Below are 110,364 nucleotides of genomic sequence, written 5' to 3' on the forward strand. Positions count from 1 at the left end.
CGCCCTGCGCTGCTGCGTGGCGGTGTTCCGCTTCGTGCTGAGCTTCCGTTTCTTCCAGGCCACCGGCGACGACGGCGGTCGGGTGTGGCAGCGCTGGTTCATCGGCGCGCTGGCACTCGATGGCCTGGTCTGGAGCCTGCTCGGCACGTGGCTGGTGCCTCACGCGCCCGAAGACGTCACCCAGATGCTGGTGACGGCGGTGGTGGGCGTGGCGGCCGTGGGCATGTTCGTGCTGCAGCCGAGCTGGCGCGCCAGTGTGGTGTTCATGGTGAGCACGCTGCTGCCAGTGGCCGTGTGGGCGCTGTCCACCGCCCAGCGGGGCGGGCTCTACAGCGGCTTGGCGGTGCTGATGTTTCTGGGTCTGCTGTTCTTCGAGGCGCGGCGTTCCGAGGCACGCATCCGTGAACTGCTGCGGCTGCGTTTCGACACCGACCGCATCGCCGAAGAGCGCGCGCAGGCGCTGCAGCTCGCGCAGCGGCAAAGCCATGTGAAGAGCCAGTTCCTGGCGACCATGAGCCACGAGATGCGCACGCCGCTGCACGGCATCCTCGGGCTCACGCGCATGCTGCAGCAGGGCAAGGGCGCCGCGCTCGGCGAGCAGCTCGCGCTGATCGAGCGCGCCGGCGAGCACCTGCTGACGCTCATCAACGACGTGCTCGACTTCTCGAAGCTCGAAGCCGGGCAGGTCAAGCTGGCCGACGAGGTGTTCGACCTCGCGGCGCTGATCGAAGACGTGGTCTCGCTGTCGATTCCACCGGCCTGCGAGGCGGGCCTCACGCTGACCGCCAAGCTGCACATGGCGCGGCCCTGCCCGGTGCGGGGCGACCCGGCGCGCGTGCGACAGGTGCTGCACAACCTGGTGGGCAACGCGGTGAAGTTCACCGAGATGGGTTCGGTGACCGTGATCGCGAAATACCACGTGGGCCGCGGGCGCGCGCGCATCGCGGTGCACGACACCGGCGTGGGCATCGCGCCCGACGACCTCGCGCGCATCTTCGACGCCTTCCAGCAGGCCGATGGCTCGTTCACCCGGCGCTTCGGCGGCACCGGCCTGGGCCTGACCATCGGGCGCGAACTGGCGCACGCGATGGGCGGCGACCTCACCTGCAGCAGCGAGGTGGGTAAGGGCTCGTGCTTCACGGTCACGCTCAACCTGCCGGCGCAAGAAGTCGCGCCGGTGGCGGCCGTCGATGTGTCGCTCGAAGCCCCCACCCCGCCGCTGCAAGGGCGCGTGCTGCTGGTCGAAGACAACCTCGTCAACGCGCTCGTGGCCGAGGCGGCCTTGCAGAAGATCGGCGTGGCCGTGCAGGTCGTGACCGACGGCGCCCAGGCCGTCGAGGCCTTCGCTGCCGAGCGCCCCGACCTCGTGCTGCTCGACTGCCACATGCCGGTGATGGACGGCTTCGAGGCCGCGCGCCGCATGCGGGCGATTGAGGCCGAACAGGGCGCCGAGCGCACGCCCATCGTGGCGCTGACTGCCAACGCGCTCGACGGCGACCGCGAGAAGAGCCTCGCGGCCGGCATGGACGAGCACCTCACCAAGCCCTTCAGGGAAGAGCAGTTGCGCGACGCACTGCGCCGCTTTCTCGAACGCACGCCGGCCGCCTGAGCGGCGCGGCGTGAGCCGTGCCGCTTACTGCTTGATCGCTTCGACCTGGATCAGCAGGCGCACGCTGTCGGGGATGCCCGGCAGGCCGTAGCTCATGCCCCAGGCGCTGCGCTGGATGGTGGTCTCGAAGTCGCCGCCGCAGACCTCGCGCTTCAGGCGCGGGTGGTCGTAGCAGCCGAAGCCGCTGGCCGTCAGGGTGACCGGCTGGATCTTGCCCAGCATCAGCAGCGTGCCGCTCACCGAGGTGAGCTTGTCGCCGGTGAAGGTGAACTGGTCACCGACGAAACGTGCACGCGGAAACTGCTCGGCGTTGAAGAAGTCCTTGCTCTTCAGGTGGCCGTCGAACGGGCCCACGCCGGTGTTGATCGAGGCCATGTCGATGTTGATCTCGACCTTGCCGGTCTTCGCGGCCTTGTCGAGCACCACGGCGCCTTCCTTGCCGTCGAAGCGGCCCCGGTTCGTGCTGACGCCGAAGTGCTTGGCCTCGAAGATGACCTGCGTGTGTGTCGGGTCGATGGCGTAGGTGGCGCTTTGCGCGTGGGCCGCACCGGTGGCGGCGAGCAGGGCGATGGTCAGGGAAGCAAGCAGGGTCTTGGTCATGGTGAGTCCTTGTGGAGGGGGTGATCTGTTGAAGGGAACGGGGAGGGTGGGTGAGGTTTTTCAACGCAAAGGCGCCAAGGAACGCAAAGGACGCGAAGCAGAGCAGGCCTTGTGTCTTCTTGGCGATCTTTGCGTTCCTTGGCGCCTTGGCGTTGAAACGTCTTCGCAAGCCTCAGGCGGCCACGAAGAACAAGAACGGGTCAGAGCGCCGGCACGCCGGTCAAGGCGAGCTTGAGCTTCACGACCACGTCGTTGGCGACCATCGAGGTGTCTTTCCAGTCGCCGTCGCCGATCTTGAAATCGAGCCGCTTGATCGTGAAGCTGCCGGTTGCGGTGGTGGTCGGGCCGGTCTGGGCAAGCGCCACCGGCACCACCACGTCGCGGGTGGCGCCCTTGATGCTGAGCTTGCCGGTGACTTCGAATTTTCCCGGGCCGGCGGCCTTCACCGCGCTCGACTGAAAGCTGGCCTGCGGGAAGGCCTTGGTGTTGAACCAGTCGGGCTTGGCCACCTCGACCTCGGTGTCGGTCGCACCGAACGACACGCTGGCCAGATCGACCGTGAAGGCGATTTTCGCGGCCTCGGGCTTTTTCGGGTCGAAGGCAACCTGGGCGTCGAACTTCTTGAACTTGCCGTCCACCGGCACGCCCATCTGGCGGCTGGTGAAGGCGATCTCGCTCTGCGCGGGCACGAGCTTCTGCTGCGCGAAGGCCGGGTTGGCGAAGGCCAGCGCGAGGGCGGCGGCCGCGGTCAATGACGACAAGCGTTTCATGGCAATCCTGAAGTGAATGAGGCGAAGGGGGCGGTGGGCGTTCACGAGCGACCCGGCAGCATGCGCAGGATCAGCCCGTCGCGCTCGATGAACTGGTGCTTGAGCGCCGCGCCGATGTGCATCAGCACCAGCACGGCCATCGCGTAGGCGAGGTAGGCGTGCCAGGGCTTGAGGGCTTCGGACAGCGCCTTGTCCACCGGCACGAAGTCGGGCAGCGGAATCACCCCGTACAGCACGATCGGAAAGCCCGCCGACGAGCTGTACGCCCAGCCCACCAGCGGCACGGCGAAGAACAGCACGTACAGCAGCCGGTGCGTCCAGTGCGCGGCGGCGGCCTGCCACGCGGGCATCGGCGGGTCGGCCGGCGGGCGGTGCGTCAGGCGCCACAAGAGCCGCAGCGCCGACAGCGTCAGGATCGTCACCCCCGCCCACTTGTGCCAGTTGTAGAGCTGCAGCCGGCGCGGCGAAAACGGCAGGTCCGACATGTACAGCCCCATCGCAAAGGCGCCGATGATGGCCAGCCCCAGCACCCAGTGCAGCGCGATGGCCACGCCGCTGTAGCGCGTTGTCGGTTTCTTCATTTGCAAGCCCCCTGTCAGCGTCGGTTTCGATGATGGGTGAATGTAGGGGCCTCGATTCGCAAGCCCTTTCACCCCACTTGTTGTGACCGTTCAAAAAAAGTCGGTGCCCTTGCCAGACGGGCGCCGGTCGAACCTGGATGCAGCCCACGTTCGTAACTACGTGTAAACCCTGATCGGACTTTCCCTGCCCTTCACCTGAGTGGGCTCGCTTTGAACGACGCGGCTGCATAGACTGGTTCGGCACAGTGTTCGATGGATCGAACCTCGTTCAAGGGGCTGAACCTTCAGGTCGGCCGCTGGCGCGAGGATTTGCAAGCGCAAGAGCCCCGCAAAGCCCTTTCACCCACGACCACACCCGGCCTCATGCTCCAGCCCGAACTCGCAGCCGCCTCGGGCGGCCCGCGCCGCCCGGCCAGTGCCTTGGTGCCCGCCGTGGCCCGCGCGCTGGCGGTGCTGGACCTGCTCGAACAAGAGCGCGAGTCGATGACCATGGCCCGGCTCGCCGCCCGGCTCGGTCTGCCCAAGAGCAGCGTGCACGGCCTGTGCAACACCTTGTTCGCGCTCGGCTACCTGCGCCGCCAGCACGATGGCGGCTTCTTCATCGGCCCACGCGTGATGGGCCTGGCCCACGCCTTCGCCGCCCACACCAGCCCCGCTGGCGAGTTCAACGCGCTGTGGGCCGAGCTGCGCACGCCTCCGCAAGAGACGGTGATCCTCTCGGTGCTCGACGGTGACGAGGTCGTCTACGTCGCCGCGCGCCACGGCGAGCGCCCGCTCGGCCTGGCTTTCACCGTCGGCATGCGGCTGCCCGCCTGCCGCGCCGCCAGCGGCAAGGCGATGCTGGCGTTTCACGACGAGGCTGCGGTCAAGCACCTGCTGCCCACCGCGCGCATGCCCGCCTTCATGAACCGCCCGGGCCTTCGGCGCAGCGAGCTGCTGGCCGAACTGGCCGAGGTGCGCCAGCGCGGCTACAGCACCGACGACGAAAGCGTGCGCGAAGGCGTGTTCAGCTTCGGCGCGCCGGTGTTCGACGCCGCAGGCCACGTGGTGGCCGGTGTGGGCGTGTGCCTGCAGAAAGCCACCGTCAACGACAGCACCTGGGCCGAACAGCGCGACACCGTGATGCGCGTGGCGCGCCAGTTGTCGCTGCGGCTGGGCTGGATGCCGAGCGCCGCCGACGCGAACGGCCAGACCAAGGAGGGGCGATGAGTTCCAGCCACGAGTACATCCTCGAAACCCGCGCGCTCACGAAAGAGTTCAAGGGCTTCGTCGCCGTTGACAAGGTGGACCTGCGCGTCAAGCGCGGCCAGATCCACGCGCTGATCGGCCCCAACGGGGCGGGCAAGACCACCTGCTTCAACCTGTTGACCAAGTTCCTCACGCCCACCTCGGGGCAGATCGTCTTCAACGGCGGCGACATCACGCGCGAGTCGCCGGCGGCGATCGCGCGGCGCGGGGTGATCCGATCGTTCCAGATCTCGGCGGTGTTTCCGCACCTCACCGTGCTCGAAAACGTGCGCGTGGCCCTGCAGCGCAAGCTGGGCACCTCGTTTCATTTTTGGCGGCCCGAGCGCTCGCTGTTCTCGCTCAACGAGCGCGCCATGCAGTTGCTCGCGGCGGTCGATCTGCAAGGCTTTGCCGAGCTGACGGCCGTCGAGCTGAGCTACGGGCGCAAGCGCGCGCTCGAGATCGCCACCACGCTGGCGATGGAACCCGAGCTGATGCTGCTCGACGAGCCGACGCAGGGCATGGGCCTCGAAGACGTGGACCGCATCCGCCAGCTCATCAAGAAGGTCGCGGCCGACCGCACCGTGCTGATGGTCGAGCACAACATGAGCGTGGTGTCGAGCATCGCCGACACCATCACCGTGCTGCAGCGCGGCGCCACGCTGGCCGAAGGCCCGTACGCCGAGGTGTCGAAGAACCCGGCGGTGATCGAGGCCTACATGGGCAGCGCCAACGTCGAGTTGCAAGGAGCGCATTGAGCATGGCCACCCCCTTCCTCGAAGTGCGCGAACTGCACGCCTGGTACGGCGAGTCGCACGTGCTGCATGGCGTGAACTTCACGGTCAACGAAGGCGAGGTCGTGACGCTGCTGGGCCGCAACGGCGCGGGCCGCACGAGCACGCTGCGGGCCATCATGGGCTTGACCGGCAGCCGCAAGGGCTCGATCCGCGTGCACGGCACCGAGTGCATCGGCCTGCCCACGCACCGCATCGCGCGCCTGGGCCTGGGCTACTGCCCCGAAGAGCGCGGCATCTTCGCCAGCCTCTCGGCCGAAGAAAACCTCTTGCTGCCGCCGAAGCTCGCCGAGGGCGGCATGGGCATCGAGCAGATCTACGGCATGTTTCCCAACCTGCGCGAGCGCGCGTCGAGCCAGGGCACGCGTCTGTCGGGCGGCGAGCAGCAGATGCTCGCGGTCGCGCGCATCCTGCGCACCGGAGCCAAGCTGCTGCTGCTCGATGAAATCTCCGAGGGCCTGGCCCCGGTCATCGTGCAAAAGCTCGCCGAGATGGTGATCGCGCTGCGCAAGCAGGGCTACACCATCGTGATGGTCGAGCAGAACTTCCGCTTCGCCGCTCCGCTGGCCGACCGCTTTCTCGTGATGGAGCACGGCCAGATCCTCCAGGAGTTCACCCAGTCACAGCTGCCCGAGCGCATGGCGCAACTGCATGAGTACCTCGGCGTGTGACCGCCTTGTCGCCCCTCGTCCCCAGAAGGAGATTGCCATGATGAAGTTCAAGAAGACCGCCGCCGCGTGCGCCCTGGCCTGTGCCGGCGCACTGGCATTCGCCCCCGCCGCGCAGGCGCAGATTTCTGGCAACGTGATCCGCATCGGCGTGATCACCGACATGTCGGGCCTGTACTCCGACATCGACGGGCCGGCCGGCGTGGAGGCGGTGCGCATGGCGGTGGCCGACCTGGGCGGTGCGATTGCTGGCAAGAAGATCGAGGTGGTCTACGCCGACCACCAGAACAAGCCCGACGTGGCCGCCAGCAAAGCGCGCGAGTGGTTCGACACGCAAGGGCTCGACCTCTTGATCGGCGGCACCAACTCGGGCACGAGCCTGGCGATGGCCAAGGTCGCGCTCGAAAAGAAGAAGGTCTTCATCTCGGTCGGTGCGGCGACCTCGGCGCTGACCAACGAGCAGTGCTCGCCGTACACCATCCACTGGGCCTACGACACGGTCGCACTGGCCAAGGGCACGGGCAACGCGGTGGTCAAGGCCGGCGGCAAGAGCTGGTACTTCCTGCAGGCCGACTACGCCTTCGGCGCACAGTTGATGAACGACGCCTCGACCGTGGTCAAGGCCGCCGGCGGCACCGTGGTGGGTTCGGTCAAGCACCCGCTGTCGGCGAGCGACTTCTCGTCGTTCCTCTTGCAGGCGCAGTCGAGCAAGGCGCAGATCCTGGGCCTGGCCAACGCGGGCGGCGACACCATCAACAGCATCAAGGCGGCCAACGAGTTCGGCATCACGCAGACCATGAAGCTCGCCGGGCTGCTGATGTTCATCAACGACGTGCACTCGCTGGGCCTGAAGGCCACGCAGGGCATGTACCTCACCGACAGCTGGTACTGGAACCGCGACCCCGAGGCGCGCGCCTGGAGCCGCAAGTTCTTCGAGAAGTTCAAGCGCATGCCGTCTTCGCTGCAGGCCGGCGATTACTCGGCGGCGCTGCAGTACCTGAACGCCGTCAAGGCCACCGGCAGCGACGACGCCGACAAGGTGCTCGCCCACCTGCGCAAAACCAAGATCAACGACATCTTCGCCAAGGGCGGCTTCGTGCGCGCCGACGGCCGCATGGTGCACGACATGTACCTGATGCAGGTGAAGACGCCGAAGGAGTCGACCGAACCCTGGGACTACTACAAGGTCGTGCAGACCTTCAAGGGCGAAGAGGCCTGGACCACCAAGGCCGAAACCAAGTGCGCGACCTGGAAGTGACGCCACGCTGACGCCCCCGTGCCTGCCGAGAAGAAGACCATGAAGAAGACGCCCTCTGCCCCGCGCGCGGCCCACCCCCTCTCCCTCCGGGATCGGGTCGGGGTGAGGGCGCCCCTTCGACGCACCCTCGCGCTCGCGGCGCTGGGCTGCACGCTCGGCGCGACCGGGCCCGCCCAGGCCCAGTACTCGGGCGACGTGATCCGCATCGGCTTCATGACCGACCTGTCGGGCCTGTACTCCGACCTCGACGGCCTGGGTGGCGTCGAGGCCATCAAGATGGCCATTGCCGACATGGGCGGGCACGTCAACGGCAAGCGCGTCGAGCTGCTGGTGGCCGACCACCAGAACAAGGCCGACGTGGCCTCGGCCAAGTCGCGCGAATGGGTCGATACGCAGGGCGTGGACCTGCTGCTGGGCGGCGCGCACACCGGCGCCAACCTCGCGATGGCCAAGGTGGCTCTCGAGAAGAAGAAGGTCTTCATCTCGATCGGCGCGGCCAGCTCGACGCTGACCAACGAGCAGTGCTCGCCCTACACCATCCACTACGCCTACGACACCGTGGCGCTGGCCAAGGGCACGGGCAACGCGGTGGTCAAGTCGGGCGGCAAGAACTGGTACTTCCTGACCGCCGACTACGCCTTCGGGCAGGCGCTTCAGAACGACACCGCGGCGGTGGTCACCGCCGCCGGCGGCAAGGTCGTGGGCTCGGTGCGGCACCCGCTCGCCGCGAGCGATTTTTCGTCCTTCCTGCTGCAGGCGCAGTCGAGTCGCGCGCAGATCCTCGGGCTCGCGAATGCGGGCGGCGACACCGTCAATGCCATCAAGGCCGCCAACGAATTCGGCATCACGAAGAGCATGAAGCTCGCGGGCCTGCTGCTCTTCATCACCGATGTCCATTCGCTGGGCCTGAAAGCCACGCAGGGCATGTACCTCACCGACGGCTGGTACTGGAACCAGTCGTCCGAAACGCGCGCCTGGTCGCGCCGCTACTTCGGTGTGATGAAGAAGATGCCGTCGATGATCCAGGCGGCCGACTACTCGGCGACCTGGCAGTACCTGAGCGCGGTCAAGACCGTGGGCAGCGACGACGCCGACCGTGTGATGGCGCACCTGCGCAAGAACAAGATCAACGACATGTTTGCCAAAGGCGGCTACGTGCGGCCCGACGGGCGCATGGTGCACGACATGTTCCTGATGCAGGTGAAGACGCCGGCCGAGTCGAAAGAGCCCTGGGACTACTACAAGATCGTGCAGACCATCAAGGGCGAAGACGCCTTCACGAACAAGGCCGAATCGAAATGCGCGCTGTGGAAGTGAATGCGTGGCGGGCGAAGAGTTTCACCGCCAAGACGCCAAGAGCGCGAAGGACGCAAAGAATGGACAAGCGCAGCCTTGGCGAACCTCGCGCTCTTGGCGTCTTGGCGGTGAAAACGCTCGGCACTCTGCGAGCGTTTGAAGGCGCCGCGCGATCAGCAGCAAGCCCCAGCGGAGGATCCCGCCCATGATCGACATCTTCGGCATCCCCCTGCAGGCCTTCCTCGGCCAGTTGCTGCTGGGCCTGGTGAACGGCTCGTTCTACGCGATGCTCAGCCTGGGCCTCGCGGTGATCTTCGGCCTGCTGGGCATCGTGAACTTCGCGCATGGCGCGCTGTACATGATCGGCGCCTACGTCGCCTGGTACGCGCTCGAACGCTTCGGCATCAACTACTGGTTCGCGCTCGTCCTCGCGCCGTTGGCCGTGGGCGCGCTGGGCGTGCTGATCGAACGCCTGCTGCTGCGCCACCTGTACAAGCTCGACCCGATCTACGGGCTCTTGCTGACCTTCGGCCTTGCGCTGATCTTCGAAGGCCTGTTCCGCGAGCAATACGGCGTCTCGGGGCAGTCGTACTCGGTGCCCGACGCGCTGCAAGGCGCCACCAACCTCGGCTTCATGATCCTGCCCAACTACCGGGCCTGGGTCGTCGTGGCCTCGCTGGTCGTGTGCCTGGGCACCTGGTTTCTCATCGAGCGCACGCGGCTCGGCGCCACCTTGCGCGCCGGCACCGAGAACCCGCGCCTGGTGCAGGCCTTCGGCATCAACGTGCCGCTGATGGTGACGCTGACCTACGCGGCCGGTGCTGGCCTCGCGGCGCTGGCCGGCGTGCTGGCCGCGCCGGTGATCCAGATCACGCCGCTGATGGGCTCGAACCTCATCATCGTGGTCTTCGCCGTGGTGGTGATCGGCGGCATGGGGTCCATCCTCGGCTCGGTGCTCACCGGCATCGCGCTCGGGCTTGTCGAGGGCCTGACCAAGGTGTTCTACCCCGAGGCCTCGAACATCGTGGTGTTCGTCATCATGGCCATCGTGCTGGTGCTGCGCCCCGCCGGCCTCTTCGGCAAGGAGAAGTGACGTGAGCACGACCCCCGCCCCGGCTTCGGCCGCCAACCCGTCAACGGCGCCCGCCGCCACGCCGCGTTCGCTGACCACCGCGAGCCGCGTCTTCTGGATCGCTGCGCTCGTCGCGCTGGCCGTCGCGCCCTTCGTCGGCGTGTACCCCATCTTCGTGATGAAGGCGCTGTGCTTTGCGATGTTCGCCTGCGCCTTCAACCTGCTGCTGGGCTTCACCGGGCTGCTGTCGTTCGGCCACGCTGCGTTTTTTGGCTCGGCGGCCTACGCCACTGGCTGGTTGGTGCGCAGCGCGGGCTGGTCGCCCGAACTCGGCCTGCTGGCCGGCACCGGCATCGCCGCGTTGCTGGGTCTGGGCGTGGGCTTGATCGCCATTCGCCGCCAGGGCATCTACTTCGCGATGATCACGCTCGCGATGGCGCAGATGGTCTATTTCGTGTGCCTGCAGGCGCCCTTCACCGGCGGCGAAGACGGCCTGCAAGGCGTGCCGCGCGGCAAGCTCTTCGGCCTGTTGTCGCTCGAGAGCGACCTCGGGATGTACTTCTTCGTGCTGGCCGTCTTTGCCGGGGTGTTCCTGCTGATTCTGCGCATCGTGCACTCGCCCTTCGGCCAGGTGCTCAAGGCCATCCGCGAGAACGAGCCGCGTGCCATCTCGCTCGGCTACCACGTCGACCGCTACAAGCTGCTGGCCTTCGTGCTGTCGTCGGGCCTCGCCGGGCTGGCCGGTGCGATGAAGACGCTGGTGCTGGGTTTCGCGACGTTGACCGACGTGCACTGGTCGCTGTCGGGCGAGGTGATCCTGATGACGCTGCTGGGCGGGCTCTCGACCTTCGCCGGCCCGGTAGTGGGCGCCTTCACCATCATCGGCCTGCAGAACTTCCTGGCCGACCGCGTGGGCTCGTGGGTCACGGTGATCATCGGTGTGATCTTCGTGTTGTGCGTGCTGGCCTTCCGCCGCGGCATCGTCGGCGAACTGATCGCCTTGCTGAAGCGTCGCGGCTACCGCTGAGCGGCCCGCGAGCCTGGCCGCGACCACCGTGGCCGCGCATCATCCCTGCGCGCACGCGGCCGGCCGCGTGTGCCTACCATCGGCCGGGTGCCTGACCCATTCTTTGATCGGACCATGCCCTTTCGACCCGGCTTCGTGGCCGCTTCGCTTCGCCCAGGCCTGATGGCCGCGGCTTTCGTTGCCATCCCGGCGGCCGCCCAGCCGCCCAGCGCGGAAGAGCTGGCCAGCTGCGCCGCCATCGGGGCAGCGGCCGACCGCCTCGCCTGCTACGACAAGCTGGCCGGGCGCGCGCCGCTGCAACTGCCCGCCCAGGTGACGCAGCAACCGCTGGTGCCCGCCACGGGCTCGCCTTCGCTGCTGGCGCCGCCCACGGCCCCGCTGCCGCCGGCGGCCGAAGCGCACCCTGACGCGAGCCTGCTGTCCAAGCTCTGGGAACTGGACCCGCAAGACAAGCGCGGCACGTTCTTGCTCACCGGCTACCGCACCAACTACCTGCTGCCGGTGCACGTCACGAGCCGCATCAACCGCGCGCCGCAATCGCCCAACCAGGCCGTCGTGCCGCGGCCGGCGTACCGGAAGGTCGAGGCGAAGTTCCAGGTCTCGCTGCGCACGAAGGTCGTGCAGGGCCTGGGTTGGGACGATGCCGACCTGTGGCTCGGCTACACGCAGCAAGCGCTCTGGCAGATCTACAACGGCACCGACTCCAAGCCCTTCCGCAACACCGACTACGAGCCCGAGCTGATGTACGTCGTGCCCACCGACCGGCGCCTGCGTGCGTTGCCGTTCGATTGGCAATGGCGCTATTGGCAGCTGGGCTTGGCGCACCAGTCGAACGGGCAGTCGGACCCGCTCTCTCGCAGCTGGAACCGCGTCTACCTGGCCGGCGGCTTCGAGCGCGGCCCGTGGTCGCTGATCGCGCGCGTCAACAAGCGCATCCGCGAAGAGGGGTCGAGCGACAACAACCCCGACCTCGTCAGCTACCGCGGCCGCGGCGAGTTCTTGCTGACCTGGGCCTCGGGGCCGGCCCTGGCCTCGGTGCAGTACCGCAGCACGCTGCAGGGCGCCAATTTCGGCAGCCTGACCTTCGAGTACAGCTACCCCGTGTTCAGCGACCAGCCCAATGGCATGCGCTGGTTCGTGCAGGCCTTCCAGGGCTATGGCGAGACCTTGACCGACTACAACTTCCGCCAGACGAGCCTGGGTGCGGGGGTGAGCTTCGTGCAGTTCTGAGGCGGCCGCGCAGCGGCCTTCGGGGTGCGTTGGTCAAACCGCCCGCGTCACGCCGCGTGCTGCAGACCCGAGCGCTCGCGCCACTGCGCCATCAGCCCCGCCCACTTCGCGCGGGCCGCCACCAGGTGCCGCTGCTTCACGTGCCCATAGCCGCGGATGTCGTCGGGCATGTGCGCGATCTGCACCGCGAGCGACAGGTTCTCGGCCGAGAGCCCAGGCAACAGCGTCTCGATGCTCGCCCGGTACTCGTCGATCAAGGCGCGCTCTTCGCGGCGTTCGGCGCTGCGGCCGAAGGGGTCGAAGGGCGTGCCGCGCAGCCCCTTGAAGTGGCGCAGCAGGCCGAAGGCCACGCGCACCCACGGCCCGAAGCTCTGCTTGAGCGGCTGGCCCTGCGCGTTCTTGCGTGACAGCAGTGGCGGCGCCAGGTGGTGGCGCAGCGTGTAGTCGCCTTCGAATTGCTCGGTGATCTTCTGCACGAAGGCCGGGTCGGTGTGCAGGCGTGCGACCTCGTACTCGTCCTTGTAGGCCATCAGCTTGAAGAGGCCGCGCGCAACGGCTTCGGTGAGGCGATGGCCCGCGTTCAGCCGCGCTTCGGCTTCGCGCACGCGGGCGACGAAGGCGCGGTAGCGGTCGGCATAGCCCGCGTTCTGGTACGCGATGAGAAAGTCCGCCCGCTGGGCGATCAGCGCGTCGAGGTTGGTCGCCCGGGGCATGAACGCGATCACCTGTGCGGGTTGCGCCAGAGCTGCCACCGCCGCCGGGTCGTGCGCGGCGCGCCGGCCCCATTCGAACGCGGCCTGGTTGCGTTCGACCTGCACGCCGTTGAGTTCGATGGCGCGCATCAGCGCTTCGTGCGTCAGCGGCACGCGGCCCTTCTGCCACGCGTACCCAAGCATCAGCGGGTTGGCGTAGATCGAGTCGCCGAGCAGTTGCACGGCCAGTTGGTCGGCGTCGAGTCGGCCGAGCTGCGCACTGCCGACCGCGGCGGTGATGGCCGCTTCACACGAGGCGCTGGGGAACTGCCAGTCCGGCTGCGCCACGAAGGCGGCGGTCGGTGCGCCGTGCGTGTTGAGCGCGACGAAGGTGCGGCCCTCGCGCATCAACCCCAGCGTGGCCGGCGTCGCCGCCACGATGGGGTCGCAGCCGAGCACGAGGTCGGCCTCGGCAGTGCCGACCTTGGTGGTGTGGATGGCCTCGGGCGTGTCGGCGATCTGGATGTGGCTCCATGTGCTGCCGCCCTTCTGCGCCAGGCCCGCCGCGTCTTGCGTGACGATGCCCTTGCCTTCGAGGTGCGCCGCCATGCCCAGCACCTGGCCGATGGTGATCACGCCCGTGCCGCCGATGCCGGCGACGACGATGCCGAAGGCCGTGGCCGCCGACGGCAGCTGCGGCTCGGGCAGCGGTGGCAGCGCATCGAGCGAGGGCCGCTGCGGTGCCGCCTTCTTGGCCTTGAGCTGCCCGCCTTCGACCGTGACGAAGCTCGGGCAGAAGCCTTTCAGGCACGAGTAGTCCTTGTTGCAGCTGCTCTGGTTGATGCGGCGCTTGCGGCCGAACTCGGTCTCGACCGGCTCGACGCTCAGGCAGTGGCTTTGCGTCGAGCAGTCGCCGCAGCCTTCGCACACCAGCTCGTTGATGACGACGCGCTTGGGCGGGTCTTCCATCGTGCCGCGCTTGCGGCGCCGGCGCTTCTCGCTGGCGCAGGTCTGGTCGTAGATCAGCACGGTGCAGCCGGGCACGTTGCGCAACTGCACCTGCACGGCGTCGAGCTCGTCGCGGTGGTGCACGGTCACGCCGGGGGCGAGGCGCGCACGCACGGCCGCGTCGTCGGTGTACTTCTCGGGCTCGTCGCTCACGACGACGATCTGCTTGGCGCCTTCGGCTTCGAGCTCGCGTGTGATCTCGGGCACCTGCAGCGTGCCGTCCACCGGCTGGCCACCGGTCATGGCCACCGCGTCGTTGTAGAGCAGCTTGTAGGTGATGTTCACGCCCGCCGCGATGGACTGGCGCACGGCGAGCACGCCCGAGTGAAAGTAGGTGCCATCGCCCAGGTTGGCGAACACGTGCGGCTCGGTCGTGAACGGCGCCTGCCCGACCCAGGCCACCCCTTCGCCGCCCATCTGGCTGAAGGTTTCGGTGCTGCGGTTCATCCACAGCGCCATGTAGTGACAGCCGATGCCGGCCAGCGCGCGCGAGCCCTCGGGCACGCGCGTCGAGGTGTTGTGCGGGCAGCCGCTGCAGAAGAAGGGCAGGCGCTCGGCGCCGCCGACCTGCAGCGTCTGCAGGCTGCGTTCTTTGGCGGTGATGACGGCGATGCGGGCGTCGATGCGCGCTTCAATGCCGGCGTCGAGCCTGAGCTTCTTCAGCCGCTTGGCAATGGCCTTGGCGATGATCGCGGGCGTCAGGTCGGCCTGCGCGCGCAGCAGCCAGTTGCCGCTGGGGTTGGGCTGCGACCACTCGCCGCCGGTGCGGTCGCCCTCGGCCTCGTCGAACTTGCCCAGCACGTTGGGCCGCACATCAGGGCGCCAGTTGTACAGCTCTTCCTTGAGCTGGTACTCGATCATCTGGCGCTTCTCTTCGACCACCAGAATCTCTTGCAGCCCGGCGGCGAACTCGCGCGTGGTGGTGGCTTCGAGCGGCCACACGACGTTGACCTTGTGCAGCCGCAGGCCGATGCGCCGGCAGGTGTCGTCGTCGAGGCCGAGGTCGTGCAGGGCTTGCCGCGTGTCGTTGTAGGCCTTGCCGCTGGCGATGATGCCGAAGCGGGCGTTCGGCGCGTCGATCACGTTGTGGTTGAGCTTGTTCGCGCGGATGTACGCGAGCGCGGCGTACCACTTGTGGTCCATGAGCCGCGCCTCTTGCGCGAGCGGTGCGTCGGGCCAGCGGATGTGCAGGCCGCCTTCGGGCATCACGAAGTCTTGCGGCAGCACGATGTCGACGCGGTCCGGGTCCACCCACACGCTGCTCGACGATTCGACGATCTCTTGGATGGTCTTCATCGCCGACCACACACCCGCGAAGCGGCTCAGCGCGAAGGCATGCAGGCCGAGGTCCAGGATGTCTTGCACGCTGGTCGGAAAGAACACCGGGAAGCCGCACGCCTTGAACACGTGGTCGCTCTGGTGCGCGGCCGTGCTGCTCTTGCTGACGTGGTCGTCGCCGGCCACCGCGACCACGCCGCCGAGCCGGGCGGTGCCGGCCATGTTGGCGTGCTTGAAAACGTCGATGCAGCGGTCCACCCCCGGGCCCTTGCCGTACCAGAGGCCGAACACGCCGTCGTACTTGTTCTTGTCGGGGTGCAGGTCGAGCTGCTGCGTGCCCCACACGGCGGTCGCGCCCAGCTCTTCATTGACGCCGGGTTGAAAGACGATGCGGTGCGCGGCGAGGTGCTCCTTCGCGGTCCACAAGGCCTGGTCGTAGGTGCCGAGCGGCGAGCCGCGGTAACCGCTGATGAAGCCGGCGGTGTTGAGCCCGGCCATCGCATCGCGTGTGCGCTGCAGCATCGGCAGCCGCACCAGGGCCTGCACGCCGCTCATGAAGGCGCGGCCGGTTTCCAGGCGGTACTTGTCGTCCAGCGCGACGCTTTCCAGCGCGCGGCGGATGGACTCGGGAAGCGGTGCATTCATGCGCAAGCTCCTTCGACGCGAGGCGCCCGAAGCGAGCTTGTGGCCCGCTGCGGCTGGCGCGGATTCCGTTCGGCCCAGTGTAGGCACATCCCCTTCGATGGTGGGCCTGCGCCAGGGTTCCAGGGGCGGTGAACGGGGCCTTGTTCTCGAATGCCCCCGGTGCGCCCGGTTACCGATTCACCCAGTGAGGTGGAATTCACGCTGCGGAACGGTGAAACAATACGCCCGCGCTGACGGCGCCCTGCACAAAGGGGCCGGCGTCGCGGAGGCCTCCCACCCCATGAAGTGCCCGTACCGATGGAGAAGACCCACATTGCCGTGTTGCCCCCCGGGCGCCTCGCGCGTGCATCGGCGGCTCCCATGCGTCGGTCGGGCGACCGCCCGCCCTTCGGCTGGGCCTTGCTGATGCGCCTGTCCGACTGGGTGCTGGGCCGCGACCCGAAGCAGCGCATTCGCACGGTGCAGTGCGGCATGGCCATGCTGCTGGCGCTGGGCAGCGTGGTCAACATGCAGTACCTGGTGTGGGCCGGCTTCGCCCCGTTCGAGCCGGTGGCCCTGTGGTCGCTCGGGTTGATCGGCGGCTTCGTGGTCTTCTTCCTGACCATCCGCTTCAACCGCAACCTCGGCTATGCCGAACCTTCGCTGACCGTGCCGCAGATGGCTTACGCCATCGTCTTCGCGGCGCTGGGCTACGCGCTGGCGGGCCCCGGGCGCGGCGCTGCCTTCCCGATCCTGATGGTCACCTTCATGTTCGGCATGTACTCGTTGCCGCCGGCGCATGTGCGCGGCACGGGCTTCTTCGCCGTGGCGGTGTTCGGGCTCACGATGCTCGCGATGGCGCTGCGCAAGCCGGCGGTGTACGACCCCAAGGTCGAACTCGGGCACTTCATGATGATCGCCATCATGGTGCCGGCGATCTCGCTGCTGGCGGGTCACCTGAGCCGTCTGCGCGCACGCCTGCGCCGCCAGAAGAAAGACCTCGCGCTGGCGCTCGGGCGCATCCAAGAACTCGCCACGCGCGACGAACTCACCGGCCTCATCAACCGCCGGCACATGTTCGACCTGATGGAGCAGGAGCGCCAGCGCGGTGTGCGCTCGGGGCAGACCTTCTGCATCGCGGTGCTCGAACTCGACGACTACGACCGCATGCGCGCCGACGGCGGCTCGCACGCCGGCGACCTGCTGCTGCAGCGCTTTGCCCAAGAGGCGATGCACGTGGTGCGCATCTCGGACATCCTTTCGCGCTGGGACGACAAGCGCTTCCTGCTGCTGCTGTCGAACACGCGCGCCTCGTTGGCCCGCCTGGGCCTCGAACGCCTGCACGAGCGCAGCCGGCGCGCCATGACCGATGTGGCCGAGCCTTCGGTGCGCCTGAGCTTCACGGCCGGGGTCATCGAGCACCGCGCGGGCGAGTCGGTGATGCAGACCGTGCAGCGCGCCGAGTCGGCCTTGCACACGGCCATCGAGGCCGGCCGCGACCGCGTGCTGATCGCCTGATCGCTTGATCTTGTCCCGGCTCCGCGCCGGGCCGGGCCGAGATTGCGGCCTCTTTGCACAGCAGGGCCGTTGCCGTCGCGCCCCGTGCGCGCCCCCCGCGGCCGAGGGCTCAAGTACCTGGCCTCGGGGACGATAAGCCGCGGATGACTCCGCAAACGTCAGCACGCCTGATTCGCTGGCTGGTCGGCCCGCCCGGCCCCCAGCGCCTGCGCGCGTCGCAGTCCTTGCTCGCCAGCGGGGCCTACCTCGCCTCGGCGATGGTGCACGTGGCCGAGGTGCCGCTGGGCATCCTGAGCGCCTCCGAGGCGGCCTTGCTGATTTCGGCGATCTGCGTCGTCGGTTTAGGTTTCTTCCTGGTCGTGCGCCTGGGCTGGAACGAGCGCTTCGAAGACCCGTCGCTGACGATGCCGCAGATCGCCGCGGGCGTGGTGGTCGCGGCCTGGGCCTACGCCGTCACCGGGCCGGCGCGCGCGGGCGCGATGGCCACGCTCTTGTTGTGCTTCGTCTACGGCATGTTCGCGCTGAGCGAGGTGCGTGCCCGCTGGATGGGCGTGTCGGCATTCGCCCTCTTTGCGCTGGTGATGGGCTGGAAGGTGCTGCACGACCCGGCGCGCTACCCACCGGCCATCGAGGCGGTGCACCTGGCTTACATCGGCATCCTGCTCTATGCGCTGGTGCGTCTGGCCGCGCGCATGAACATGCTGCGCGAGCGCATGAAGACGCAGAAGGCGGCGTTGGCCCGCGCGGTCGAGGCCAACCAGATGCTCGCCACCCAGGACGAACTGACCGGCCTGCCGAACCGCCGCCACATGATCGTGCTGATGGTCGGCGAGCGAAACCGGCAGCAGCGCAGCGGCCTGCCGCTGAGCGTGGGCCTGCTCGACCTCGACCACTTCAAACGCATCAACGACACCCACGGCCACGGCGCCGGCGACGCGGTGCTCAAGCGCTTTGCCAACGTCGCCGCGCAAAGCCTGCGCGCGGGCGACGCGGTCGGCCGCTGGGGCGGCGAAGAGTTCGTGCTGCTGTTGCCGAACGCCAGCGCACAGCAGGCGCTGCTGTGCATCGAACGCCTGCGCACGATGCTGGCGGCGACCAGCTTCGACGACATCGTGCCGGGTCTGCGCGTCACCTTCTCGGCGGGCGTGGCCGACGTGCCGGTGGACGTGCGCATGGACACCGCGCTCGAAGAGGCCGATGCCGCGCTCTACCGCGCCAAGGCCGAAGGCCGCGACCGCACCGCTTTGGCACGTCCCTTGCAAACACCCGCTCCGCCCGAGGCCGATGGAGCGGAGTGTGTGGTCGCCGACAGTTGAACCCGTCCTGAACGACGCCGCGCCGCTGTGGCGCCGGGGCGGTGCTGCGCCGCACGAAGAGGCGCTCTGGTCCGACCAGATCGCCCTGCTGCTCGAATGCACGGGCGAAGGCATCTTCGGCGTGGACATGGCGGGACGTTGCACCTTCGTCAACCGCGCGGCCGCCGAGATGCTGGGCCGGCGCACCGACGCCGTGCTCGGCCAGAACATGCACGCGCTGATGCACCACACGCACGCCGATGGGCGGCACTACCCCGAGTCCGACTGCCCGATCTTCAATGCCTTTCGCCGTGGCCTGCCGTGCCGCATCGACAGCGAGGTGCTGTGGCGCGCCGATGGCACGGCCTTCCATGCCGAGTACTCGTCGTACCCGGTGATCGACCGGGGGCGCGTGCTGGGTGCGGTGGTCACGCTGATCGACATCACCGAGCGCAAGCGCGCCGAAGCGCAGCTCGCCCAGGCGCGCGAACAGCTCGAGCGCCGCGTCGAAGAGCGCACGCACGAGCTGACCCAGGCGCTGGGCCAATTGCGCGAGCTGTCGGCATACCTCGAAACCGTGCGCGAAGACGAGCGCACGCGCATCGCCCGCGAGATCCACGACGAGCTCGGCTCGCTGCTGGTCGCGTTGAAGATGGACGTCAACTGGGTCGGCAAGCGCATCGCGCAACCCGAGGTCGATCGCCACGGCCTGCAGTGCAAGTGCCAGGACATGGGCCGCCTGATCGACCGCGCGGTCGACAACGTGGGCCGCATCATCACCGACCTGCGCCCGAGCATCCTCGACCACCAGGGCCTGTGGGCGGCGCTCGAATGGCAGGCGCAAGAGTTCATCGAGAAGACCGAGTTGCAGGCCGACCTGCAGGTGGTGGTGGCCGCCGGTGTCATGCCGCCGAGCGGCCCGCAGGGCGAGCGCTGGGCCATTGCGGTGTTTCGCATCTTTCAAGAAGTGCTGAGCAACGTGGCGCGCCATGCGAACGCGCGCTCGCTGCGCATCCGCCTCTACGTCGAAGAGCCGCCGGGCGCCGTGCTGCACCTGGTCGTCAGCGACGACGGCTGCGGCGCCGAGCCGCAGGCGCTGGCCCACCCCCGCAGCTATGGCGTGATGGGCATGCGCGAACGCGCGGGCCACTTCGGCGGTCAGTTGCGCATCGACACGGCGCCGGGGCGCGGCACGACGGTGAAGCTCACGATGCCGCTGCCGGGCCCGTCAGAAGAAGGAGCGACGACATGATCCGTGTGCTGGTGTGCGACGACCACGTGATCGTGCGCGAGGGCATCAAGCAGATGCTGGCCGACGCGGCCGACATCGTGGTGGCCGGCGAGGCCGACAACGGGGCCGATGCGGTGCGCCAGGTGCGCGCTGCGCAGGCCACGGGCGGCATCGACGTGGTGCTGATGGACATTGCCATGCCGCACCGCGACGGCCTCGACGTGCTGCGCCAGTTGAAGAGCGAGTTCACCAAATTGCCGGTGCTGATGCTCAGCACCTACCCCGACAAGCAGTACGCCGTGCGCAGCCTGAAGCTCGGCGCGGTGGGCTACCTGAACAAGAGCGCCGATTCCGAGCAGGTCATCGGGGCGATCCGCAAGGTGGCGGCCGGGGGCTTGTTCATCACCCCCAGCGTGGCCGAGCACCTGGCCACCTCGGTGAGCGGCCAGCACGAATCCGGGCAGGCCTTGCACGAGCGGCTGTCGCACCGCGAGTACCAGGTGTTTCGCCTGCTGACCGCCGGTCGCAGCGTGGGCGAGATCGCCGAGCAGCTCGCGCTGTCGTCCAACACGGTGAGCACCTACCGCGCGCGCATTCTCGAGAAAACCGGTGTGCGCAACGACGTCGAACTGGCCCTGTACGCGGTGAAGGAAGACCTCGCGCAGGTGTGAGCGGCGCGGGCGCCGCCCGCGCTCAGCGGCCCTGGGCCACGTCGCTGCCGTGCACGCCGAACACTGCCCGCATCGGGCGCGTCTCGGGCAGCACGTAGACCACGCCGCGGCGACGGCCGAGCGTGGGGGCGATCACCGTGTCGTAGAAGCCCGGCGCCAGCACCACGCAGCCGAGCGAGGCGCGGTTGTCGGCCGCGCTCGGGGTCGCCAGGCGCTGCAGGCGTGCCGCCTGCGAACGGCCCGGCCGCACGCGGTGGATGGCGAAGGCCGCGTCGTAGTCGACCCAGACGATGGCTTCGCCGCTCAGGTTGCGCCCAGGCTCGGTGTCGAAGCGGCCGGCCGGGGTGGTGCGGTGCGCCACGGGAATGAGGTTCACGTCGCCATCGCCCACACCGGGCACGGTGTGGTCGCCGACGGCCTGGCCGAGCAGGGCGTGGGCCGAGCCGGTCTCGCGCCCGTCGGGCATGAACACGTGGATGCGAGCGCTTTTCTTGTCGACCAGCGCGAAGGGGCGTTGCTGGTGGTCGCCGGTGTGGATCACCCAGTCGCGCAAGGCACGGGCGTCGGGCGACAACTCCAGCGTGGCCGTGGTCGCGCCCGGTGTGACCTGGTGGGACGCTGTGGCCGCCACCGACGGCCGCGCGCTCGCTTGCACCGCCGTCGCCCCCAGCGCCGCGGCCATCGCCAGCAACGCGCCCCGCAGGGCTTTCCCTCCACACCGCATCGCCCAGCATCCCCGGTGCGCGGGGCGCCACCGGCACCCTCGCGTTCAAGGCGCAAATGCTAGGCAGACGGGGGACGGGCGATCCTTCGAAAACCGGCAGCAATGCACGACAGACACGTGCTTGCAATTGCGTGCGTCGGGTGCGGAACCGCCGCGGGGCGGCGCAGCGCCGGAGGGCGCGCGGCGGTCCCTCAGCCGGGCAGCACGTCGCGCTCGCGCCTCAGCTGGTCGAGCGCGGCCTGGCCTTCGGCCGCCGGTGCGTTCGACACCAGGGGCGCCGCGCCGCTGGCGGGCGTGGCCAGCGGCGGTTCGCTCGCGCCCGGGTTGTCGGGGCGCAGTTTGGCCAGCAAGCCATCGCGGCCGCTGATCGAGCGGTAGACCATGGCGCCGCCCGCGGCCAGGCACAGGGCGCGCACCCAGGGCGACCGCCCGCGCCCGGCGCGCAGCAGCAGCCAGGCGCCGGTGGTGAACGCCACCGAGTGCTCACCGGGCAGGCCCCGGCGGCGGCGGTCGAATTGCTGAAGGGCTTGCAGCCAAAGGGGGGTGATCATGGACGTGTCCTCGGTCGTGGTGGGTGCCGACGAGGGGCAATGCGCGTGCCTTGGGGCGCAGCGCTGCAAGCGGGGTTATCGCACCGCAGGCAGACTGCCGGGCAGCGCCGCGCTGCGCAAGCGCCCCGCGGCTTCGACCGATTTGCAAGAGACGCCCATGATCCAGAACTACACCCCCAGCGACACCTCGCGGGCCGAGGTCGATGCGTTGCCCGGTGCGGCCGTCGTCGAATTCGGCACCAACTGGTGCGGCTACTGCCGCGCCGCCACGCCGCTTGTCGAACAGGCCCTGGCCGGCCACGCGAAGGTGCAGCACCTGCGCGTGGAAGACGGCCCGGGCCGCAAGCTCGGCCGCTCGTTCGGCATCAAGCTGTGGCCGACGCTCGTCTTCCTGCGCGATGGGCAGGAGGTCGAGCGCCTCGTGCGCCCCGGCGATGCGAAGGCCATTGCCGAGGCGCTGGCCCGCATCGAGGCCTGAGTGCGGCCTGGCGAGGGTGCGCGACACCTGCTTTCTGGGTCCTCGATCCGCGGGTGGGCTTCCCGACTGCACCGATGGCGGCTACGCCGAGACGATCGCCTCGAAGCCGCCAAAGATCATCCGCTGGCCATCGAAAGGCATGTCCTTCGTCTGCAAGCGCGGGTCGGCCATGGCTTTTTCCATGCCCGTGTCACGCGCGCTGCGCGAAGGCCAGGTGATCCAGGAAAAGACCACCGTCTCGCCGTCCTTGAGTTGCACCGAAAGCGGGAACGACGTCAGCTTGCCCGGGGGCACGTCATCGCCCCAGCACTCGACGACCGTGAGTGCGCCGTGGTCCTTGAACACCTGGGCGGCGGCCTCGGCGAGTTGGCGGTAGGCGTCTTTCTTGGCTGTGGGCACCGGCACAACGAATCCGTCTACGTAGAACATGGCATCTCCTTCGAGGGGGAACAAAGCGCTGGCGTCGGGATGACGGGCGCCGTCTTGAGCACGACGATCGGCCGAGACTCGAATCGACAGGCGGACCGAACTTTTTTTTCGAACCCGCGCGAAGCCATGATCCCCGACGCGCAAGACCGCGGCGGCGGTTGGGCCTTCGGCCGGGGCCCGGGCCTGTAGGGCTGGCACTACAGCAGAAGGCCGCTGCTCACGATTACTTTCGCGCGCCCCGGTCCCTAGCATCGTTCCACAACGAACGAGGGACCCTGCATGCGCGACGACGACCTTTCCCCAGGCGGGCTTTCGGCCCCGCGTTTCGACCCCTACGACGCCGACCGACCGCTGCTGATGCGCTGCGCCTGCGGCCAGCACGCGTCGCCAGCCGAACACCGCAGCGCCACCGCCGCGGTGGCCGAGCTTCGGCGCCGCAGCGAGACCAGCGAGTTCGAGGCCTGCTCGAACGAGTTCATCGAAGCCGCGCTGGTGAAGGCGATCTTTCCGCAAGACGACGTGCGCCGGCGCTTCTTGCGTGCGGTGGGCAAGGGCACGGCGATGGCGGCCATCGGCAGCGTGTTGCCGCTGGCACCTTTGCAGGCCATGGCTCAAGAGAAGGGCGCGCTTGAGAAGAAAGACCTGAAGATCGGCTTCATCCCGATCACCTGCGCGACGCCTCTGATCATGGCGCACCCGCTGGGCTTCTATGCCAAGCAGGGGCTCGACGTGCAGGTCGTCAAGACAGCCGGCTGGGCGCTGATCCGCGACAAGATGCTCAACAAGGAGTACGACGCGACGCACTTCCTGTCGCCGATGCCCTTGGCCATCTCGCTCGGCCTGGGCTCGAACGCCACGCCGATGAACGTGGCGACGATCCAGAACATCAACGGCCAGGCGATCACGCTCGCGCTCAAGCACAAGGACAACCGCGACCCGAAAAACTGGAAGGGCTTCAAGTTCGCCGTGCCCTTCGACTACTCGATGCACAACTTCCTGCTGCGCTACTACCTCGCAGAAGCCGGCATCGACCCCGACCGCGACGTGCAGATCCGCGTGGTGCCGCCGCCCGAGATGGTGGCCAACCTGCGCTCGGGCAACATCGATGGCTTCCTCGGCCCCGACCCGTTCAACCAGCGTGCGGTGTTCGAAGAGGTCGGCTTCATCCACCTGCTCACCAAAGATCTGTGGAACGGCCACCCCTGCTGCGCCTTCGGCACCAGCACCGAGTTCATCCAGAAACACCCCAACACCTTCGCGGCGCTGTACCGCGCGGTGCTCACCTCGGCCGCGATGGCGCGCGAGGCCAAGAACCGCGAGCTGATCGCCAAGGTGATCGCGCCACAGGCCTACCTGAACCAGCCCGAAGCGGTGATCAAACAGGTGCTCACCGGCACTTTCGCCGACGGCCTGGGCAACGTGAAGAAGGTGCCCGACCGCGCCGACTTCGACCCCATGCCCTGGCAGAGCATGGCTGTGTGGATGCTCACGCAGATGAAGCGCTGGGGCTACATCAAGGGCGACGTGAACTACAAGCAGATCGCCGAGAAGGTCTTCTTGCTGACCGACGCGAAGAAGACCATGCGCCAGCTCGACCAGAAGCCGCCCGAGGGCGCGTACCCGAAGTTCACGGTCATGGGCAAGGTGTTCGACGCCGACAAGGCGCAGGCCTACGCCGACAGCTTTGCAATCAAGCGGGGCTGAGGCGATGGCGTCCCTGCGTGTGAAGTCGGCATTGCTGTCGGCGCTGATCCTGCTCTGCGTGCTGGGCGTGTGGCACGTGGCGACCCACCCCGTGGCCAGCAAAGCCCCCACGCTCAGCGCCGAACAGGTCGAGTACGCCCAGCTGATGGGCCAGGACCCGGCGGCCGAGGGCGGTGCGCCGCAGAAGTCGGGCTTTCCGACGCCAGCGCAGATGGGCGCGACCTTCGTGGCGCAGCTCTCGCAGCCCTTCTATGACAACGGGCCCAACGACAAGGGCATCGGCATCCAGCTCGGGCATTCGCTCGGGCGTGTCGGGCTCGGCTACCTGATCGCCGCGCTGGTGGCCATTCCGCTGGGCTTTCTGATCGGCATGAGCCCGCTGGTCTACTGCGCGCTCGACCCGTTCATCCAGGTGCTGAAACCCATCTCGCCGCTCGCGTGGATGCCCATCGCGCTGTACACGATCAAGGACTCGTCGGCCTCCGGCATCTTCGTGATCTTCATCTGCTCGATCTGGCCGATGCTGATCAACACCGCCTTCGGCGTGAGCAGCGTGCGGCGCGAGTGGCTCAATGTGGCCAAGACGCTCGAAGTGAATCCGCTGCGCACCGCCTTCGAGGTGATCCTGCCGGCGGCGGCGCCGACCATCCTCACCGGCATGCGCATCAGCATGGGCATCGCGTGGCTCGTGATCGTGGCCGCCGAGATGCTGGTCGGCGGCACCGGCATCGGCTACTTCGTGTGGAACGAGTGGAACAACCTCTCGCTGACCCACGTGATCTTCGCCATCACCGTGATCGGCGTGGTCGGCATGGGGCTCGATGCGATGTTCGGACGGCTGCAGAAGGCGGTGACCTATGTCGATTGAAGCCGTGGCTGCGCAGCGCCCCTTTCTCTGGGTCGAAAACCTCGCCAAGGCCTACCCGGGCAGTGCCGAGCCGGTGTTCGACGCGGTCAACTTCGGCATCGACAAGGGCGAGTTCGTCTGCATCATCGGCCACTCGGGCTGCGGCAAGACGACCATCCTCAACGTGCTGGCAGGCCTGGAACAAGCCAGCAGCGGCCACGTCTTCATGGACCACCGCGAGGTCGTCGGCCCGAGCCTGGAGCGCGGCGTCGTTTTCCAGGGCCATGCGCTGATGCCCTGGCTCACGGTGCGCAAGAACATCGCCTTCGCGGTGCGCAGCAAGTGGCCCGACTGGTCGGCCGCGCAGGTCGACGCGCAGGTCGAGAAGTTCGTCGCGATGGTGGGCCTGACAGGAGCCATCGACAAGAAGCCGCAGGCCCTGTCGGGCGGCATGAAGCAGCGCGTGGGCATCGCGCGGGCCTTTGCCATCCAACCCAAGATGCTGCTGCTCGACGAGCCCTTCGGCGCCCTCGACGCGCTGACGCGCGGCACGATTCAGGACGAACTGCTGAAGATCTGCGCCGACACGCAGCAGACGGTGTTCATGATCACGCACGACGTGGACGAAGCCATCCTGCTGGCCGACAAGATCCTCTTGATGAGCAACGGCCCGCAGGCCCGCGTCGCCGAGGTGGTGGTCAACACGCTGCCGCGCGATCGGCAACGCGCCACGCTGCACCACGACCCGCAGTACTACCGCATCCGCAACCACCTGGTGGACTTTCTCGTCGCGCGCTCGAAAGCGCTGTCGCACGGCCAGGCGCCGGCGCATCCGCCCGAGGTGCGCCCCGGGCTGGTGCCGGACGACGCGGCGCCGCAGACCCCCCATCCCGACCCCCACACACGGCCGCCGCTCCAGCGGGTCGTGTGACCCTTCCTCGACAACAACGCTCCAAGGAGAACCGCATGAGCCGCCTCGACGTCACCGAAAAAATCGTCGCCACCAAAGTTGCCAAGGGCATCAAATGGTCCGACGTGGCCGCCAAAGTCGGCCTGAGCAAAGAATGGGTCACGGCCGCCTGCCTGGGCCAGATGACGCTCACGCCCGAGCAGGCCGGCATCGTCGGCGAAATCTTTTCGCTGAGCGACGCCGAACAGAAGTGGCTGCAGGTCGTGCCCTACAAGGGTTCGCTGCCGACCTCGGTGCCGACCGACCCGCTGATCTACCGCTTCTACGAACTGGTGAGCGTGTACGGCACGACCTTCAAGGAGCTAATCCACGAAGAGTTCGGCGACGGAATCATGAGCGCCATCGACTTCAAGATGGACTTGAAGCGCGAAGCGAACCCGATGGGCGACCGCGTCAGCATCGTGATGTCGGGCAAGTTCCTGCCCTACAAAACCTATTAAGACGTCACGGGTGACGGCTCAATTCGCCGCGTTCGAACATCACCGTGCTGCGCACGGCGATCTCAACTTGGCGGGGCAGCGGCCCTCCTCGGGCCGCTGGGCTTCGTTTTACTCGCCCTGACTTCCGTTCGCCCTGAGGTATCGAAGGGCCCCGCACCGCGCAGTGCCTCCAGGCTGAGGGATCGAAGCCTGCCCCCCCCGAGCCCCATGACCGCCAAACCCCCGCTCCCACCCTTCACGCCCGACACCGCCGCGCAAAAGGTCCGCATGGCCGAAGACGCGTGGAACTCGCGCGACCCCGAGCGCGTGGTGCAGGTCTACACCGAAAACACGCGCTGGCGCAACCGCGCCGAGTTCCCCGTGGGCCGCGAACAGGTGCGCCAATTCCTGCAGCGCAAATGGGCGCGCGAACTCGACTACCGCCTCATCAAGGAGCTGTGGGCCTTCGACGGCGCCCGCATCGCGGTGCGCTTCGCCTACGAATGGCGCGACGACTCGGGCCAGTGGTTTCGCAGCTACGGCAACGAGAACTGGGAATTCACCGCGCAGGGCCTGATGGCCCGACGCTTCGCCAGCATCAACGACCTGCCGATCCCAGCCGACGAGCGCCTCTTTCACTGGCCGCTCGGCCGCCGGCCCGACGATCACCCATCCCTGAGCGACCTGGGCCTTTGACGATCACATCTTCGGCGGCACCACCGGCAGCGAACTGGTCAGGCCGCCGTCCACCGCGAGCGCCTGGCCGTTGACGTACGACGAGTCGTCCGACGCGAGGAAGAGCGCCGCGCCCGCGATCTCGGGCGGCAGGCCGTAGCGGCGCAGCGGGTTGAGCTGGCCGATCTTGCGTTCGGCGCCCCGCTCGCGGGCGCGGTCGAAGAGCGGCTGCGTCATGCCCGTCTCGATCAGCCCCGGGCAGATCGCGTTGACCCGCACACCGGTGCCGCCCAGCAGGTTGGCGGTGGTCTGCACCAGGCTGATCACGCCGGCCTTGCTGGCGCTGTAGGGCACGCCACCGGCACCCGAGCGAATGCCGGCCACCGAGGCCGTGCAGATGATCGAGCCCTTGCCGGCGGCGGTCATCACGCGCGAGGCGTACTTCACCGCCAGAAAGCTGCCGATCAGGTTGATGTTGAGGATGCGCTGCCAGTCTTCGACGCTCAGCTCGTCCATCGTTTTCAGGCCGCCGCTGATGCCGGCGTTGGCGAAGCACACGTCGAGGCCGCCGAACTCTTTCACGGCGGTGTCGATGTAGGCCTGCACGTTGGCCTCGACCGAGGTGTCCATCACCTGCGCGATGGCGGTGCCGCCGGCTTCTCGGATGGCGGCCACCGTGGCTTCGACCTCGGGGGCGCGGTCCACTGCGACCACGCGGGCCCCATGCTGGGCGAACAACAGGGCGCTGGCCCGGCCGATGCCGCTGGCCGCGCCGGTGACGACGGCCGACTTGCCTTGAAGACGTTGCGTTTCCATGGGTGCGCAGAAAAAAGTGGACGAAGCCGCGAGTATCACCAGCTTCGCCCGCGCTTTCTGCCCCGCCTGCGACAGCGCGCCCCGCCCGTCGCGCGCGGCGGCCTGCAGCGCCCACGCAACGCCCCGCCAGGGCGCTGGTCACGTCACGGCATCATGCGCACCGCGCCGGTGCGGCATTGGGCTTGCACGGCGTGGTCACCTTCCACTTCAACCCAGCCACCGCCATGAACGCCAATGCCGTCCGCCTCGTGCAAGAGAGCTTCCAGCTCGTCGCTCCAATCGCCCCGCAAGCCGCCGAACTCTTCTACAACAACCTGTTCGAGGCCGACCCCTCGCTGCGCACGCTGTTCCGGGGCGACATGGTCCAGCAAGGCCAGAAGCTGATGCAGATGATCGGCGTGGCCGTGGGCAAGCTGAACGAACCCGAGGTGCTGATGCCCGTGCTGCAAAAGCTCGGCGAACGCCATGGTGGCTACGGCGTGCAAGACGCCCACTACGAAACCGTCGGTGGCGCCCTGCTCAAGACCCTGGGGCAAGGCCTCGGCGACGCCTTCACGCCCGAGGTGAAGAGCGCCTGGACCGACGTCTACGGCGTGATGGCCGCAACCATGAAGAACGCGGCACGCACGCCGGCTTGATGGCGCGAGCCTCTGCCGCCCCGTCCCGGGTTTGATGGGCTCACTCAGCCCAGCGGGCGGGTGTTGCGCAGGAAGCTGGCGCGCTGCTCGGCGGTTTCGAGGTGCGCGTGCAGTCGGTCTCGCAGCTGCGCGGCCGACTGTGAGCGGGCCGCTTCAACCTCCATCAGCGCGGCGGCGCTGGGCCCCAGCTCATGGCCCAGCGCTTCGCGCAACTGGTACCAAGCCTCTTCGTCGATCCACGCCGGGATGCTCACCACCTCGGAGGGCGGCAGCGACTCTTCGGGCGGTGGCAAGGTGCTGGGCGGCACGCTGTCGGTGTCGAGCGGCACCGGCGAGGTGTCGCTGTTCTCGCTGTGGATGCGGGGCGCCCACGAGGCGAGCCATTGCTGGCGTTGTTTGGGGTCGAGCAGCAGGCGGCCGGCGGAATTGACGAACTCTTCCTCGCTGTGCGCCCGCGAGGCGTAGCGCACGAGGTGCGCCCGAACGTCGATATTCAGCCGCTTGCGCAGCGATCGCTCCACTCTGTCAACGAGACGAGGACTGATCAATGGGGACACCCGAAGCGGCGACTCACACTCATTCTGGACGCGCGTTCGAGGCTCGGGCTTGGGGGTTTACGAGAACTGCGGCGCGCGTCCAACGCCCGCGCCCCGATCACTTGGCCAGGGCCTTCAGCGCGAGTTTGATGCCCTCGCTCACACCCACGTCGGCAGGCAGGTTTTTCAGCGCGAGCGCGGCTTCGCGGTCGCTGTAGCCCAGCGCGACCAGGGCCTGCAGGATGTCGGCCTGCGCGTCGTTGGTCACCGCCGCCGGCAGCGAAAGGTCGGGGCCCAGCTTGCCCTTCAACTCAAGCAGCAGGCGTTCGGCCGTTTTCTTGCCGATGCCCGGCACCTTGACCAGACGGCCGGCCTCTTGCGCCGACACGGCCTGCGCGAGTTCGCCCACCGACAGGCCCGAAAGAATCGACAAGGCCGTGCGCGGGCCGACGCCCGAAATCTTGACCAGTTGCCGGAAGGTCGCGCGCTCTTCGGCGGTGAGAAAGCCGAACAGCACCTGCGCGTCCTCGCGCACGACGAAGTGCGTGAGCAACACCACGCGCTCGCCCAGGCCGGGCAGGTTGTAGAAGCTGCTCATCGGCACATCGACTTCGTAGCCGACGCCGTTCACGTCGATGAGCAGTTGGGGTGGGTTCTTCTCGGCGAGGGTGCCGCTCAGGCGGCCGATCATCGGCGCTGGCTCGTCGGCACGTTCATCGGCGGAACAGCCCCAGGCGCTGCGCTTCGAGTGCCGCCTCGGCACGCGAGCTGACGTTGAGCTTGCGGTAGATCTGCTTCACGTAGTCGGCGATGGTGTGGCGGCTCAGGTTGAGCTGCGTGCCGATCTCGGGCAGCGTGAAGCCCTTGGCGACCCAGAGCAGCACCTCGTTCTCGCGGTCGGTGAGCTGCACGTGCGGCAGGTTCTGCGGACGCTCTTGCGGCTTGGACTGCGCGGCGAAGTAGGCGATGACGCGGCGGGCGATCGACGGCGTCAGCGGCGGCTCGCCCTGGCTGATGCGCTGCAACTGCTCGACGAAGTGCTCGCGCGGCTGCTCTTTCAGCAGGTAGCCGAAGGCACCGGCCTGCAGCGCCGGGAAGAGGTGGTCGTCGTCGTCGTGGATGGTCACCACCACCGACTGCGCCTCGGGCTGCGCCTCGCGCAGCGCGGCGACCACGTCCACGCCCGAACCGTCGGGCAGGCCCAGGTCGACCAGGGCGACGTTGAAGCGTTCGGCGCTGATCAGTGCCAGCGCGTCGTGCACGCGCGCGCTTTCAGAGATCTGTGCCTGCGGAAAGACCTGCAGCACCAGGGCCTTGAGCCAGGCCCGGATCTCGGGCAAGTCTTCGAGCAACAAGATCTTGTTCATGGACCCGTCCGTAAGAATGAAGTAAGCCGAAACATCCTAACAGCCACCACCCGGAGCAGGGGGTGCAAAAGCCGGCAATAGGGCCGCATTGGGGTCCGCAAAAACCCCGGGGCCCGCGCCGCTCAGAGCGGAAGCGTGAGCCGGATCACGGTCCCGTAGCCCGGGCCCGATTCGACCAGGCACTGCCCGGCCATCTGCTTGGCGCGGTGCTTCATGCTGGCCATGCCATGGCCGCGGTCGAGCTTGCCGTCGAGCTCCATCGGGATGCCCTTGCCGTTGTCCTGCACCACGAGCTGGAACTCGCTCTCGCCGATGCTGCAACGCACCTTGCAGTGCGACGCGCCGCTGTGCTTGATGATGTTGCTGACCGCTTCGCGCAGGATGCGCGTGGTCTGCACGAAGGCGCGCGCCGACAGCTGCTGCGTCACCTCCTCGGTCGGGCTCTTCCAGTCGGCCTCGATGCCGGCCTGGCCCAGGCGCAGCACGGTCTCGGCGCGCCAGTCGGCCAGCGCGTCGGCCACCTGCATCGGCTTGCCGGTGAGGCCGCGCACCGACAGGCGCATCTCTTCGAGCGCCTCGCGCGCGAGCGACGAGATGCGCTCGGACTCGCTGGTGTGCACGATGGTCAGGAGCTTGGCGCCCAGGTCGTCGTGCAGGTCGGCGGCGATGCGCTTGCGCTCTTTCTCGGTGACCTGTTCGACCCGCAGCTCGGCCATCTGCGCGAAGTTGCGCTCGATCTCGGCGGTGGCCTCGTGCACGCGGCTTTCCAGCGACATGCGATCGGCCTCAGAGGCCTGCAGCGCACGCCCGAAGCCCCGCAGCTGCCACGCGCCGACCAGCATGAACATCAAGGGCATGGTGACGTGCAGCAGCGAGAAACTCGTCATCGGCAGCAGCTCGTACTGGGTGGCGATCTCGAACGCCATCAACGTGGCCACGCACAGCAGCACGCCCGCCATGAACCAGAACTGGCTGCGCCGCGTCTTGTGGCTCGCCCAGAGGTACAGGCCCATGATGGCCACCACCTCGGTGGACATCAGCAGGTACCAGGCACTCGAAAACACGAACAGCCGGTTCGGCCCGGCCAGGGCCAGCGTCAGCGGCACCGCGAGGATCTGCACGATCAACCCGATCTCGATGGTGCGCGAGCGCAGCCCCACGTGGCTCAGCAGGAACTGCACGCCCGATGCGGCGATCAGCGCGAAGCACACGCTGGTCATGAACTCGATGGTGGCGTGGTCGAAAGGCACCTGCTGCCACCACAGCCGCATGGATGACAGCGCCCAGGTCAGGGTCAGCAGGCCGAAGTAGGTGAAGTGCACGTCGGCCCGGTTGAGCCAGCCGAGGTACAGCATGTACAGGCCGAGCACCACCATGGCGACCGTCATCGCTTTCACGAGCGAGACGTTCCAGAACAGCAGCGCGCCGTGTTCGGCGGCCAGCTCGGCATAGGGCCCGATCTGCACTTCGGACATGCTGCCCGCGCGTTGCCGACCCGACACCTTCTGCAGCGCGTAGCCCATGACCTTCACGTCGAGCACGTTGCCGTCGGGCCGCAGCAGGCCGGCGGGCAGCGCCGCCAGTTGAGGGTAGAAGCAATTGCGGGTGACCGGTTCGGCCATGCGACCGCCGCTGTAGACGATCGAGCCGTTGAGGTAGATCTCGATGTTGGTGCAGGCGCGGGCGATGTAGGCACCCATCAGGCCCCGGCTGGCCGCGTCGCCCTTGGGGGCGGCGAAGGTGAGCCGGTACCAGACCGGCCCGTCTTCGCGCGGACGGGTGGCGCGCCATTCGTCGGGCAGCGAGACCGTGCGCGCCGCCGCCGACACCGGAAAGCCCGTGCTCGCCGCATCGCCCTGGGCCGACAGCGCCGTGCTCAGCACCTGCACGCCACCGCCATCGGCCGCGCCGGCGAGCCCGCCCATGAGCAGCGCCGCCAGCAGCCAGAGGCCGCGCACGAACCGATCGAACCAGGGGTGGATGGGGCGTCGGGCGAGGCGTGCGTGCATGGCGGGCGATTGTGCAGGATGGGCTTTGCGCGCCGCGCGACAATCGCGCTCCCCAGCCCGGGGCGTGGCGCGACTCCGCGCCACCCGGGTGCGTTTGCCGATGGGCGCGTGCGATGCGCGCCGGGGTGACCCGAAAGGCCGCTTCGTGATCCTGCGACACGCATTCATCCCCCTCGACAACACGCGCCTGTCGCACCTGTGCGGCAGCCTCGACGAACACCTGCGCGAGATCGAAGCCGCGCTCGACGTGAGCATCTCGCGGCGCAACGAATCCTTTCGTGTCGAAGGCGGCAAGCAGGCGGCCGAGCGTGCGGTGGGCCTGCTGCAGACGCTGTACGACCGCGCCAAGAAGCCGATCCCGCCCGAGGCCTTTCAACTCGCGCTGGTCGAGGCGGTCGCGGGCCAGGGACGCACCAGCACCGGCGAAGCCCCCGACGGCCCGGCGGGCGACGAACCCGTGCTGCGCACCCGCCGCAGCGACCTCGTCGGCCGCACGCCCAACCAGCAGCTGTACCTGCGGCAGATCCTCGACCACGACATCACCTTCGGCATCGGCCCGGCCGGCACCGGCAAGACCTTCCTCGCCGTGGCCTGCGCGGTCGATGCGCTCGAACGCAGCGCCGTGCAGCGCATCGTGCTCACCCGCCCGGCGGTCGAGGCCGGCGAGCGCCTGGGTTTCCTGCCCGGCGACCTGGCGCAGAAGGTGGACCCGTACTTGCGCCCGCTGTACGACGCGCTCTACGACCTGATGGGCTTCGACAAGGTCAGCAAGGCCTTCGAGAAGGGCACCATCGAGATCGCACCGCTGGCCTTCATGCGCGGGCGCACGCTCAACCACGCGTTCGTGATCCTCGACGAAGCGCAGAACACCACGCGAGAGCAGATGAAGATGTTTCTCACGCGCATCGGCTTCGGCGCGAAGGCCGTGGTCACCGGCGACGTGAGCCAGATCGACCTGCCGCGAGGCACCGACAGCGGCTTGATCGACGCCGAGCGCGTGCTGCGCCGCGTGAAGGGCATCGCGATGACGCGCTTCACCTCCGCCGACGTGGTGCGCCACCCGCTGGTCGCGCGCATCGTCGAGGCCTACGACAAGGAAGGTGAGCGCTGATGGCTGCCGCGCCCCGGCCGACGCTCGGCCTGTCGCTGCAATTCGCCGATGCGCGCCACCGCGCGCAGCTGCCGCGCCACAAGGTTGTGCGCTGGATTCGTGCGGCGCTCGAAGCGCCGGCCGAGATCACCGTGCGCATCGTCGATGCCGACGAGGGCCGCAGGCTGAACCACGAGTTCCGCAGCAAGGACTACGCGACCAACGTGCTCACCTTCGACTACGCGCACGAGCCGGTCGTGATGGCCGACCTGGTGCTGTGCGCCCCGGTCATCGAGGCCGAGGCGCGCGAGCAAGGCGTGCCGCTCGACGCCTATTACGCGCACATGCTGGTGCACGGCACCCTGCACGCGCAGGGCTACGACCACGAAGACGACGACGAGGCCGAGGCGATGGAGGCCGAAGAGTCGCGCGTGATGGCGACGCTGGGCTTCGCCGACCCGTACGCGAAGTAGCCTGCGCCGCTCAGCGGTGCGAGGTGCCCAGGTAGCGCTTGCGCCAGAAGAAGAAGCCGAGCCCGATCGCCACCAACAGCATGATCAGCGAGGCGAACCACACGCCCGCGTTGTCGTGGATCAGCGGCAGCGAATCGAAGTTCATGCCGAAGAAACCGGTGATCAGGTTCAGCGGCAGGAAGATCGCGGTCAGCACCGTCAGCGTCCGCATGATGTCGTTGGTGCGGTTGCTCTGCGCCGAGAAGTGCATCTGCACCGCGCCTTCGGCCGACGATTCGAGCCGGCGCACGTGGCTCAGCACGCGCTCGATGTGCTCCAGCACGTCGCGCGATCGCACGCGCAGCAGTTCGCGTTCGCGCGCGGCTTGCGGGTCGGCTTCCTGCGGCCACTCGTCGAGCGCGTCGATCCACTCGACGATGGCGCTGCGCTGGTCTTCGCAGGTGTCTTCGAGCAGGTGCAGCGTGTTGCGCGAATCGAGCAAGACCTGCCAGCTGTCGAAGCGCCCGCGCGGGTTGAACAGTTCGTGCTGCAGGTAACCCAGCTGCTTGGTCAGCAGGCGGCGCAGTTCGAGGTAGCCGTCCACCATGTGGTTGACCATGCGAAGCATCAGGTCGGGCGGGCTGACCGGGATGCGCGAGGCCATGTTGCGCACGACGTCGGCGCGTTGTTCGCTGACCTGCGCCATCTGCTGCAGGCGCGTGGCGAAGAAGTCGCGCACCTGGCAGTCGGTCGGGTGCACGGTGAGCAGCACGCGATCGAAGAGCGCGAAGCCCACCGGGCTGGTGTCGATGGCATTGAGCGCCTGTCGCGCGCTCGACAAGGTGCCGTTCTGCTCGTCGAGGAACATGCTGCTGCTGCCCGTGCCGGCGGCGAGCCGGCGAAACACGAGCATGTCGTACCACGAGGTGTATTCGAAGTGCGAGGGCAGCTGGTTGTTCAGCAGGTCCGACACGTGCAGGTCCACGAGTTGCCCACCGGTCCAGCGCTGCAAGGCGGCCTGCAGCTCGGCGATGTTCACCTCGAACTCGCGCCGCGCGCTGCCCACCCACAGGTAGCCGGTGGCCGGCAGTTGCTCGGGGACGCCGTCGAGTTCGACGAACTGGTCGGGGCCGATGTGAAAGACGCGCATGCGGCGGTCAGCCCTGCTTCAGCAGGCGCGCCGCGTCGCGCGCGAAGTAGCTCAGCACGCCATCGGCGCCCGCGCGCTTGAAGGCGAGCAGGCTTTCCATCATCACTGCGTCGTGGTCGAGCCAGCCGTTGGCGGCAGCGGCCTTGACCATCGCGTATTCGCCGCTCACCTGGTAGGCGAAGGTCGGCATGCGGAAGGTGTCCTTCACGCGGCGCACGATGTCGAGGTAGGGCAGTCCGGGCTTGACCATCACCATGTCGGCGCCTTCGGCGATGTCGAGCGCCACTTCGCGCAGAGCCTCGTCGCTGTTGGCCGGGTCCATCTGGTAGACCTTCTTGTTGCTCTTGCCGAGGTTCTTGGCCGAACCCACCGCGTCGCGGAAGGGCCCGTAGAAGGCGCTGGCGTACTTGGCGCTGTAGGCCATGATCTTGGTGTGGATCGCGCCGCGCGCTTCGAGCGCCGTGCGGATCGCGCCGATGCGCCCGTCCATCATGTCGCTGGGCGCGACGATGTCCACGCCCGCTTCGGCCTGCACCAGCGCCTGCTGCGTCAGCACCGCCACCGTCTCGTCGTTGAGGATGTAGCCGGTCGCGTCGAGCAGGCCGTCCTGGCCATGACTCGTGAACGGGTCGAGCGCGACATCGGTCAAGAGCGCGAGTTCGGGGAATCGCTTCTTCAGCTCGCGCACCACCGTGGGCACCAGGCCTTCAGGGTTGGTCGCTTCGCGGCCGTCCTCGGTCTTGCGCGCCGTGTCGATGACCGGAAAGAGCGCCATCACCGGAATGCCCAGCGCCACGCAGTCTTCGGCCACCGGCAGCAGGCGGTCGAGGCTCAGGCGCTGCACGCCGGGCATCGAGGCCACGTCCTGCGTCTGGTTCTGACCTTCGAGCACGAACACCGGCAGGATCAGGTCGCTGGCCCGCAGGTGGTGCTCGCGCACCAGTGAACGGATGGCCTCGTCACGGCGCAGGCGGCGCTGTCGGCTGGCAGGGAACGGGGGCAGGGGAGGGAGGATGGCCACGCGAGATGTCCTTGGGGATCCTTCGGCTGGGCGAAAACGGCCCTGGGCGCGATGCATTTCACGAATCGGAAACCCGCGAGTTTTCCTGGGTGGCCGAGGTGTCAACAGTTGTGACTGCTTCTGATACAGTCGCCCGTGAATGATAGCCGCGAGGCTGTCGTTCCCTGCTTTTCCTCCCTGAGCAGGAGCCTTACCGTGATGACAGCGATGAGGCTTTCCAGCCCCGGCGATGCCGGGGCTTTTTTTTGACCTGCGGCCGGTGCTCATAATCCCGGCGCATGAGTCTGTATCCCTGGGTCAAGGCCCTGCACCTGATCTTCGTGGCGAGCTGGTTCGCCGGCCTCTTCTACCTGCCGCGCCTGTTCGTGAACCTGGCCATGGTGCCGGCCGACAGCCATGCCGAGCGCGAGCGCCTGCTCTTGATGGCGCGCAAGCTCTACCGCTTCAGCAGCCTGTTGATGGTGCCGGCGCTGCTGCTGGGCATCGCCCTGCTGTTCTGGCCCGGCCTCGAATGGATGAAGCAGGGCTGGATGCACGCGAAGCTCCTGCTCGTCGTGCTCGTGGTTGGCTACCACCACGCCTGCCGCTCGCTGCTGCGTAAGTTTGAGCAGTTCGCCAACACGCGCAGCCACAAGTGGTTCCGCGTGTTCAACGAGTCGGCCGTGCTGCTGTTCGCAGCGATCGTCATCCTCGTGATCGTCAAGCCCTTCTGACGTGGCGAGGCACCGCAGCTCGGCCATCCCGCTGGCGCTGCTGTATGCCGCGCTGATCGCCTATGCCACGCTCTCGCCCTTCACGGGCTGGCGCGTGCCGGCGGTGGTGCCGCGTTTCGGCTTCGCCTACCTGCCGTGGCCGCATTGGTGGACTTGGTTCGACGTGGTCTCGAACCTTGTCGGCTACATGCCGTTGGGCGTGCTGGCCTTCGGCGCCATGGTGCGCAGCGGCTGGCGCGTGCACTGGTCGGCGCTGCTGGCCTCGCTCGCGGGTGCGGGCTTGTCGCTGGTGCTCGAAAGCATCCAGCACTACCTGCCGCAGCGCGTGCCCTCGGGCATGGACCTCGCCTTCAACACCGCCGGCACGCTGCTGGGTGTGCTGCTCGGTGTGATCGTGCACCTGTTGGGCGGCGTGGCGCGCTGGCAGACCGTGCGCGACCGCTGGTTCATCGACCGCAGCGCCGGCGGCCTGGCGCTGCTGCTGCTGTGGCCGCTGGGTCTGCTGTTCCCGACGCCGGTGCCGTTGGGCCTGGGCCAGGTGCTCGGTCGCCTGCAGGTCTTTGTCGTCGATCAACTCGAAGGCACGCCCTGGGCGCCCTGGGTCGATGGCTGGTGGGACGCCGGCCTCGTGCTCACGCCGCTGTCGCGGGGCACCGAGCTGCTGACCGTGCTGCTCGGCCTGCTGGCGCCGTGCCTCGTGGGCTTCAGCATCTCGCAGGCGGGCTGGCGGCGAGCGGTGCTGGTGGTGGGCGCGGCCGCCTTGGGCTTTGCGACGACCACGCTGTCGACGGCGATGAACTTCGGCCCGCAGCACGCGCTGACCTGGGTCACCCCGGCCGTGGCGCCGGCTTGGATCGGCGCGATGGCGCTGGGCTTTCTGCTTGCCGTGCTGCCGCGGCGCGGCGCGGCCGGGCTGGGCCTCGTCGTGCTGACCGCGCTGGTCGCGCTGGTGGCGCAGGCGCCGGCCGACCCGTACTTCGCGCAAAGCCTGAACGACTGGGAGCAAGGCCGCTTCATCCGCTTTCACGGCGCGGCGCAGTGGGTGGGCTGGCTGTGGCCTTACGCGGCCATCGCGCACCTGTTCACGCGCATCGTCGCGCGCGACGACCGCATGGGCAAAGAGGGCTGAAGGCGCCCCCGGCGAAGGGGCGTTCGTAGAATCGCCGCCCATGAGTTATTACCAGCGCCACATCTTCTTCTGCCTGAACCACCGCGAGAACGGCGAAGACAGCTGTGCCCAGCACCGCGCACAAGAAGGCTTCGACCGCTGCAAGGCGCGTGTGAAGGCCGAGAACCTCGCCGGCCCCGGTGGCGTGCGCGTCAACAAGGCCGGGTGCCTGGACCGCTGCGCCGGCGGGCCGGTGGCGGTGGTCTACCCCGAGGCCGTCTGGTACAGCTACGTGGACGCGCACGACATCGACGAGATCGTCGAATCGCACCTGAAGAAGGGCGAAATCGTCGAGCGGCTGGTGCTGGCGCCCAACGTCGGCCGTTGACCCGCCTGCCTGCGGCGATGAGCGCGACCTCGACCCCCGGCCCGGCCGGTGCCCTGCAATGCGCGGTGGACGAGCCTGCGGGCACGCCACGCGGGGTGGCGGTTCTGTGCCACCCGCACCCGCTGCACGGCGGCACGATGGACAACAAGGTCGTGCAGACGCTGGCCCGGGCCTTCGTGCAACTGGGCTACCGCGCGGTGCGTTTCAACTTTCGCGGCGTGGGCGCGTCGCAAGGCGCGTGGGACGAAGGCCGCGGCGAGGTCGATGACGCGCTGGCCGTGGTCGCCGCACAAGACGTGGCGCTGCCGCTGGTGTTGGGCGGCTTCTCGTTCGGCGGCTACGTGGCCGCGGCGGCGTCCAAGCGCCTGCCGGCCGGGCACCGGCTCGAACGGCTGGTGCTCATCGCGCCGGCCACGTCGAACTATTCACTGCCCACCGTGTCCGACGCCACGCTGGTCGTTCATGGCGAGCAAGACGACGTGGTGCCGCTGTCGGCCACGCTCGACTGGGCCCGCCCGCAATCGCTGCCCGTCACCGTCATTCCCGGTGCCGGGCACTTCTTTCATGGGCAGCTCGTGCTGCTCAAAAACCTGGTGACTCGTGGCTGGCCCGTGCCGGCCGCGTGAGCCCGTTGCTTGAAATCCAATCCATGTCGATGAAGAGACTGCTTGCCTGTTTTCTGGTGCTCGTGTGCACCGCCTTCCCCTCGTTCGCCCAGGTCGGCCAACCGCCCGAGATCGCGGCCAAGAGCTATGTGCTGCTCGACGTCACGACCGGCCAGTTGCTCGCCGCACGCGAGGCCGACGCGCCTGCCGACCCAGCTTCGCTGACCAAGCTGATGACGGCCTACGTGGTGTTCACCGCGCTGCGCGAACACAAGCTCACGCTCGACCAGACCCTGCCGGTGAGCCTGCGCGCGTGGGAAGAACGCAAGGGCGGCGGCTCGCTGATGTTCATCGAGCCGCGCATGACGCCCAAGGTGTCCGACCTCTTGCGCGGCATGATCGTGCAGTCGGGCAACGACGCGTCGGTGGTGCTGGCCGAGGGGGTGGGCGGCACGCTCGACAACTTCATCGCGATGATGAACCGGCAGGCCCAGGCCATGGGCCTCAAGAACACGGTGTTCAAGAACGTCACCGGCCTCACGCAGCCCGGCCACAAGAGCACGGCGCGCGACCTCTCGGTGATCGCGAGCCGCATCATCACGGACTTCCCCGAGTTCTACCCGCTGTACTCGATCAAGAAGTACCGCTACGAGGGTTCGCCCGCAGCCAACGACAGCAACCGCAACGTGCTGCTGCTGCGCGACCCGACGGTCGATGGCATGAAGACCGGCTACACCGAAGCGGCGGGCTACTGCCTGATCGCGTCGGCGCAGCGCGACTTCCCGAACCTCGCGGCCAGCGGCAATGGCGGCGGCAAGCGGCGCCTCTTGAGCGTGGTGCTCAACACCGCCTCGATGGACGCACGCGCCAACGAAAGCCAGAAGTTGCTGAACTGGGGCTTCCAGGCCTTCGACACGGTGCGCCTGTTCGAGTCCGACAAGCCGGTGGCCACCGTGCCGGTGTGGAAGGGCGCGGTCAACGAGGCCAAGCTCGGCAGCACCGGCGCCGTGTTCGTCAGCGTGCCGCGCGGTGAAGGCGGCAAGCTGCAGACGCGCATCGAGCGCACCGACCCGCTGGTCGCGCCGCTGCAGCAAGGCCAGCGCGTGGGCACGCTGAAAGTGACCACCGCGACGGGCCAGGTGGTGGCCGAACGGCCGCTCGTCGTGCTGGAACCCGTGCCGCAGGCAGGGATTTTCGGCCGCGCCTGGGACGCCATCCGCCTCTGGATCAAGTAACCTGCTTCGCTTCCACTGCCGGGTGCCCATGCCCGGCGGCGCTGTGGAGGTGAAGCATGCAAGCAGTCCCCGACACGCTGTGTTTTCTGAACGGCGAGTACAGCCCGCTGCGTGAGGCCCGGATCCCGGTGCTCGACCGGGGCTTCCTCTTCGGGGACGGCGTCTTCGAAGCCCTGCCGGTGTACGACCGGCGCCTCTTCCGCTTCGACGAACACCTGGCCCGGCTCGACCGCAGCCTGGCCCGGGCGCGCATCGCCAACCCGCTGTCGCGCGCCGATTGGCTGGCGTGTTGCCGCCGCCTCATCGCGGCCCAGGCGGCCGACGACCAGGTCGTGCACCTGCAGGTCACGCGCGGCGTGGGCCCGCGCGAGCTGTCGGCGCCGAGCGACCTCGCGCCGACCGTGTTCGTGATGACCAGCCCGCTGCACCCGCCCACGCCCGAGCAGCGCCGCCACGGTGTGGCCTGCGTCACCGGGCGCGATTGGCGCTGGCCGCGCGCCGACATCAAATCGACCTCGTTGATGGCCAACGTGCTGGCACGCCAGATCGCCACCGACGCCGGCGCTGCCGAGACCCTGCTGCTGCGCGATGGCTGCCTCACCGAAGGCGCGAGCGGCAGCGTGTGGCTGGTGATCGAAGGCGCGGTGCTGGGCCCGGCGCAGGGCGAAGACAGCGTCGAGGGCGTGCGTGGCGCGCTGATCCGCGAGCTGTGCGAAGACGCCGACCTGCCGTTCAACCGCCGGCCGCTGCCCGAATCGGACCTGCGCATCGCCGACGAGGTGCTGCTGAGTTCGGCCTCGAAAGAGGTTCTGCCGGTCACGCAGATCGACGGCGAGCCGGTCGGCCATGGCGCGCTGCGCGGCAAGCCCGGGCCGGTGTACGCGCGGCTGTTCGAGGCCTACCAGCGGGCGAAGACGCTGTCGTGCATCTGAGCGGCTGAGGCGCGGCACCGCCATCGCAGCGCGGCCCGATCGCCGGTGTGCATGGAGTGCCGGCCGGCGGACGGACAATCGCGCCCTGGGCATTGCCATTGGCGCCCTCGCCCCCAACTTCCGTCGATGAGCACGACCATGAGAGAGATCCCGCCCGAGCAGTCGCTGATCGAGTACCCCTCGCGCTTCCCGATCAAGGTGATGGGCCTGAACGTCGAAGGCTTCACCGCGGCCATCGTGCAGGTGGCGCAGAACTTCGACCCCGACTTCACCGAAGCCAGCCTCGAACAGCGCCCCAGCGCCGGCAACAAGTACCTCGGACTCACGATCACCATCACCGCCACCAGCCGCGAGCAGCTCGACGAGCTGTACCGCACGCTGTCCACGCACCCGATGGTGAAGATCGTGTTGTGATGTCCGCCAAGAGCGGCTGGCTCGCGCTCGCGTGGCGCCGGCTGGGCATCGTGCTCGCGCTGGCGCTGCCGGTGATGGCGTTCGCGCTCGGTGAAGAAGGCAACCGCTTCGACGGCACGGCCGGCACGCTGGTGCTGGCCTTCACCGCCTTCGGGCTGGTGCTGGCGGTCGGGCCGAAGCGCTTGCGCCTGCGGGCCCTGCTCAGCCTGTTGGCGGCCGGCGTGGTCGTCGGGGCCTTCTCGGCGGGCTTGTCGAGCTTCGACCGCGCCCATGGCGCCTGCCTGCGCGAGGGTGATGCGCTGCGGCAGGCGATCCAGGCCTACCGGCAGCGTGTCGGCCGTTACCCCGAGACGCTGGCCGCCCTGAAGCAGCCGGTGCCGGGCGGGCGCTGGCTGCGCCCGGGGCTGATGCACTACGTGTCGAACGGCGCCGGGTACGAGCTGTGGTTCAGCGACACCTTCACCACGCACCGCGCCACGGCGACCGAGCCCTTTTTCGCGCGCAAGTGAGGCCGCGCGCCTGGACCGCTCGGTAATCGGCCGTCAAGGGGTCAGCGTGGGGGCTTGGGCGGCGCACCCATCGTGTCTGGCGACATCGGCTTCAGGCCGCCGCAGTCGGCGCCCAGCCACTTGGCGTTGACGGTCATGTCCATGACCTGCTTCTGCGCGCCGCGCGTCACCGTGGTCTTGCTCTTGACGGTGTAGGCCTCGGGGCTCGTGAACACCGCTTCGCCTTCGGACTCGCTGGGCGGGTTGGTGCACACGGCGGACCACTTCCAGCTGCTGGCCGTGCGGTTCTTGAAGTCGGTGGTGCAGCCGTGCTGCGTGCCGCGCCAGTTGCCCTGGTCGAGCGACTCCTTGGTCATGCAGATCTTCATCGTGCCGTCGCCGGCGCCGAGGTCCATGCCCTTTTGCTTCATGACCTCTTCCATGCGCTTGCGCGCTTCGGGCGGCATGTTCTTCATGTGCGCGCCCATGTCCATGGCCTGGCCGCCTTGCGACATGCGCGAGTTGTGCAGCTGCCAGAGGCCGGGTTTGATGGGCGGGGTCTGGGCCTGGGCCGACGCGGCGAGCGTCAGCGCGAGGCCCGTGAGACAAGCGGCAAAGCGTGCGGGCATGGCGGGTCCTTGTCGTGAGGCGATGAACGCCGGGGTTCACGATGATGGCACCGGCGACCGGGCGCCGGCTACCGGGGCCGCACTACCGCAAGAAAACGGCGTTCGGCAACTCGTCGCGGTTGGCTTCACCGGGCGCCAGCGGAAAGTGCTGCGCCAGCCAGCCGCCGACCGTGTCCACCGCCTGCGCGAGGCCGGCTTCGATCTGCCCGCCCTTGAACGCCGCCGACATGCCGGCCGCCACGCCCTCCCACTGCGCGGGCGTGATGAGCGGGTTGAGCCCACGGTCGGCCACGATCTCGATGCGGTGTTCGGCCAGCAGCAGGTAGATCAGCACGCCGTTGTTGCGCTCGGTGTCCCAGACGCGCAGCTTGCCGAACATCGCGATGGCGCGTTCGCGGGCGCTGGCACGCCGCCACAGGTAAGACGTGGGCAGGCCAGCTTCGACGCAGATGCGGATCTCGCCGCTGTGCGTCAGCTCGCTTTGCTCGACGCGCTGCTGCAGGCGCTGCAAGGCGCCGGTGCCGAGCGCGCGCTGCGAGTCGCTGGCGTCGAGCCAGAGGTGGCGCGCTATGCGCACGAGGCGGTTGGTCTGAGGGCTTGTCGTCATCGCATCACCAGTCGCCCGAGGCGCCACCGCCGCCGAAGTCGCCGCCGCCGCCCGAGCTGAAGCCACCTCCACCGCCCCAGCCGCTGGAGCCCCCGCCCCCGCCGCCCCAGATCACCGGGCCGCCGCCGCCCCGGCGCGAGCCCACGCCCATCACGCCGACCAGCAGCAAGGCGAGCAGGCCGGCGCCGCCGGCGATGAGCAGGCTGGTCGTCCACCACCAGCCGAGTGCGCCCACGGCACCGGCCGTGGCGACCGAGCCGAGCTTGCGGCCCATCACGCTGGTGAGCACGCCACCCAGGATGGGCGCGCCGACGAACAGAAAGATCGCCAGGTCGCCCAGGTCGAAGCCGCCGCCGCTCGGTCCGCCCGGCGAGCGGTCGGTGGCCGAGGGCTCGGGCAGCCCCTCGGTGCCAATGCGCGCGGCGAGGCGGTCGATGGCCTGGTTCAGCCCACCGGCGAAGTCGCCCGCACGAAACGCCGGCTGGATGCGGTCGTTGATGATTTGTTTGGCCGCGAGGTCGGGCACCGCGCCTTCGAGCGCCTTGGCGACCTCGATGCGCACCTTGCGGTCGTTCTTGGCGACGACGATCAAGAGGCCGTCGCCGACGTCCTTGCGGCCGATCTTCCATTGCTCGCCCACGCGCTGGGCGTAGGCGGCGATGTCTTCGGGCTGCGTGGTCGGCACCATCAGCACGACGAGCTGCGAGCCGCGCTCGCGTTCGAGCGCTTCGAGCTTGGCGGTGAGGGCCTGCACCTGCGGCGCGCTGAGCGTGCCGGTCTGGTCGATCACCCGGCCGCTGAGGGGCGGCACGGGCAGCACGTCTTGTGCCCTCGCGGCGAGCGGGGCCCACAGCAGCGCCCACAGCAAGGCCGTGAACAGGCAGAGGGCGCGCCACGGGTGTGGCGCGGTCACAAGACGCATCGGGCTGGCTTATTCCGACGCGGGGCGCGCGGCCGGTGCGGCCGAAGGCGGCGGGGCCTTGTCGAAGTTGACTGGCGGCGGCGTGCTGATCGTGGCTTCGTTCTGCACGGTGAAGCTCGGCTTCACGTCGTAGCTGAAGACCATGGCCGTGAGGTTGGTCGGAAAGCTGCGCGCCAGCACGTTGTAGTCGGCCACCGCCTTGATGTAGCGGTTGCGGGCGACGGTGATGCGGTTCTCGGTGCCTTCGAGCTGCACGCGCAAATCCTGGAAGCCCTGGTTGGCCTTCAGGTTGGGGTACTGCTCGCTGACCACCAGCAGGCGGCTCAGCGCGCCGCTCAACTCGCCCTGCGCCTTTTGAAACTTGTCGAAGGCCTCGGGGTTGTTGATGAGTTCGGGCGTGGCCTGGATGCTCGTGGCCTTGGCGCGCGCCTCGACCACCTTGGTCAGCGTCTCTTGTTCGAAGTTGGCCTCGCCCTTGACCGTGGCGACCACGTTTGGGATCAGGTCGGCACGGCGCTGGTACTGGTTCAGCACCTCGGCCCAGCTCGCCTTCAGCTGTTCGTCCAGGCGTTGAAAGTCGTTGTAGCCGCAACCGGTCAGGGTCAAGACGGCGGCCAGCATCAGCCCGCCGAGCCATCGGATGTCGATCATGTGCGTGTCCTCCTGGAAGGGGGATGCTAAACGCCCCCTCGGCGCAAACTGGGGTCGGCGGTGGGGCTTTCAAGCGGCCCCGCGCCCGCACCCCCGTCAGAGCGCCTGGGCGAGCGTCACCGCCTGCCAGGGGCCGCGCGACTGGCCGGTGGCGGCGGCCCAGTACCAGCTCGACGTGTCGGTGAACGCGTGGCCGGCCGCATCGACGATGCGCTCGCGCACGCGTTGGGCCTGGCCGTCGCGCTCGGCGACGAAGGCTCGCCACAGGCGGCCCTGCGCGTCGCGCTCCAGGCGGGTCTGCGTGATGCGGTGGCCGAGACCTCGGTAGCAGTCGGCTGCGGGGTGCAGCATGCGCGTGGGCGTGAGCACCTCGCGCAGCACCAGCACCTGCTCGCCATCGGTCAGGCGCGCGATGCGGCCCGGAAAGCGCGCCGCGAAGCGCCGCTCGACGGCCGTCATCGCCAAGGGGCGCAGCGGGCGGCCGTCCCAGGTGGTGGGCCATTCGGCGCCGTGCGGCACGGGCGTGGCCAGGTGCGGCCGCACGGCCCAGGGCGCCAGCGCGCAGGCGCTGAAGAGCAGGGCGCTGCCGCCCATCCAGCGGCGGGTGGCGTCGGGGTCGCGCGGTTTCATCGCGGGCCTTTCAGCGGACGCTCGCGCAGCACGGCGACCACCGCCGCGCACACCGCCGCCAGCACCGCGAGGCCGACGCCCGCGTGCACGGCCTCGGGCACCGGCGCCCCCCGCGCTTCGAGCCCCACCAGCACCAGGTTGCGCAGCACGTTGCCCATCAGCACCAGCAGGCCGACCGCCGGCAGGCGGCGCAGGAAGGCGCGATCGGGCAGCGCGCGGGCCAGCGCCATCACGCAGGCGCAGAAGTAGGCCATCCACACCATCTGCACGCCCGAGCAGGGCGCGTCCACGACGATCAGCTGGCCGTTCACCTGCATCGCGCTGCCGCTGCGCTCGGCCGCGACCCCGACCGCGTTCAAGGCCCGCGTGCTCAGCTCGGCCGTCACCACCCGCAGCGGAAAGCCGGCATAGAACTGCAGCGACGACAGCAGCGGCAGGCTCAAGAGCGACAGCCCCGCGAGCGGCAGCCAGCCGGTGCCCGAGGGCAGAAACGCGCGCAGCCCCGCCGCGAGCGACAGCACCGCGATCGCCGCGCCGGCCAGCGGCGGCACGGCACCCGGGGCCAGCGACGCGAGCGCGGTGCCGGCCAGCGCGGCGAGCCACCAGCCCCGGCGCGGCCGGGCCCGCAAGCGGTCGCGCAGCAGCCAGACGGCCCCGGCCAAGGCGGCCAGCGCGACCACGCCCAGCGGGTCGTCCGACCCATCGCTCAAGCGCGCGGCGGCCCAGCGCCCATGCGGCCACAGCGCGAGGGCCTGCGCGCCCAGCCAGGCCAGCGGTGGCACGGCGTCGAGGCGCGCCTGCCAGCGGCCGAGCGGGTGGGTGGCGATCGTCGGGGTCATGCCGTTGGCCTCTCAGATGAAGCGGCGACGGCTGCGCAGCATCGCCGTCATCGCCAGCGACAGCACCACCAGCAGCGACATCCACACCGGCGGCTCGGGCGTGCTGGGCACCGCCACACCGACGGCCGCGACCGACACCCCGGCCGGCAGCGGGGCGGGGTGGTCCACCGTGTCGGGCGTGGCGTGGGTGCGCACCCGTTCGTCGATGGCGACGAAGCTGGTGTGGGCGGTGAGCAGGCTGTACTTGAGGCCCAGCGCGGTGATCGCGGCCTTGTGGGCGCCGTCGCCGTCGAGCGCCTCCTGGTCGCTCAGCATGGCGATGCGGTGACGCGCCCACAGGTGGCGCAGCGCGGCGGCTCGCGCGGGCTCGCGCAGGTCGGCCTTGACCTCGGCGCGGTAGGGGCCGCTCGCGGCCCGGCCTTCGACCACCACGCGTGCGTGCGTCGGGTCGCCCTGCCACTTGCCGAACAGCACCACCGGGCGGCCGCCCAGCACGTCGGGCAGCGCCTGCGGAAACACCTCGCTCGTCTGCAGGCCTTCGATGCGCGCCGTGACTTGCGTGAGCACCGGCGCTTCGATCATGCGGCGCAGGCGCTCGGCCTCGGCCGGGGCCGCCTGCGCGTCCGTCACGACGAAGGCTTCGCCGCGACCGGCGCGGGCCATGCCTTCGATCAGGTGGCGGTTCACGCTCGACCCGATGCCGAAGGCGAACACGTTCTGCTGGCCGAGGTGACGCGCGATCAGCTCGAACACCTCGTTCTCGACGCTGACGTAGCCGTCGGTGACCACCACCACGCTGCGCGACACCTCGGGCGCCTTTGGCAGTTCGGCGATGCGGCGCAGCGCCGGCACGATCTCGGTGCCGCCACCGCCTTCGACGCGCTCGAGCGTGTCGAGCGCGCGGTCGATGTTGGCGCGCGTGGCCGGCACCGCCGTGGGCGACAGCATGTGGCTGCTGCCGGCGAAGAGCAGCACGTTGAAGCTGTCACTCGGACGCAGGCCGCCGATCAGGTCGCGCAGCAGCGCCTTGGCCGTGTCGAGCGGAAAGCCATGCATCGAACCCGACACGTCCACCACGAACACGTACTCGCGCGGCGTGATCTCGCGTGGGCTCACCTCGCGCGGCGGCTCGACCATCGCCAGAAAGAAGTTCTCGCCAGCGTCGGCCCCGCGGCCCTGGTACAGCATCAGCCCCGACTGCAGGCCCGCGCCCGCGAGGCGGTAGTTCAGGATGAAATCGCGGTTGTTCGCGGCCCGGCTGCCGGCGCGCAGCGTCACGGTGGCCTGCTTGCTGCCCGTGCCCTGCACCTCGATGTCGTGCGTGCGCGAGTGGATGTCTTGCAGCGGCATGGGGGCATCGAGCGTCAGCTGCATCTCGAAGCGCGTGGGGGTTTCCTGCCCCGGCTTGAAGAAGGGCGACGCGGCCCAGCGCTTGGCGCCGGCACCGGCCGCCGAGGGCGAGCCATAGCGCGGGCCCACGACCGTCGGGAAGACGAAGCCGTACAGCCCGTCGGTCGGCGACAGCAGCTCGGTGTAGCGCAGCTCGACCTGCACCTCGTCGCCGGGCAGGATGTTCGCCACGTTCATCTGGAAGACGTTCGGGCGGTGTTGCTCCAGCAGCGCGGCGGCCTTGCCTTCGTGCTTGGCCGCTTCGTAGTCGTGCCGGGCGCGCTGCTTTTCTTCGATGCGCGCGGTCAGCACCCGCTCGCCCAGCTTCACCTGCATCGCGTGCACGGCGGCCTGTGTCGAGCCCGGGAAGACATAGCGTGCCTCGATGGGCTTCTTGCCCTCGTTGCGGTAGCGCTGGGTCACGGTGACGTCGGCGATCACGCCGGCGACGCGCACGTCCACCTGCGTGGCCTTCAGCGGCAGGCGGTCGGTTGCGGGGTCGCCGTTCTCGATGAAGAAGTACGGACTTTCGGCCCGAGGCGGCGCGGCCTCGGCGGCACAGGCCGGCGCGGCCCACACGGTCATCAGCGCGGCCGCGACGGACAGCAACGCGCAGGCGATGACGCGCGCCAGGCTCGACATCGGCCACCAACGGATCGGGAACATGGGTCTCTCCTTGCGGGCCGCTCGGTGGGGCGGCGTTGGCGGCAAGGATCGAAGCGCGGCGCGAAGGCGGTTTGAAGCCCGTGCGGGCGAATGTGAAGTCGGTGTGAAGCCGCCGCGCTCAGTGCGCCGGCGCGTCGGTCAGCGGCAGCGACAGCGTGGCCAGCGCGCCGCCTTCGCCGTGGTTGACCAGCGTCACGCGGCCGCGGTGCAGTTCGGCGATCTCTTTGACGAAGGCCAGGCCCAGGCCGGTGCTGCGCTTGTGCGTGGCCGGGCGCGCGAGCGAATAGAACTTCTCGAACACCTTGTCTTCGGCGTAGTCGGGAATGCCGGGCCCCTGGTCGCGCACCTGCAAGTCCACGCTGCGGCGTTGCCGGCTCCAGGTGACCGTGACCCGCCCGCCGGGCGGCGAGAAGTCAAGCGCGTTGTCGATCAGGTTGGCCAGCGCGCGTTGCAGCAGGAAGGCATCGCCCTCGACGGCCAGGCGATCGTCGGCGGGCTCTTCGACGACGAGCTCGAGCCCGCGTGCGGTGGCCACCGGCTGAGCGCTTGCGGCCACGTCGCGCAGCAGCGTGCGCAGCGGAATCACCGTCGGCTGGTCGAGCTGCTTGCGCGATTCGAGCGCGGTCAGTTCCATCATGCGATCGACCAGCTCCTGGATGCGCTGCGTCTCGCGTGCGATGTTGGCGGCGAAGCGCGCGCGGTCGGCGTCGGGCATGGGCTCTTGCAGCAGCTCGGCCGCGCCGCGGATGGCCGACAGCGGGCTCTTCACCTCGTGCGTGAGCGTCTGCACGTAGTCGGCCACGTAGTTGCGGCCGGCCAGCGCGTCGCGCATCTCGTCGTAGGCCGCGCCGAGCGCCCCCAGCGCACGCCGGCCCAGGCGCGGCAGGCTGAACGAGCGCTGCGCGCGCACGTAGCGCACGTAGTCGGCGATCACGCCGAAGGGCCGCACCAGCCACATCGAGACGATCAGCACGAACAGCAGCACCGCGCCCACCGAGCTGATGCCCACCAGCAGCGTCTTGCGCCGCGCCGCATCGACGAACTGCCCGAAGCTCTGCACCGGCTTGCCCACGCTGACGGCGCCGATGATCTCGTCGCCCGCGCGCACCGGCGAGGCGACGTACATCACCGAGGTGCGGCGGTCGCCGGCGATGTCGGGCGTCGAGCGTGCGCCGTACTCGCCGCGCAGCGCGCGGTGGATGTCGCGCCACTGCGAATGGTCTTGCCCGACCTCGCGCTTGAGCGAGTCGAACAGCACGCGGCCGGTGCGGTCCACCACCGTCAGGCGCAGCTCGAAGCGGGTCTTCTCGACGCCGTAGATCTCGGCGCGGAAGTTGCGCGCGTAGACCGACTGGAACAAGGGCCCGAGCGACTCGACCTGCACCGCGCCGCCTTGCGATTGCGCCTCGACCAGTGAAGCGATCAGCAGCGAGGTCTCGACCAGCGACTCTTCGGCCGACTCGCGGTAGCGCGGGTCGATGTCTTCGAGCTGGCGGTGCATCAACCAGCCCGCGCCGATGGCGTAGGCCAGCAGGATGCCGATGAAGATGCGGGTGCGCTTGCTCATCCGGCCGATGCTATCGGCCCGGGTGGGTGCTCACGCAGGCATCAGGCTGTCGGTGGCGCGGCAGACGCGGCCCTTGCCGGCGTGTTTGCCGCCGTACATCGCAGCGTCGGCGCGGCGCAGCAGGGCGTCGGCGTCGCGGCCGTCCTGCGGGGCCACCGCATAGCCGACTGTCAGGCCCACGCGCACCTGGGCGTGCGGCAGCACGAAGGGTGCGTCGCAGCAGGCCAGCAGCTTCTGGCCGACCTGCTCGGCCTCAACCTCGCCGCGCAGCTGCGAGGCGACCACCACGAACTCGTCACCGCCCATGCGGGCCACGACGTCGCCGGTGCGCACCGCGTCTTTCAGGCGCTGGCCGACCTGCTTCAGCAGCTCGTCGCCGGCCTCGTGGCCATGGGTGTCGTTGACGGGCTTGAAGCCGTCGAGGTCCATCAGGTACACGCCCACGAACTTGCCGGCGGTGGCGTTGTCGAGCAGCGGTTGCAGCGCGAGTTGCAAGCCGCGGCGGTTGAGCAGGCTGGTGAGCACGTCGGTCTGCGACAGCAGCACCACGCGGTCATGCTCGCGCTGCACCTGCGCGGCCATGCGCTTGAGTTCGGCGGTGCGCACGTTCAGCACCATCAGCCAGGCCACGGCCTGCAGCGTCGAGGTGAACTGGTAGGCCGAGGTGGACCAGGTGGCCACTGGCAAGCTGCCACGCGCGAGCCCCGTGGCGACGATCACGCCGAACAGGTACATCACGAAGCCGGCGAAGGTCCAATAGGCTGCGTGGTCACCCATGCGCGCACGGCGGAAGACCACCGGGATCGCCAGCAGCATGGGCAGCGGGCCGATGATGGCGGTGGCCGTCATCGTCAGTCGGTAGCTGAGCAGGTCGGTGGCGAAGCCGGACGCCGTGACCAGCGCGGCCACACCCACCGTCAGCATCGCGCGGCCGAGCCGCGGGGCGATGGCGCCGAAGTCGAGCGAACGTTCGACGAAGAACGAACCGGTGCCCAGCGTGATCAGCGTCATCAGCAGCAGGATCTTCTGCGTCAGCCAGGCTGAATCGGGCCACAAGTGCAAAGGCCCGAGCCCGCTGTAGCCGAAGAAGAACAGCGTGCTGGCACCGACGGCCAGCGAGTACCAGATGTACAGCGGCTCGCGCGTGAACAGGAAGGCGCCGACCGTGTACATCAGGATGCACAGTCCGAAGCCCAGGCCGAGGCTCTGCACGGCGCTGACCTCGCCTTCGGCGAGCATGAAGTCGCCCGTCCGCTGCAGCGAAACCGGCAGGATCATCGGGCCGGTGGTGCGCAGCTTGAGCCACAACTCGGTCGCCCCGGTGGCCGGCAAGTCGATTTCGACCGCGTGCGGGCGCGTGCGCGCCGGCCGCTGGCTGACGGTGAGGTGGTCGCCCATCACGACGGTGCGCAGCACGCGGCCATCGACCACGACGTACAGCCGGGCGTCGTCGAGGGAGGGGTAGTCGATCGAGAACCACCAGGCGCCACGCGGCGTCTGCGCCGGCAAGGCCATGCGCACCCACAGGGTTTCGGTGCGCGGGCCGAGGTTCGCGTAGGGCACCGCGGGCGTCTTGAATTCGCCGCGGCGTGCATAGGCCTGCGCGAAGTCCATCGCATGCGCCGGGTCGCTCAGCACCGTGGTGTGGGGCCACAGGTCGATGTGCCCTGCAGGGCGCGTCGCTTCGGTCGCAGCGGGCGACGCCTGCGCCTGAGCCTGCTGCGCCACCGCCCCCAGCACCAGCCAGAGCGCGAACGCGAGCCAGTGCGCCAGCCACCGGCTGGGCTGGGGGGATGAAACGGTGCGTGGGCGGTGGTTCAAAGTGGTGTGGGGCGGTTGAAGGCCCACTCTGCTGTCACGAGGCGTCAATGCAAGAAGCTTGCACCGGTTTCCCCATGCGACTCATATCGGCGGGCGCGCTGCAAGACTAAGTGCAACATTCCACGTTTCCGAATGCGGGAAAGCCCTGTCGCGGACCTGAGGGGTGCGACATCGGTCACGGCCGTGACGGAAGCACGCTTGGCAGGTCTTCGGCCCAGGCATACCCGCTGCCGCGATGGGTGCGGATGGGCTCCAGCCCGGGGGCGATCTGCTTCATCTTGGCGCGCAGCGTCTTCACATGTGCATCGATCGTGCGGTCGAGGCTGTCGCTGGCATCGTCCCACACGCGGTCGAGCAGCGTCTCGCGGCTGAACACATAGCCCGGCCGCGCGGCCAATGTCTGCAGCAGGCCGTACTCGTAGCGGGACAGCTCGAGCAACTGCCCATAGAAACGAATCTGACGCTTGCCTGCATCCACATGCAGTGGCGACGGGGCAGCCGGTGCCGTGGCGGCTGTCGGGGCCACCGACGCGCGCCGCAGGATGGTGCGCACACGCGCCACCAGCTCACGGGGCGAGAAGGGCTTGGGGACGTAGTCGTCGGCACCGAGTTCGAGGCCGACGACGCGGTCGATCTCGTCGCTGCGCGCGGTCAGAAAGATCACCGGCAGCTGCGGCGCGTGGGTGCGCAGTTGCTTGAAGACCTCGAACCCGCTCGCGTCCGGCAGGCCCACGTCGAGGATCACGAGGGCCGGCGTCGCCGCTTGCGCATCGGCCAGGCCCGCCGCGCCGGTCGCGCACCACACAGGCTCGAAGCCTTCGGTGCGCAGGGCGTACTGCAGCGTGTCGGCGATGCCGGGTTCGTCTTCGACGATGAGGATGCGCGGTTTCATGCAGACAGCAGTGAACGAGAGGAGCGGCGCCATCGAAGCGGCGCGGGCCGAGCGTGGGGCCGCCCCAAGCCGGCCTGCATCCCCTCGGGGGATCGCGTCCCGTACCGCGGGAAGCGAGGGATGGTCATTCCGTGGGCAGAAAGCCTTCGATCGACAGGTAGCGCTCGCCGGTGTCGTAGTTGAAGCCCAGCACCGTGGCGCCGTTCGGCAGCTCGGGCAGCTTCTGCGCGATGGCTGCGAGCGTGGCGCCCGACGAGATGCCCACCAGCAGCCCTTCCTCGCGCGCGCAGCGGCGGGCGTAGTCTTTCGCCGCCTCGGCCTCGACCTGGATCACGCCGTCGAGCAAGGCCGTGTTGAGGTTCTTCGGGATGAAGCCCGCGCCGATGCCCTGGATGGGGTGTGGGCTGGGCTTGCCGCCGCTGATGACCGGCGACGCGCTCGGCTCGACGGCATAGACCTTCAGCTTCGGCCACTGGGCCTTCAGCACCTGCGCGCAGCCGGTGATGTGGCCGCCGGTGCCGACGCCGGTGATCAGCGCATCGACGCCGCTCGGGAAGGCGCTCAGGATCTCGTTCGCCGTGGTGCGGGCGTGGATCTCGATGTTGGCCGGGTTGTCGAACTGCTGCGGCATCCACGCGCCCGGGGTCTGTTCGACCAGCTCTTTCGCGCGGGCGATGGCGCCGTTCATGCCCTTCTCGCGCGGCGTCAGCTCGAAGCGCGCGCCGTAGGCCAGCATCAGGCGGCGGCGCTCGATGCTCATGCTCTCGGGCATCACCAGGACCAGCCGGTAGCCCTTGACCGCCGCCACCATCGCCAGGCCCACGCCGGTGTTGCCCGAGGTCGGCTCGATGATGGTGCCACCGGGCTGCAGCACGCCGTCCTGCTCGGCCGCCTCGACCATGGCGAGCGCGATGCGGTCCTTGATCGAGCCGCCCGGGTTGCTGCGCTCGCTCTTCACATAGACGCTGTGGCTGTTGCCGAACAGCCGGTTGATGCGGATGTGCGGCGTGTTGCCGATGGTTTGCAGAACGTTCTGAACCAGCATGGAGGCCTCCTGGGTTGCGTGCGGCGATTATTGGCGTGTCGGTGGCGGGCGAAGAAGTTTCACCGCAAAGACGCCAAGGGGCGCCAAGAACGCCAAGCGGCCACAAGACCGAAGCCCCTGCTTCTCTTGGCGACCTTGGCGTTCTTGGCGCCTTGGCGGTGAAAAGACCCGGGCCGACCACCGGACACGCCCAGGGAGCCACCCGCGATAATCCGACGATGTTCGCCCCCCTCCAAAACGACAGCTTTCTGCGCGCCTGTCTGCGCCAGCCCACCGAGCACACCCCCGTCTGGCTGATGCGCCAGGCCGGTCGCTACCTGCCCGAGTACCGCGCCACGCGCGCGAAGGCCGGCAGCTTCATGGGGCTGGCGACGAACACCGACTACGCGACCGAGGTCACGTTGCAGCCGCTCGAGCGCTACAAGCTCGACGCCGCCATCCTGTTCAGCGACATCCTGACCGTGCCCGACGCCATGGGCCTGGGCCTGAGCTTCGCCATCGGCGAGGGCCCGAAGTTCGAGCGCACCGTGCGCGACGAAGCCGCGGTCAACGCGCTCGCCGTGCCCGACATGGACAAGCTGCGCTACGTGTTCGACGCGGTCACGTCGATCCGCAAGGCGCTCAACGGCCGCGTGCCGCTGATCGGCTTTTCGGGCAGCCCGTGGACGCTGGCCTGCTACATGGTCGAAGGCGGCGGCTCCGACGACTACCGCCTCGTCAAGACGCTGATGTACAGCCGCCCCGACCTGATGCACCGCATCCTGGCGGTCAACGCCGACGCGGTCGCGCAGTACCTCAACGCGCAGATCGACGCCGGCGCGCAGGCCGTGATGGTGTTCGACAGCTGGGGCGGCGTGCTGGCCGACGGCGCCTTCCAGGAATTCAGCCTCGCTTACACACGCCGCGTGCTCGAAAAGGTCAAGACCGAGAAAGACGGCCAGCGCATTCCCCGCATCGTCTTCACCAAGGGCGGCGGGCTGTGGATGGAGCAGATCGCCGACATCGGCCCCGACGTCGTCGGCCTCGACTGGACGGTGAACCTCGCCGACGCGCGCCGGCGCATCGGCGACCGCTGCGCGCTGCAAGGCAACCTCGACCCGAACGTGCTGTTCGCGCCGCCGGACCGCATCCGCGACGAGGTCACGAAGGTGGTCGAAAGCGCCGGCGCGGCGCCCGGCCACATCTTCAACCTGGGCCACGGCATCAGCCAGCACACCCCGCCCGAGCATGTGTCGGTGCTGGTGGACACGGTGCACGAGGCCTCGCGGCGCCTGCGCGCGGCGCGCTGAGGCCGGCCCCACCCCGACCGCGTCCGGCACTCGCAGGAATTCGCGCCACCGGCCGGTAAGTGAACACTCAGGGCTTGACTTATCCCCAAATTGCGGCATGCGACGAAGTACCGTTTCGGCTGCGGCGCTGCAACACAAAAGTTAGGGGTGACCTCGCTAAGTTGTTGATTTTATTGAGATCAGCAATTGCTACAGAAATGTGCAATCCAGCGCGAAGCACGGTGAATCAAGCATTTAGCGCGGCTGTGGGCAGGTTTCCCACAAAGTTATCCACAGAAAGCGTGGAAAGCTTGGAAAAGCCTTATCAATCAGTGACTTAATGGCTTCCCCTCAGATGGGTTCGAGAAATTCGAGGCAAGTTCAAGGGCTGTTTCGGTGATGGCCGACACGCAGCGCGTGCAAGTGGCGGTCGAGTTGCCGCAGCACGGCGGCCTGCACGGGGTCCTTGACTACCTGAGTGAGCGCGCGCTCTTGCCAGGTGCCCTGGTGCGGGTGCCGTTGGGGCGGCGTCAGGTGCCGGGTCTGGTCTGGGCGGCCGACGCGACGGGCGCCGGCCTCGAACCCGGCGTCGCGCTGAAGCCGGTCGCCGAGGTGCTCGATGCCATCCCCCCGCTGCCGCCGCGCTGGTGCGAACTGGTCGGTTTTTGCGCCGCCTACTACCAGCGCAGCCTGGGCGAGGTGGCGATGGCGGTGCTGCCGCCCGAGCTGCGCAAGCTCGACAACGCCCAGCTCGCCAGCCGCCTGGCCCGTTGGCGCAAGGCCTGGGCCAAGCCCCAGCCGGTGACCGAGCCGCCGCCGCGCCCGGCGCTCAACGACGAGCAGCGCGCTGCGCTGGCCCAACTGGCGGCGCTGAACCAGCCCGGCGCCGCTTCGACCGTGCTGCTGCACGGCCTGACTGGCAGCGGCAAGACCGAGGTCTACCTGCACGCCGCCGAAGAGGCCCTGGCTTCGGGCCGGCAGGTGCTGGTGCTGGTGCCCGAGATCAACCTCACGCCACAGCTCGAAGCGCGGTTCGCCGAACGCTTTGCCAGCGGGGCGACGCCGCGCCGCATCGTCTCGCTGCACAGCGGCCTGACCCCGGCGCAGCGGCTCAAGAACTGGCTCGCCGCGCAACTGGGCGAGGCCGACCTGGTGCTCGGCACGCGCATGGCGGTGTTCGCGCCGCTGCCGCGCCTGGGGCTGGTGGTCGTCGATGAAGAGCACGACCCCTCGTACAAGCAGCAAGAGGGCGCGCGCTACTCGGCACGCGACCTCGCGGTCTACCGCGGCAAGCTCGAAGGCTGTTGCGTGGTGCTGGGCTCGGCCACGCCCTCGCTCGAAACCTGGCAGCGCGCCGAACAAGGCCGCTACCAGCGCCTGACGCTCGGCCAGCGCGTCGGCGGCGGCGCGCTGCCGGCCGTGCGGCTGGTGGACATGAACCTGCTGCCCAAGGTGAAAGGCGCCACCACGGCGCTGTCGCCGCCGCTGATCGCCGCGATGGCCAAGCGGCTGGAGCGCGGCGAGCAGAGCCTGGTGTTCCTGAACCGCCGCGGCTACGCGCCGGTGCTTCACTGCGGCGACTGCGCCTGGAAGAGCGGCTGCCCGCACTGCAGCGCCTGGCGTGTCTTTCACAAGCTCGACCGCACGCTGCGCTGCCACCACTGCGGTTTCACGCAGCCGGTGCCGCGCGCCTGCCCCGACTGCGGCAACCTCGACATCGCGCCCATGGGCCGCGGCACCGAGCGGCTCGAAGAACAACTCGCCGCGCACTTGCCCGGCGCGCGCATCGCCCGCATCGACGCCGACAGCACCCGGCACAAGGGTGCGCTCGAAGCGCAGCTCGCCGCCGTGCACGCGGGCGAGGTGGACGTGCTGGTCGGCACGCAGATGATCACCAAGGGGCACGACTTCCGCCGCATCACGCTGGTGGCCGCCGTCAGCCCCGACAGCGCGCTGTTCAGCAGCGACTTCCGCGCGCCCGAGCGCCTGTTCTCGCTGCTGATGCAGGCGGCGGGCCGCGCCGGGCGCGACGCCGCGCAGGCCGCGCGCAGCGAGATGTGGGTGCAGACCTGGCACCCGACGCACCCGCTGTACGCCGCGCTGCGCACGCACGACTACAACGCCTTCGCCGCCAGCCAGCTGAAAGAGCGCGAGATGGCCGGCCTGCCGCCGTTTTCGCACCTCGCGCTGCTGCGCGCCGAAGCGCGCACCGCACAGGCCGCGCGCGAGTTTCTCGAAGCCGCGGCCCAGCAGGCCCAGGCCCTGCCCGGCGCCGAGCAGTTGCTGGTCTACCCGCCGGTGCCGACCACCATCGCCCGCGTCGCCGACGTGGACCGCATGCAGATGCTGATCGAAGCGCCTGCGCGCGGCGCCCTGCAACGCGTGCTCACCCCGTGGATGGACGCATTGCCCGCGCTGCGTGCCGAGCACAAGGGCGTGCTGCGCTGGGCGCTCGACGTCGATCCGCTGGCGATCTGATCCGGCCGCAGCGAGGCGTCACGCAGAATGCACCGGCCATGAGTTCAACCCCCGCCGCCCCTGCCGCGCTCGACGCCCTGATCGACCAGCTCGAAGATGCGCGGGCCCGCCGGGTGGCGCTCGACATCCGCGGCGGCGGCAGCAAGGCCTTCTACGGTGAGTGGCCGCAAGGCGAGCCCTTCGATGTGACCCGCTTCGCTGGCATCACCAGCTACGAGCCGACCGAACTGGTGGTCACCGCGCGCTGCGGCACGCCGCTGGCCGAGCTGGAGGCGGCGCTCGCCGAGCGCGGCCAGTGCCTCGCCTTCGAGCCGCCGCGCTTCAACGCCCGCAGCACGGTCGGCGGCATGGTGGCCAGTGGCCTGTCGGGGCCGTCGCGTGCGAGCGTCGGCGCGCTGCGCGACCACGTGCTCGGCGCGAGCCTGCTCAACGGCCGAGGCGAGGTGCTCAACTTCGGCGGGCAGGTGATGAAGAACGTCGCGGGCTACGACGTGTCGCGCCTGCTCGCGGGCTCGCTCGGCACGCTGGGGGTGATCCTCGAGGTCTCGCTGAAGGTGCTGCCCCAGGCGCCGGCCACCGCGACGCTGCGCTTCCCGTGCGACCAGGCCACCGCGCTGCTCAAGCTCAACCAGTGGGGGGGCCGCCCGCTGCCGCTGAACGCCAGCGCCTGGTGGGACGGCATGCTGGTGCTGCGCCTGCGCGGCGCGCTCGCGGCCGTGCAGGCGGCGATGAAGGCGCTGGGCGGCGAGGTCGTCGAGCCGGCCCTGGCGAGCGGCTTCTGGACCGGCCTGCGCGACCACAGCGACGAGTTCTTCGTGAAGGCGCGCGACGCGGTCGAGCGCGGCATCGCGCTGTGGCGCCTGTCACTGCCGCCGACCGCGCCGCCGCTGGCCATCGGCGGCGAGACGCTGGTCGAGTGGCACGGCGCACAGCGCTGGCTCGTCACCGCGACGCCCGCCCACCTGGTGCGCGAAGCGGCGACGAAGCTCGGCGGGCATGCGACGCTGTTCGTGGCGCGCGACAAATCACCGGGCGTGTTCGCGCCCTTGTCGCCCCCGCTCGAACGCATCCATCGCCAGCTCAAGCAGTCGTTCGACCCGGACGGGCTGTTCAACCCCGGGAGGTTGTATGCGGGGTGGTGAGATCGGTGGACTTCGCGGGCTCTTTCAACGCAAAGGCGCAAAGGACCGCAAAGCACGCAAAGGGAATACAGAAAGCATTCTTCTTTTCTTGGCGACCTTGGCGTTCTTTGCGCCTTTGCGTTGAAAAGGCCGTCGCCCGCCTCCGCCCTCGATCGAAGCGCCACCATGCAAACCCAGCTCGCCCCGCAGTTCAAAGGCACGCCCGATGGCGACGAGGCCGAGGCCATCTTGCGGCAGTGCGTGCACTGCGGCTTCTGCACCGCGACCTGCCCGACTTACCAGGTGCTGGGCGATGAACTCGACGGGCCGCGCGGGCGCATCTACCTGATCAAGCAGGCGCTCGAAGGCCAGCCCGTCACGGCCAGCACGCAGACGCACCTGGACCGCTGCCTCACCTGCCGCAACTGCGAAACGACCTGCCCCTCGGGCGTGCAGTACGGCCGGCTGGTCGAGATCGGCCGGGCGGTGGTCGATGCCCAGGTCGAACGCACGCCGCGCGACAAGGCCCAGCGCTGGCTGCTGAAAGAGGGCCTCACTTCGCCGTTGTTCGGCCCCGCCGTGAAGCTGGGCCAGTGGCTGCGGCCGCTGTTGCCCTCGGCCTTGCAAGACAAGCTGCCGGCCCCGGCCTTGCCGCACGCGCACGACTGGCCGACGCAGACCCATGCGCGCAAGGTGCTGCTGCTGACCGGCTGCGTGCAGCCCGCGCTGGCGCCCAACATCAACTCGGCCACGGCGCGCGTGCTCGACGCCGCAGGCATCCAGACCCTGGTGGCCGACCACGCCGGTTGCTGCGGCGCGATGCGCACGCACCTGGGCGACCGCGAGGGCGGCCTGGCCGACATGCGCCGCAACGTCGATGCCTGGTGGGCGGTGATCCAGTCGCACCAGACATCGCAGCCCATCGAGGCCCTCGTGATGAACGCCTCGGGCTGCGGCGCGACGGTGAAAGAGTACGCCCACGCGCTGCGCCACGACCCCGCCTATGCCGAGCGCGCGCAGCGCATCGTCGAACTCACGCGCGACCTGAGCGAGCTGCTGCCCGAGCTGGTGCCCAAGCTCAAGCCGCGCCTGCGCAAGCACCGCGACCGCCACCTCGCCTACCACGCGCCCTGCACGCTGCAGCACGGCCAGCGCCTGCGCGGCGGGGTCGAGGCGCAACTGGCCGAACTCGGCTTCGAGGTGCGCACGCCGGCACACGAAGCGCACCTGTGCTGCGGCTCGGCCGGGGCCTACTCGGTGCTGCAACCCGAGATGGCGACGACGCTGCGCGCGCGCAAGCTCTCGCACCTGGAGCCGCTGCAGGCGCAGGTCATCGTGTCGGCCAACATCGGTTGCATCCAGCACCTGCAGGCCGGCACGGCCATACCGGTCAAGCACTGGGTCGAGGTGCTTGACGAGGCGATCAGCCCCACCATGCGCCGGTGACATCGGCGTGACAGCGCCGACCCTCGGCGCTGGGGTGTCACCCTGAGGCCACGGCCGGCGAGCGTCTTCGATTTGTCATACGGCTGACCCTGTCGGCTGCTGCAATCCCTAGGTCGATTCGGACAACACCGACGCGTGCCCCGCTGCCCCGCTGCAGCGTGCGCGTCACGAACCTTTGGAATTGCAATGAAGAACACCCTGCTCGCCACCGCCGTCGTGGCCGCGCTGGCCGCCATGGCCGGCACCGCCTCGGCCCAGTCCAGCGTCGTCATCTACGGTCGCGTGGACCAATCCATCGCCCAGCAAGCCGACGCGGTGAAGAACCGTGAAATGCGCCCCGGCTCGGGCAACCGCCTCGGCTTCCGTGGCGTCGAAGACCTGGGTGGCGGCCTGAAGGCCTTCTTCCAGATCGAGCACCGCTTCAACGCCGACGACGGCACCGCCAATTCGATCTTCTGGGCTGGCAAGTCGCTGGTCGGCGTCGAAAGCAGCTTCGGCCGCGTCTGGCTCGGCCGCGACGAAAACCCGGCTTACCTGCTGTCGCAAACCGTGGCGGACCCCTGGGGCACCGACACGGTGGCCGCCAATGCCACGATCGTGAAGGGCCGCATCGGCGCGCAGCGCTACGCCAACTCGGTCAACTATGCGGTGTCGGCCTCGGGCTTCAGCTTCGGTGCGCAGATCGCCGAAACCACCGACAACGCGCCCGGCGTGGATTCGGGCTCGGTGGCCGGCGGTGTCGCCGTGGACCGCCCCTACAGCCTGGGCCTGGGCTACAAGGCCGGCAACCTGCAGCTGGGTGTCGGCTACGAAAACCCGGCCGATGCCGACGACGACTGGACCTCGCTGTTCGCGGCCTACAACTTCGGGGTCGTGCGCCTGGGCGGCTTCATCGGGGCGGGCACCAATGCCATCAACCAGAAGCACGACGCCTACCTGCTGTCGGCGACCTCGCAACTCGGCAGCGGTGAGCTGCGCCTGAGTTACGGCCAGCTGAAGAACAAGACCGTCACCACCAACAAGATCAAGGACAAGCAGCTCGGCCTGGGCTACCACCACGCCTTGTCGAAGCGCACCACGCTGTACGTGGACCTGGTCAACGAAAAGCGCGACGGCATGGCCGCCAACCTCGAAAAGACCGGTTGGGACTTCGGCATCAAGCACAACTTCTGATCGCCCGACCGACCCCGCATTGCGACTGTTTCATGCCCGGCTTCGGCCGGGCTTTTTTTCGTCGGTGTGTGGGGTGAGCCTGCGCGTCGCAGCGGCTCAGAAGCAGCTGTCTTCGCTGCGCTTGTGGCCCAGGCAGCGTTGCACCATCTCGTCGAGGTGCACCGGCGCGGCGGGCGGCAGCTTCTGCCAGCTCACGCGGGACTTGGCGGGCTCGAACTCGTTGAGCCCGGTCACGCGCTTGCGCCGCTGGGTCAGAAAGTTGACGCTGGTCTCGCTGCGCTCACCGCTCATGCGCGAGAACTCCCACGCGTCGAGGCCGATCAGGCGCAGTCGCTCGCCTTCGAGGCGAAACGCGTGCGTGCGCTGCGAGACCCAGCCGCTGCCGCAGCTCAACCAGAAGTGCTGCGTGATGCGCAGCGCGCCGCGCGCGATGCGCACGCCGCCGGCGTCGAGCGGGTCATCGAGGCAGGGGTTGTCTTCGCTGTGCTGGCTGGGCAGCACGCCGTCGAAGTCACCCAGCACGCGGTAGGCCTCGTCGGTCTTCAGCAGCACCCGCAGGCGGCGCGGGTTGAGGTTGAGTTCGGGGGCGCCGAGGCCCTCGTTCTTCTTGCGCAGCGCGGGGTCGTCGCGTTGCAGCACGATGGCGACATCGGCCCGGCCGTCCTTGTCGAGGTCGCCCTCGCTGTGGCTGAACACCGTCCAGCCGGCCGGCACCCACAGCCGCCACGAGACCGGCAGATGGATCGAATGGGCCTGCGCCGGGCCCAGCGCCGTGCCCAGCAGCAAGGTCGCCACGCGCCAGGCCAGCCCGGCGCGCGTCACTCGCCGGCCCCGCCTTGCAACTCGAAGGAGTTGAGCACCGCGTCGAGCCCGCGTTGCAGCTTCTTCATGTCCTCGACGCCGACCTGCGTCATCACGATGGCCTGCTGCTGCGGCCCTTCGACGTGGAAGAACTGCGCTTCGAGGTGCTCGGTCATCACGCCGAAGACCTTGATGCCGAAGCGCTGGCGGATCGCCGGCACCTCACGCCCGCCGACACGGCCCGTGAAGGGGCTCGACGTGGTGGGCAGCACCTCGGCCAGCTTCACCGGACCGACGTTGAACATGCGCTCGATCTCGCCGCTGCGGCCGCCTTCGACGTCGGTCGCGAAGCCTTCCAGCGTCATGTCGGCCCCGGCGGGGGCGGTGATCACGACGATCACGGAATCCGACGGACCTTCGAGCGAAATGCTGTTGACGCCGCCACCGAGCGACTCTTCTTCGGTCACCGACCAGCTGTCGAGGTAGGCGAACCGGGCGCTGTCGCCGGCATAGCGCGCGACGCCGGGCGGCGCCTTCGAGCACCCGAGCACGACGACCACGAGCGCCAGCGCGAAGAAGCTTCGGAACGAATGTCGGGGCAGGGGGGCGGTGCGCATGGGGCCGAGTCGTGCAGTGGATGGGCCGACCGCAAGGGTCGATCGACCATTGTGGTCTCAGCGCTGCGACTCGAACCACCCCCGAACGGCGGAACGTTGCGCGGCGTTGAAATGCAGGCCGAGCCTCGAACGTCGCCACAGCACGTCGTCGGCCGAGGTGGCCCACTCGTGGCGGCGCAGGTAGTGCAGCTCGGCTTCGTGCAGGCCGGGCGCGACCTCGTCACCGAGGTCGCCATCGCGCAGCACGCGCACAACGCGCGAGCCGTAGGCGCGGGCCAGGCGGATGGTGAGTTCGTCCGACAGCTCGGGGTGGCGCAGCCGCAGGGCTTGCAGGAAGCGCGTGAAGTCGGTGTCGGGGCGCTGAGGGGGACCGATCCACTCGCTCAGGTCGCCGCCGGGCAGGGGGGCGTGGCGCGTCCACGCACCGCCGGGTGTATGCAGCGTGCGCGCCAGCAGGTCGGCCGCGTCTTCGGCGAGCTTGCGGAAGGTGGTGTTTTTGCCGCCCCACACCGTCAGCAGCGGTGCCGGGTGGCTGTCGCATTCGAGCGCCTGGTCGCGCGTCACGGCCGAGGGCTCGCCAGCGGCGTCGTTGAGCACCGGGCGCACGCTGGAGGCGGTCCACACGACGTCGGCCGGACCGACCGGCTCGCGCAGGTAGCGGTTGGCCTGCGCGCACAGGTCGGCGACCTCGCCGGCGTCGATGTGCGCGTCGCCGGGGGCGCCGGTGTGCTCGACCTCGGTGGCTCCGATCAGCGTGAAGTCGCGTTCGTACGGGACCATGAACAGCACCCGCTTGTCGGCGCTGTGCAGCAGGTAGGCGTGGTCGTGCGCGAAGCGCCGGCGCACGACGATGTGGCTGCCCCTGACCAGCTGCACGGGTTTGCGCTGCGGCGCGCGCACCTGTTCGTCGAGAAACTGTGCCACCCAGGGGCCCGCGGCGTTGACCAGGGCGCGAGCGGTCACGGTCTTGCTGGCACCCTGCGAACTGCTCAGGTGCGCGCGCCAGCGGCCGCCGACGCGTTCGGCCTCGGTGCAGCGCCAGCGCGTGAGCACGGTGGCGCCGCGCTCGGCCGCATCGACGGCACACAGCGCGACGAGGCGGGCGTCGTCCACCCAGCCGTCCGAGCACACGAAGGCACGGGTGAAATGCGCCCGCAGCGGCTCGCCGGCCGGGTGCTCGCGCAGGTCGATGGCCTGCGAGCCGGGCAACACCTCGCGGCGGGCCAGGTGATCGCAGAGCAGGAGCCCCAGGCGCACCAGCCAGGCCGGGCGCTGGCTCGCGTCGTGCGGCATCACGAAGCGCATCGGCGCCATGAGGTGCGGCGCGCACCGGAACAGCAGCTCGCGCTCGGCCAGTGCCTTGCGCACGCGCGAGAACTCCAGGTGCTCGAGGTGGCGCAGCCCGCCATGAAGCAGCTGCGTCGACGCCGACGAGGTGTGCTGGGCGAGGTCGCCTTGTTCGCAGAGCACGACCTTGAGCCCGCGCCCGGACAGGTCGCGCGCGATGCCCGCCCCGTGGATGCCGCCGCCCACCACGAGCACGTCGGCGGCGAGGCTGTCGGGGGGCGGGTGAGGGGGCGTCAAGGGCAGGCCGGCGGTGGGGACCGCCCCGTTGTAGCCGCGCGGTGGGGGCGCCGCAAGCTGGCGAATCCCCCGACGGCGGCTCTCATCCCACCAGCCTTCGCCCGCCATTCATCCGGTTCCACCTGCCCTGGCGCCGTGCTGACAAGACGCTGTCAGCACAGGCCCCGCAGGATGCGGCCTCCTCTCAGCCGAGCCTTCCTGCCATGGTGCCGCCTCCACCCATCCGCGCCGAACCCGTCCTACTGGCGGCGCACCGCCGCAGAATCGCAGCCGGTGCGCCCCCGGCCGCACCGGCCGTCGCAGCCCTGGCGCTGGCCCCCGACCTCGACCCCCGACCGCCCATGCGCCGCGCCGACCGCCTGTTTCAACTCGTGCAGATCATTCGCGGCCGCCGCCTCAGCACGGCACAGTTTCTGGCGCAGCGGCTGGAGGTGTCCGAGCGCACCATCTACCGCGACATCGCCGACCTGATGGGGCAGGGCGTCCCCATCGAGGGCGAGGCCGGTGTGGGCTACCGCATGCGTCCCGGCTACGACCTGCCGCCCATGATGTTCACCCATGAAGAGGCGCAGGCGCTGGTCGCGGCGGTGCGCCTCGCGCAGCCCCGGGTCGATGCCGCCCTGGCCGCGCAGGCCGAGATGGCGCTGTCGAAGATCCTCACCGTGCTGCCAGCCGCGGCCCGCGCGGCGGCCGAGAGCCTCGCGGTCTATGCACCGGCCTTCGAGTTCGAGCCGGCCACGCGCGCGCGGCTCGAAGCGCTGCGCCTGGCGACCGAGTCGCGCCGCAAGGTGCGGTTGCAGTACGTCGATCTGAAAGAGGCGAGCTCGGACCGCGTGGTGCGCCCGCTCGGTTGCTTCTACTGGGGCGCGGTGTGGACGCTGGCCGGCTGGTGCGAGGTGCGGGAAGACTTCCGCAGCTTTCGCATCGACCGCATCCGCGTGCTCGATGTCTTGAACCAGACCTTCCGCGACGAGCCCGGCAAGACCTTGCCCGACCTTTTTCGCCAGGCGCAGGCGCATGGCGAGGCCCGACCCCGGGGGCGGTGAGGGCTCACCATCGCGCGGGCGCGGCTTTTTGCACTGCCACCTGCGAAGGCCCCAGGGCGAGGCCAAGTCGCCCCCAGCCGATGCGTGTTTTGGTCTTTAATCGGCCCGATGCAACGCGGCCAACGGTTCTTCGCATGGGTGCTGCTCACCGTCCTGGCGGTGATGCTGCCTTTACTGGCCCTGCACATCCACACCCTCTACGAGCAAAACCGTGCCGCGGAAGACGCCGTGCACCGCCAAGTGCTCACGCGGTCGGCCGAGACCGCCGCGGCCCTGAACCAGACCTTCGCGCGGGCTGAAACCCTGTTGCGCGTGCTCGCAACCCGGCGCGAATTGCTCCGTCTCGATCCGCAGGCATGCGACGCGGTGCTTGCCGGCCTGGCGACGCTCGACCCGCTGTATGCCAACGTCGCCGTGGCCGCGCTCGACGGCCAGGTGATCTGTGCATCGGTGCGCGCCGAACGGCGTCGGCCCGTGCGCTTCAGCGGCCCGCGCTGGCAGGAGGCGCTGGCCGCGGACAGCCTGCACCTGAGCAAACCATTGACGGCGGGCCCCATCCTTGGCCGGCCGATCTCGGTGCTGACCTTGCCCTTGCGGGGCGACGATGGCCGCACCGTGGGCATGGTCGGTCTCTCGCTCGACCTGCTGCTGATGGCTGAACGCGTGCTGGCGCCCGGCCTGCCCGCGGGCGGCAGCATGACCCTGGTGGATGGTGACTCGATCGTCGTCACCCGCTACCCGGACGCCGTCCAGTGGGTGGGCACGCCCACGCCCCGCTCGGTGCGTGACGCGCGGCGCGACCAACCCGGCGGCGTGGTGTCGGCCACCGGCCCCGATGGGGTGACGCGCGTCTATGCGACCACCGCGCTCGACGTGCATGGCCTGCGGCTGGCCTCGGGCATCCCGGCCGAGGTCGTGCTGGCCGAAGCCCGCGAGGCCAACCGGCACAGCCTGTCGGTGGCCGTCTTCACGCTGCTGGTGGCGCTTGGTGTCGCCTTCTTCGCGGCGCGGTGGTTGTCGGCGCCCCTGCAAAGCCTGGGACGCACGGCGCGTGCGTGGGCCGAGGGGCGCAACGACATGCGGGCCGAAGAGAACCTGCCTGGCGACTTCCGGCCGCTCGCCCGCGAGTTCAACCGCATGCTCGACGCGCGCAACGCGAGCGAGGCCCAGCTGCGCGAGTCGGAGCGTCGTTATGCCGAGATGCTCGAAGGCGTGGACATGCTGGCCCTCAGCGTCGATCCCGAAGGCCGCATCACCTACTGCAACGACGCGCTGCTGCGGCTGACCGGCTGGCAACGCGCCGACGTGATCGGCCAGACCTGGGCGCGGCAGTTCCTGCCGCCCGAGAGCCCCGAGATGAAGGACTACCTGCACGGCGTGGCGACCGATGCGCCGGCGCAGTCGCGCACCGAAGGCCACATCGTCACGCGCAGCGGCGAGCGGCGGCTGATCCGCTGGGCCCATGCCGCGCTGCACCGGCCCGACGGCACGCCGGTGGGGCGGTCGAGCATCGGTGAAGACATCACCGAGCGACGCGAGCTCGAACTCGCGCGCCAGGCCAGCGCCGAAGCCGCGGCTGCCAACCAGGCCAAGAACGAATTCCTCGCGCGAATGAGCCACGAGCTGCGCACGCCGCTCAACGCGGTGCTGGGGTTTTCGCAGCTGCTCAAGTCAGACCTGGCCGACCGCCTCGACGCCGCCGAGCGCCATCAGCTCGACATGATCATCGTAGCCGCCGAGCAGCTGCGTGCGCTGATCGAAGACATCCTCGATGTGTCGCGCATCGAAGCCGGCCGGCTGGCGGTCGAGTCGGTCGAGGTGAACCTCGGCGAACTGCTCGACGGCGTGCTGCGCATGAGCGAACAAGACGCCAGTGCGGTGGGCGTGCAGCTCGTCGCGGCGCATGCCCAGCGTGAACCGGTCGTGCTGCGGACCGACCCGGTGCGCCTGCGCCAGGTGCTGCTCAACTTGGTCTCCAACGCCATCAAATACAACCGCCCCGGGGGCTGCGCCACGCTCGACGTGTCGGTCGAGCGCCGCGACGTCGTCATCACCGTCGCCGACAACGGCCTGGGCATGACGCCCGAGCAGCAGCGCGAACTGTTCGAGCCCTACAACCGCCTGGGCCGCGAGCACAGCGCCATCGCGGGCACCGGCATCGGCATGATGCTGTCGCGCCAGCTCGTGCAATTGCTCGGTGGTGAGATCAGCGTCGCCAGCGTGATCGACCAGGGCACCACGGTGCGGGTGGCCTTGCCGCAGCAAGGCAGTGCCCACCCGTCGCCGTCGGCTTCACGACCGGCGCCGTTGACCGTAGACGCGCCTGCGGCGCCGTCCGTCGCGGGCCCGCGGGGTCGCGTGCTGTACATCGAAGACAACGAGGCCAATGCCTTGCTCGTGCAAGAACTGCTGGCCCGCTGGCCGGGGGTCGAACTGCAGGTGGCACCCGATGGGCAGACCGGCGTCAAGCTGGCCGAGAGCTGGCGGCCCGACCTGGTGCTGCTCGACATGCAGTTGCCCGACATCGACGGCCTGCGCGTGCTCGAACGCCTGCGACTGCGCGAGGCGACACGGCATCTGCGGGTGGTGGTGCTGTCGGCGGGCGCGATGCCGGCCGATGTGGAAAAAGCGCGCCGGGCCGGCGCGCTCGATTACTGGACGAAGCCGATCGACTTTCCGTCCTTCCTGCGAGGCGTCAGCCGCCTGCTGGAGGGCCAGGCGGCGTGATCGCCGCAGGCGCAGTGCGCCGTCAGAACAGCGCGTGCACCGCCGCGGCCGACTGGCGTGCGCGGCCGAACAGCCCGCGCGAGAGGTCCATCGAGACGGCCGCGAACCAGGCCGAGCCCACGCCGGTGGCGTAGAGCCGTTCTTCGCCGGTCGAGCGTCGCCGCATCACCAGCACGCCGCCGGGCAGGCCGAACATCTTGCCGAGGTCGCACTCGGCGTTCTCTTCGATGTCGAAGTCGCTGGCGTCGTGTCCCCAGGCGCGCAGCAGCCCGTGCAGGGCGTCGCGCTTGTTGTCGTCGAGGGGGGTGGACGCGGCATTGCGGGTGTTCATGAGGCCTCCTTCCGTGAAGAGTGGTCGGATTGTTCGGGGCGAAGGCCGCGCAGGTCTTCCCCCGCAAGGGAGCTTTGCAGCCCCCCTTGCGGGGGTGAGGGCATCGGCTGCCTGCCAAGATCGGCCCGACCATGTCCGCACCCCTCGACGCCTCGCCCCACCCAGCGCCCGGCCCGCGCCGCCCGACCGAGCACCGCTCGGGGGTGTCGCCCGCACCGCGCGATGCCGAGCACACGCGGCACCCGGTCGATCACGACGAAGAATCGGCCGCCGGTGAAGAGGACCCGGGCGCTGGCCTTGACGTCGTCACCCCACTTGAACCCCCCGAGCCGCCACGGCCCTGAGCGGCGTGGCTGTGGATGTGCTGCGACGCCACCGCGCGTGGCAGGCGCTCCTTTGGGGGTGAGGGCGCTCGGCAGCGCGCCAAGGCCAGAGACCGGCTCCTAGAATCGCTCGCACCGCAGACCAGACGCACCGGCCGCCCACGGCCCGGGAAAGAGGGAGATGAGCCACGCCAACGAAGGCAACCGTTTTGCGCCACCTCGCGCCGAGGTGGCCGAGCCGCCGTTGCCGACCCGCCCCGACGAGCTGCTGCTGGCCGACCGTGTGCTGCGGCTTGCCGCCTACGCCATCGACGTCGCGCTGCAATTGGTCTTGATGGTGCTGGTGAGCCGCTTCACGCCGCTGGACCCCTTCGCCAGCGACGACCTGCTGGCCTTCGAACCGCAAGTCATGGCCCTCAACTTCGCCCTCTTCTGCGTGTTGCAGGCCTACCCGATCGCCACGCGCGCGCAGACCCTCGGCAAGTGGATGCTCGGCCTGCGCGTCGTGCGCCCCGATGGCTCGCGGCCGTCGATCGCTCGGCAGCTGGGCCTGCGCTACGGCGTGCTCAGCCTGTCGGGCGTGAACGGGGCGCTCGCGCTGATCGTCTCGCTGCTCGACGCCGTGTTCATCTTTCGCGATTCGCGCCGCTGCCTGCACGACGACATCGCCGACACGCTGGTCGTCAAGCCCTGATCGCAGCGAACCTCTCGCGAACCCGTGAACGCACGCGCCCCCCTCGACACCCTCTACACCGCCGAGACGCCTGAAGGCATCGCGCTGTCGCTGCGCCCGGCCGGCGTGTCGCCGCGCTTCCTGGCGTACCTGATCGACTTCGCCATCCGCGTCGGCCTGTTCGTGGCGGCGGCGACCGTGTCCATCCCCTTCGGCGGCATGGGCGCGGCGTTCATGACGATCTTCTTCTTCGCGCTCGAATGGTTCTACCCGGTGCTGTTCGAGCTGGGCCGCCACGGCGCCACGCCGGGCAAGCGGACCATGGGCTTGCAAGTCGTGATGGCCACCGGCCTGCCGATCACGCCGGCCGCGTCGATCACCCGCAACCTGCTGCGCGCGGCCGACTTCCTGCCGGCGATGTACGCCGCCGGTGCCTTGTCGGTGCTGCTGCGGCACGACTTCAAGCGCCTGGGCGACCTGGCCGCCGGCACGCTGGTTGTGTACCGCGAGTCGGTGAACCTCCACGGCGCGATCCCGCCCGCGACACCCACCGCACCGACCCGCCCGCTGAACCCGGCCGAGCAGTCGGCCATCGTCGAATGGGCCGGCCGCGCCGCACGCCTGACGCCCGCGCGTGCCGACGAACTGGCCGAGCTGGCGGCGTCGGTCACGCCGGCGCACCGTGGCGAGAGCGCGACCGAGGGGCTGCTGGGCGTGGCGCACTGGCTGCTCGGCCACCGCAAGGAGGGCGGCGCATGACCCCGCGCCAGTTCGAGGCCACCTACGGCGCGATGTGGGACGAGCTGGAACTGCTGATCCAGCGCGCCGAAGGCCTGGCCCCGCGCGTGAAGCCGGTGGCGCAAGCGGCCGGTGCCAATGGCAAGAAGGCCAAGGTCGTGGTCCAGAAAGACAAGACCCCGCTCGACGGTGCCCAGCTCAGCGCGCTGTACCGGCGCTGCTGCGAGCACCTCGCGCTGGCGCAGGCGCGCTCGTACCCGATGTCGGTGACGCACCGGCTCGAAAGCCTCACGCAGCGGGCGCACCAGATCATCTACCGCCGCCGCGACGGCGGCATCGCGCGCTTCAAGCAACTGGTGCTGGTCGATGTGCCCGAGGCCGTGCGCGCGCACCGCTGGTACGTGCTGGTGGCCACGCTGCTCTTCGTGGGGCCGCTGCTGGGCGTGGGCATCGCCACCTACCTCGACCCGGGCTTCGTGCTGCACCTGGTCGATGCGCAGACGGTCGAGCAGTTCGATGCGATGTACGGCCCGGGGGCGCACAGCATCGGCCGTGAACGCGAGGCCGACACCGACTGGGAGATGTTCGGCTTCTACATCATGAACAACATCGGCATCGGCTTTCAGTGCTTCGCCAGCGGCATCTTCTTCGGGCTGGGCAGCATCTTCTTCCTCGCCTACAACGGCCTGTTCGCCGGTGGCGTGGGCGGCTACCTGACCGCGCGCGGCTACTCCGAGAACTTCTATTCGTTCGTGGTCACGCACGGCGCCTTCGAGCTGACCGCCATCGTGCTGTCGGGCGCGGCCGGGCTGCGCATCGGCCATGCACTGCTGGCGCCGGGGCGGCACTCGCGCATCGAGGCGCTGCGGCTGGCCTCGCGCGACGCCATCGTCGTGGTCTACGGCGTGTTCGGCATGCTGCTGATCGCTGCGGCGGTCGAGGCCTTCTGGTCCTCGTCGCGCTGGGTGCCGCCCGAGGTGAAGTACATCGTTGGCGGTGCCTGCTGGGTGCTGGTCTTCGCCTACCTCGGCTGGCAGGGTCGGCCGGCGCGGCTGCCGAAGGGGGCGCGCCGTGCGGATTGACGCCATCGCATTGAAGCTGCGCCCGCGCCCCATGTCCGAGGCGGCCGACCTCGGCGTGCGCATGGTGCAAACGCACGCCGGCGACATCTGGCGCACCTGCGGGCCGGTGTTCGCGGCGGTGGTGCTACTGGCGCTTGCGACGGCCGAGTTCGCGTCGTGGCTGCCCACGGTGCTGATCTTCTGGCTCAAGCCCTGGCTCGACCGCAGCGTGCTCTTCGTGCTGTCGCGCGCGGCCTTCGGGCAGCGCACGCGCTTCAACGACCTGTGGCGTGCGCAGCGCGAGGTGTGGTGGGGGCAGTTGCCGTCCACGCTGCTGTGGCGGCGCTTCTCACCGTGGCGTTCGTACAGCCAGCCGATCTACCAGCTCGAAGGCCAGACGGGCGCGTCGCGTCGCCAGCGCAGCCGCCAGTTGCTGCACGCGCAGCGCGGCTCGGCCATGGGCATGCACCTGGCGTTCGCCCACGTCGAGATGGTGCTGGGCCTGGGCTTGATGTCGATGGCGTTGTGGCTCGCGCCCCCGGGCACCGGCGAGGGCGTGTTCGAGTGGTTCACCTCCGAAGACGCCGGGCTGGTGACCACCCTGCTCAGCTCAACCGCCTATGCACTGGTGGTCACGCTGCTGGAGCCCTTCTACGTGGCGGCCGGCTTCGTCATGTATCTGAACCGCCGCGTGCAGCTCGAAGCCTGGGACATCGAGCAGGAGTTCCGCCATGCGTTCTGACGCGGCGGCCTGGCTGCTGGCCGTGGTGATGGGCTGCGCGCAGGCGCTGGCCTGGGCCGAGCCGCCCGCCTTGCCGACGCGCGCCGAGGTCGAGGCGGCCGCCGACAAGCTGCGCCGCGACCCCAACCTGCCCGGCACCGAGAAGAAGCGCGTGCTGTCGTTCAAGGACAGCGACACGCCCGACGCGCCCGAAGAGAAGAAGAAAGACGGCCCCGACCTCGACTGGCTGAAGGACCTGGTGCAGTGGATGAACGACGCCGGGCGCATCTTCGTGTGGGTGCTGGGCGCGGTGGTGGTGGCCTTCGTGCTGTTCGGTCTGCGCCACTGGGTGCGCGTGCGGGCCGAGTCGCGCACGCCGGGCATGGCACCGCCGCCCAGCCACGTGCGCGACCTCGACATCCGCCCCGAAAGCCTGCCCGACCAGATCGGCGCGGCCGCGCGCGCGATGTGGCAACGCGGTGAGCACCGCCCGGCCTTGTCGCTGCTGTACCGCGGCGCGCTGTCGCGGCTGGTGCATGCACACGGCGTGGCGATCCGCGCGGCCAGCACCGAGGGCGACTGCGTGGCGCTCGCGCGCAAGCGGCTCGACACCGCCCGCGGCGACTACTTCGAGCGCCTCGTCACGGCCTGGCAGCTGGCGGTCTATGGCGGTCGCCTGCCGACGGACGAGACCGTGCTGTCGCTGTGCGACGCCTTCGAGGCGCAGCTCGGCGCCCCGCGCCTGCTGGCGGCGGGTGCCGCGACCGGGGGCGCGCGATGAAGGCCCGCGAGCTGATCCCCCGCCTGCTGATCGCCGCCGTCGTGCTGGGCCTCGGCGGGTGGATGGTCTCGTGCACCGAGTGGGTCGAGAAAGACGTGCCCCGCGCCGCGCGCGGCGAGGCCGCGACCAACCCGCTGTACGCGACCCAGCAACTGACCCGCGCCCTCGGCGGCGATGTGCAGCGCCCGACCGGCCTGAGTCGCCTGCCGCCCGCGGGCAGCACGCTGTGGCTCACCTCGTGGCACTGGGACATCTTTCCCGAGAACGACGCCCGGCTGCGCGCCTGGGTCGAAGGCGGTGGCCACCTGGTCATCTATTCGACCATGCTGAAAGACGACGAAGGCCGCCTCGCCTGGGTGCCGGTCGCGCTGGCCGACGACGAAGACGGCGGCGCGGGCTGTGAGGACGACAGCTGCGAGGGCGAAGCGGGTGAAGGCGAGGGCGATGAAGGCGAGGGCGGCGACAGCCCCGAGCCCGTGCCGGACGCCGACGAAGCCGACGCCGCCGACGAAGCCGACGCCGCCGGCGACCCGGGCGGCGACACCGCCCCGCCCCCGGCCATCGAAGCGCCGCCGCTGCGCTCGGCGCCCGCGGGCCCGGTGACGAGCATCGCGCCCCGGCGCCTGGCGCTGAGCGAGGCCGGCGAAGAAGGCGGCGACGAAGCCACCGAAGGGCGCCGCTGCCGCGACACCATCGAGCCCAACGGCGTGCGCCCGGCCTTCGGCGCGCGCCGCACCTACCGCATCTGCGGCGCGGTCGATGCCGACCTGCCCCTGAGCGCGCGCGACGGCCGCGCGCCGCTGTGGGCCGTGGGCCCGCACGACGGCGGCGTCGGCGACATCGTGCGCGTGGCCGTGGGCCGTGGCAGCGTCACGGTGCTGTCCGAGTGGGGCACGGGCCTGTTCGACAACGACGAGCTGTTCTCGGGCGACCACGCGGCGCTGATGGTGGCCACGCTGCAGGTGCGGCGTGGCGCGGCCGTCTGGTTCGTCACCGAAGAGTCGCGCGCGCCCTTCCTCGAATGGCTGTGGCACAACGCCTGGGTCGTCGTGCTGGCGTCCGGCCTGGCGATCGCGCTGGCGCTGTGGCGCGGCGCGGTGCGCTTCGGCCCCGTTGTCGCGCACCAGGCGCCGGTGCGGCGCTCGATGGCTGAGCAGGTCACCGGCACCGCGCAGTTCCTGCGCACCCGTGGCGCGGGCACCTTGTACGCCGCGCAGATCCGCGCGCTCGACGAATGCGGCCGTGGCCACCTGCCCGGCTACGCCAAGATGGGCCGCGGCGAACGCGCCGCCGTGCTGGCGCGCGTGACCGGCCTCGAAGGCGACGCGCTCGCCCACGCGCTCGACCGCACCGTGCACCGCTCGCCGCACGCCATGGCGGCCAGCCTCGAACTGCTCGAAACCGCACGCCGCCGCGTGGTGCAGGCCGCGCGCGACCGCACGCTCGCCGCGCTGCTGGCCAAGCGCCCGGCGGCCAGCGGCGCCGCTTCTTCCACGACATCTCCGACTGCCCGATAAGGACCGTTTCCATGCAGATCAAAACCGAAGACCTGACCCGCGCCGCCGAGCTGCTGAACACGCTGCGCAGCGAAGTCGGCAAGGCCGTGGTCGGGCAGCGCGAGGCCGTCGATCAGACCCTGGTGGCGCTGATCGCCTGCGGCCACGTGCTGATCGAAGGCGTGCCCGGCCTGGGCAAGACGCTGCTGGCGCGCTCGCTCGCCAAGGCCATGAGCCTGCAGCACGCGCGGGTGCAGTTCACGCCCGACCTCATGCCGTCCGACATCACCGGCCACTCGGTGCTCGACGTCAACGCCCGCGGCGAAGGCGGCAGCATCGGTGCGCTGCGCGTGCACAAGGGCCCGGTGTTCACCAACCTGCTGCTGGCCGACGAAATCAACCGCGCGCCGGCCAAGACGCAGAGCGCGCTGCTCGAAGTGATGCAGGAATACCAGGTCACGCTCGAAGGCCAGACCCTGCCGCTGCCGCGCCCGTTCATGGTGATGGCGACGCAGAACCCGATCGACACCGAAGGCACCTACCCGTTGCCCGAGGCGCAGCTCGACCGCTTCCTGCTCAAGATCAACATCGGCTTTCCCTCGCACGAAGAAGAAACCGCCATCGTGCGCCGCACGACCGAGCAGCAGACCGGCGACGTCTTCCCGCTCGACGCGCTGCAGCCGCGCCTGGACGAGCGCATGGTGATGGCCGTGCAGCGCATGGCCTCGTTCATCCGCTGCGACGAGAAGGTGGCCGACTACGCCGTGCGCATCACCCGTGCCACGCGCGACTGGCCGGGCCTGTCGTCGGGCGCCGGCCCGCGTGGCGCCATCGCCCTGGTGCGTGCGGCGCGCGCCACCGCGCTCTTGCAGGCGCGCGACTTCGTCACGCCCGACGACGTGAAGCACCACGCCCTGCCGGCGCTGCGCCACCGCGTGATGCTGGCCCCCGATGCGCAACTCGAAGGCCGCGAGGTCGATGAGCTGCTGCGCTCGGCGCTCGACAGCGTCGAAGCGCCCCGCCTCTGAGCCCCGCGCGCCGATGCGCCTGCGATTGATTCCTTCACGCGCCGCCGTCTGGGCGCTGGGCCTGCTCGCCTTGGCGGGCGCCGTGGCCTTGCTGTCCGGCGTGGCGCTGGCCATGGTCGCGTGGGCGGCCGGCGCGCTGCTGGCCGCCGCGCTGCTGGCGGCTGCGCTCGACCTCGCCTGGGCGACGCGGGCCTGGCGCCAGTCGCCGCTGCGTGTGCACCGCACGCTGCCGCATGCGCTCGCGCTCGGCGTGCCGCGCACGCTGTCGCTGCGGCTCGTCAACGAGGGTGCGCGCACGTGGCGTGTCGCGGTGTTCGACGAGGTCGATGGCAAGCTCGCCTTCGAGGCCCTGCCGCAGACCGTCACCGTGCCCGCGAAGCAGCAGCTCGACATGCGCTACCGCGTCACGCCGCGCCAGCGCGGGCGCGTCGAGTTCGGCGCCACGCAGCTGCGCATCCGCTCGCCGCTGCGCCTGTTCGAGGTGCTGCGCTCGGTGGGCGAGGCGCAGGCGCTGCAGGTCTATCCCAACTTCGCCGCGGTCGCGCGCTATGCGTGGCTGGCCGGCGACCGGCGCCTGTCGCAGATCGGCATCAAGACCTACGCCCAGCGCGGCATGGGCACCGACTTCAAGCAGCTGTCCGAATACAAGCGCGGCGACCCCATTCGCCACATCGACTGGAAGGCGAGCTTCAAGCACTCCAAGCCCATCGTGCGCCAGTACCAGGACGAACGCGACCAGTGCGTGATGTTCCTGCTCGACTGCGGCCGCCGCATGCGCGCCGACGAAGGGGACGACAGCCACGACGGCAGCCACTTCGACCAGGCGCTCAACGCCTTGATGCTGCTGAGCTACGTCGCGCTGAAAGAGGGCGACGAAGTCGGCGCGATGACCTTCGGCACGCCGCCCGGCCAAGAGCGCCACTTCGCCCCGCGCAAGGGCGGCGCGACGCTGAACGCGCTGATGGCGCGCCTGCACGACATCGAGCCCGGTGCCTCGCATTCCGACTACCTGCAGGCTGCCGAATCGCTGCTGCGCGTGCAGCACAAGCGCGCGCTGATCATCGTGCTGACCAACTTCCGCGACGAAGACGCGGCCGAGCTGCAACCCGCGCTGAAGCTGCTGCGCGGCCGCCACCTCGTGATGGTCGCCAGCCTGCGCGAACGCGTGCTGCGCGAACTCGCCGAGCAGCCGCTGAAGCAACCGCGCCACGCCGTCGAGGTGGCCGGCGCGCACTGGTTCGAACAGACCCGCCGCGACGCCTTCGGTCGCGCCGTCAACCACGACGCGCTGTCGGTCGATGTCGAGCCGCAGCAGTTGCCCGTCGCGCTGGTGAACCGCTACCACGCGGTCAAGCGCTCTGGCCTGCTGTAGCGGCCATCGCTACGATCCCCGGCTGCGCGGCCTGCCGCCCCTTCATCTTCAACCCCCGGAGCAACGCATGTCCGCCGTGAACCCCTACCAGCCCCCGCAGGCCGCCATCGGTGATGGCCGCGCCCCCGCCACGGGCGGCTTCTCGACGCCCAAGGTCTGGGCCGCGCGGGGGCGGATCGGCCGCCTGCGCTACATGGCCTACTTGATGGTCGGCTACATCGTCATGGTGTTGGCCGCCGGGGCGGTGGGGGCCGTCTTCGGCGCCGGGGGGGCGAGCCCCGAAGTGGGCGGACTGGTCGGTGTCGTGGTCGCCATTCCGTACCTGGTGCTGTCGGTGCTGGTGCACATCCAGCGGGCCCACGACATGGACTGGACGGGGTGGTCGGTGCTGCTGTGCCTCATCCCCCTCGTGGGCCTGATCTGGCTCTTCAAGGCCGGCACCCCGGGCCCCAACCGCCACGGCGAACCGCCCCCGCCCAACGGCGTCGGCGTCATCCTCGGGGCCTTGGTGATGCCGGTGGCCGTGATCGGCATCCTGGCGGCCGTGGCCTTGCCGGCCTACAACGACTACACGAAACGCGCCAAGGCGCGGCAGGCGCAGAGCCAGTCGGCCCCTTCGTCCGACGTGGGCCAGAGCGGCGATCGGTGAGCGAGCGACCGCCATGTCCCACCGCCTGACGCAGATCGCCACCCGCACCGGCGACGACGGCACGACCGGCCTCGGCGACGGCACCCGCGTGCCCAAGGACCACCTGCGCGTGCAGGCGATGGGCAATGTCGATGAGCTGAACTCGCAGATCGGCGTGCTGCTGTGCGAGCCGCTGCCCGAGGGCGTGCGCGCCTTGCTGGTGACGATCCAGCACGAGCTGTTCAACCTCGGGGGCGAACTGTCGATCCCGGGCTACGAGCTGCTCAAGGGCGACGCGGTGCTGCGCCTCGACCAGGCGCTGGCCGAGCACAACGCGGCCTTGCCGCGCCTCAAAGAGTTCATCTTGCCGGCCGGCACACGCAGCGCCTCGCTGGCGCACGTGTGCCGCACCGTGGCCCGCCGTGCCGAGCGTGCGGTGGTGGCCTTGACCGCCACCGAGGCGGTGCGCGCCGAACCGCGCCACTACCTCAACCGCCTGAGCGACCTGATGTTCGTGCTGGCGCGGGTGCTGAACCGCGCCAACCTCGATGGCCTGGGCGGTGACGACGTCTACTGGCGCAGCGAGCGGCTCGCGCACGACGAAGGCACCGAGGGCTGAGCCCGGGTGATTGGGCGGCCTGCGGCACCGCAGGCCAGGGGAGGGCGCCGCTCGGTCGCGCTGGATCCATTCGAAGCCCTGAGCCGGTCCTTGACGGGCTCAGGGCGGACGCGGCGACCCCGATTCAGCGGGCGCGTCGAGCCTTCACCGCTTCGCTCAGCACGTCGAGCACCTCGACCGAGGCATCCCAACCCAGGCAAGCGTCGGTGATGCTCTGGCCGTAGCAGAGCTTGGCGGGGTCGTCCTTGCCGGCGCTGAACTTCTGCGCCCCGGCGACGAGGTGGCTCTCGACCATCACCCCGAAGATGCGCTTGGAACCGCCGGCGAGTTGCTGCGCGACGTTCTTCGCCACGTCGAGCTGCTTCTCGTGCTGCTTGCTGCTGTTGGCATGCGAGCAATCAACCATCAGCGTCGGGCGCAGCTTGGCGGCTTCGAGGTCGCGGCAGGCCGCGTCCACATGGTCCGCGTCGTAGTTCGGTGTCTTGCCGCCGCGCAGGATGACGTGGCAATCGGTGTTGCCCTTGGTCTCGACGATGGCGACCTGGCCGTTCTTGTGCACCGACAGGAAGTGGTGCGGGCGCGCCGCCGCCTGGATGGCGTCGGTGGCGATGCGGATGTTCCCGTCGGTGCCGTTCTTGAAGCCGATCGGCGCCGACAGGCCCGAGGCCAGCTCACGGTGCACCTGGCTCTCGGTGGTGCGCGCACCGATCGCGCCCCAGCTGATGAGGTCACCGATGTACTGCGGCGAGATCACGTCGAGGAACTCGCTGCCGGCCGGCATGCCCAGCTTGTTGATCTCGGTGAGCAGCTGGCGCGCGATGCGCAGGCCTTCGTCGATGCGGTAGCTCTCGTCGAGGTACGGGTCGTTGATCAGGCCCTTCCAGCCGACCGTGGTGCGCGGCTTTTCGAAGTACACGCGCATCACGATTTCGAGCGTGCCGGCGTACTTCTCGCGCTGCGCTAGCAGGCGGCGGGCGTACTCGACGGCGGCGGTCGGGTCGTGGATCGAGCACGGCCCCATGATCACCAGCAGGCGGTCGTCGCTGCCCGCCATGATGTTCTTGATGCGCTGGCGCGTGTCGGCGACCAGCGTCTCGGCGGCCGTGCCGCGTATCGGGAAGAAGCGCACCAGGTGCTCGGGCGGGGGCAGGGGCACCACGTTCACGATCCGTTCGTCGTCGGTTTGGCCGGTCTTGTCGATGGGCGCGGACCAACCCTCGGCGGCGCTGGCGGACTGGGCATTCATGGCGAGGTCTCCTGGTGCGGTGCGAATTGAAGAATCGGGAAGGCGAAAAAAAACCGCCGGTCGCGGGACCGGCGGTTGGGGGAGTTCGGTGCGTCTTTCTTGGGCCTACGCGCTGATCTCTCCGCCGCCGGTGCGGTGCGAGAACCAAAAGTAGCCAAAGAAAAAGTAAGCGGGACGCATGGGTCGGGAATGTAGCACGGCCCCCACGCGCCCCGTCAAGCGGGGGAACGCCAGCCGAAAACCCTTCGCATAGCATGCGCCTCTTTTCTCACGGCCTGCGCCCCATGAAGCCTTCTTCTTTTCTGCCGCTGACCCTGTCTCTGTCTTGGCTGCTGAGCGGCTGCGTCAGCATCGAAATGCCAGGCGTCGTGGCCGACACCGCCAAGGTCGTGAAGGACTCGTACCGCTCGGTCACCGGCAAGGGGGCCGAGTCGGCGTCGACGGGCGCTTCCGCACCGGTCGCAACCGCTTCGGCACCCACGCTTGGCAAGCCTGGCCTGAGCCATTCGGCCCTCGGCAGCGAAACGCAATCGCTCGCCGACCTGAAGCAGGCCTGCATCCAAGAAGCCGCACAGAAGCTGAACCAGCTCAGCGGCAAGACCGTGCGCTACACGGTCGCCGAGAACGAGATCACGCTGATCAACGGCAAGCCCGTCGCGAACTGCCGCCTGATTGCCGAGGGCTGAGCGCCCTCAGGCGGTGCCGCCCACCGTCATCTTGTCGATGCGCAGCGTGGGCTGGCCGACACCCACTGGCACGCTCTGGCCTTCTTTGCCACACACGCCGACGCCGGTGTCGAGCTTCATGTCGTTGCCGATGGCGCTGACGCGCGTCAGCGCGTCGGGCCCGTTGCCGATGATGGTCGCGCCCTTCACCGGGTACTGGATCTTGCCGTTCTCGACCCAGAAGGCCTCGCTCGCCGAGAACACGAACTTGCCGCTGGTGATGTCCACCTGCCCGCCGCCGAAGTTGGTGGCGTACAGGCCGCGCTTGAGCCCGGCGATGATTTCTTCTTTCGTCTTGTCGCCGCCCAGCATGTAGGTGTTGGTCATGCGCGGCATCGGCACGGCGGCGTAGCTCTCGCGGCGGCCGTTGCCGGTGGGCTTGACGCCCATCAGCCGGGCGTTCATCGAGTCCTGGATGTAGCCCTTCAGGATGCCGTCTTCGATCAGCACGTTGCGCTGGCTCGGGTTGCCTTCGTCATCGACGTTGAGCGAGCCGCGGCGGTCGGGGATGGTGCCGTCGTCGAGCACCGTCACGCCCTTGGCCGCCACACGCTGGCCAATGCGGCCGGCGAACGCGCTCGAGCCCTTGCGGTTGAAGTCGCCTTCGAGCCCGTGGCCGATGGCCTCGTGCAGCAGCACACCGGGCCAGCCCGGGCCGAGCACCACGCTCATCTCGCCGGCCTTGGCCGGGCGCGATTCGAGGTTGGTGAGCGCTGCATTCACCGCGTCGTTCACGTAGCTCTCGATGATCGGGTCGTGGAAGTAGCCCAGGCCGAAGCGCCCGCCACCACCGCCCGAACCGACCTCGCGGCGCACCTCGCCGTTGATGGTCTGCTCGGCGATCACGGTGACCGACAGGCGCACCAGCGGCCGCACGTCGGCGGCCAGCGTGCCGTCGGCCCGGGCGATCAGCACCACGTCGTATTCGGCGGCCACGCCGGCCATCACCTGCTTGATGCGCGGGTCTTTGGCGCGGGCGAGTTTCTCGACCTTCTCCAGCAGCGCGACCTTCTGTGTGCTGTCGAGCGTGGCGATCGGGTCCATCGGCGCGTAGAGCACGCGGCTGCCGGCGATGCGCTGCTTGGTGTCGATCTTGACCTTGCGGCTCTGGCCGGCCGCCGCAATGGTGCGCACCGTTTGCGCGGCGTCGAGCAAGGCCGCTTCAGAGATGTCGTCGGAGTAGGCAAAGGCGGTTTTCTCACCGGCCACCGCCCGCACGCCCACGCCCTGGTCGATGCCGAAGCTGCCCGATTTGACGATGCCCTCTTCGAGGCTCCAGCCTTCGCTGCGCGTGTACTGGAAGTACAGGTCGGCGTCGTCGATGCGGTGCTGGGCGATGGTGGCCAGTGCCTTGGAGAGAGTTGCGTCGGTGAGCCCGAAGGGTTCGAGCAACAGGGAGCGGGCAACCGCCAGGCGTTCGAGGGTGGGTTCGCGCGAAATCATCGGGACATTCTCCGCCTTCGCGGCGCTTGGCGTCCAGCGAAGCCGACTTGGCCTGTTCCTGTGCGCTTGTTTTGCCGAATCGGCCCGCCGACGCGGGCTCAGCCGCCGTCCGCGTCGGCTTCTTTCTTCAGCGCCAGCGCGCGTTCGTAGAGCGCATTGCGCGGCGCGCCGGTCAGCGTGGCCGCCAAGCCCACGGCCTGCTTGAGTGGCAGTTCAGCCAGCAAGGCGACCAGCGTGCGGTCGGTCTCGTGCGAGGCATCGACGGCTGCCAGGGGCTGTGCGTGCAGCACCAGCACGAATTCGCCGCGGGTGCGGTTGGCGTCGGCGGCGAACCACTCGGGCAGCGCGTCGATGCTGAGCGTGGTGATGCTCTCGAATTGCTTGGTCAGCTCGCGTGCCACCGTGATGCGCCGCGCCGGGCACTCGGCGGCCAGCTCACGCGCGAGGGTCTCGATGCGGTGCGGGGCTTCGAACAGCACCTGTGCGTCCGCGTTGGCGCACACGCCTTTCAACGCGGCGCCACGCTCGCCGCCGCGCGCGGGCAAGAAGCCGACGAAGCGAAAGCCCTGCGCCACCGTGTCGCCCGCCACGCTCAGTGCGGCCAGCGCACTGCTCGCACCAGGCAGCGGCAGCGTGCGGTGGCCCGCCGCCTGCACCGCCGCGACCAGCGCCGCCCCGGGGTCGCTGACGGCCGGGGTGCCGGCGTCGCTGACGTAGGCAACGCGTTCGCCGCGCGACAGGCGTTCGAGCACCGCCCCGGCCGCCTCGCGTTCGTTGTGCTCGTGCACGGCGAGCAGGGGTTTGTCGAGGCCCAGGTGGCGCAGCAGGGCGGCACTGTGGCGCGTGTCTTCGCAGGCGATGGCATCGACCAGCGACAGCACGTGGATGGCGCGCAGGCTGATGTCGGCCAGGTTGCCGATCGGCGTGGCCACGACATAGAGCGCGCCTGCGGGATACTGCTGCGCGCCGGCCGCCGCCTGGGCGGCTTGCAGCATCAGCGAAGAAGCGCTGGTCGAGGAAGCCATGGCAGCGACAACAACAAAACAGGTGGGGGATGAAGCCGAGCAACGGGCGCTGGCGCATCTGCTGCGCGCGGGCCTTCGGCTGGTGACGCGGAATTATCGGGTCGCGGCTGGCCCGCGCGCCCATGGCGGCGAAGTCGATCTGATCATGCGTGACCGCGACGGCACGCTCGTGTTCGTCGAAGTGCGCGCGCGCAAGAGCGCCAGCCACGGCGGCGCGGCCGCCAGCATCACCGCGAGCAAGCAGCGCCGCGTGGTCTACGCCGCCCGGCACTACCTGGTGACGATGGCCTCACCGCCGCCGTGCCGCTTCGACGTGGTCACCCTCGATGGCGACCGGCTGGCCTGGTTGCAGGCCGCGTTCAGCGCCGATTGACCCGGCATCGACGGCGAAACCCCGGCGAACCCGTCGGCAACTCGCGTGTGGCGCGCGGTCCGTTCAGGGAACCTGCCGCCAGGGGTTTTGTCTCAAGGCCCTGACTTATCATCCGCCACCATGCTTGAAAAACGCATCCAGCAGCAGTTCTTCGACAGCGCCGACCTCAAGTACGCTGCGGCCGAGGTGCTTTCGCGGCCCATCGCCGACGCCGTGAGCGCCGTGATCGGCTGCATCACCGCCGGTGGCAAGGTGATGGCCTGCGGCAACGGCGGCTCCGCCAGCGACGCCCAGCACTTCGCGGCCGAATTCATTGGCCGCTTCGAACGCGAACGGCCCGGCCTCGCGGCCATCGCGCTGACGACCGACACGTCGATCATCACCGCGGTCGGCAACGACTACGACTTCAACTCGATCTTCTCGAAGCAGGTGCAGGCCCTCGGTGCACCGGGTGACGTGCTGCTGGCCATCACCACCAGCGGCAACTCGGCCAACGTGCTGGCCGCCGTCGATGCGGCCCACGCGAAAGAGATGACCGTCATCGCCCTCACCGGGCGCGGCGGCGGCAAGATGAACGAGCGCCTCAGCGAAACCGACGTGCACATCTGCGTGCCGCACGACCGCACGGCGCGCATCCAGGAAGTTCACATCCTCGCGCTGCACGCCTTGTGCGATGCCGTCGATCTGCAACTGCTGGGCGAACAGGAAAACACATGACGCGATTGATTTCCGCACGGACCGCCGCCGTGGTCGGCGCCCTGGTGGGCGCCACACTCTTGAGCGCCTGCGCGCCGCTGCTGATCGGCGGCGCCGTGGTGGGGGGCTCGCTGATGGTCACCGACCGCCGCACCTCGGGTGCCCAGATCGAAGACCAAGCCATCGAGATGAAGGCGCGCTCGCGCTGGCGCGAGGTGCTGGGCGAGCAGCGCTTCCATGAAAGCAACGTCAGCACGACCAGCTACAACCGCATCGCGCTGATCACCGGTGAAGTGCCGACCGAGGCCGACAAGGCCGCGATGGAACAGGCCGTGGCCCGCATCGACAACGTGCGCGGCGTGGTCAACGAACTGGCGGTGATGCCGCTCAGCCCGGCCAGCAGCCGATCGAACGACCTGCTCATCGCGAGCAAGGTCAAGGCGACGCTGATCGACGACCGCAGCCTGCAGGCCAACGCCTTCAAGGTGACCGCCGAACGCGGCATCGTCTACCTGCTGGGCCGGGTCACCGAAGCCGAGGCCAACCGCGCCGTCGAACTCACGCGCACCATCAGCGGCGTGAACAAGGTCGTGCGGGTGCTCGACATCATCACCGAGGCCGAACTGGCCGAACTGCAGCCCAAGCGCACGACCGAAGGGCCGGCACGCGGGTCGGGCCGCAACTGATCGGTGTTGAAACCCCGCGCGTGAGGCGCGGGGGTCGGGGCGTCAGACCAGCCGCTTGATGAGGCTGGAGGTGTCCCAGCGGCCACCACCCATGGCCTGCACCTCGCCGTAGAACTGATCGACCAGGGCCGTCACCGGCACCTGCGCGCCGTTGCGCTGCGCTTCGTCGAGCACGATGGCGAGGTCTTTGCGCATCCAGTCCACCGCGAAGCCGAAGTCGAATTTGCCTTCGAGCATCGTCGGGCCGCGGTGGTCGAGCTGCCAACTCTGTGCCGCGCCCTGGCCGATGACCGAGAGCACCACGTCCATGTTGAGCTCGGCCTTCTTGCCGAAGGCGATGGCCTCCGACAGGCCTTGCAGCAGGCCGGCGATGCAGATCTGGTTGACCATCTTGGCGAGCTGGCCGCAGCCGGTGTCGCCGATCCACGTGACCGACTTGCCGTAGCACAGCGCGATCGGCCGCATCGCCGCGATGGCGTCGTGCTCGCCGCCGCACATCACCGCCAACTGGCCGTTGACGGCACCGGCCTGTCCGCCCGACACCGGCGCATCGACGAAGTAGATGCCCTTCTCGCCCAGCAGGGCATCGAGCTCGCGCGCGATGGTGGCCGACGCGGTCGTGTGGTCGATCAGCACCGCACCTTCGCTCATGCCGGCCAGCGCGCCGTCGGCACCCAGCACCACCGAGCGCAGGTCGTCGTCGTTGCCCACGCAGGTGATGACGAAGTCGGCGTCTTTCGCCGCTTCACGCGGTGTTGCGGCCGAGGCGCCGCCGTATTCGGCGACCCAGGCCTCGGCCTTGGCGACCGTGCGGTTGTAGACCGTGACGGCATGCCCCGCGCGCGCCAGGTGGCCGGCCATCGGATAACCCATCACACCCAGGCCGATGAAGGCGATCTTGGAAGGCGTGGTGACGTCGTAGCTGGGTGTGGTCATGGAAGAAGGGTCTGAGGTTCAAGCAAGCGAAGCGACGCTTAGATCAAGCAACGCCCCGGGGAACCGGCTTTGCCGGGCCCCTGGGGTGGTGCCTCTTGGGGGCTGAGTCTGGACACAGGAAGTCCAGTGGACTTCCTGTGCCTGACGAAGAGTCGGGCCACTGGCCCGGCGCGGCCTGCAAGGCGGAAGCGGTAGCGACTGGGGGGGCTAAACGATCGTGAGGTGCTCAGTGCCCGCCGCCAGGTCGCTGCTGCGCGCCCGGTTGCTGTTGAGCTTGATCTGCAGACGCAGGTCGTTCACCGAGTCGGCGTTGCGCAGCGCGTCTTCGTACGTGACCATCTGGTTCTCGTACAGATCGAACAGGCTCTGGTCGAAGGTCTGCATGCCCAGCTCGCGCGACTTCTTCATGATCTCTTTGATCTCGGCGACTTCGCCCTTGAAGATCAACTCTGAGATCAAGGGCGTGTTCAGCAGCACTTCGACCGCCGCGATGCGGCCCCGGCCTTCCTGGCGCGGCAGCAGGCGCTGCGACACCAGCGACTTGAGGTTCAGCGACAAGTCCATCAGCAGCTGCGCGCGCCGCTCTTCGGGGAAGAAGTTGATGATCCGGTCGAGCGCCTGGTTCGCGCTGTTGGCGTGCAGCGTGGCCATGCACAGGTGACCGGTTTCGGCGAAGGCCACCGCATGCTCCATCGTCTCGCGGTCGCGGATTTCACCCATCAGGATCACGTCGGGGGCCTGCCGCAGCGTGTTCTTCAGGGCCTGCTCCCAGCCGTCGGTGTCGAGCCCCACTTCGCGTTGCGTGACGATGCAGTTCTTGTGCGGGTGCACGAATTCGACCGGGTCTTCGATCGTGATGATGTGGCCGTGAGAGTTCTCGTTGCGGTAATCGACCATCGCCGCGAGCGAGGTGCTCTTGCCCGAGCCGGTGGCGCCCACGAAGATGACCAGCCCGCGCTTGGTCATCGTCACGTCTTTCAGCACCTGCGGCAGGTTCAGCGAGTCGATGGTCGGCAGCGTCTGCGGAATCGTCCGCAGCACCAGGCCCACATGGCCCTGTTGCACGAAGGCGTTGACACGGAAACGCCCCACGCCTTGCGGCGAGATGGCGAAGTTGCACTCTTTCGTGCGCTCGAACTCGGCGGCCTGCTTGTCGTTCATCACCGATCGCGCGAGCGCCATCGTGTGCTGGCCGGTCAGCGGCTGCGGCGACACTTTGGTGACCTTGCCATCGACCTTGATCGCGGGCGGAAAGTCTGCGGTGAGGAAGAGGTCGGACCCATTGCGCGACACCATCAGCCGCAGCAGGTCGTTGACGAATTTCGAAGCCTGGTCTCTTTCCATGGTGGTCCTCTCGCGCTGCCTCAGCTGCTGGACAGCAACGCGCTCAATCGGGCGCTGACCTGCCGCAGCCGCAGCGACAGACGCCGCGACAGCGAGGCCAGCAAGGCCAGGCCGAGTCGCGGCTCGAACATGATCATCTCGTCGAGGCGCTGCGCATCGACCACCGCCAGTGTGCAGGGCGTGAGCGTGGTGCAGGCCGAAAACCGCGCGCCCGCATCGAGCAGCGACATCTCGCCCAGCATGTCGCCCGCCCGCGCCTCGGCCAGCCGGGCACGGCCGCCCCAGGGCTGCACGCGGTCCACCGCGAGCGTGCCTTCGAGCACGATCAGCATGTAGTCGCCCTGTTCGTCTTGCCCGATGACCTCTTGGTTGGCGGGCACGGTGACGAAGTGCAGGTACTGGCTCATGCGCAGCAACTCGTCGGCGCTGAGCGCGGCGACGTAGCGGTCGGCGCCCCAAAGCTTGGCGAACATCGGCTCGGCGACCTTGCGATCCAGCGGCTGGGCACCGACCTGAGCGGCGCGTGCGCCCCAGGTGGCGAGCACGGCCTGGTCGTCGGCGCGCTCTTGGAATTGCGTCGAGAAATAGCCCGAGTCCTGCGGCTGTGTGTCGGCGTCGGCGCTGGCCGGCTTGTCTTCGGCGCGTTTGCGCTTCAATCGATCGAACAGTTGTTTCACGATGCTTTCGCGCCCAACGACACAGAGCAAGCGGCCAACGATCAGCCGGGGAAGTTTTCGGGGAACTTGGCCTTGGCCCGCGCTTCGGCGGGCGAAATGATGTTGCGGCGCACCAGGTCCGAGAGGTTCTGGTCGAGGGTCTGCATGCCCATGCTGTTGCCGGTCTGGATCGACGAATACATCTGCGCGATCTTGTTCTCGCGGATGAGGTTTCGGATGGCCGCCGTGCCGAGCATGATCTCGTGCGCGGCCACGCGGCCCGAGCCGTCTTTCAGCTTGCACAGCGTTTGCGAGATCACGGCCACCAGCGATTCGGACAGCATCGCGCGCACCATTTCTTTTTCGGCCGCGGGGAACACATCGACCACACGGTCCACGGTCTTGGCGGCACTCGACGTGTGCAGCGTGCCGAACACGATGTGGCCGGTTTCGGCCGCGGTGAGTGCGAGGCGGATGGTCTCCAGGTCGCGCATTTCGCCGACCAGGATGCAGTCCGGGTCTTCGCGCAGCGCCGAACGCAGCGCGTTGGCGAAGCTCAGCGTGTGCGGCCCGACCTCGCGCTGGTTGACCAGGCACTTCTTCGATTCGTGCACGAACTCGATCGGGTCTTCGACCGTCAGCACGTGGCCGTATTCGTTTTCGTTCAGGTGGTTGACCATGCCCGCGAGCGTGGTCGATTTGCCCGAGCCCGTGGGGCCGGTCACCAGCACCAGGCCGCGCGGCTTGAGCGCCAGTTCGGCGAAGACCTTGGGTGCGTTGAGCTGTTCGAGCGTGAGGATCTTGGACGGGATGGTCCGGAACACCGCGCCCGCACCGCGGTTCTGGTTGAACGCGTTGACGCGGAAGCGCGCGAGGCCCTGGATCTCGAACGAGAAGTCGCACTCGAGCGTCTCTTCGTAAGCCTTGCGCTGCGAGTCGTTCATGATGTCGTACACCATGTCATGAACGTGCTTGTGTTCCAGCGGGTCCACGTTGATGCGGCGCACATCGCCATGCACACGGATCATCGGCGGCAAGCCGGCCGAGAGGTGCAAGTCGGAAGCCTTGTTCTTGACCGAAAACGCCAGCAGTTGGGTGATGTCCATGTGTCTCGGGAGTGGGGAGCAGCGCGTGCAGCAAAGACGGCCAAGCCCTTGAGATAGGCTCGCGGGATTATGGCGACGATTGCTTCGAACATACAACAAGTGCACCGGCGCATTGACCAGGCTTGCGCGGCTGCGCAACGCCCCGTGCAAACGGTCACGTTGCTAACCGTAAGCAAAACTTTCAGCGCGCAACTCGTGCGAGAAGCGGTCGCGGCGGGCGAGACGCGCTTCGGCGAAAACTATGTGCAAGAAGCGCTCGACAAGATCGCGGCCTTGTCGGACCTGCGCGCGCAGATCGAATGGCACCTGATCGGCCCGCTGCAAAGCAACAAGACGCGCGGGGTCGCCGAGCAGTTCGACTGGGTGCATTCGGTGGATCGGTTCAAGATCGCGCAGCGCCTGTCCGAGCAACGACCGGCGGCCTTGCCGCCCTTGCAGCTGTGCCTGCAGGTCAACGTCAGCGGCGAGGCCAGCAAGAGCGGTCTGTCGCCGAGCGAGCTGCCTGCCGTCGCGCAGGCCGTGGCCGCCCTGCCGCGTGTGCGGCTGCGCGGGCTGATGTCGATCCCCGAGCCGACCGACGACCCGGTGGCGCAGCGCGCGCCGCACCGCCGCCTGCGTGAGCTGAAGGACGCACTCAACGCGCAGGGCCTCGCGCTCGACACCTTGTCGATGGGCATGTCGGCCGACCTCGAAGCGGCCATTGCCGAAGGGGCCACCCTGGTGCGCATCGGCTCGGCCATCTTCGGCACGCGCCCACCGGTCGCTGCAGCCTGAACGGCTGACATTCCGCACGGGACAAGCCCGCTGCCGCTGCACACGGCGCGCGCTTGGGTCTACGCTGCGGTCCAGGGCCGCCCGCCTGCGCGGCCGCAAGGAGTCGCATGAGCCCCGACGCGCCCGACCCCCGCCTGCCGCCGCCCGACCGCGCCGAAGGCCCGCTGGTGGCGGCCTTGTCCCGCCGGCTCGATGGGCTCAACTGGTCGGCCGTCGTGCACGAGGCCCGGCCCTGGGTGCAGGCGGTGCGCGACAAGCCCGCACCGTTCTGGGCGCTCGAATCGCTGCTGCGCGAGTACCCGATCTCCAGCGCCGAAGGCCTGGCCTTGATGCGACTCGCCGAAGCTTTGCTGCGTGTGCCTGACACCGAGACCGCCATCGCGCTCACCGCCGATCAACTCGGCCATGCGCGCTTCGACACCCACCCCGGCAGCGCGCACCCGCTGCTGGCCGGGCTGGCCGCGAGCGCCATCGTGCTGTCCAAGCGCATGCTGCCCACCGGGCTCGGTGCGCCACCGGGCCTGCTGCAACGACTGGGCGCGCAGACCGTGGTGGCGGCCACGGTGCGGGCCATCCAGCTGCTGGGCCGGCAGTTCGTGCTCGGGCGCGACATCGACGAGGCGATGCGCGAAGCCGATGCCGCGCGCGCGTCGCACAGCGGCCTGCGCTTCAGCTTCGACATGCTCGGCGAGGGCGCGCGCACCGAGGCCGATGCGCAGCGCTACCTCGCGTCGTACCGCCGTGCGCTCGACGCCATCGCCCAAGGCCGCGTGGCGGCCAGCCCGCAGGCGGGCGACGGCATCTCGATCAAGCTCAGCGCGCTGTCGCCGCGCTACGAAGAACTGCAACGCGCGCGCGTGTTCGACACCCTGCTGCCGCGCACGTGGACGTTGATAGAGCGGGCCGCGCAGGCCAACCTCAACCTCACGCTCGACGCCGAAGAAAGCGACCGGCTCGAACTCTCGCTCGACCTGTTCGATGCCTGGGCGGCCCAGGTGGCGCGCCATGCGCCGCAATGGCAGGGCTTCGGCCTCGCGGTGCAGGCCTACCAGACGCGCGCGCCCGACGTGGTCGATGAAGTGCTGCGCATCGCACGCCGCCACGGCCTGCGCTTCATGGTGCGGCTCGTGAAGGGCGCCTACTGGGACGGCGAGGTCAAGCGGGCGCAAGAGCTGGGCCTGGCGCATTACCCCGTGTTCACGCACAAGCCGCACACCGACCTGTCGTACCTGGCCTGCGCGCAGGCCCTGCTGGCCGCGCCCGAGTGCGTGTACCCGCAGTTCGCCACGCACAACGCCGGCAGCATCGCCGCGCTGGTGCAAATGGCGCAGGCCAGTGGCGCCGCGTTCGAGATGCAGCGCCTGCACGGCATGGGCGAGGCGCTGTACCGCGAGCTGCGCGAGCACCGCCCCGTGCCCTTGCGCATCTACGCGCCGGTGGGCGAGCACCGCGACCTGCTGGCCTACCTGGTGCGGCGCCTGCTCGAGAACGGCGCGAACTCGTCCTTCGTGCACCAGCTCGCCGATGCCGGCACCTCGTTCGACGCGTTGCTCGCCTCGCCGCTGGTGGCCGAGCCGCCGCCGTTGCGCCTGCCCTTGCCGGGTGACCTGTACGGCACCCGGCGCAACTCGCAGGGGCTCGACCTGGCGCAGGCCGCGCATCGCGCGTTGCTGCAGCAGGCGCATGCCGAGGTCCAGGTGCCGGCCGTGAAAGACACGCCGGTCGCCGACCTGGGCCCTGCGATGGACCACTTGCAGCGCGGCTTCGGCCCCTGGTCGCGCACGCCGCTGGCCGAACGCTGCGCGGTCTTGCAGCGCGCCGCCGACGCCCTGCAGCAGCGCCTGCCCGAGTTCAGCGCCCTGCTCGTGCACGAAGGCCGCAAGACCTGGGGCGATGCCGTGGCCGAGGTGCGCGAGGCCATCGACTTCTGCCGCTACTACGCCGACGAAGCCGCGCACCGCCTGGCCGACCAGGCCCTGCCCGGGCCCACCGGCGAGCGCAACGTGCTGCGCCTGCGCGGGCGCGGCGTGTTTGTCTGCATCAGCCCGTGGAACTTCCCGCTGGCCATCTTCACCGGGCAGGTCGTGGCGGCCCTGGTCGCTGGCAACGCGGTCGCGGCCAAACCCGCCGAGCAGACCCCCGGCGTCGCGCAACGCATGGTGGCGCTGCTGCACGCGGCCGGCGTGCCGCCCGACGCGCTGACGCTGCTGCCTGGGACGGGCGAGACGGTCGGCGCCGCGCTCGTGGCCCACGCGCGCACGGCCGGCGTGTGCTTCACCGGCTCGACCGCCGTGGCGCGGCACATCCACCGCGCGCTGGCCGCGAAAGACGGCCCCATCGTGCCGCTGATCGCCGAGACCGGCGGCTTGAACGCGATGGTCGTGGACAGCAGCGCGCTGCTCGAGCAGGTGATCGACGCCGTCGTGCAAAGCGCCTTCCGCAGCGCCGGCCAGCGCTGCTCGGCGCTGCGGCTCTTGTGCGTGCACGCCGAGGTGGCCGATGCCGTGGTCGAGATGCTGCGCGGTGCGATGCAAAGCCTGCGTCTTGGCGCCCCGGCCCGTTTCGACACCGACGTCGGCCCCGTGATCGACGCCGAGGCGCAGGCCGACCTGCAGCGCCACATCGACCGCCTGCGCCGCGAGGCGCGCTGCCTGGCCGAAGCACCTGTCGCGCCGCCCGACGGCCTGCCCTTCGTCGCGCCCATCGCCTTCGAGCTGCCGCGCATCGACGCGCTGCAAGAAGAGGTCTTCGGCCCGGTGCTGCACGTGGTGCGCTGGTCGGGCGACGTGGCCGAGGTCGTCGCGCAGATCAACGCGCTGGGCTACGGCCTGACGCTGGGCGTGCAGACGCGCATCGACAGCCGCGCCGAGGCCATCGCCGACGCGGCCCATGTGGGCAACGTCTACGTCAACCGCAACATGGTCGGCGCGGTGGTCGGCGTGCAGCCCTTCGGCGGCGAGGGCCTGAGCGGCACCGGGCCCAAGGCGGGCGGGCCGCACTACCTGCCGCGCTTCTGCGCCGAGCAGACCCTGACCGTGAACACCGCTGCGGCGGGCGGCAATGCCGAGCTGCTCTCGGGCAAGGCCTCGTGAACCCGGTCGCGGGTGTAAAACAACCGGCTCTCAACTCTGGAGCCCCCGATGTCTCAGCAGCTTGTTTGGGTTCGCCGCGCCGCTGGCGCTTTGGCTTTCATCGCCGTCGGCGTGGTGTTCGCGCAGGCCAGCGGGCTCAGCCGCACGCTGGTGGGCCGCGCGGACGTGTCGGTGCCCGGCCGTGAAGCCGTGGTGGCCAAGGTCGAGGTGGCGGCGGGCGCGCGGGCCGGACGCCACACCCACCCCGGCGACGAGATCAGCTACGTGATGGAAGGCCAGGTCGAGTTGCTGATCGACGGGCAACCCGCTCGAACGGTGCGTGCCGGTGAGTCGTTCGTGGTGCCGGCCGGGGTGGTGCACGACGCCCACAACGGCAGCGACGCCCCGGTGCGCCTGGTCGGCGTCTACATCGTCGAGAAGGGCAAGCCGCTGGCATCACCCGCACCGTGAGGCCCTGAGGCGCTGCCGCGCGCCTCCTACACTCGCCCCCATGAACACCATTGCATTCATCGGCGGCGGCAACATGGCCAGCGCCATCATCGGTGGCCTGCTCAAGAGCGGCCGTGCGCCCAGCGACGTGCTGGTGCTCGAACCCTACGCCGAGCAGCGCTCGAAGCTGCAGCGCGAGCTGGGGGTGATCACCCTCGAAGCGCCGGGTTCGGTGCTGCAGCGCGCCGACACCGTGGTCTGGGCCATCAAGCCGCAGAACTTCAAGGCGGCGGCCGAGGCCAACCTCGAACACATCGGCAAGGCGCTGCAGTTCAGCGTGATGGCCGGCATCCGCAGCGACGACATGGCGCGCGTGCTCGGCACCGAGCGCGTCGTGCGCTCGATGCCCAACACGCCGGCTTTGATCGGCCAGGGCATCGCCGGCCTGTATGCGCGGCCGGCGGTGAGCGCGAAAGAAAAGCACGACATCGAGCGCCTGCTCGCGCCCACCGGCAAGACGCTGTGGGTGGCCCACGAGGCCGACCTCGACGCGGTGACCGCGCTGTCGGGCTCGGGCCCGGCCTACGTCTTCTTCTTCGTCGAAGCCATGGTGCAAGCGGCGCAAGAGATGGGCCTGAGCGCCGAGCAGGGCAAGCAGCTCGCACTGGCCACCTTCTCGGGTGCGGCGGCGCTGGCCCAGCAGTCGCCCGAGACGCCCGCGGTGCTGCGCGAGCGCGTCACGTCCAAGGGCGGCACGACCTACGCCGCACTGACGTCGATGGAAGCGAGCGGCGTGCGCGAAGCCATCGTCAAGGCCTTGAAGGCGGCGCAGGCGCGCGCGAGCGAGCTGGGTGACGAGTTCGGCCGCTGAGTCGGTGCCGCCGACCCCGGTGTCCCCCCTGGCCCTCAGCGACGACGAATCGGCGGCGCTGCACGGCCTGCGTTGCCGCCATGCCTGGCGGCCCTACCAGCAGCGCGTGCTGTCGGCGGTCGAAGCCCACCTCGCCGACCGGCGCCTGCACCTCGTCGCGGCGCCGGGCGCCGGCAAGACCACGCTCGGCCTCGAAGTGTTTCGACGCCTGGGCCGACGCGCACTGGTGCTGTCGCCCACGCGGGTCATCCGCGACCAGTGGCTCGCGCGGCTGGTGGACTTTCTGCCCGCCGCCGACACGCCGCTGCCCGCCTGGGCCAGCCAGCGGCTTGACGCACCGGGGCTCATCACCTCGGTCACCTACCAGGCGGTCAGTGCCTGGGCCGACGACGAGGTGGACGCCGAAGACGAGGCGCCCGACGACGACGCGGCCGACGAGGCTGGCGCGCCCCCCGGCGCCTTCGACAAACGCCAGCTCGCGCGCCTGATCGAGGCCTTGCGGGCGCATGGCGTGGGCACGCTGATCCTCGACGAGGCGCACCACCTCACCGCGCACTGGTGGCGCCTGCTCGACGCCGTCACCGAAGCCCTGCCGCAGCTGAAGCTGGTCGCGCTGACCGCGACCCCGCCCTACGAAGCGGCCGATGCCGACTGGCAGCGCTACCACCAGCTGTGCGGCCCGGTGGACGAAGAGGTGTCGGTGCCCGAGCTGGTGAAGGCCGGCACGCTGTGCCCGCACCAGGACTACGTCTGGGCCGTCGAGGCCGATGCGCGCACCGCCGCGCAGGTGCAGTCGCACGACGAGCGCGTGAACGCGCTGCTCAACGGCCTGTGCGACGACGCGGCCTTCGTTGCCTGCGTGCGCGCCCACCCGTGGCTGCAGGCGAGCGCGACGCATGCCGCCGAAGTGCAGGCCAATCCCGCCGGCGCGGTCGCGCTGCTGGCCTTCTTGCGCCTGGTGGGCGAGCCGCTGCCCGCGCCCCTGTGCCAGTTGCTTGACGTGACCGCCGCCGACCTGCCCGCGCTGGGCCGCCGGCAGTGGCAGGTGCTGCTGAAGCTGCTGTTCTGGGGCCCCGAGTTGCCGGGCGACACGGTCGAGGCGCTCAAGAAGCGCATGCGCGCGCTGGAGCTGCTGCACGGCCGCGAGCTGTCGATCGAACGCGCCCGGCGTGTCGAACGCTCGCTGTCGCAATGCGCGGCCAAGGTCGAGGCCTGCGTGGCCGTGCACCGGCTCGAACTCGCGCAGCGCGGCGCCCAGCTGCGCCAAGTGGTGCTGGTGGACTACATCCGCGACGAAGCCCTGAACCGCCCGCGCGAAGAAGCACACCTGACGCTCGGCGCCTGGCCGGTGTTCCAGGCGCTGGTGGGCGGCAGCCCGCAGCCCGAGGGCCTGGCGATGCTGACCGGCCGCCTGTGTGCGGTGTCGGCGTCGCGCCAGGCGGTGCTGGGCGCGCTGACCCCGGCCCTGCGCTTCGCCCCGCTGCCCGCGTGCTCGGGCTTCGTGCGCGTGAGCGGCCCGCCGGCCGACCTCACCGCCGCCTTCACCGCGCTCTTGCAGCTGGGCGAGGTGCACACGCTGGTCGGCACGCGCGCGCTGCTGGGCGAGGGCTGGGACGCGCCCTGTGTCAACTCGCTCGTCCTCGCCACCGCGGTGGGCTCGTTCATGCTGACCAACCAGATGCGCGGCCGGGCCATCCGCATCGACCGCCATGCACCCGACAAGGCCAGCAGCATCTGGCACCTGGTGGCGCTCGCGCCGCAGCAGGCCAGCGGGCTGAGCGACCTGGCCGAGCTGGAACGGCGCTTCGAGACCTTCGTCGGCCTGGCCGAGCGCCGCCCCGCCATCCAAAGCGGGCTGGCGCGGCTCGATGCGCGCTTCGTCTCGAACATCGACACCTTCCGCCTGCGCAGCGAGGCCGCCAGCAACAACCGCGAGATGACCCGCCGCCACGCGCAGCAGGGCGGGCTGGCCGCGCGCTGGCAAGGCGCGCTGGCCGGTGAGGGCATGGGCCGCGTGCTGCCCAGCGTGCGTGCCGCGACCGAGGCGCTGCCGCCGTTTCTGTACTTTCGCTCCACGCTGATGCACGTGGTGAGCGCGCTGCTGCTGTGGGCGATCACCCTGGCGGTGGTGTGGGCCGTCTTCGCCGGGGCCGGCGAGCCGGGCTGGTTGCTGATCGCCGTGGGCAGCGCGGTGATCGGCGGCTTCGCCACCCCGACCGCGTGGCGGCTGACGCGCATCGCGTGGCAACACCTGCCGGTCGATGGTGCACTGCGGCAGATCGCGGCCGCCACGCGTGACGCCTTGTGCGAGTGCGGCGCCATCACCACCGAACCAGGCCGCCTGTCGCTGCAGGCCGAGACCGATGGCCTCGGCGCAGCCTGCATCGGACTGGCGGGCGGCAGCTTCCACGAGGCCTCGCTGTTCGCCGACGCGCTGGCCGAGGTGCTCGCGCCCATCGACCAGCCGCGCTACCTCGTCACGCGCAGCGGCCGTTTCCTCGGCCGCCAGCGCATCGACCACCACGCCGTGCCCTCGGTGCTGGCGGTGAAGAAAGAGTTCGCCGAGGCCTTTGCCCGGGCGTGGTTTCGCCACCTCGGGCCGTGCCGCCTGATCTACACGCGCAGCGAGGCCGGCCGCGCGACCCTGCTGCAGGCCCGGGTGCGCGCGTTCTCGCAGCTGGAGGCCGCGCACATCCGTCGGCAGGACCGCTGGGTGCGCGGCGCGCCGGCCTGAGGCGGCCTGCAGCGGCCACCGCGCCGGCATGAACTTCGTGCCAATCTTCTGCCGACCGGCCGCGTTCGATGCCCACAAGCCGCCACAAGCGGGCGGCACTGCGGCACGATGGTGACCACACCGCCGACACCGATCCGAAGGAGGAACGCATGAGCCTCTCGTACATCACCCCCGGCCCCACCAGCCCCTGGCACACCTACCTGTCGCAGATCGACCGCGTGCTGCCCTACCTGGGCAAGCTGTCGCGCTACGCCGAGTCGCTGCGGCGGCCCAAGCGGGCCTTGATCGTGGACGTGCCCATCGAGTTGGACGACGGCCGCATCCGCCACTACGAGGGCTTTCGCGTGCAGCACAGCCTGACGCGCGGCCCCGGCAAGGGCGGCGTGCGCTACCACCCCGACGTGACGCTCGAAGAGGTCATGGCCCTGGCCGGCTGGATGACCATCAAGAACGCCGCCGTCAACCTGCCCTACGGCGGGGCCAAGGGTGGCATCCGCGTCGATCCGAAGCAGCTCTCGATGAAAGAGCTCGAACGCGTGACCCGCCGCTACACCAGCGAGATCGGTCTCATCATCGGCCCGCAGCGCGACATCCCGGCCCCCGATGTCAACACCGACGCGCAGATCATGGCGTGGATGATGGACACCTACTCGATGAACACCGGGTCCACCGCCACCGGCGTCGTGACCGGCAAGCCGGTGCACCTGGGCGGCTCGCTCGGGCGCGTGAAGGCCACCGGGCGCGGCGTGTTCGTCACCGGGCGCGAGGCGGCGCGGCGCATCGGCCTGCACCTCGACGGCGCGCGCATCGCCGTGCAGGGCTTCGGCAACGTGGGCAGCGCGGCGGCCGAACTCTTCGTCGGCGCGGGCGCGAAGATCGTCGCCGTGCAAGACCACACCGGCACCATCGCCAACGCGCAGGGCTTCGACATGACGCAGCTCATGCAATCGACCCGGCGCGAGCACCACGTGGGCGGTGTGCTCAGCTCGGGCGGCGAAGGCGAGGCCATCGCCAACGAAGACTTCTGGGGCGTGGACTGCGACATCCTGATTCCCGCCGCGCTCGAAGGGCAGATCACGGCCGAGCGGGCCGAGCGCATCCGCGCCAAGCTCGTGCTCGAAGGCGCCAACGGCCCCACGCTGCCCGAGGCCGACGACGTGCTCGCCGAACGGGGCGTGCTGGTCGTGCCCGACGTCATCTGCAACGCCGGCGGCGTGACGGTCAGCTACTTCGAGTGGGTGCAAGACTTCAGCAGCTTCTTCTGGAGCGAAGACGAGATCAACCTGCGGCTCGACAAGATCATGGTCGATGCGCTCAAGACCATCTGGGCCAAGGCCGACCAGCACGGCATGAGCCTGCGCACCGCGACCTTCGCGGTGGCCTGCGAACGCATCCTGATGGCGCGTGAAGAGCGGGGCCTGTATCCATGAGGGCGGTGCTGCTGACGGGCCTGCTGCTGGCGCTGTCCGGTGGGGCCGCCGCCGAATCGCTGCGCTGCAACGGCGTCACGTTGGCCGAAGGCGACAGCAAGCTGGCGGTGCTCAAGGCCTGCGGCGAGCCGCTGCTGAAAGACGCCTTCTGCCAGCCCGTGGTGGTGATCGTGCCGAGCCAGCCGGGCAGCACGACCATCCTGCACGGGCTGCCATGCCAGGTGGTCGATGAATGGCTGTACGACCGCGGGCCTGGCAACCTGTCGGTGACCGTGCGCTTCGAGGCGGGCCGGGTGCGGGCCATCCGCTACGGACAAGACGGCCGCTCGCCTTGAGGGGCCGGCCGTGCTGCGGGTTCGCGGCGATGGCGGGCGGGGGCCATGGGCCTAAAGTGCGCGGCGGCGGGGGTATGAATCGAACGAACGTGTGGGTGAGCACAAGGGGACGTGTGGCATGGCGGCAAATGGTGGGGTGAATCCAGTCGAGCAGTTGCGCGCGGGCCGGTGGACGCTGGCGGCCGGGCTGGTCGGGGCGGTGATCGCCGTTCCGGCCGTGCTGGGCAACAAGGCCGGCATCGCCGCGGTGGGCCTGGCACTGACCTGGCTGGCTGGGCTCTCGGGCCTCAGCCAGGTGGCGGGTGCGCTGGGCTGGGCGCCCTTGCTGAAGTACGCGGCCCTGGTCACCGCGCTGGTGCCGGGCCTCAACGTGCCGTTGATGGCGTGGGCGCTGTGGCGCGCGCACCAGGGCCAGGCCCGGCTCGAAACCGAGGCGCGGGTCGCCCGTGCCCGCGCCGTGCGCCGACCCGACCACGGCACGCTGCCGCCTTCGGCCCGGGGCGCCGCGCCGGCTGCGGCGCAGCCCGAGGCCGTGGCGGTGGCCCGCGCCATCGCCTGCGTGCGCATGGTCGGCATCGGCGAAACCCCCGAGGGCACGCTGATGGACGTGCGCATGCCCGGCGTGCCGCCCGACCAGGTGCCGGTGATGCGCGCCTGCAAGGGCCTGTTCGCCGTGGCCTACCGCGTCGAGACCGACATCAGCTTCGTGTGGGTCACCCGGCAGCAGATGAGCTCGGCCGGCCTCACGCTCGACCAGCTGCATGCGCTGGCGATCCGCAACCTCGAAGCGCGGGTGAAGCACAAGCCGGGGCTCCAGGTCATCACCGGCAAGAACGGCGCCAACATGCTGAAGATGGACGGCGAGCACGAGGCCAGCCTGGTGCTGCTCGACGAGTTGTGGGAGACCTCGCTGATCAAGCTGGTGCCCAACGGCGCGCTGGTGGTCATGCCCTCGCGCGACGTGTGCGGCTTTTGCGACCTGCGCTCGGCCGAAGGCGCCGACGCGCTGCGGGTGATGCTGCAGAAGGTGACGGCCACCGGCGGCTCGGGGCACCTGAGCACGCAGATGGTGGCGCGCCAGCACGGGCGCTGGCGGCTGATGGGCTGAGCGCGCCTGCGCAGGCGAGGGCGGTGCGGCCGTGCCTCAGAAGCTCAGTTGCACCGAATCGACCACGACCCCGGCAAACACCGCAAATCCCACCCAATGGTTCAGCCGGAAGGCGCGAAAGCACCCCTCGCGCGAACGCGTGCGGATCATCGTGAAGTGCCAGATCGCCTGGCCCCAGGCCACCGCCAAGCCGAGGAAGTAGGGCATGCCCCGGCCCAGCCACATGCCGGCCAGGCCCCAGTACACGACGAAGCCGAGGTAGAACAACATCACGCCGGTCACGTCGAAGCGGCCCAGCGTGATGGCCGAGGTCTTGATGCCGATCTTCAGGTCGTCGTCGCGGTCCACCATCGCGTACTCGGTGTCGTAGGCCAGCACCCACAGCAGGTTGCCCACCAGCAGCCACCAGGCGACCGGCGGCACCGTGCCCTGCACCGCTGAAAACGCCATCGGGATGCCGAAGCTGAAGGCCACGCCCAGCACCGCCTGCGGCATCGAGAAGAAGCGCTTGGTGAAGGGGTAGACGATGGCCACGGCCAGGGCCGCGAAGCTCCACGCGATGGTCGGCGCGTTGGTCGTCAGCACGAGGCCGAAGGCGGCCAGCGCCAGCGCCGCGCCGAACCCCAGCGCCTGCTTGACGCTGATCGCCCCGGTGGTCACCGGCCGCTGCGCGGTGCGCTTGACGTGCTTGTCGAAGTCGCGGTCGGCCACGTCGTTGACGGCACAGCCGGCACTGCGCATCAAGAGCGTGCCCAGCGCAAACACGATCAGCAGGTGCCAGCCCGGAAAGCCCCCCGCGGCCAGCCACAGCGCCGCGAGCGTGGGCCACAGCAGCAGGTAGGTGCCGGCCGGGCGGTCCCAGCGGATGAGGTCGAGGTACAGGGCCAGGCGGCCGCGCGGGGAAGTCACAGTGTTCACGGCGGGATTATCGGCAGCGGCTCGGCCTGGCAAGCCCGGCCCCTTAGAGTCGCCCGCCATGACTGCGCCCCACACCCTGGCCGCGACGGCCCACGCCCCGACCCCCGATGTGTCGTCGGCACGCCGCCAGGTGCTGCTGCTGGCGGCTGCGCAGGCCTTGTTCCAGACGCTGTCGGTGCTGGTCTTCACCGTGGGCGGCCTGGCCGGTGCGCAGGTCAGCGCCGACCCCGCCCTTGCCACCGCGCCACTGGCCACCTTGTTGTTCGGCACGGCGCTGGGCACCGTGCCGGCGTCGATGTGGATGGCGCGCGTCGGCCGCCGCCCGGGCTTCGTGCTCGGCGCGGCGCTGGGGGTGGCCGGTGCCGCGCTCGCGGCCCTGGCCGTGTGGTGGAACCTGCTCGTGCTGCTGTGCTTCGGCACCTTCCTGCTCGGCGGCTACCAGGCCTTTGCGCAGTTCTATCGCTTCGCGGCCGGCGAGGTCGCAGGCGATGCGCTGCGCGCGCGGGCCATTTCGTGGGTCATGGCCGGGGGCGTGGTGGCCGGGCTCGTGGGCCCGCCGCTCGGCCGGCTGGGGCATGGGCTCGCGCCAGTGGCTTACGTCGGCTCGTTCTTGCTGGCGGTGGCGGTGGCGCTCGTCGCGCTGCTGGTGTCCACGCGCCTGCACATCCCGCACGTGCCGGTGGCTGCGCGCGCGGGTGGTCGCTCGCTCGGGGCCATCGTCCGGCAGCCGGCCTACGCGGTGGCCTTGTTCGGCGCGGCCACCGGCTTCGGCGTGATGGTGCTGGCGATGACCGCCACGCCGCTGGCGATGGTGCACCACCACCACTCGCTGAACGAAGCGGCGGTGGTGATTCAGCTGCACGTGCTGGGCATGTTCGTGCCCTCGTTCTTCACCGGCTCGCTGATCGCCCGATTCGGCGTGCTGCAGGTGATGGGCGCGGGCGTGCTGCTGCTCGCCGCGCACGTGCTGGCCACGCTGACCGGCACGCTGGTGCCTTCGTTCGCGCTGGCGCTGGTGCTGCTGGGCGTGGGCTGGAACTTCCTCTACATCGGCGGCACGACCCTGCTCACGACCACCTACGCGCCCGAAGAGCGCGGCCGCGCGCAGGCCTTCAACGACCTGCTGGTGTTCGTCGTCGGCCTGCTGGGCTCGCTGAGCGCGGGCGCCTTGCTCAAGGCCGTCGGCTGGCAGGCGATGAACGTGCTGCTGCTGCCCTGGCTGGCCGCGGCCGCCGTGGCGCTGGCCGCGCTGGGCTGGCGCCAGCGGCGGGCCCAACGCGCCGGCTGAATCGCAAGCAGACCGCACAAAGCCCGCGACCGCGCAACGCGCGTAACGGCGCGCGTGTGGCTGAGCCTGGGCGGCCGTGCCCCTACGCCCTTCGGCCGCTGCCGCCCACGCGCCGCCACGCCGCGGTGCGCAAGCCCCCGCGCGATACAGGCGTTTACGCCCGCCGATGGCCCGCCGCCACAGTGCCGCCGGCCCGCAGCGCGCTTGTGCGCCGCGCACGACGACATTCACGGAGGACACCCCATGCGAACCCATCCCCATCGACTCAAGACTCGCCTGCTCAGCCTGGCGCTGGCCGCGGCCTTCGGCACGCTGGCCGCACCCACCCAGGCCTACACCGTCTCGGGCGGGCAGATCCACACCGACGCCGGCCAGCGCGTCACGCTCAAGGGCGTCAACTGGTTCGGCTTCGAGACCGAGACCCGCGTCGTGCACGGCCTGTGGGCGCGCAACTGGCGGCAGATGCTCGACCAGATGCAAAGCGCCGGCCTGAACGCCGTGCGTGTGCCCATCTGCCCCGGCGTGCTGCGCGGCGACCCGGTCAACTCGATCGACTACAGCCGCAACGCCGACCTGCAAGGCCTCAACAGCCTGCAGGTGCTCGACCGCCTGGTGGCCGAGCTCGACCGGCGCGGCATGCACGTGCTGATCGACCACCACCGACCCGATTGCGCCGCCATCTCGGAGCTTTGGTACACGCCCGGCTACCCCGAGTCGCAGTGGCTCGCCGACCTGCGTTTCATCGCCCAGCGCTACAAGGGCTACCGCGGCTTCCTGGGCATCGACCTCAAGAACGAACCGCACGGCGCGGCCACCTGGGGCACCGGCAACACCGCCACCGACTGGAACCTCGCCGCCGAGCGCGCCGCCGCCGTCGTGCTGGCCGAAGCGCCGAACGCACTGGTGTTCGTCGAAGGCATCGGCGCGCAGTCGTCGTGCGGCACCACGCCCGGTTGGTGGTGGGGCGGCAACCTCGAACCGCTGGCTTGCCGGCCGCTGAACATCCCGCGCAACCGCCTCGTGCTCGCGCCGCACGTCTATGGCCCCGACGTGGCCGCGCAGGACTACTTCAACGCACCCAACTACCCCGCCAACCTGCCCGCCGTGTGGGAGGCCCACTTCGGCCGCTTCTACAGCCAGGGCTACGCGATGGCCCTCGGCGAGACCGGCGGCAAGTACGGCAGCGGCCACCCGAAAGACAAGCCCTTCCAGGACACGCTCTTCGCCTGGCTCAAGCAGAAGGGTTTGACCAACGTCTTCTACTGGTCGTGGAACCCCAACAGCGGCGACACCGGCGGTCTGCTCAACGACGACTGGACCACGCTGCGGCAGGACAAGCTGGCCCTGCTGCGCACCTTGTGGGACGGCGTCGCGCCGGCACCATCCCCCGCACCCGCACCCGCACCCGCACCCGCACCCGCACCCGCACCCGCACCAGCACCAGCACCGGGCCTGAGCACCAGCGTCGTGAAGACCAACGACTGGGGCGGTGGGTATTGCGCCAACGTCAACGTGCGCAACGGCGGCGGCAGCGCGCAAACCTGGCGCATCGCCCTCGGCATCGAAGGCCGCGCCTACACGGTGTGGAACGCGGCCTGGTCCCAGCAAGGCGCGACGCTGACCGCCTCGGGCGTGGCCTGGAACGCCGTCGTGCAGCCGGGCGCCACGGCGCAGTTCGGCTTCTGCGCGAACCGCTGAGGGCCGAGCGCCTGGCCCCTCGCGGCGCGGGTGTTCAGGCGCCCGCGCCGCCCCAGTGTTCGGCCCAGGCGTACAGCGGCATCAGCGCCGCCAGCAGGTCTGCCCCCGCGCGGCTGAGCCGGTAGCCGCCTTCGGCGTGGTCCACCAGGCCCGCGTCGCGCAGCTCTTTCAGCCGGGTGTTGAGCAGGCTGGGGTTGGTGTCGGCCGCGTCCTGCAGGGCGCGGAAGGTCAGCGCCTCGTCGCGCAGCTCCCACAAGATGCGCAAGGCACCGCGCCGCCCCAGCAGGTCGAGCGCCACCATGATCGGGCGGCCGGTGTCGGAGCCGCGCACCTTCGTGCCGATGCGGGGAGAGGTCTTCATGCTTTACTTTTCATAGCGTCGGTCGCACACTGGTTGCTATGCAAATAGTAGCAAGGAGCCGACCCATGACCCCCGCACGCATCCCACCCGCGTCGGCGCCCTTCGCGCCGGCAATCCAGGCCGTGCTCGACCGGGTGATGCCGACCGGCATGCCGCCGCTGGCCCTGTTCACGACGCTGGCGCGCGACGAGCGCCTGTTCCAGAAGTTCTTCAACGCCTCGCTGCTAGACCCGGGGCACCTGACGCTGCGCCAGCGCGAGCTGGTCATCGACCGCGTCACCGCGCGTTGCGGCAGCGAGTACGAGTGGGGTGTGCATGTGGCTTTCTTCGCGCAGCGGGCGGGCTTCGATGCGGCCCAGGTCGCGTCGCTCGCGCAGGGTTCGGCCGACGACCCCTGCTGGGCCGACGCCGACGACCGCCTGCTCATCGACCTGTGCGATGCGCTGCACGACCGCTGCGACCTCGACGACGCGCTGTGGCAGCGCCTGCACGCCCGCTTCAGCGACGAGGCCGTGCTCGAGCTGCTGATGCTCGCCGGCTTCTACCGCACCGTCAGCACGCTGACCAACGCACTGCGTCTGCCGCTGGAGCCGATGGGCGCGCGCTTTCCTGCCGGGGCCGTCGCGCCGACTCAACGCGGCAAGGCCTCGCGCGAGGCCACCTCGCCGAGCGGCGTGTAGCGCATGCGGGTGTCGAAGCGGCCGTCGAGGTCGGTGTCCAGATCGGCTTGCTCGATGCGGCCGAAGCGCAGCGATTCTTCGCGCAGCGTGTGGCCGCTCGCGCGGTCGATGTAGCGGCGCGTTTCGGGCACGCCGCGCGCGTGGTGCTCGACGAGTTCGGCGTGCCCGTCGCCATCGGCGTCGATGTGAATGAACTCGAACTCACCGCGCCGCAGCGTGGCCGTCGTCTCGAAGCGGCCGTCGAAGTCGTCGTCCAGCTCGGTGTGTTGCGGCACGCCCTGTTCGTCGAAGCGGTCGATGCGGTCCACGCGCCCATCCAGGTTGCGGTCGGATTCGATCCGCAGCAGCCGCCCCGCCGGCGAATGGAACCAGCGCTGGTCGAGCACGCCGTCGCGGTTGTGGTCTACCCCGTCTTCGGTCAGTGGCGCCCGAAAGTACAGCGCCGTCGCCGCCATCCCGAGCAGCAGCCCCAGCACGCCCGCGAGCGCGACCCGGTGCTTCGCCTGCGAAGGCGCGGCGGGCCGGGATTCGTCGGGGCCCGCCGGGGCCTGCGTGGCCTCCCAGCGTTCGATGGCGGCCCGCGCCTGCGGCCAGTCGGCTTCGTCCACCACCACGCGCACCAGCCCGGCGGCCGGCAACTCGCCCATCGCCCCCTGCAGGTGTTCGCCCAGCACCTGCGCAGCGATGTGCTCCTGCTTGAGCAGGTGGCAGACCATGTGCGCCTCGATGGCGTTGGCAGCGTCGTAGACGGTCTTCATCGCGTCGCGGGCGGCGTGTCGCCGCCAGGTGGGGGTGCCGGCCAGTCTATGCGCTGCCACAGGGCCTGAAGCCGGCGTGCCTTGGCGGGGTTGAGCTGTGCGGCCCACTGGATGCGCCCGGCGAGGTGGGCCCGAAAGTCGGGGTGCTGCGCGTGGTTCTGTGTGTGCGGCCCGTGCAAGGCGCACTGGTGCAACACGGCACGCAAGCGGTCGAACTCGGCGCGGTCCAGGTTCGGCCGCTCGTTGACCACCACGCCGCAGACGCGCTGTGTGTGCGACCGGGGGGCGCAGTGGGTCTTGCGGTGGTTGAGCGCATACCCTTCTTCGAGCGCGATGCGCCCGACCCACGCTGCCACGCGCGGCATTGCCGAGCGCAGCGGGGCCGGGCCCGACAGCACCAGGTCGTCGGCATAACGCGAGTAGCGAGCGCCCAGCGTGTGGGCCAGGCCGTCGAGGCGCAGGTCGAGCGAAAACGCGCTCAGGTTGGCGAGCGCCGGTGAGGTCGGTGCGCCTTGCGCGAGGTGGGCGTGGCGCAGGCATGCGGCCTGGTGCCAATCGAGCCAGCCATCGGCGCGCAGGCGCTCGATCACCACCTCGGGCGTGCGCACCGTGCACAGCGCGGCCAGGTCGCGCGCGACGCCCGGTGGGTAGCCCAGGGTCTGAAAGATGGCGATGACCCGCGTCGCCGTGATGCTGTTGAAGAAGTTCTTCAGGTCGAAGCGCAGCACGACCTCTTGCTGCACGTGCTGCTGGGCGTGCGTCAGCACCGATCGCCCCGCGACGAAGCCGTGGCAGGCCTCGTGCACCGGCACCGCATCGAGCAGCCCGTGAAGGATTCGCGCCTGCACTGCCTTGAGCCGGGCGAGCGGTGCCTCGATCAAGCGCCCGCCCCCGTGGCGCTTGGGCTGCAGCAGAAAGCGGTGGTGCTGGGCGTGCAGGGGCGCGTTGCGCCGCCACACCGCACCGTCGGTGAACCAGCCCAGCGTGTCGAGGTCGATGCCCAGCCACTGCGCGAGGTCACCGCGGCCGTCGAGTCGGGGTCGCACGACGTGGTCCAGGCCCAGCGGCGCAGGGACCATGTGCGCAGGGGGCAGCCACCAGTGCCGCACGTAGGGCGGCTCGTCGTGGCGCAGCCAGTCGGCGAAGTGTTCGGACTGCACCAGACGCTCGGCGAGCGCATGGGGCGTCAGCGCGTCCCACCGGGCCGGCGATGCGGGTCGCACGTCGTCAAGCAGCGCCACCAGCCACTCGGGCGGCTTCTCGTGCCCCAAAGCCTGGGCCGCGCGGGCGTACAGGGCGGCCGGTTCGCGGCTACCCGCCAGCAACGCGTGGGCGAGACCGGTGGCGGTGAGGTGTCGGTAGCGGGCGGCGTGCATCGAAGGTGCGGCGCACACGCCAACCTGCCGGTCTCGCGTGAGGAGCCGTGCGCGCAGCGCACACCGCCCCACGCCATGCATGTGTGTGTCGAGGTTCAGCCGTGGGGGTGCCCCACAGCACGGTGTTCAGCGATCCGAAAACCCTGAAACCGTCTTGCTCTTGGCGCGTGGCCGCGGGCGGATCATAGCCAGCACCCTCGCGGCTTCGCGCGGCCGGCGCCTCAACCGTCCAGCTGCTTCTGGAACACCAGCCCCGCGTGCTCGCGCAGCGCGTGGAACTTGATCTTCGGCCAGTTCTCTTGCATCGCGCGCAGCTCGCCAGCGTATTCGAGCAGCACGCAGGGCGCGTTGACGGCGTCGAGCGCGACGCGGTGGTCGTTGCCGTCGATGAAGCGCTTCAGTTCGCGCTCGCCGCCGTCGGCCTCGTCGCAGGTCACCCAGCGGGCCACGTTGTAGCGGGCAGGCATCACGCGGGCCTTCACGCCGTATTCGTGTTCGAGCCGGTGCGCCACCACTTCGAACTGCAGCTGGCCGACGGCCCCGAGCAGCAGCATCGACCCGGCCACCGGGCGAAACACCTGGATCGCGCCTTCTTCGCCCAGCTGCGTCAAGCCCGCGCGCAGTTGCTTGGTCTTGAGCGGGTCGGCCACTTCGACGCTGCGAAACATCTCGGGCGCGAAGAAGGGCAGGCCGGTGAACTGCAACGACTCGCCTTCGGTGATGGTGTCACCCAGCTGCAGCACGCCGTGGTTGGGGATGCCGATGATGTCGCCGGCGAAGGCTTCGTCGAGCAGCTCGCGGCGCTGCGACAGGAAGCTCACCACCGAGTTGGGCCGCAGCTCCTTGCCCGAGCGCACCACCTTCAGCCGCATGCCGCGCTCGAAGTGGCCCGAGGCCACGCGCAGGAAGGCGATGCGGTCGCGGTGGGCCGGGTCCATGTTGGCCTGGATCTTGAAGACCACGCCGGTGAACTTTTTCTCATCGGGCTCGACGACACGCTGGATGGCCTGGCGGTTGCCCGGTGCGGGGGCCAGATCGACCAAGGCGTCGAGCACCTCTTGCACGCCGAAGTTGTTGACCGCCGAGCCGAAGAACATCGGCGTCTGCTTGCCCGCGAGGAAGGCGTCGCGGTCGAAGGGCGGTGCGGCGTCTTGCAGCAGGTCGAGTTCGTCTTTCGACTGCGCGTACTGCATGCCGAAGCGCTCGGGGTAGGCCGGGTTGTCGAGGCCGTCGAGAAACTCGACGCCGTTGTTGGCCTCGGCCCCGCCGAACAAACGCATGCGCTTTTCACGCAGGTCCATCACGCCGTGGAAGGCCTTGCCCATGCCGACCGGCCAGGTGAAAGGCACGACCTCCATGCCCAGCTCGCGCTCGATCTCGTCCATCAGCGCGAGCGGCTCCTGCACCTCGCGGTCCATCTTGTTGACGAAGGTGAGGATGGGTGTGTTGCGCGCGCGGCAGACCTGCAGCAGCCGGCGCGTCTGAGGTTCGACGCCGTTGGCCGCGTCGATCACCATCAGCGCCGCATCGACCGCCGTGAGCACGCGGTAGGTGTCTTCCGAGAAGTCCTGGTGGCCCGGGGTGTCGAGCAGGTTGATGACGCAGTCGCGGTACTCCATCTGCATCACGCTCGATGCGACCGAGATGCCGCGCTGCTTTTCGATCTCCATCCAGTCGGAGGTCGCATGCCGCGTGGCCTTGCGCGCCTTCACCGAGCCGGCGATCTGGATCGCGCCCGAGAACAGCAGCAGCTTCTCGGTCAGCGTGGTCTTGCCCGCGTCGGGGTGGGAAATGATGGCGAAGGTGCGGCGGCGGCGCACCTGCGGGGCGAGTTCGGTGGACATGGGGAAGAGCCTGCGGCGGGGCGCAAAACGGCCCCGCGTCGTCGAAACCGCGGATTATCGCGGGCCGACTGTTACGTGGGCGCGAGCCGGCAGCCGGCGAGCAGGCCGTCGCCCAGCCATTGCTGCAAGGCCTGCACCACGGCAAGCGGCGCCTCGTCGGGGCCGACCTGCGTGGCGGCCCGCTCGCACAGGGCCGCGAAGGGCTCGCCGGTGGCCACGGCCTGCAGCAGCCCGGCTTCGAGCGGCGAGGTGGCCGAACGCCAGCGGGTGTCGAGCGCTGGCCGCCAGGCGATCAGCAGGTGCTCGCCGGGCTCGGGGGCGCCTAGGGCGGGTTCGTCGCCTTCGGCCGCGGCGTGCAGGGCATGCCAGGCCGGGCCGATGCGCCAGGCGAGCGGCACGCGCTGCACGCTCGGGTGCAGGCTGAACACCAGCCGCGCCCAGTCGCCGGGGGCGATGCCGGCCAGCGCCGACGCGTCGAGCGGTTCGGCATCGGGCGCATCGAAGGCGGTGCGCAGCGCCCATTCCATGCGCGCCAGGTCGGTCATCGCGGGGTGCGGCACGAGGTCGTCGCGTGCCGCCATGAAGTCGGCCAACCCGTCGCCGAACCAGCGGATCGACGGGTGGTGCGAGGGCTGCACCTCGATGTACGCCAGCGCCAGCGCGTCGAAGGCCGCGTCGCCCATCAAGCGCGGCAGCACGCCGTAGTTGTCGCGCAGCGCGCCGATGAGGCGGGCGCGGTAGGCGTGCTGGTAGATGCGCAGCAGCGGCTCGTGTTGCGTGGGGTCGCGCAGCAAGGCCGCGTCGTCGTGGGCGTGCACGACGGCGTGGTGCAGGCGGCGCTGCTGGTCGGCGAGGGGCTCGGAGCTCATGGGCGTTGGGGGCGGCGGGGCTCGGGTTTTTCAACGCAAAGGCGCAAAGAACGCCAAGGGCGCCAAGGGAGTTCGACCTTGCGTTCCCTGCGCCTTTGCGCGTTCGGCATTGAACCGCTTGGCGAGGCGCGGGGCGCTGAGGTCGCGCTTCACACCACCTCCGCCAGCGCGTGGCGCAGGGCCCCGGCTTGCACCGTGCGCGCCCGGTCCAGCTCGGCCACCAGGTCATCCAACGCCGGGATGTGGTCGTCGCGTTCGATCATTGCGGGCACGGCACCCAGCCGCTGCGTCGTGTACGCGTACAAGTCCCACACCGCTTCGCATACCGGGTGGTCGTGCGTGTCGATCAGGTAGGTGCCATGGTCTTCGTGGCCGGCCAGGTGGATCTGCCGCACGCGTTCGCGGGGCATCGCGTCGATGAAGGCGCGCGCCTCGAAGCCGTGGTTCACGCTGCTGACGTAGACGTTGTTCACGTCGAGCAGCAACTCGCAGTCGGCGCGCTGCAGCAGTTCGGCGATGAACTGCCATTCGCTCATCTCGTCGCCAGCGAAGCTCACGTAGCTGGAGACGTTTTCGAGCACCAGCCGGCGGCCGAGCAGGTCTTGCACCTGCTGGATGCGCGGCACCAGGTGGCGCAGGGCCGCCTCGGTGTACGGCATCGGCATCAGGTCGTGCAGGTGGTGGCGGCCGATGCCCGTCCAGCACAGGTGGTCGGACACCCAGGCCGGCTCGACCCGCTGCACCAGCGCCTTCAGCGCGCGCAGGTAGGGCGCATCGAGCCGGTCGGTGCCGCCGATCGACAGGGACACGCCGTGCAGCACCATCGGGTAATCGCGCCGGATGCGGTCCAGAAAGTGCAGCGGCTTGCCGCCCGGCACCATGCAGTTCTCGCTGATGACCTCCAGCCAATCGACACGCCGGCGCGCTTCGCCGTCGGTCGCGGTGAAGTCGTGAAAGTGCTCGGGCCGCAGGCCCAGGCCGAAGCCTTCGACAGGTCGGTTCATCGCGGGTTTCGATCGAATGGCGCTGCACGGCAAACGGGCCAGGCCCGTCGCCGCGCAGCGTGTGGCTCGCCTTACTTGACCACCTTGCCGCCGGCCTTCATGCAGGCGTCGGCCGACTTGGTCGTGACCCAGCCCTGGCCTTTGCAGCTGTTGTGGCCCTTGCAGGCGCTGGAGGCGGTCTTGCACTCCGAGGTGCCCTTGCAGCTGTTGGTGCCGGCGCACTTCACGCCGCCATCGGCTGCGTGTGCGGGGGCGGTCACGGCCACGCCGGTGGCAAACAGGGCGGCAGCGGCCGAAGCCATGGCCAGACCGGACTTGAGGTTGTTCAGCATGAAGATCTCCTGGAAATGGGGTGATGAGAAGAAGAATGACCGTCGGCGACGGGTCATGCGAGGAGCCCTCGCCGGTGGCCCCGCCAGAGGCGAGGGCCGGTTCGTGCCGCGCAGAGGTGAATACGCAGGCTGCGGCGTTTTGGTTACGGCCGCGCACCCCAAGATGTAATCGTGTGTAAGGCGACGGCCTGCGCACGGGTGACGCGGCGGTGCATCCAAACGGGGCTCTGCGCTCGTCATCCAGGCAGGGCCCGACCGCCCGCCGACCCTGCCCGCCCATGTGTCCGACCCCCACCACGCCTTGCCCCGCCTGCACCAGACCCGCCGTG

General features: G+C 69.6%; 107 protein-coding genes (1 of these 107 cut by a window edge). 63 read left to right on the forward strand and 44 right to left on the reverse strand.

The features are described from left to right. Positions 1-1,609 carry the 3' portion of an ATP-binding protein gene (locus AC1KAT_RS20155; RefSeq protein WP_480328781.1) on the forward strand. The gene continues 200 nt to the left of window position 1, outside the view, so only the last 1,609 of its 1,809 coding nucleotides appear in the window; its start codon lies beyond the left edge, outside the window; its stop codon occupies positions 1,607-1,609. A gap of 24 nt (positions 1,610-1,633) precedes the next feature. Here the strand turns inward: AC1KAT_RS20155 and AC1KAT_RS20160 are convergent, their stop codons facing one another. The 3 genes from AC1KAT_RS20160 to AC1KAT_RS20170 all read right to left on the reverse strand — a co-directional run bounded on the left by AC1KAT_RS20160 (position 1,634) and on the right by AC1KAT_RS20170 (position 3,560). Then, on the reverse strand, positions 1,634-2,209 hold the full coding sequence (locus tag AC1KAT_RS20160; protein WP_480328782.1) for a YceI family protein: 576 nt from the start codon (positions 2,207-2,209) through the stop codon (positions 1,634-1,636). Positions 2,210-2,409: 200 nt separating this feature from the next. Continuing rightward, entirely contained in the window at positions 2,410-2,979 is a 570-nt protein-coding gene (locus tag AC1KAT_RS20165; RefSeq protein WP_480328783.1) for a YceI family protein, read from the reverse strand. A 41-nt stretch (positions 2,980-3,020) separates the two neighbouring features. Beyond that, positions 3,021-3,560, reverse strand: coding sequence for a cytochrome b (locus tag AC1KAT_RS20170; protein WP_480328784.1), 540 nt, complete (start codon positions 3,558-3,560; stop codon positions 3,021-3,023). A 363-nt stretch (positions 3,561-3,923) separates the two neighbouring features. Between AC1KAT_RS20170 and AC1KAT_RS20175 the strand changes: the two genes are divergently transcribed. The 8 genes from AC1KAT_RS20175 to AC1KAT_RS20210 all read left to right on the forward strand — a co-directional run bounded on the left by AC1KAT_RS20175 (position 3,924) and on the right by AC1KAT_RS20210 (position 12,132). Next, positions 3,924-4,769, forward strand: coding sequence for an IclR family transcriptional regulator (locus tag AC1KAT_RS20175; RefSeq protein ID WP_480328785.1), 846 nt, complete (start codon positions 3,924-3,926; stop codon positions 4,767-4,769). Next, positions 4,766-5,545, forward strand: a complete 780-nt coding sequence (locus AC1KAT_RS20180; RefSeq protein ID WP_480328786.1) for an ABC transporter ATP-binding protein — start codon at positions 4,766-4,768, stop codon at positions 5,543-5,545. Before AC1KAT_RS20175 ends, AC1KAT_RS20180 begins: the two co-directional genes overlap by 4 nt. 2 nt (positions 5,546-5,547) lie before the next feature. Further along, positions 5,548-6,252, forward strand: coding sequence for an ABC transporter ATP-binding protein (locus AC1KAT_RS20185; RefSeq protein ID WP_480328787.1), 705 nt, complete (start codon positions 5,548-5,550; stop codon positions 6,250-6,252). A 40-nt stretch (positions 6,253-6,292) separates the two neighbouring features. Then, positions 6,293-7,507, forward strand: a complete 1,215-nt coding sequence (locus AC1KAT_RS20190) for an ABC transporter substrate-binding protein (RefSeq protein WP_480329210.1) — start codon at positions 6,293-6,295, stop codon at positions 7,505-7,507. A gap of 141 nt (positions 7,508-7,648) precedes the next feature. Beyond that, the gene (locus AC1KAT_RS20195; RefSeq protein WP_480329212.1) at positions 7,649-8,824 is read left to right on the forward strand and encodes an ABC transporter substrate-binding protein; all 1,176 of its coding nucleotides are present in this window, start codon (positions 7,649-7,651) and stop codon (positions 8,822-8,824) included. Positions 8,825-9,008: 184 nt separating this feature from the next. Further along, positions 9,009-9,896 (forward strand): branched-chain amino acid ABC transporter permease, encoded by an 888-nt coding sequence (locus AC1KAT_RS20200; protein ID WP_480328788.1) that lies wholly within the window; start codon positions 9,009-9,011, stop codon positions 9,894-9,896. Positions 9,897-9,966: 70 nt separating this feature from the next. Further along, on the forward strand, positions 9,967-10,902 hold the full coding sequence (locus AC1KAT_RS20205; protein ID WP_480329214.1) for a branched-chain amino acid ABC transporter permease: 936 nt from the start codon (positions 9,967-9,969) through the stop codon (positions 10,900-10,902). Positions 10,903-11,016: 114 nt separating this feature from the next. Next, positions 11,017-12,132 (forward strand): phospholipase A, encoded by a 1,116-nt coding sequence (locus AC1KAT_RS20210; protein ID WP_480328789.1) that lies wholly within the window; start codon positions 11,017-11,019, stop codon positions 12,130-12,132. A 47-nt stretch (positions 12,133-12,179) separates the two neighbouring features. Here the strand turns inward: AC1KAT_RS20210 and AC1KAT_RS20215 are convergent, their stop codons facing one another. Further along, positions 12,180-15,755 carry an indolepyruvate ferredoxin oxidoreductase family protein gene (locus AC1KAT_RS20215; protein ID WP_480328790.1) on the reverse strand — a complete coding sequence of 1,192 codons (3,576 nt, stop codon included), beginning with the start codon at positions 15,753-15,755 and terminating at the stop codon, positions 12,180-12,182. Between the two features lie 297 nt (positions 15,756-16,052). Between AC1KAT_RS20215 and AC1KAT_RS20220 the strand changes: the two genes are divergently transcribed. The 4 genes from AC1KAT_RS20220 to AC1KAT_RS20235 all read left to right on the forward strand — a co-directional run bounded on the left by AC1KAT_RS20220 (position 16,053) and on the right by AC1KAT_RS20235 (position 20,449). Continuing rightward, complete coding sequence (locus AC1KAT_RS20220) at positions 16,053-17,252, forward strand: GGDEF domain-containing protein (protein WP_480328791.1); 1,200 nt, start codon at positions 16,053-16,055, stop codon at positions 17,250-17,252. A gap of 143 nt (positions 17,253-17,395) precedes the next feature. Then, positions 17,396-18,568 carry a GGDEF domain-containing protein gene (locus AC1KAT_RS20225; protein ID WP_480328792.1) on the forward strand — a complete coding sequence of 391 codons (1,173 nt, stop codon included), beginning with the start codon at positions 17,396-17,398 and terminating at the stop codon, positions 18,566-18,568. Then, complete coding sequence (locus AC1KAT_RS20230; protein ID WP_480328793.1) at positions 18,549-19,799, forward strand: PAS domain-containing sensor histidine kinase; 1,251 nt, start codon at positions 18,549-18,551, stop codon at positions 19,797-19,799. Before AC1KAT_RS20225 ends, AC1KAT_RS20230 begins: the two co-directional genes overlap by 20 nt. Beyond that, complete coding sequence (locus AC1KAT_RS20235) at positions 19,796-20,449, forward strand: response regulator (RefSeq protein WP_480328794.1); 654 nt, start codon at positions 19,796-19,798, stop codon at positions 20,447-20,449. Before AC1KAT_RS20230 ends, AC1KAT_RS20235 begins: the two co-directional genes overlap by 4 nt. A 22-nt stretch (positions 20,450-20,471) precedes the next feature. On the opposite strand, the gene AC1KAT_RS20240 is transcribed toward AC1KAT_RS20235, so the two are convergent. Both AC1KAT_RS20240 and AC1KAT_RS20245 read right to left on the reverse strand, forming a co-directional pair. Continuing rightward, complete coding sequence (locus AC1KAT_RS20240) at positions 20,472-21,131, reverse strand: L,D-transpeptidase (protein WP_480328795.1); 660 nt, start codon at positions 21,129-21,131, stop codon at positions 20,472-20,474. Positions 21,132-21,364: 233 nt separating this feature from the next. Continuing rightward, entirely contained in the window at positions 21,365-21,724 is a 360-nt protein-coding gene (locus tag AC1KAT_RS20245; protein WP_480328796.1) for a hypothetical protein, read from the reverse strand. Positions 21,725-21,881: 157 nt separating this feature from the next. Between AC1KAT_RS20245 and AC1KAT_RS20250 the strand changes: the two genes are divergently transcribed. After that, positions 21,882-22,202 carry a thioredoxin family protein gene (locus AC1KAT_RS20250; protein WP_480329216.1) on the forward strand — a complete coding sequence of 107 codons (321 nt, stop codon included), beginning with the start codon at positions 21,882-21,884 and terminating at the stop codon, positions 22,200-22,202. 81 nt (positions 22,203-22,283) lie between these two features. Here the strand turns inward: AC1KAT_RS20250 and AC1KAT_RS20255 are convergent, their stop codons facing one another. Beyond that, entirely contained in the window at positions 22,284-22,631 is a 348-nt protein-coding gene (locus tag AC1KAT_RS20255) for a DUF1428 domain-containing protein (protein WP_480328797.1), read from the reverse strand. A 279-nt stretch (positions 22,632-22,910) separates the two neighbouring features. Here AC1KAT_RS20255 and AC1KAT_RS20260 point away from each other — a divergent pair, with 279 nt between their 5' ends. The 5 genes from AC1KAT_RS20260 to AC1KAT_RS20280 all read left to right on the forward strand — a co-directional run bounded on the left by AC1KAT_RS20260 (position 22,911) and on the right by AC1KAT_RS20280 (position 27,267). Further along, positions 22,911-24,335 carry a CmpA/NrtA family ABC transporter substrate-binding protein gene (locus tag AC1KAT_RS20260; RefSeq protein WP_480328798.1) on the forward strand — a complete coding sequence of 475 codons (1,425 nt, stop codon included), beginning with the start codon at positions 22,911-22,913 and terminating at the stop codon, positions 24,333-24,335. A gap of 4 nt (positions 24,336-24,339) precedes the next feature. Then, the gene (gene ntrB / locus AC1KAT_RS20265; protein ID WP_480328799.1) at positions 24,340-25,203 is read left to right on the forward strand and encodes a nitrate ABC transporter permease; all 864 of its coding nucleotides are present in this window, start codon (positions 24,340-24,342) and stop codon (positions 25,201-25,203) included. Further along, the gene (locus AC1KAT_RS20270) at positions 25,193-26,113 is read left to right on the forward strand and encodes an ABC transporter ATP-binding protein (RefSeq protein WP_480328800.1); all 921 of its coding nucleotides are present in this window, start codon (positions 25,193-25,195) and stop codon (positions 26,111-26,113) included. The genes ntrB and AC1KAT_RS20270 overlap by 11 nt, the downstream gene beginning before the upstream one ends. 35 nt (positions 26,114-26,148) lie before the next feature. After that, on the forward strand, positions 26,149-26,592 hold the full coding sequence (cynS, locus tag AC1KAT_RS20275) for a cyanase (RefSeq protein ID WP_480328801.1): 444 nt from the start codon (positions 26,149-26,151) through the stop codon (positions 26,590-26,592). A gap of 207 nt (positions 26,593-26,799) precedes the next feature. After that, positions 26,800-27,267 (forward strand): nuclear transport factor 2 family protein, encoded by a 468-nt coding sequence (locus AC1KAT_RS20280; RefSeq protein WP_480328802.1) that lies wholly within the window; start codon positions 26,800-26,802, stop codon positions 27,265-27,267. 3 nt (positions 27,268-27,270) lie between these two features. On the opposite strand, the gene AC1KAT_RS20285 is transcribed toward AC1KAT_RS20280, so the two are convergent. Then, the gene (locus AC1KAT_RS20285; RefSeq protein ID WP_480328803.1) at positions 27,271-28,062 is read right to left on the reverse strand and encodes an SDR family NAD(P)-dependent oxidoreductase; all 792 of its coding nucleotides are present in this window, start codon (positions 28,060-28,062) and stop codon (positions 27,271-27,273) included. Positions 28,063-28,286: 224 nt separating this feature from the next. Here AC1KAT_RS20285 and AC1KAT_RS20290 point away from each other — a divergent pair, with 224 nt between their 5' ends. Next, positions 28,287-28,700 carry a globin family protein gene (locus tag AC1KAT_RS20290; protein WP_480328804.1) on the forward strand — a complete coding sequence of 138 codons (414 nt, stop codon included), beginning with the start codon at positions 28,287-28,289 and terminating at the stop codon, positions 28,698-28,700. Positions 28,701-28,744: 44 nt separating this feature from the next. Here the strand turns inward: AC1KAT_RS20290 and AC1KAT_RS20295 are convergent, their stop codons facing one another. The 4 genes from AC1KAT_RS20295 to AC1KAT_RS20310 form a co-directional block, all read right to left on the reverse strand. Continuing rightward, entirely contained in the window at positions 28,745-29,221 is a 477-nt protein-coding gene (locus tag AC1KAT_RS20295) for a hypothetical protein (RefSeq protein WP_480328805.1), read from the reverse strand. 133 nt (positions 29,222-29,354) lie between these two features. Beyond that, positions 29,355-29,927, reverse strand: coding sequence for a Holliday junction branch migration protein RuvA (gene ruvA, locus AC1KAT_RS20300; protein ID WP_480328806.1), 573 nt, complete (start codon positions 29,925-29,927; stop codon positions 29,355-29,357). Positions 29,928-29,949: 22 nt separating this feature from the next. After that, positions 29,950-30,603, reverse strand: a complete 654-nt coding sequence (locus tag AC1KAT_RS20305; protein WP_480328807.1) for a response regulator — start codon at positions 30,601-30,603, stop codon at positions 29,950-29,952. A 122-nt stretch (positions 30,604-30,725) separates the two neighbouring features. Beyond that, positions 30,726-32,612, reverse strand: a complete 1,887-nt coding sequence (locus AC1KAT_RS20310) for a sensor histidine kinase (protein ID WP_480328808.1) — start codon at positions 32,610-32,612, stop codon at positions 30,726-30,728. A gap of 145 nt (positions 32,613-32,757) precedes the next feature. On the opposite strand from AC1KAT_RS20310, the gene AC1KAT_RS20315 reads away from it, so the two are divergent. Both AC1KAT_RS20315 and ybeY read left to right on the forward strand, forming a co-directional pair. After that, entirely contained in the window at positions 32,758-33,723 is a 966-nt protein-coding gene (locus AC1KAT_RS20315) for a PhoH family protein (protein ID WP_480328809.1), read from the forward strand. Beyond that, entirely contained in the window at positions 33,723-34,175 is a 453-nt protein-coding gene (ybeY, locus tag AC1KAT_RS20320) for an rRNA maturation RNase YbeY (protein ID WP_480328810.1), read from the forward strand. The genes AC1KAT_RS20315 and ybeY overlap by 1 nt, the downstream gene beginning before the upstream one ends. 10 nt (positions 34,176-34,185) lie before the next feature. Here the strand turns inward: ybeY and AC1KAT_RS20325 are convergent, their stop codons facing one another. Further along, a complete protein-coding gene (locus AC1KAT_RS20325) occupies positions 34,186-35,304 on the reverse strand; it encodes a magnesium transporter CorA family protein (RefSeq protein ID WP_480328811.1) in 1,119 nt (372 codons plus the stop codon). A gap of 7 nt (positions 35,305-35,311) precedes the next feature. Beyond that, positions 35,312-36,325 carry a porphobilinogen synthase gene (gene hemB, locus AC1KAT_RS20330; protein WP_480328812.1) on the reverse strand — a complete coding sequence of 338 codons (1,014 nt, stop codon included), beginning with the start codon at positions 36,323-36,325 and terminating at the stop codon, positions 35,312-35,314. Positions 36,326-36,603: 278 nt separating this feature from the next. On the opposite strand from hemB, the gene AC1KAT_RS20335 reads away from it, so the two are divergent. The 8 genes from AC1KAT_RS20335 to AC1KAT_RS20370 all read left to right on the forward strand — a co-directional run bounded on the left by AC1KAT_RS20335 (position 36,604) and on the right by AC1KAT_RS20370 (position 42,229). Beyond that, positions 36,604-37,038, forward strand: coding sequence for a CopD family protein (locus AC1KAT_RS20335; RefSeq protein WP_480328813.1), 435 nt, complete (start codon positions 36,604-36,606; stop codon positions 37,036-37,038). A 1-nt stretch (position 37,039) separates the two neighbouring features. Then, positions 37,040-38,167 carry a VanZ family protein gene (locus tag AC1KAT_RS20340; RefSeq protein WP_480328814.1) on the forward strand — a complete coding sequence of 376 codons (1,128 nt, stop codon included), beginning with the start codon at positions 37,040-37,042 and terminating at the stop codon, positions 38,165-38,167. 40 nt (positions 38,168-38,207) lie between these two features. Beyond that, on the forward strand, positions 38,208-38,534 hold the full coding sequence (locus tag AC1KAT_RS20345) for a (2Fe-2S) ferredoxin domain-containing protein (protein ID WP_480328815.1): 327 nt from the start codon (positions 38,208-38,210) through the stop codon (positions 38,532-38,534). Positions 38,535-38,551: 17 nt separating this feature from the next. Next, positions 38,552-39,160, forward strand: coding sequence for an alpha/beta hydrolase (locus tag AC1KAT_RS20350; RefSeq protein ID WP_480328816.1), 609 nt, complete (start codon positions 38,552-38,554; stop codon positions 39,158-39,160). Positions 39,161-39,189: 29 nt separating this feature from the next. Then, on the forward strand, positions 39,190-40,374 hold the full coding sequence (locus tag AC1KAT_RS20355; protein ID WP_480328817.1) for a D-alanyl-D-alanine carboxypeptidase family protein: 1,185 nt from the start codon (positions 39,190-39,192) through the stop codon (positions 40,372-40,374). A gap of 56 nt (positions 40,375-40,430) precedes the next feature. Further along, entirely contained in the window at positions 40,431-41,306 is an 876-nt protein-coding gene (locus AC1KAT_RS20360) for an aminotransferase class IV (protein ID WP_480328818.1), read from the forward strand. Between the two features lie 138 nt (positions 41,307-41,444). Continuing rightward, positions 41,445-41,720, forward strand: coding sequence for a YbeD family protein (locus AC1KAT_RS20365; RefSeq protein WP_480328819.1), 276 nt, complete (start codon positions 41,445-41,447; stop codon positions 41,718-41,720). Next, positions 41,720-42,229 (forward strand): hypothetical protein, encoded by a 510-nt coding sequence (locus AC1KAT_RS20370; protein WP_480328820.1) that lies wholly within the window; start codon positions 41,720-41,722, stop codon positions 42,227-42,229. Before AC1KAT_RS20365 ends, AC1KAT_RS20370 begins: the two co-directional genes overlap by 1 nt. Before the next feature lie 41 nt (positions 42,230-42,270). On the opposite strand, the gene AC1KAT_RS20375 is transcribed toward AC1KAT_RS20370, so the two are convergent. From AC1KAT_RS20375 to cysK, 11 genes are all read right to left on the reverse strand, one after another. After that, complete coding sequence (locus tag AC1KAT_RS20375; RefSeq protein WP_480328821.1) at positions 42,271-42,837, reverse strand: DUF3617 domain-containing protein; 567 nt, start codon at positions 42,835-42,837, stop codon at positions 42,271-42,273. Positions 42,838-42,919: 82 nt separating this feature from the next. Then, positions 42,920-43,444 carry a TPM domain-containing protein gene (locus AC1KAT_RS20380; protein ID WP_480328822.1) on the reverse strand — a complete coding sequence of 175 codons (525 nt, stop codon included), beginning with the start codon at positions 43,442-43,444 and terminating at the stop codon, positions 42,920-42,922. A 4-nt stretch (positions 43,445-43,448) separates the two neighbouring features. Then, on the reverse strand, positions 43,449-44,366 hold the full coding sequence (locus tag AC1KAT_RS20385) for a TPM domain-containing protein (protein WP_480328824.1): 918 nt from the start codon (positions 44,364-44,366) through the stop codon (positions 43,449-43,451). Between the two features lie 9 nt (positions 44,367-44,375). Then, positions 44,376-45,017: a LemA family protein gene (locus AC1KAT_RS20390; protein WP_480328826.1), complete on the reverse strand. Its 642-nt coding sequence runs from the start codon at positions 45,015-45,017 to the stop codon at positions 44,376-44,378. A 96-nt stretch (positions 45,018-45,113) separates the two neighbouring features. Next, positions 45,114-45,647, reverse strand: coding sequence for a hypothetical protein (locus tag AC1KAT_RS20395; protein ID WP_480328828.1), 534 nt, complete (start codon positions 45,645-45,647; stop codon positions 45,114-45,116). Beyond that, a complete protein-coding gene (gene xrtQ, locus AC1KAT_RS20400; RefSeq protein WP_480328830.1) occupies positions 45,644-46,486 on the reverse strand; it encodes an exosortase Q in 843 nt (280 codons plus the stop codon). Before xrtQ ends, AC1KAT_RS20395 begins: the two co-directional genes overlap by 4 nt. A 12-nt stretch (positions 46,487-46,498) precedes the next feature. Beyond that, positions 46,499-48,541 carry a VIT and vWA domain-containing protein gene (locus AC1KAT_RS20405; protein WP_480328832.1) on the reverse strand — a complete coding sequence of 681 codons (2,043 nt, stop codon included), beginning with the start codon at positions 48,539-48,541 and terminating at the stop codon, positions 46,499-46,501. Positions 48,542-48,659: 118 nt separating this feature from the next. Further along, positions 48,660-50,108, reverse strand: a complete 1,449-nt coding sequence (creC, locus tag AC1KAT_RS20410) for a two-component system sensor histidine kinase CreC (protein WP_480328834.1) — start codon at positions 50,106-50,108, stop codon at positions 48,660-48,662. Positions 50,109-50,138: 30 nt separating this feature from the next. Next, a complete protein-coding gene (locus AC1KAT_RS20415) occupies positions 50,139-51,929 on the reverse strand; it encodes a diguanylate cyclase domain-containing protein (RefSeq protein WP_480328836.1) in 1,791 nt (596 codons plus the stop codon). 175 nt (positions 51,930-52,104) lie between these two features. Continuing rightward, entirely contained in the window at positions 52,105-52,821 is a 717-nt protein-coding gene (gene creB, locus AC1KAT_RS20420) for a two-component system response regulator CreB (RefSeq protein ID WP_480328838.1), read from the reverse strand. Between the two features lie 124 nt (positions 52,822-52,945). Then, complete coding sequence (gene cysK, locus AC1KAT_RS20425) at positions 52,946-53,866, reverse strand: cysteine synthase A (RefSeq protein WP_480328840.1); 921 nt, start codon at positions 53,864-53,866, stop codon at positions 52,946-52,948. 218 nt (positions 53,867-54,084) lie between these two features. Between cysK and hemE the strand changes: the two genes are divergently transcribed. The 5 genes from hemE (at position 54,085) to AC1KAT_RS20450 (ending at position 61,352) form a co-directional block, all read left to right on the forward strand. Beyond that, positions 54,085-55,155 carry a uroporphyrinogen decarboxylase gene (gene hemE / locus AC1KAT_RS20430; protein ID WP_480328842.1) on the forward strand — a complete coding sequence of 357 codons (1,071 nt, stop codon included), beginning with the start codon at positions 54,085-54,087 and terminating at the stop codon, positions 55,153-55,155. A 378-nt stretch (positions 55,156-55,533) separates the two neighbouring features. Beyond that, on the forward strand, positions 55,534-57,612 hold the full coding sequence (locus AC1KAT_RS20435; RefSeq protein ID WP_480328844.1) for a primosomal protein N': 2,079 nt from the start codon (positions 55,534-55,536) through the stop codon (positions 57,610-57,612). A gap of 38 nt (positions 57,613-57,650) precedes the next feature. Next, positions 57,651-58,754: a glycolate oxidase subunit GlcE gene (gene glcE, locus AC1KAT_RS20440; RefSeq protein WP_480328846.1), complete on the forward strand. Its 1,104-nt coding sequence runs from the start codon at positions 57,651-57,653 to the stop codon at positions 58,752-58,754. 165 nt (positions 58,755-58,919) lie between these two features. Then, positions 58,920-60,179 carry a glycolate oxidase subunit GlcF gene (gene glcF, locus AC1KAT_RS20445; protein WP_480328848.1) on the forward strand — a complete coding sequence of 420 codons (1,260 nt, stop codon included), beginning with the start codon at positions 58,920-58,922 and terminating at the stop codon, positions 60,177-60,179. Positions 60,180-60,365: 186 nt separating this feature from the next. After that, on the forward strand, positions 60,366-61,352 hold the full coding sequence (locus AC1KAT_RS20450; protein WP_480328850.1) for a porin: 987 nt from the start codon (positions 60,366-60,368) through the stop codon (positions 61,350-61,352). A 96-nt stretch (positions 61,353-61,448) separates the two neighbouring features. Here AC1KAT_RS20450 and AC1KAT_RS20455 read toward each other — a convergent pair whose 3' ends face one another. From AC1KAT_RS20455 to glpD, 3 genes are read right to left on the reverse strand one after another with little or no spacing between them, the layout of a single operon-like run. After that, the gene (locus AC1KAT_RS20455) at positions 61,449-62,174 is read right to left on the reverse strand and encodes a hypothetical protein (RefSeq protein ID WP_480328852.1); all 726 of its coding nucleotides are present in this window, start codon (positions 62,172-62,174) and stop codon (positions 61,449-61,451) included. Next, a complete protein-coding gene (locus AC1KAT_RS20460) occupies positions 62,171-62,770 on the reverse strand; it encodes a hypothetical protein (protein ID WP_480328854.1) in 600 nt (199 codons plus the stop codon). The genes AC1KAT_RS20455 and AC1KAT_RS20460 overlap by 4 nt, the downstream gene beginning before the upstream one ends. A 57-nt stretch (positions 62,771-62,827) precedes the next feature. Beyond that, positions 62,828-64,354, reverse strand: a complete 1,527-nt coding sequence (gene glpD, locus AC1KAT_RS20465) for a glycerol-3-phosphate dehydrogenase (RefSeq protein ID WP_480328856.1) — start codon at positions 64,352-64,354, stop codon at positions 62,828-62,830. A gap of 341 nt (positions 64,355-64,695) precedes the next feature. Here glpD and AC1KAT_RS20470 point away from each other — a divergent pair, with 341 nt between their 5' ends. Then, positions 64,696-65,400 (forward strand): helix-turn-helix transcriptional regulator, encoded by a 705-nt coding sequence (locus AC1KAT_RS20470; protein WP_480329218.1) that lies wholly within the window; start codon positions 64,696-64,698, stop codon positions 65,398-65,400. A 108-nt stretch (positions 65,401-65,508) separates the two neighbouring features. Next, on the forward strand, positions 65,509-68,127 hold the full coding sequence (locus AC1KAT_RS20475) for an ATP-binding protein (RefSeq protein WP_480328858.1): 2,619 nt from the start codon (positions 65,509-65,511) through the stop codon (positions 68,125-68,127). A gap of 22 nt (positions 68,128-68,149) precedes the next feature. On the opposite strand, the gene AC1KAT_RS20480 is transcribed toward AC1KAT_RS20475, so the two are convergent. Next, positions 68,150-68,458: a hypothetical protein gene (locus tag AC1KAT_RS20480; protein ID WP_480328860.1), complete on the reverse strand. Its 309-nt coding sequence runs from the start codon at positions 68,456-68,458 to the stop codon at positions 68,150-68,152. Between the two features lie 131 nt (positions 68,459-68,589). Here AC1KAT_RS20480 and AC1KAT_RS20485 point away from each other — a divergent pair, with 131 nt between their 5' ends. The 11 genes from AC1KAT_RS20485 (at position 68,590) to AC1KAT_RS20535 (ending at position 77,898) form a co-directional block, all read left to right on the forward strand. Beyond that, positions 68,590-68,802 carry a hypothetical protein gene (locus AC1KAT_RS20485; RefSeq protein ID WP_480328862.1) on the forward strand — a complete coding sequence of 71 codons (213 nt, stop codon included), beginning with the start codon at positions 68,590-68,592 and terminating at the stop codon, positions 68,800-68,802. Positions 68,803-68,962: 160 nt separating this feature from the next. Then, positions 68,963-69,475, forward strand: coding sequence for an RDD family protein (locus AC1KAT_RS20490; RefSeq protein ID WP_480328864.1), 513 nt, complete (start codon positions 68,963-68,965; stop codon positions 69,473-69,475). Positions 69,476-69,499: 24 nt separating this feature from the next. Next, entirely contained in the window at positions 69,500-70,213 is a 714-nt protein-coding gene (locus AC1KAT_RS20495; RefSeq protein ID WP_480328866.1) for an RDD family protein, read from the forward strand. Next, positions 70,210-71,274: a stage II sporulation protein M gene (locus AC1KAT_RS20500; RefSeq protein WP_480328868.1), complete on the forward strand. Its 1,065-nt coding sequence runs from the start codon at positions 70,210-70,212 to the stop codon at positions 71,272-71,274. Before AC1KAT_RS20495 ends, AC1KAT_RS20500 begins: the two co-directional genes overlap by 4 nt. Continuing rightward, positions 71,264-71,995 (forward strand): hypothetical protein, encoded by a 732-nt coding sequence (locus AC1KAT_RS20505; protein WP_480328870.1) that lies wholly within the window; start codon positions 71,264-71,266, stop codon positions 71,993-71,995. Before AC1KAT_RS20500 ends, AC1KAT_RS20505 begins: the two co-directional genes overlap by 11 nt. After that, positions 71,985-72,755, forward strand: coding sequence for a DUF4129 domain-containing protein (locus AC1KAT_RS20510; RefSeq protein ID WP_480328872.1), 771 nt, complete (start codon positions 71,985-71,987; stop codon positions 72,753-72,755). Before AC1KAT_RS20505 ends, AC1KAT_RS20510 begins: the two co-directional genes overlap by 11 nt. Next, on the forward strand, positions 72,752-74,272 hold the full coding sequence (locus AC1KAT_RS20515; RefSeq protein ID WP_480328874.1) for a hypothetical protein: 1,521 nt from the start codon (positions 72,752-72,754) through the stop codon (positions 74,270-74,272). Before AC1KAT_RS20510 ends, AC1KAT_RS20515 begins: the two co-directional genes overlap by 4 nt. Positions 74,273-74,283: 11 nt before the next feature. After that, positions 74,284-75,279: an AAA family ATPase gene (locus tag AC1KAT_RS20520; RefSeq protein ID WP_480328876.1), complete on the forward strand. Its 996-nt coding sequence runs from the start codon at positions 74,284-74,286 to the stop codon at positions 75,277-75,279. A 13-nt stretch (positions 75,280-75,292) separates the two neighbouring features. Continuing rightward, entirely contained in the window at positions 75,293-76,651 is a 1,359-nt protein-coding gene (locus tag AC1KAT_RS20525) for a DUF58 domain-containing protein (RefSeq protein ID WP_480328878.1), read from the forward strand. A 67-nt stretch (positions 76,652-76,718) separates the two neighbouring features. Continuing rightward, complete coding sequence (locus tag AC1KAT_RS20530; RefSeq protein WP_480328880.1) at positions 76,719-77,300, forward strand: DUF805 domain-containing protein; 582 nt, start codon at positions 76,719-76,721, stop codon at positions 77,298-77,300. A 13-nt stretch (positions 77,301-77,313) separates the two neighbouring features. Beyond that, complete coding sequence (locus AC1KAT_RS20535; RefSeq protein ID WP_480328882.1) at positions 77,314-77,898, forward strand: cob(I)yrinic acid a,c-diamide adenosyltransferase; 585 nt, start codon at positions 77,314-77,316, stop codon at positions 77,896-77,898. A gap of 124 nt (positions 77,899-78,022) precedes the next feature. Here AC1KAT_RS20535 and AC1KAT_RS20540 read toward each other — a convergent pair whose 3' ends face one another. Next, positions 78,023-79,144, reverse strand: a complete 1,122-nt coding sequence (locus AC1KAT_RS20540; RefSeq protein ID WP_480328884.1) for a 3-deoxy-7-phosphoheptulonate synthase — start codon at positions 79,142-79,144, stop codon at positions 78,023-78,025. Positions 79,145-79,428: 284 nt separating this feature from the next. Here AC1KAT_RS20540 and AC1KAT_RS20545 point away from each other — a divergent pair, with 284 nt between their 5' ends. Continuing rightward, entirely contained in the window at positions 79,429-79,830 is a 402-nt protein-coding gene (locus AC1KAT_RS20545) for a hypothetical protein (RefSeq protein ID WP_480328886.1), read from the forward strand. Positions 79,831-79,836: 6 nt separating this feature from the next. Here the strand turns inward: AC1KAT_RS20545 and tldD are convergent, their stop codons facing one another. Together tldD and rsmI are read right to left on the reverse strand one after the other, a co-directional pair. After that, the gene (tldD, locus tag AC1KAT_RS20550; protein ID WP_480328888.1) at positions 79,837-81,312 is read right to left on the reverse strand and encodes a metalloprotease TldD; all 1,476 of its coding nucleotides are present in this window, start codon (positions 81,310-81,312) and stop codon (positions 79,837-79,839) included. Positions 81,313-81,410: 98 nt separating this feature from the next. Then, positions 81,411-82,337: a 16S rRNA (cytidine(1402)-2'-O)-methyltransferase gene (rsmI, locus tag AC1KAT_RS20555; RefSeq protein WP_480328890.1), complete on the reverse strand. Its 927-nt coding sequence runs from the start codon at positions 82,335-82,337 to the stop codon at positions 81,411-81,413. On the opposite strand from rsmI, the gene AC1KAT_RS20560 reads away from it, so the two are divergent. The 3 genes from AC1KAT_RS20560 to AC1KAT_RS20570 all read left to right on the forward strand — a co-directional run bounded on the left by AC1KAT_RS20560 (position 82,336) and on the right by AC1KAT_RS20570 (position 84,092). After that, positions 82,336-82,710 (forward strand): YraN family protein, encoded by a 375-nt coding sequence (locus AC1KAT_RS20560; protein WP_480328892.1) that lies wholly within the window; start codon positions 82,336-82,338, stop codon positions 82,708-82,710. The genes rsmI and AC1KAT_RS20560 overlap by 2 nt on opposite strands. Before the next feature lie 120 nt (positions 82,711-82,830). Continuing rightward, positions 82,831-83,427: a phosphoheptose isomerase gene (locus tag AC1KAT_RS20565; RefSeq protein ID WP_480328894.1), complete on the forward strand. Its 597-nt coding sequence runs from the start codon at positions 82,831-82,833 to the stop codon at positions 83,425-83,427. Further along, positions 83,424-84,092 carry a BON domain-containing protein gene (locus AC1KAT_RS20570; RefSeq protein WP_480328896.1) on the forward strand — a complete coding sequence of 223 codons (669 nt, stop codon included), beginning with the start codon at positions 83,424-83,426 and terminating at the stop codon, positions 84,090-84,092. Before AC1KAT_RS20565 ends, AC1KAT_RS20570 begins: the two co-directional genes overlap by 4 nt. Positions 84,093-84,134: 42 nt before the next feature. Here the strand turns inward: AC1KAT_RS20570 and AC1KAT_RS20575 are convergent, their stop codons facing one another. From AC1KAT_RS20575 to AC1KAT_RS20590, 4 genes are all read right to left on the reverse strand, one after another. Next, positions 84,135-85,028 carry an NAD(P)-dependent oxidoreductase gene (locus AC1KAT_RS20575; protein ID WP_480328898.1) on the reverse strand — a complete coding sequence of 298 codons (894 nt, stop codon included), beginning with the start codon at positions 85,026-85,028 and terminating at the stop codon, positions 84,135-84,137. 207 nt (positions 85,029-85,235) lie between these two features. After that, positions 85,236-86,372, reverse strand: a complete 1,137-nt coding sequence (locus tag AC1KAT_RS20580; protein ID WP_480328900.1) for a PilT/PilU family type 4a pilus ATPase — start codon at positions 86,370-86,372, stop codon at positions 85,236-85,238. Between the two features lie 20 nt (positions 86,373-86,392). Further along, positions 86,393-87,049: a cyclic nucleotide-binding domain-containing protein gene (locus AC1KAT_RS20585; RefSeq protein WP_480328902.1), complete on the reverse strand. Its 657-nt coding sequence runs from the start codon at positions 87,047-87,049 to the stop codon at positions 86,393-86,395. A gap of 41 nt (positions 87,050-87,090) precedes the next feature. Further along, on the reverse strand, positions 87,091-88,134 hold the full coding sequence (locus AC1KAT_RS20590) for a type IV pilus twitching motility protein PilT (protein ID WP_480328904.1): 1,044 nt from the start codon (positions 88,132-88,134) through the stop codon (positions 87,091-87,093). Positions 88,135-88,203: 69 nt separating this feature from the next. On the opposite strand from AC1KAT_RS20590, the gene AC1KAT_RS20595 reads away from it, so the two are divergent. From AC1KAT_RS20595 to AC1KAT_RS20630, 8 genes are all read left to right on the forward strand, one after another. Further along, a complete protein-coding gene (locus tag AC1KAT_RS20595) occupies positions 88,204-88,908 on the forward strand; it encodes a YggS family pyridoxal phosphate-dependent enzyme (protein ID WP_480328906.1) in 705 nt (234 codons plus the stop codon). Positions 88,909-89,015: 107 nt separating this feature from the next. Then, on the forward strand, positions 89,016-92,000 hold the full coding sequence (locus AC1KAT_RS20600; protein ID WP_480328908.1) for an L-glutamate gamma-semialdehyde dehydrogenase: 2,985 nt from the start codon (positions 89,016-89,018) through the stop codon (positions 91,998-92,000). A gap of 48 nt (positions 92,001-92,048) precedes the next feature. Continuing rightward, positions 92,049-92,450: a cupin domain-containing protein gene (locus AC1KAT_RS20605; RefSeq protein ID WP_480328910.1), complete on the forward strand. Its 402-nt coding sequence runs from the start codon at positions 92,049-92,051 to the stop codon at positions 92,448-92,450. 40 nt (positions 92,451-92,490) lie between these two features. Then, positions 92,491-93,300 carry a pyrroline-5-carboxylate reductase gene (gene proC, locus AC1KAT_RS20610; RefSeq protein ID WP_480328912.1) on the forward strand — a complete coding sequence of 270 codons (810 nt, stop codon included), beginning with the start codon at positions 92,491-92,493 and terminating at the stop codon, positions 93,298-93,300. A gap of 19 nt (positions 93,301-93,319) precedes the next feature. Beyond that, positions 93,320-96,034 (forward strand): DEAD/DEAH box helicase family protein, encoded by a 2,715-nt coding sequence (locus AC1KAT_RS20615; protein WP_480328914.1) that lies wholly within the window; start codon positions 93,320-93,322, stop codon positions 96,032-96,034. A gap of 149 nt (positions 96,035-96,183) precedes the next feature. Then, complete coding sequence (locus tag AC1KAT_RS20620) at positions 96,184-97,464, forward strand: Glu/Leu/Phe/Val family dehydrogenase (RefSeq protein WP_480328916.1); 1,281 nt, start codon at positions 96,184-96,186, stop codon at positions 97,462-97,464. Continuing rightward, positions 97,461-97,799 carry a DUF2845 domain-containing protein gene (locus AC1KAT_RS20625; RefSeq protein ID WP_480328918.1) on the forward strand — a complete coding sequence of 113 codons (339 nt, stop codon included), beginning with the start codon at positions 97,461-97,463 and terminating at the stop codon, positions 97,797-97,799. Before AC1KAT_RS20620 ends, AC1KAT_RS20625 begins: the two co-directional genes overlap by 4 nt. A 118-nt stretch (positions 97,800-97,917) precedes the next feature. Then, a complete protein-coding gene (locus tag AC1KAT_RS20630) occupies positions 97,918-98,907 on the forward strand; it encodes a DUF1444 domain-containing protein (RefSeq protein WP_480328920.1) in 990 nt (329 codons plus the stop codon). 36 nt (positions 98,908-98,943) lie between these two features. Here the strand turns inward: AC1KAT_RS20630 and ubiA are convergent, their stop codons facing one another. Then, complete coding sequence (gene ubiA / locus AC1KAT_RS20635; RefSeq protein ID WP_480328922.1) at positions 98,944-99,825, reverse strand: 4-hydroxybenzoate octaprenyltransferase; 882 nt, start codon at positions 99,823-99,825, stop codon at positions 98,944-98,946. A gap of 58 nt (positions 99,826-99,883) precedes the next feature. Between ubiA and AC1KAT_RS20640 the strand changes: the two genes are divergently transcribed. Both AC1KAT_RS20640 and AC1KAT_RS20645 read left to right on the forward strand, forming a co-directional pair. Next, entirely contained in the window at positions 99,884-101,113 is a 1,230-nt protein-coding gene (locus AC1KAT_RS20640) for an MFS transporter (protein WP_480328924.1), read from the forward strand. Positions 101,114-101,356: 243 nt separating this feature from the next. Next, positions 101,357-102,811 (forward strand): cellulase family glycosylhydrolase, encoded by a 1,455-nt coding sequence (locus AC1KAT_RS20645; RefSeq protein WP_480328926.1) that lies wholly within the window; start codon positions 101,357-101,359, stop codon positions 102,809-102,811. A gap of 34 nt (positions 102,812-102,845) precedes the next feature. On the opposite strand, the gene AC1KAT_RS20650 is transcribed toward AC1KAT_RS20645, so the two are convergent. Beyond that, complete coding sequence (locus AC1KAT_RS20650; RefSeq protein ID WP_480328928.1) at positions 102,846-103,172, reverse strand: winged helix-turn-helix transcriptional regulator; 327 nt, start codon at positions 103,170-103,172, stop codon at positions 102,846-102,848. Positions 103,173-103,237: 65 nt separating this feature from the next. On the opposite strand from AC1KAT_RS20650, the gene AC1KAT_RS20655 reads away from it, so the two are divergent. Further along, positions 103,238-103,852 (forward strand): carboxymuconolactone decarboxylase family protein, encoded by a 615-nt coding sequence (locus AC1KAT_RS20655; protein WP_480328930.1) that lies wholly within the window; start codon positions 103,238-103,240, stop codon positions 103,850-103,852. Here AC1KAT_RS20655 and AC1KAT_RS20660 read toward each other — a convergent pair. From AC1KAT_RS20660 to bufA2, 6 genes are all read right to left on the reverse strand, one after another. Continuing rightward, complete coding sequence (locus AC1KAT_RS20660; RefSeq protein ID WP_480328932.1) at positions 103,804-104,610, reverse strand: putative signal transducing protein; 807 nt, start codon at positions 104,608-104,610, stop codon at positions 103,804-103,806. The two genes, AC1KAT_RS20655 and AC1KAT_RS20660, sit on opposite strands and share 49 nt — an antisense overlap. Next, entirely contained in the window at positions 104,607-105,986 is a 1,380-nt protein-coding gene (locus AC1KAT_RS20665; protein WP_480328934.1) for a reverse transcriptase family protein, read from the reverse strand. The genes AC1KAT_RS20660 and AC1KAT_RS20665 overlap by 4 nt, the downstream gene beginning before the upstream one ends. 221 nt (positions 105,987-106,207) lie before the next feature. Continuing rightward, positions 106,208-107,830, reverse strand: coding sequence for a peptide chain release factor 3 (locus AC1KAT_RS20670; protein ID WP_480328936.1), 1,623 nt, complete (start codon positions 107,828-107,830; stop codon positions 106,208-106,210). A 71-nt stretch (positions 107,831-107,901) separates the two neighbouring features. Continuing rightward, the gene (locus AC1KAT_RS20675) at positions 107,902-108,699 is read right to left on the reverse strand and encodes an HvfC/BufC family peptide modification chaperone (RefSeq protein WP_480328938.1); all 798 of its coding nucleotides are present in this window, start codon (positions 108,697-108,699) and stop codon (positions 107,902-107,904) included. A gap of 149 nt (positions 108,700-108,848) precedes the next feature. Further along, the gene (gene bufB, locus AC1KAT_RS20680; protein ID WP_480328940.1) at positions 108,849-109,703 is read right to left on the reverse strand and encodes an MNIO family bufferin maturase; all 855 of its coding nucleotides are present in this window, start codon (positions 109,701-109,703) and stop codon (positions 108,849-108,851) included. A 71-nt stretch (positions 109,704-109,774) separates the two neighbouring features. Further along, entirely contained in the window at positions 109,775-110,035 is a 261-nt protein-coding gene (gene bufA2 / locus AC1KAT_RS20685) for a BufA2 family periplasmic bufferin-type metallophore (RefSeq protein WP_480328942.1), read from the reverse strand. Positions 110,036-110,364: the final 329 nt, after the last annotated feature.

It is taken from the genome of Piscinibacter sp. PDB5-1 (assembly GCF_056676035.1).

What these genes read in the sequence shown, in the direction of transcription:
- AC1KAT_RS20570 (WP_480328896.1), top strand. Translation starts at nt 83,424, where the DNA reads ATGACGCGATTGATTTCCGCACGGACCGCCGCCGTGGTCGGCGCCCTG.
- AC1KAT_RS20545 (WP_480328886.1), top strand. Translation starts at nt 79,429, where the DNA reads ATGAAGCCTTCTTCTTTTCTGCCGCTGACCCTGTCTCTGTCTTGGCTG.
- AC1KAT_RS20540 (WP_480328884.1), bottom strand. Translation starts at nt 79,144, where the DNA reads ATGAATGCCCAGTCCGCCAGCGCCGCCGAGGGTTGGTCCGCGCCCATC.
- AC1KAT_RS20405 (WP_480328832.1), bottom strand. Translation starts at nt 48,541, where the DNA reads ATGTTCCCGATCCGTTGGTGGCCGATGTCGAGCCTGGCGCGCGTCATC.
- xrtQ (WP_480328830.1), bottom strand. Translation starts at nt 46,486, where the DNA reads ATGACCCCGACGATCGCCACCCACCCGCTCGGCCGCTGGCAGGCGCGC.
- AC1KAT_RS20345 (WP_480328815.1), top strand. Translation starts at nt 38,208, where the DNA reads ATGAGTTATTACCAGCGCCACATCTTCTTCTGCCTGAACCACCGCGAG.
- AC1KAT_RS20165 (WP_480328783.1), bottom strand. Translation starts at nt 2,979, where the DNA reads ATGAAACGCTTGTCGTCATTGACCGCGGCCGCCGCCCTCGCGCTGGCC.
- AC1KAT_RS20325 (WP_480328811.1), bottom strand. Translation starts at nt 35,304, where the DNA reads ATGCGCGTCTTTCACATCGGCCCCGACCAGTTCGTCGAACTCGACGGC.
- AC1KAT_RS20290 (WP_480328804.1), top strand. Translation starts at nt 28,287, where the DNA reads ATGAACGCCAATGCCGTCCGCCTCGTGCAAGAGAGCTTCCAGCTCGTC.
- creB (WP_480328838.1), bottom strand. Translation starts at nt 52,821, where the DNA reads ATGAAACCGCGCATCCTCATCGTCGAAGACGAACCCGGCATCGCCGAC.
- AC1KAT_RS20335 (WP_480328813.1), top strand. Translation starts at nt 36,604, where the DNA reads ATGAGTCTGTATCCCTGGGTCAAGGCCCTGCACCTGATCTTCGTGGCG.
- bufB (WP_480328940.1), bottom strand. Translation starts at nt 109,703, where the DNA reads ATGAACCGACCTGTCGAAGGCTTCGGCCTGGGCCTGCGGCCCGAGCAC.
- AC1KAT_RS20530 (WP_480328880.1), top strand. Translation starts at nt 76,719, where the DNA reads ATGTCCGCCGTGAACCCCTACCAGCCCCCGCAGGCCGCCATCGGTGAT.
- AC1KAT_RS20660 (WP_480328932.1), bottom strand. Translation starts at nt 104,610, where the DNA reads ATGAAGACCGTCTACGACGCTGCCAACGCCATCGAGGCGCACATGGTC.
- AC1KAT_RS20645 (WP_480328926.1), top strand. Translation starts at nt 101,357, where the DNA reads ATGCGAACCCATCCCCATCGACTCAAGACTCGCCTGCTCAGCCTGGCG.
- AC1KAT_RS20180 (WP_480328786.1), top strand. Translation starts at nt 4,766, where the DNA reads ATGAGTTCCAGCCACGAGTACATCCTCGAAACCCGCGCGCTCACGAAA.
- AC1KAT_RS20605 (WP_480328910.1), top strand. Translation starts at nt 92,049, where the DNA reads ATGTCTCAGCAGCTTGTTTGGGTTCGCCGCGCCGCTGGCGCTTTGGCT.
- AC1KAT_RS20380 (WP_480328822.1), bottom strand. Translation starts at nt 43,444, where the DNA reads ATGACGACAAGCCCTCAGACCAACCGCCTCGTGCGCATAGCGCGCCAC.
- proC (WP_480328912.1), top strand. Translation starts at nt 92,491, where the DNA reads ATGAACACCATTGCATTCATCGGCGGCGGCAACATGGCCAGCGCCATC.
- AC1KAT_RS20460 (WP_480328854.1), bottom strand. Translation starts at nt 62,770, where the DNA reads ATGCGCACCGCCCCCCTGCCCCGACATTCGTTCCGAAGCTTCTTCGCG.
- AC1KAT_RS20640 (WP_480328924.1), top strand. Translation starts at nt 99,884, where the DNA reads ATGACTGCGCCCCACACCCTGGCCGCGACGGCCCACGCCCCGACCCCC.
- AC1KAT_RS20625 (WP_480328918.1), top strand. Translation starts at nt 97,461, where the DNA reads ATGAGGGCGGTGCTGCTGACGGGCCTGCTGCTGGCGCTGTCCGGTGGG.
- AC1KAT_RS20225 (WP_480328792.1), top strand. Translation starts at nt 17,396, where the DNA reads ATGACTCCGCAAACGTCAGCACGCCTGATTCGCTGGCTGGTCGGCCCG.
- AC1KAT_RS20350 (WP_480328816.1), top strand. Translation starts at nt 38,552, where the DNA reads ATGAGCGCGACCTCGACCCCCGGCCCGGCCGGTGCCCTGCAATGCGCG.
- AC1KAT_RS20650 (WP_480328928.1), bottom strand. Translation starts at nt 103,172, where the DNA reads ATGAAGACCTCTCCCCGCATCGGCACGAAGGTGCGCGGCTCCGACACC.
- AC1KAT_RS20255 (WP_480328797.1), bottom strand. Translation starts at nt 22,631, where the DNA reads ATGTTCTACGTAGACGGATTCGTTGTGCCGGTGCCCACAGCCAAGAAA.
- AC1KAT_RS20215 (WP_480328790.1), bottom strand. Translation starts at nt 15,755, where the DNA reads ATGAATGCACCGCTTCCCGAGTCCATCCGCCGCGCGCTGGAAAGCGTC.
- AC1KAT_RS20665 (WP_480328934.1), bottom strand. Translation starts at nt 105,986, where the DNA reads ATGCACGCCGCCCGCTACCGACACCTCACCGCCACCGGTCTCGCCCAC.
- creC (WP_480328834.1), bottom strand. Translation starts at nt 50,108, where the DNA reads ATGAGCAAGCGCACCCGCATCTTCATCGGCATCCTGCTGGCCTACGCC.
- AC1KAT_RS20305 (WP_480328807.1), bottom strand. Translation starts at nt 30,603, where the DNA reads ATGAACAAGATCTTGTTGCTCGAAGACTTGCCCGAGATCCGGGCCTGG.
- tldD (WP_480328888.1), bottom strand. Translation starts at nt 81,312, where the DNA reads ATGATTTCGCGCGAACCCACCCTCGAACGCCTGGCGGTTGCCCGCTCC.
- AC1KAT_RS20675 (WP_480328938.1), bottom strand. Translation starts at nt 108,699, where the DNA reads ATGAGCTCCGAGCCCCTCGCCGACCAGCAGCGCCGCCTGCACCACGCC.
- AC1KAT_RS20560 (WP_480328892.1), top strand. Translation starts at nt 82,336, where the DNA reads ATGGCAGCGACAACAACAAAACAGGTGGGGGATGAAGCCGAGCAACGG.
- AC1KAT_RS20475 (WP_480328858.1), top strand. Translation starts at nt 65,509, where the DNA reads ATGCAACGCGGCCAACGGTTCTTCGCATGGGTGCTGCTCACCGTCCTG.
- AC1KAT_RS20590 (WP_480328904.1), bottom strand. Translation starts at nt 88,134, where the DNA reads ATGGACATCACCCAACTGCTGGCGTTTTCGGTCAAGAACAAGGCTTCC.
- AC1KAT_RS20575 (WP_480328898.1), bottom strand. Translation starts at nt 85,028, where the DNA reads ATGACCACACCCAGCTACGACGTCACCACGCCTTCCAAGATCGCCTTC.
- AC1KAT_RS20370 (WP_480328820.1), top strand. Translation starts at nt 41,720, where the DNA reads ATGTCCGCCAAGAGCGGCTGGCTCGCGCTCGCGTGGCGCCGGCTGGGC.
- AC1KAT_RS20620 (WP_480328916.1), top strand. Translation starts at nt 96,184, where the DNA reads ATGAGCCTCTCGTACATCACCCCCGGCCCCACCAGCCCCTGGCACACC.
- AC1KAT_RS20670 (WP_480328936.1), bottom strand. Translation starts at nt 107,830, where the DNA reads ATGTCCACCGAACTCGCCCCGCAGGTGCGCCGCCGCCGCACCTTCGCC.
- AC1KAT_RS20435 (WP_480328844.1), top strand. Translation starts at nt 55,534, where the DNA reads ATGGCCGACACGCAGCGCGTGCAAGTGGCGGTCGAGTTGCCGCAGCAC.
- AC1KAT_RS20245 (WP_480328796.1), bottom strand. Translation starts at nt 21,724, where the DNA reads ATGATCACCCCCCTTTGGCTGCAAGCCCTTCAGCAATTCGACCGCCGC.
- AC1KAT_RS20175 (WP_480328785.1), top strand. Translation starts at nt 3,924, where the DNA reads ATGCTCCAGCCCGAACTCGCAGCCGCCTCGGGCGGCCCGCGCCGCCCG.
- AC1KAT_RS20365 (WP_480328819.1), top strand. Translation starts at nt 41,445, where the DNA reads ATGAGAGAGATCCCGCCCGAGCAGTCGCTGATCGAGTACCCCTCGCGC.
- AC1KAT_RS20190 (WP_480329210.1), top strand. Translation starts at nt 6,293, where the DNA reads ATGAAGTTCAAGAAGACCGCCGCCGCGTGCGCCCTGGCCTGTGCCGGC.
- AC1KAT_RS20220 (WP_480328791.1), top strand. Translation starts at nt 16,053, where the DNA reads ATGGAGAAGACCCACATTGCCGTGTTGCCCCCCGGGCGCCTCGCGCGT.
- AC1KAT_RS20450 (WP_480328850.1), top strand. Translation starts at nt 60,366, where the DNA reads ATGAAGAACACCCTGCTCGCCACCGCCGTCGTGGCCGCGCTGGCCGCC.
- hemE (WP_480328842.1), top strand. Translation starts at nt 54,085, where the DNA reads ATGTTCGCCCCCCTCCAAAACGACAGCTTTCTGCGCGCCTGTCTGCGC.
- AC1KAT_RS20375 (WP_480328821.1), bottom strand. Translation starts at nt 42,837, where the DNA reads ATGCCCGCACGCTTTGCCGCTTGTCTCACGGGCCTCGCGCTGACGCTC.
- AC1KAT_RS20520 (WP_480328876.1), top strand. Translation starts at nt 74,284, where the DNA reads ATGCAGATCAAAACCGAAGACCTGACCCGCGCCGCCGAGCTGCTGAAC.
- AC1KAT_RS20185 (WP_480328787.1), top strand. Translation starts at nt 5,548, where the DNA reads ATGGCCACCCCCTTCCTCGAAGTGCGCGAACTGCACGCCTGGTACGGC.
- cysK (WP_480328840.1), bottom strand. Translation starts at nt 53,866, where the DNA reads ATGCTGGTTCAGAACGTTCTGCAAACCATCGGCAACACGCCGCACATC.
- AC1KAT_RS20535 (WP_480328882.1), top strand. Translation starts at nt 77,314, where the DNA reads ATGTCCCACCGCCTGACGCAGATCGCCACCCGCACCGGCGACGACGGC.
- AC1KAT_RS20490 (WP_480328864.1), top strand. Translation starts at nt 68,963, where the DNA reads ATGAGCCACGCCAACGAAGGCAACCGTTTTGCGCCACCTCGCGCCGAG.
- cynS (WP_480328801.1), top strand. Translation starts at nt 26,149, where the DNA reads ATGAGCCGCCTCGACGTCACCGAAAAAATCGTCGCCACCAAAGTTGCC.
- AC1KAT_RS20260 (WP_480328798.1), top strand. Translation starts at nt 22,911, where the DNA reads ATGCGCGACGACGACCTTTCCCCAGGCGGGCTTTCGGCCCCGCGTTTC.
- bufA2 (WP_480328942.1), bottom strand. Translation starts at nt 110,035, where the DNA reads ATGCTGAACAACCTCAAGTCCGGTCTGGCCATGGCTTCGGCCGCTGCC.
- AC1KAT_RS20235 (WP_480328794.1), top strand. Translation starts at nt 19,796, where the DNA reads ATGATCCGTGTGCTGGTGTGCGACGACCACGTGATCGTGCGCGAGGGC.
- AC1KAT_RS20360 (WP_480328818.1), top strand. Translation starts at nt 40,431, where the DNA reads ATGCAAGCAGTCCCCGACACGCTGTGTTTTCTGAACGGCGAGTACAGC.
- AC1KAT_RS20310 (WP_480328808.1), bottom strand. Translation starts at nt 32,612, where the DNA reads ATGCACGCACGCCTCGCCCGACGCCCCATCCACCCCTGGTTCGATCGG.
- glcE (WP_480328846.1), top strand. Translation starts at nt 57,651, where the DNA reads ATGAGTTCAACCCCCGCCGCCCCTGCCGCGCTCGACGCCCTGATCGAC.
- AC1KAT_RS20270 (WP_480328800.1), top strand. Translation starts at nt 25,193, where the DNA reads ATGTCGATTGAAGCCGTGGCTGCGCAGCGCCCCTTTCTCTGGGTCGAA.
- AC1KAT_RS20280 (WP_480328802.1), top strand. Translation starts at nt 26,800, where the DNA reads ATGACCGCCAAACCCCCGCTCCCACCCTTCACGCCCGACACCGCCGCG.
- AC1KAT_RS20580 (WP_480328900.1), bottom strand. Translation starts at nt 86,372, where the DNA reads ATGGAAAGAGACCAGGCTTCGAAATTCGTCAACGACCTGCTGCGGCTG.
- rsmI (WP_480328890.1), bottom strand. Translation starts at nt 82,337, where the DNA reads ATGGCTTCCTCGACCAGCGCTTCTTCGCTGATGCTGCAAGCCGCCCAG.
- AC1KAT_RS20355 (WP_480328817.1), top strand. Translation starts at nt 39,190, where the DNA reads ATGAAGAGACTGCTTGCCTGTTTTCTGGTGCTCGTGTGCACCGCCTTC.
- AC1KAT_RS20525 (WP_480328878.1), top strand. Translation starts at nt 75,293, where the DNA reads ATGCGCCTGCGATTGATTCCTTCACGCGCCGCCGTCTGGGCGCTGGGC.
- AC1KAT_RS20200 (WP_480328788.1), top strand. Translation starts at nt 9,009, where the DNA reads ATGATCGACATCTTCGGCATCCCCCTGCAGGCCTTCCTCGGCCAGTTG.
- ntrB (WP_480328799.1), top strand. Translation starts at nt 24,340, where the DNA reads ATGGCGTCCCTGCGTGTGAAGTCGGCATTGCTGTCGGCGCTGATCCTG.
- AC1KAT_RS20500 (WP_480328868.1), top strand. Translation starts at nt 70,210, where the DNA reads ATGACCCCGCGCCAGTTCGAGGCCACCTACGGCGCGATGTGGGACGAG.
- AC1KAT_RS20285 (WP_480328803.1), bottom strand. Translation starts at nt 28,062, where the DNA reads ATGGAAACGCAACGTCTTCAAGGCAAGTCGGCCGTCGTCACCGGCGCG.
- AC1KAT_RS20210 (WP_480328789.1), top strand. Translation starts at nt 11,017, where the DNA reads ATGCCCTTTCGACCCGGCTTCGTGGCCGCTTCGCTTCGCCCAGGCCTG.
- glcF (WP_480328848.1), top strand. Translation starts at nt 58,920, where the DNA reads ATGCAAACCCAGCTCGCCCCGCAGTTCAAAGGCACGCCCGATGGCGAC.
- AC1KAT_RS20250 (WP_480329216.1), top strand. Translation starts at nt 21,882, where the DNA reads ATGATCCAGAACTACACCCCCAGCGACACCTCGCGGGCCGAGGTCGAT.
- ruvA (WP_480328806.1), bottom strand. Translation starts at nt 29,927, where the DNA reads ATGATCGGCCGCCTGAGCGGCACCCTCGCCGAGAAGAACCCACCCCAA.
- AC1KAT_RS20515 (WP_480328874.1), top strand. Translation starts at nt 72,752, where the DNA reads ATGAAGGCCCGCGAGCTGATCCCCCGCCTGCTGATCGCCGCCGTCGTG.
- AC1KAT_RS20480 (WP_480328860.1), bottom strand. Translation starts at nt 68,458, where the DNA reads ATGAACACCCGCAATGCCGCGTCCACCCCCCTCGACGACAACAAGCGC.
- AC1KAT_RS20630 (WP_480328920.1), top strand. Translation starts at nt 97,918, where the DNA reads ATGGCGGCAAATGGTGGGGTGAATCCAGTCGAGCAGTTGCGCGCGGGC.
- AC1KAT_RS20160 (WP_480328782.1), bottom strand. Translation starts at nt 2,209, where the DNA reads ATGACCAAGACCCTGCTTGCTTCCCTGACCATCGCCCTGCTCGCCGCC.
- AC1KAT_RS20240 (WP_480328795.1), bottom strand. Translation starts at nt 21,131, where the DNA reads ATGGCCGCGGCGCTGGGGGCGACGGCGGTGCAAGCGAGCGCGCGGCCG.
- AC1KAT_RS20565 (WP_480328894.1), top strand. Translation starts at nt 82,831, where the DNA reads ATGCTTGAAAAACGCATCCAGCAGCAGTTCTTCGACAGCGCCGACCTC.
- AC1KAT_RS20510 (WP_480328872.1), top strand. Translation starts at nt 71,985, where the DNA reads ATGCGTTCTGACGCGGCGGCCTGGCTGCTGGCCGTGGTGATGGGCTGC.
- AC1KAT_RS20485 (WP_480328862.1), top strand. Translation starts at nt 68,590, where the DNA reads ATGTCCGCACCCCTCGACGCCTCGCCCCACCCAGCGCCCGGCCCGCGC.
- AC1KAT_RS20385 (WP_480328824.1), bottom strand. Translation starts at nt 44,366, where the DNA reads ATGCGTCTTGTGACCGCGCCACACCCGTGGCGCGCCCTCTGCCTGTTC.
- AC1KAT_RS20395 (WP_480328828.1), bottom strand. Translation starts at nt 45,647, where the DNA reads ATGAAACCGCGCGACCCCGACGCCACCCGCCGCTGGATGGGCGGCAGC.
- ybeY (WP_480328810.1), top strand. Translation starts at nt 33,723, where the DNA reads ATGGCTGCCGCGCCCCGGCCGACGCTCGGCCTGTCGCTGCAATTCGCC.
- AC1KAT_RS20600 (WP_480328908.1), top strand. Translation starts at nt 89,016, where the DNA reads ATGAGCCCCGACGCGCCCGACCCCCGCCTGCCGCCGCCCGACCGCGCC.
- AC1KAT_RS20390 (WP_480328826.1), bottom strand. Translation starts at nt 45,017, where the DNA reads ATGATCGACATCCGATGGCTCGGCGGGCTGATGCTGGCCGCCGTCTTG.
- AC1KAT_RS20655 (WP_480328930.1), top strand. Translation starts at nt 103,238, where the DNA reads ATGACCCCCGCACGCATCCCACCCGCGTCGGCGCCCTTCGCGCCGGCA.
- AC1KAT_RS20470 (WP_480329218.1), top strand. Translation starts at nt 64,696, where the DNA reads ATGCGCCGCGCCGACCGCCTGTTTCAACTCGTGCAGATCATTCGCGGC.
- AC1KAT_RS20595 (WP_480328906.1), top strand. Translation starts at nt 88,204, where the DNA reads ATGGCGACGATTGCTTCGAACATACAACAAGTGCACCGGCGCATTGAC.
- AC1KAT_RS20170 (WP_480328784.1), bottom strand. Translation starts at nt 3,560, where the DNA reads ATGAAGAAACCGACAACGCGCTACAGCGGCGTGGCCATCGCGCTGCAC.